We start from the raw sequence: 110547 nt of genomic DNA, 5'->3' as shown, positions 1-110547 counted from the left end.
TGTAGGCGAGCGCCGCGGTCGCGTCCATCGCCGTGCCGCCGTGCGCGATTCGGCCGCTTTCGCTACCATAGTCGTCGTATGACTCCTTCGCCGCCGTCGCGCCATCGGCGCGGCCGGCGCGCGTCCCTTCCCCCGATGTCCTGACGGAACAGACTCATGGCCTACGAAGCAGCTTCCGAACGTTATGCCGACATGCAATACCGTACCTGCGGCAAATCCGGGCTCAAACTGCCCGCCCTGTCGCTCGGCCTGTGGCACAACTTCGGCGATTCGACGCCGATCTCGACGCAGCGTGAGATCCTGCGCACCGCGTTCGATCTCGGCATCAACCATTTCGACCTCGCGAACAACTACGGGCCGCCGTACGGCAGCGCCGAAACCAACTTCGGCCGGCTGCTGAAGGAGGATTTCCGGCCGTATCGCGACGAGCTGCTGATCTCGACGAAAGCCGGCTGGGACATGTGGCCGGGCCCGTACGGCAGCGGCGGCGGCTCGCGCAAGTACGTGCTCGCGAGCCTCGATCAGAGTCTGCAGCGGATGGGGCTCGACTACGTCGACATCTTCTATTCGCACCGTTTCGACGCGCATACGCCGCTCGAGGAAACGGCGGGCGCGCTGGCCTCGGCCGTGCAGCAGGGCAAGGCGCTCTACATCGGCATCTCGTCGTACTCGGCCGCGAAGACGCGCGAGATGGCCGACCTGCTCGCGCAGTACAAGGTGCCGCTGCTGATTCACCAGCCGTCGTACAACCTGCTGAACCGCTGGATCGAGCGCGACCTGCTCGGCACGCTCGACGACGTCGGCGCGGGCAGCATCGCGTTCACGCCGCTCGCGCAGGGCTTGCTCACGTCGAAGTATCTGAACGGCGTGCCGGCCGACGCGCGCGTGAACAAGCCGGGCGGCGGCTCGCTGAAGCAGGAGCACCTGAGCGCGGACAACCTCGAGCATGTACGCAAGCTCAACGCAATCGCCGAACGGCGCGGGCAGAGCCTCGCGCAGATGGCGCTGGCGTGGGTGCTGCGTGACGGCCGCGTGACGTCCGCGCTGATCGGCGCGAGCCGGGCGGAGCAGGTGCGCGAGAACTTCGGTGCGTTGAAGAACCTCGAATTCTCGGCGGAGGAGCTCGCGGAGATCGATCGCTACGCGACGGAAGGCGGCATCAATCTGTGGGAAAAGCCGTCCACCGATCAGGCGATCTGACCGGAACTCGATACGGCATGCGAAACATCGCGCGCCGTATCGTCGACGCGCAGGCAGTGCGTCACCTCGCTGCCGTGCAGCGAGGTGTGTCGCGCACGGCGGTGGCGCTAGATCAGCGCGGGCAGGCCTTCAACGAGCAATACCGCGACGCCGACGCCGAGAATGACGCCGAGTACGCGCAGCAGGTTGTGACGGAACTGGGTGGCGCACGGCACCGCGCCGAGAAATAGCGCTCCGGCCAGCGCCATCGGAATCAACAGGATGAAGTCGCCGATCGTGAAATAGGTCGTCATGCGTGTCTCCAGTGTCGGCCGAAGTGAGCGCTTCAGTGCGTGCCTTGGCGGCTCCATCCCCGCGGGATATCGGCCGAAGCCGGCACGCGTGCGCTCACCCCGGCCCCATGCCGGGTGTTTCTAGTTGGTCCGGCCCGTTACGAGCAGGCCGGTCCATTCGAGTATAGGCAACCGGCGGCGTTTTTCGCTATCCGAACCATTAAAAATCAGCGGAAAGCCCCGGGAATCTCGCATTTTTCGTGCGAACAAGACGAACGCCTTGCACGCATCTTTCCCGTTCCTTTCGATTTTCGCGGAATCGTCGTATGTGTCCGATACGGGCCGCCGCACCCGCGGGCGCGGCGGCCGGCCCGCTCACGCGCGGTCGGATTGCGGGCGGCCGGCCGGCGCGCGGAACACGAGCGCGAGCCCGGCGATGATCGCGCCCATGCCGGCGAGCGCGAGCGGCTCGGGCCGGTTGCCGAGCCACGCGGCATCCATCAGCGTGGTGACGACCGGCACGAGATAGAACAGGCTCGTCACGTTCACGAGATCGCCGCGCTGCATCAATCGGTAGAACAGCAGTTGCGCGATCACCGAAATCACGATGCCGAGCCACAGCAGCGGCACGACGAACGCCCAGTTCAGCTCGAACGACACCGGCCGGAACGGCACGATCGCGACGCACAGCGCGAGGCCGATCGCGTTCTGCATCGGCAGCACGTCGGCGGGCGCCGCGCGCACGCGCTTTTGCAGCAGCGAGCCGACGGTCAGCGCGACGAGCGCCGTGAGCGCGCACGCGATGCCGGCCGCCGACAGGCCGCCCGTCCCGCCGCTCACGCCGCGACCGACGACGAGCGCGAGGCCGGCGAGCGACAGCGCGAGCCCCGCGATGCGCGCCGGCTGCCAGCGCCGCTCGACGATCGCGAGCGTGAGGATCGGCTGCACGCCGAGGATCGTCGCGAGCACGCCGGGCGCGATGCCGCGCTCGAGCGCGAGCAGATAGAAGATCGAATAGCCGCCCATCATCAGCAATCCGGTCAGCGCGGCCATGCGCCGCTCGCCGCGCGGCGGCAGCCAGCGTTTGCGCATGAAGGCCAGCACGATCAGCACGAGTGAGGCGAGCGCGAAACGGGCAGTGAGAAAGGCGAACGCGGAGGCGTGCCGCAAACCGAGTTCAGCGAAGATCGCGCCGCTGCTCCACAGCAGCACGAAGAGCGACGTCGCGCCATGCGCGGCAAGCGCGCGTTTGAACGAAACCATGTGAATCCACCTGTCGAACGGATCGAAACGTTCCATCCGCGCGCGGCAACGTGCCGTGCGTCATGACGCACGCACGTGCAGACAACGGGGCGAATGGAAGACGAAGAAGCCGGCGAGTCAGCCGGCGCGTGCCGCCGGCGGGGGCGGCGCGGCGCAGACGCGCGGCGGTGCGACAGGAGGAGGAAGGACCGACGGATGCACGCACGCCCGCGGCCGCGAGTCGAACTGCGGCCGGGATGTTGCGCGGGCGGACGTGAGCGGATGCATCGTGTCGGAATGCGATTGAACGCGAATGAAAGCCAAAGGTACCGCAAGGCAGCCGTCGAACGCAACTGCTGTCGGCGGCGGCGCATCGCGGGCGGGGCGATGCAAGACGGCGCCCGCTCTCTGGCCGATGCGCATGCAAGCTTTCGGCGAACGGAAGAAGGCGATCGGCAAGCGACGCGCGGGACGTGATGTGAGCGCCGATCGCGGGCGTGCTCCGACGATTGCGCGCGGCGCAAGCGAAGCGGGACGCGCGTTGCGTCGATCGCGCGTGCGCGGCGGCGCCGGACGGTTTCGGTAGGCAGCCGCATTCGACAGGGTATGATGGGGGTAACCGGGCGGGCAAGTGCATGCCCGGCGCAGTGGTTGATTGGAGACATTCGACGAATTCGCGGCACTTCGCCCGCTTCTTCTTCTTTTCGCGCTTCGATAAACCGTGAACAATGGGATCACGCGCAACGCTCCGCCGAGAGCGGCGCGGATCGTGCATTTGCCGGCTCGCCAGCGGGCCGGGTTTCAAGATTCAAGAGTGGGGAACCATCATGCATATCGGGTCGATCGTCTGCACTACCCATATCGCGGTGCCGAAGGGCGCGCGCGGCATCGTCCAGCGCATCCTGGGCGACATGGCCATGGTGACCTGGTACGCGGGCGTGCCGGGTGAGTCGAAAGAACTCAACACCGAGCCGTTCTTTCTCGAGGACCTGATCGACACCGGCGAATCCGTCTTGCCGGCCGGCGCGGCGCTTCACTAAGGACGCTCGTACCGGACGCTCGTCTTTCGGTCCGGCTGGCGGCACAATGCGGGGCATGACCGACACCACTTCCGCTCCCGCTTCTCCCGCCAGCCCGCCGTTCGCCGGCCTCACGCCCGAGTGCGTGCTCGACGCGCTCGACAGCGTGCTGATGCCGGCCGGCCTGCGCACCGACGGGCGCCTGCTCGCCCTCAACAGCTACGAAAACCGCGTCTACCAGGTCGGTATCGAAGACGGCCCGCCGGTCGTCGCGAAGTTCTATCGCCCGGCGCGCTGGTCGGACGACGCGATTCTCGAAGAGCATGCGTTCGTCGCCGAACTCGCCGCGCACGAGATTCCGGCGGTGCCCGCGCGAGCCTTCGACGGCCGCACGCTGCACGCGTTCGACGGCTTCCGCTTCTCGATCTTCGAGCGGCGCGGCGGCCGCGCACCCGATCTCGACCGCAGCGACACGCTCGAATGGCTCGGCCGCTTCATCGGCCGCATTCATGCGGTCGGCGCGACGCAGCCGTATGCCGCGCGTCCCGTGCTCGACATCGGTACGTTCGGCTACGAGCCGCGCGACTACCTGCTCGCGCACGATTTCATTCCGGATGACGTAAGGCCGGCGTACGAGACCGCGGTCGCACTCGCGCTCGAAGGCGTCGAGGCCGCGTTCGAGCGCGCGGGCGAGATCCGCCTGCTGCGCACGCACGGCGACTGTCATCCGAGCAACGTGCTGTGGACCGATGCCGGCCCGCATTTCGTCGACTTCGACGACAGCCGGATGGCGCCGGCCGTTCAGGATCTGTGGCTGCTGCTGCCGGGCGATCGCGAAGGCGCGTCGCGCGCGCTGGCGGACCTGCTCGCCGGCTACGAGGATTTCTGCGAATTCGAGCCGCGCGAGCTGCATCTGGTCGAAGCGCTGCGGACGCTGCGGCTGATCCACTATGCGGCGTGGCTCGCGCGGCGCTGGGACGACCCGGCGTTTCCGGCCGCGTTCCCGTGGTTCAACACGCATCGTTACTGGGAAGCGCGCGTGCTCGAATTGCGCGAGCAGATCGGCGCGATGCAGGAAGGGCCGCTCTGGCCCGTGTGATGGACGACGGCTGCGTGCGCGGCATCCCATGCCGTGCGGCAAGGGCCGCGGCGCGACGCGCGCGGCCCGTCTACCTCAGAACTTCAGCATCAGCTTGATCAGCGCGGCGAAGCGCTTGCCGTATGGCGGCGCGAGCAGGTTGCGCGCGTTCAGCCGCGCCTGCGTGAGCACGGGCTTCATCTTCGAGAACGTGACGAAGCCGTCGTAGCCGTGATACGCGCCCATGCCGCTCGCGCCGACGCCGCCGAACGGCAAGCTGCCGCACGCGATGTGCATCAGCGTTTCGTTGACCGTTACGCCGCCGGAGATCGTTTCGTGCATCACGCGGTCGACCGTGCCGCCATCCTCGTCGAACAGGTACAGCGCAAGCGGACGCGGGCGCGCGTTGACGTATGCGATCGCTTCGTCGAGCCGTTCGTACGGCACGAGCGGCAGCAGCGGCCCGAAGATTTCCTCCTGCATCAGTTGCGACGCGGCCGGCACCCGCGTGAGCGCGCACGGCACGAAGCGGCGCGACACGGGATCGGACTGCGCGTCGGACAGCGGATGCAGCTGCGCGCCGCCCGCCTGCGCGTCGCTCGCGAGTTGCTGCAGACGCGCGTAGTGGCGCGGTGACACGATCGTCGTGTAGTCGCCGTTGGCCGACAGGTCCGGATACAGCTTCGCGAAGCGGGTTCGCGCGCGTTCGATGAACGCGCCTTCCATCCCGCGCGGCAGCAGCACGTAGTCGGGCGCGATGCAGGTCTGGCCGGCGTTCAGCGTCTTGCCGGCGACGATCGCGTCGACGGCCGCGTCGAAGCGCGCATTCGGGCCGATGATCGCCGGCGACTTGCCGCCGAGCTCGAGCGTGACGGGCGTGAGGTTGTCGGCGGCCGCGCGCATCACGTGGCGGCCGACCTGCGTGGAGCCGGTAAACAGCAGATGATCGAACGGCAGCGCGCTGAATGCGGCGCCGACCTCCGCGTCGCCGTTGACGACCGCGACGTGGTCGCGCGTGAAGGTCTTGCCGATGAGCTGCTCGAACAGCGCCGACGTGCGCGGCGTCAGTTCGGACATCTTGATGATCGCGCGGTTGCCGGCGGCGAGCGCGCAGATCAGCGGGCCGGCCGCGAGCAGCACCGGGTAGTTCCACGGCACGACGATGCCGATCACGCCGAGCGGCTGCGGCACGACCTTCGCGCGCGCCGGGCGCAGCCATTTGTTCATCGGCTTGCGGATCGGCTTCATCCAGCGCTTGCCGTGCTTCAGCGCGTCGTCGATCTCTTCCTTCGCCATCCAGATTTCCGACAGCAGCACTTCCTGCTTCGCGCGATGGCCGAAATCGGCGCTGATCGCGTCGGCGAGCGCATCCGCATGGTCGATCAGCATCGTGCGCAGCGCGCGCAGGTGCTGCGCACGCGTGTCCCACGCCGGGTACGGTGCGCGCAGGTACGCCGCGCGCTGGTCGTGCAGCAGCGACGTCAGCGCATCGACCGACGGGCGTGCTTGCGGAGCCAGTTCGGGCAGGTCGTTCTTCATGTCGTCTCCTCCAGTTGGGCCTGGCTGGTCGGCCGGCCGTCACGCCGCACGCTCGGCGAGCGCGGCGACGCGGATCGGGTGATGCGTGTCGCGCGGCACGGGGCCGGATGCGACGGGTGCTCGAAAACCGGTTGATGCATGCGGCCGGCGTCGTATCCGCGCGACGGTGTCCGTGTCCGAAAGTCGTGCCGCACGGCAGGCGAGCACGGCTCGATGCGGTGACGCGCGGGCACGCGACGCCGTCTTGCGAGCGTGTGCCGGTGCACCGCGGCAGCGTCGCGCGACGGGTCCGTGACGGCGTGTCGCCGCGCGTCGTGCGACGGCGCCGAGACACCGTCCAAACGGTCGGCGACGACACGCGCCGTTCGATTTCGACCGAGGGCGCGCATCACGCCGCGCAGCGTCGCGCGGGCCGCCGTTTGAAATGAAATGCGGGCCGCGCGCTTGACCTCTGGATCACCCGGTCGGCACGCGGCCTGCAGGATCTGGCGCTGCATCGTCATTCTTCCCGTTTCGCGACGAATCGGCTTCTCGTGGCCGGTGCATCGCGCGAAGCGCATCGACACATCTTAAATTTAGTTCACGCGGGCGTTTAGAGGAATCGCTCTTGAATCGGCGCGCCGCGCACGGGACGGCCATTCCTACAATGCCCCGAGGGTCTGTTTGCAGATGGAACACGCATGCGTTGCCGCGAGAACGGCCGCTCACGAGGCACGCGACGCCGCGAATACCGACGTATCGCCAAGGAGCACAACGCGGCGAGCGGCCGTTCTCGTGGCAACCCCAAATTGAAAAGATCATGTCACGGGAATGCCCGAAATCGCCCGTCCGCCAAGGGGACTTCCTTCGGGGCGTATGGCGGCGTCGCTCGTCGCTCCTTGCCCTACGAGCGATTTCGGGCATTCGCATGCGTGTTCCATCTGCAAACAGACCCTCCAAAGAGGAGACACGGTCGCGCGGCAGTGCCGGGCGACCTCCATGACACGACGGAGACGTGACATGCAATACGACTACATCATCGTGGGCGGAGGTTCGGGCGGAGCGAGCCTTGCCGGCCGTCTCGCCGATGCCTGCCCCGATGCGACGATCGCGCTGATCGAGGCCGGCTCGCATACGGAGCGCAATCTGCTCGTCAACATGCCGGTCGGCATCGCGGCGCTGGTGCCGTTCAAGCTCGGCACGAACTACGGCTACGAGACGGTGCCGCAGCCGGGCCTCGGCGGGCGGCGCGGTTACCAGCCGCGCGGGCGCGGGATGGGCGGCTCGAGCGCGATCAACGCGATGATCTATACGCGCGGCCACCCGGGCGACTACGACGAGTGGGCGCAACTGGGCGCGACGGGCTGGGGCTGGCAGGACGTGCTGCCGTATTTCCGCCGCGCGGAAGGCAACGAGCGCGGCGCGGATGCATGGCACGGCGCGGACGGCCCGCTCACGGTGTCCGATCTGCGCTTTCGCAATCCGTTCTCCGAACGATTCATCCAGGCCGCGCATGCGGCCGGCTATCCGCTGAACGACGACTTCAACGGCGCGACGCAGGAAGGCGTCGGCTTCTATCAGGTCACGCATCGCGACGGCTCGCGCTGCAGCGTGGCGCGCGCGTATATCTACGGCCGCAACCGGCCGAACCTGCACGTGATCACCGATGCGACGGTGCTGCGCGTCGGCTTCGACGGCAAGCGCGCGGTCGGCGTCGTCGTGTCGCGCGACGGGCGGCTCGAGACGCTCGGCGCGCGTGCGGAAGTGATCCTGTCGGCCGGCGCGTTCAATTCGCCGCAACTGCTGATGTGTTCGGGGATCGGCCCGGCCGAGCAGTTGCGCCGGCACGGGATCGCGGTCGTGCACGATGCGCCGGACGTCGGCGCGAACCTGATCGACCACATCGACTTCATCATCAACACGCGCGTGAATTCGTCGGAGCTGGTCGGCGTGTGCCTGCGCGGCATCGCGAAGATGACGCCGGCGCTCGTGCGCTATTTCTCGCGCCGCACGGGGATGATGACGAGCAACGTCGCGGAGGCCGGCGGCTTCATCAAGAGCGACCCGTCGCTCGAGCGTCCCGACCTGCAACTGCATTTCTGCACGGCGCTCGTCGACGATCACAACCGCAAGATGCACTGGGGCTTCGGCTATTCGCTGCACGTGTGCGCACTGCGGCCGTTCAGCCGCGGCACGGTCGCGCTCGCGAGCGGCGATGCGCGCGATGCGCCGCTGATCGATCCGCGCTTCTTCAGCGATTCACGCGACCTCGACCTGCTGGTGCGCGGCACGCAGGCGATGCGCCGCATCCTGTCGCAGGCGCCGCTGGCGTCGCAGGGCGGGCGCGAGCTGTACACGCGGCCGGACCAGAGCGAAGCGGAGCTGCGCGCGACGATCGTCGCGCATGCGGACACGATCTATCACCCGGTCGGCACCTGCCGGATGGGCTCGGATGCGCGCGCGGTCGTCGATCCGCAACTGCGCGTGCGCGGCGTCGACGGATTGCGCGTGGTGGATGCGTCGGTGATGCCGACGCTGGTCGGCGGGAACACGAATGCGCCGTCGGTGATGATCGGCGAACGCGCGGCGGACTTCATCGCCGCGGCGCGCAAGGGCGGCGTGCCGCGCGGCGAGGCGGCCGCGGCGGTGCACGGTCGCTAGACGCGGCGCGCGCACGGCAGCGACCATGCTCAGGCAAACGTATCGACGAGGCCGGCGCGGCTCACGGGTGCGGCGACCGGTGCGGATCGCGCGGCGTCGACGGGTGCATCGACGGCTGACGGTCCGCCGTTCCCGCGTCGCGACGGCTGGCCGCCGGCGAAAGTCTGCTGCGGGTTTTGCTGCTGTTGCTGCGACGCGAGGCCGCCGTCGCTGACGGTCGCGCTGCCGAGCCCGAGCCCGCCCGCTTCCATCGCCTCGCGCAGCTTCGGCAGCGCGGCTTCGACCGCGTCGCGCACCTGCGCGTGCTGCGACACGAACAGCGCGTGCGCGTGATTGTCCGCGACGCGCAGCACGACCTGCAGCGGCCCGAGATCGGGCGGGTTGAGCGTCAGCTCGGCGCTCTGCTGGTGCGCATTCGACAGGAACACGACCTTCTGGCTCAGCGCATCCGTCCAGTCGGCCGTGCCGACGTGCGGCGCGAGCGCGTGCGCGTTGGCGGCGGCGATCGCACCGGCAGCCGGCGACAGTTGCAGGTTCGCCTGCGCGGCGGCCGTGGCCGCCGCGCCTGCCGCGAGCGTCGCGCTGGCGGCCGGGTCGGTTGCGTTGCCGGCTGCCGCGAGCGCGTGCTGTGCGCCGGATTGCGCGTTCGCGTCGGCCTGCAGCGTCTGCGGCGTGACCTGGGCCGGCGTCTGCTGGGTGGCGAGCGCGCCTTTCGCGTCGGCGAGCGTACGGTCGAAGGTCGGGACTTTCGGCGTGAGCGGCGCGGCGGCGTTCGACGTGGTCGCGGCCGGCGCCGTCGGCGTGGCGGTGGCGCTCGTGCCGGTCGCAGGCATCGCAATCGCGTTCGCACCACCCGTCAGCTTGGCGAGCGCCGCTTGCAGCGCGTCGCGGCTCGATGCCGGGTCGGTTGGCAGGGCGGCTGCGTCCTGGGTTGCATGGTCGGCGAGCGTGGCCGCGGCGTCCGGCTGGCCCGGCACGGCCGTCTTTTGCGCGGCGGCAGCGCCAGCCGCCGCGGCCGTGGTCGTCGCGTCGGCCGGCGTCGCGGTGTCCGGGCGCGCCTGCAGTTGCGCCTGCACGGCCGCGGCAGCCGCGAGCGCGGCGGCATCGGGGTTGGCGGTGGCGGTGGCGTTCGCGGCCGTGGCGTCGGTTGCGTCGTCGTCGTCCGTGCCGGACGGCTTCGCACCGGCGGCCGGCTTCGACGCAGCCTGTTTGGCCGGCACGTCCGGCGCACCGGTGCTGGCCGTGTCGCCGCGCGTGGTGACGCTTTGCTTCAGCGTCTGCGCGAACGGCACGGCGCTCGCGGCAGCCGGCGCATCGTTGGCAGTGGCGGACGCGCCCGGGCCGCGGGTGGCCTTGAGTGCGGCGCCGGCGGTGTCGAGCAGCGCGCCGAGCAGGGGCAGGGGAGGCATGACGGTTCTCTCGTTCGAAGGCGGTGGTCGGTTACGACGAGCGGGCCGCGTCGGCCCGCATGCGCAGGATCTTCGCGGCATGTTCGTCGGCGTCGCGCTGTTCGCGCCGGGCGTCGCGCTTCGCCTCCTGCGCGACGCCGCGCGCCTGCAGGATTTCATACGAGCCGACGGTCCGTTTCTTCTGCTGCCAGTTCGGGCGCGCCTCGTCGATGCGGACGTCGGCCGCGGCGAGCACGGTGCGCTGCTGTGCGATCGCCGCATCGAGCGTGTCGATGAACGCCTGGAAATTGCGCCAGTTGCCGGCCGGCATCCCGCTCTGCGCGGATTGCGCGAAGCGCGCGTGATATTCGTCGCGGTAGCGCAGCAGCGCGTCGAGCTGTTCGGCCGCCGCGGTGCGGTCGCGCTGCGCGGTGCCGAGCTGCTTCGCGGCCGAGTCGAGGTCTTCCTGCGCACGGTCGAGCAGCAACTGAAGGGGAAAGCCGTGGGCCATCGGGATCAGCCTCCGTAAGCGTCGAACAGCGCATCGAGCGCGGTGAGGCTCGATGCGAACGGCGCGCATTCGCGAAAGCCCTGCTGCAGGAAGGCCTCGATGCGCGGGTAAAGCGCGATCGCGCGGTCGAGCTGCGCGTCGCGGCCGGGTGCGTAGGCGCCGACCGCGATCAGGTCGCGATTGCGCTGGTAGCGCGACAGCATCTGCTTGAACTGCCGCACGTGGTCGAGATGCGTTTCGTCGATCAGCGCGGTCATCGCGCGGCTGATCGACGCCTCGATGTCGATCGCGGGATAGTGGCCGGCCTCGGCGAGCGCGCGCGACAGCACGATGTGGCCGTCGAGGATCGCGCGCGCCGAATCGGCGATCGGGTCCTGCTGGTCGTCGCCTTCGGTCAGCACCGTGTAGAACGCGGTGATCGAGCCGCCGCCTTCGGGCCCGTTGCCGGTGCGCTCGACGAGCGCGGGCAGTTTCGCGAACACCGACGGCGGATAGCCCTTCGTCGCGGGCGGCTCGCCGATCGCCAGCGCGATCTCGCGCTGCGCCATCGCATAGCGCGTCAGCGAATCCATCAGCAGCAGCACGTGCTTGCCCTGGTCGCGGAAGTACTCGGCGAGCGACGTCGCGTACGCGGCGCCCTGCATCCGCAGCAGCGGCGACACGTCGGCCGGCGCGGCGACGACGACCGAGCGCGCGAGCCCGTCCTCGCCGAGGATCTGCTCGATGAATTCCTTCACTTCGCGGCCGCGTTCGCCGATCAGCCCGATCACGATCACTTCCGCGCTCGTGTAGCGCGCCATCGTGCCGAGCAGCACCGACTTGCCGACGCCGGAGCCGGCGAACAGGCCCATCCGCTGGCCGCGGCCGACGGTGAGCAGCGCGTTGATCGCGCGCACGCCGACGTCGAGCACATGGTGGATCGGCTCGCGATCGAGCGGGTTGATCGACGGCGCCGACAGCGGCGCGTCGACTTTCGACGCGAGCGGGCCGAGGCCGTCGAGCGGGCGGCCCGATGCGTCGACGACGCGCCCGAGCATTTCCCAGCCGACCGGCAGCCGCTTCGCGCCCGCGAGCGGATCGGCGACGGGCGCGGCCTCGAGCGGCCACACGCGTGCGCCGGGCAGCACGCCGGCGACGTCGGTGGTCGGCATCAGGAACAGGCGGTCGCCGGCGAAGCCGACGACTTCGGCTTGCGCGTGCGGCAGCGTGCTGCCGGGCGGCAGTTCGATCGTGCATTCGGCGCCGACCGACAGGCGCAGCCCGATCGCCTCGAGCACGAGGCCGGCCGCGCGCGTGAGGCGGCCGCACGGCCGCAGCGGCAGCGCGCGGTGGCTGCGTGCGGCGAGCCCGTTCAGGTGCGTGCGCCAGTGCGCGAGGTGCGGATTGTGCGGCGCGCGCGGGGCGGCGCCGGCGGCCTCGGATGCCGCGTGCGGCGAGGCGTCGAATGCGGGATCGTGCGGGGCAGCCGGCCCGAACGACGCAAGCGCGAGCTCGCGTTCGAGCGGCGTCATGCCGTCGTGCGCGAGCGCGTCGGGCGAGCGCGTCACCACGTGCTCACCTTGCCGATCGCGGCGGCGACGCGCTGCCAGCGCGTGGGCAGCGTCGCGTCGACCTCGCCGGTCGCGGCGTGCGCGCGGCAGCCGCCGCGCTCGATCGACGCGTCGGTGCGCACGTTCCAGCCGAGCGTGTCGAGGTCGTCCTGCAGATACGCCTCGACGACGGGCAGGTCGGCCGGATTCACCGCGAGATGCGGCGCGCCGGCGAGCGCCGGTTCGGCCGCGAGCACGTCGCGCACGGCGGCGACCAGCGCGGCCGGGTCGTGCTTCACGTGCTGGCGCACGACCTGCTGCGCGATGTCGAGGGCGAGCTGCGCGAGGTCGGACGCGAGATCGTGTTCGACGGCCGAGACGGCTTCGCGAAACGACGCGGCGAGCGCCGCCAGTTGCGCGGCCTGTTCGCGCGCTTCGGCCTGGCCGGCCTCGAAACCCTGTTCGCGGCCCTGTTCGAAACCGGCCTGGTAGCCGCGCGCCTGGCCTTCGACGTGGCCGGCCGCATGGCCTTCGGCGTGCGCGGCGTCGCGCACGCGCTGCAACTCCTCGGCGAGCGCGGCCGCAGCGGCCGCCGCGTCGTCGGGCGGCGGCGGGGGCGGCGGCGGGTCGAACGACGCCATCTCCCACCGCTGGTACGCGGTGAGGGTGCCCACGCGATCGCTCGCCGAATCAGACATAGGCGTCTTCCGCCTTGCCGCCGATCGCGATCGCGCCGCTCTCGGCGAGGTTGCGCACGATCTGCAGGATGCGGCGCTGCTGCGTCTCGACGTCGGACACGCGTACCGGGCCGCGCGCGTCGAGATCCTCGGCGAGCAGTTCGGCCGCGCGCTGCGACATGTTCGCGAGGAACTTCTGGCGCAGCGCGGGCGGCGCGCCCTTGAGCGCGATGATCAGCGTTTCGGACTCGACTTCCTTGAGGATCATCTGGATTGCGCGATCCTCGAGGTCGAGCAGGTTCTCGAACACGAACATCTGGTCGATGATCTTCTGCGCGAGATCGGCGTCGTACTGGCGCACGCTTTCGAGCACGCCTTCCTCGTGCACGCTCGTCATGAAGTTCAGGATCTCGGCCGCGGTGCGGATGCCGCCCATCGGGCTGCGCTTCAGGTTGTCGCTGCCGGACAGCAGGCCGGTGAGCACGTCGTCGAGCTCGCGCAGCGCGGCCGGCTGGATGCCGTCGAGCGTCGCGATCCGCAGCAGCACGTCGTTACGCAGCCGTTCGGTGAAGCACGACGCGATTTCCGACGCCTGGTCGCGGTCGAGGTGCACGAGGATCGTCGCGATGATCTGCGGATGCTCGTTCTTGATCAGTTCGGCCACCGCGGCCGAATCCATCCATTTGAGGCCCTCGATGCCGCTCGTGTCGCTACCCTGCAGGATGCGGTCGATCAGCACGCCGGCCTTGTCCTCGCCGAGCGCCTTCGTCAGCACCGAGCGGATGTACTCGTTCGAATCGAGCGACAGCGCGGTGTGCTGCTCGGCTTCCTTCACGAACTCCTGCAGCACGTCCTCGACCTGCTCGCGCGTGACGTTCTTCAGCGCGGCCATCGCCACGCCGATCTTCTGAACCTCGCGCGGCGCGAGGAACTTGAATACCTGCGCGGCCTCTTCCTCGCCGATCGACATCAGCAGCAGCGCGCTCTTGGTCAAGCCTTCAGCGTTCATCGGACACCCAGTTCTTCACGACGGTGGCGACGATCTTCGGATCCTGGCGGGCGATCGTGCGCGCGTAGTCGAGGTTGCGTTCGTAGCGGTTCTTCTCGTTTTCGAAGCCGAGCAGCAGCGGATCGGCTTCCTCCGCCGCCTTCTCTGGCGCGGGCAGGCCGTCGAGCGCGACCGTGTCCTCCGGCGCCGCGAGCGCCGGCGCGGCCGGCTCGGGCGGCGGGAACGCGCGGCGCATCGCCGGGCGCACGAACATGAAGTAGAGCGCCGCCGCGGCCGCCGCGATGCCGAGCCACTTCGCGGCTTCCTTCGCCATCGCGATCACGTCGGGCTGGCGCCACCACGGCAGGTCGGCGTACGGGTCGGTCACGGTCGAGAACGCGCTGTTCACGACGTTCACCGAGTCGCCGCGCTTCGCGTCGTAACCCATCGCGTCCTTCACGAGTTGTTCGACCTGCGCGAGCTTCGCGGGCGGCAGCGGCTGCATCGTCACGTGGCCCTTCGCGTCGGCCACCGGCTGGTAGTTGACGACGACCGCCACCGACAGCCGCTTCACGCTGCCCATCGGCTGTTCGGTATGGCGGATCGTCTTGTCGAGCTCGTAGTTGGTCGTCTGGTCCTTGCGGTCGCTGACCGGCGTGGTCTGCGGCGCGTTCTGGCCGTTGCCGGCGACGATCGGCGCGGAGGCCGGCTGCGGCGGCGTGTTCGACAGCGCGCCCGGCACGCCGGACGCGCCGCCCTGCGCGAGTTCGGTCGCGCTGCTGGTCTGCTGGCTGCGGATCGCGGCCTGCTGCGGCGTGCCGTTCGGGCCGTAGCTTTCCGAGGTCTGCTCGATCTTCGAGAAATCGAGATCCGCGCTGACCTGCGAGCGCGCGTTGCCGGCGCCGAAGATCGGCGCGAGGATCGCGTCGATGCGCTTCTGCGTGTTGTGCTCGACCTGCTGCACGTACTTGAGCTGGCTCGCGTCGAGGCCGGAAGCGGATGCGGTCTGGGTCAGCAGGTTGCCGTCCTGGTCGACGATCGTCACGTTCTTGGCCGGCATGTCCGGCACGCCGGACGACACCATCCGCGTGATCGCCTGGACCTGGCCCTCGTCGAGCACGCGGCCCGGGTAGAGGTCGACGAACACCGACGCGCTCGGCGCTTCCTTGTCGCGCACGAACACCGACGGCTTCGGAATCGCGAGATGCACGCGCGCGCCGCGCACGGCATTGATCGATTCGATGGTGCGCTGCAGCTCGCCTTCGAGCGCGCGCTGGTAGTTGATCTGCTCGGCGAACTGGCTGATGCCGAATTTCTGGTTGTCCATCAGCTCGAAGCCGACCGAGCCGCCCTTGGGCAGCCCCATCGCGGCGAGTTTCAGGCGCGTCTCGTGCACCTGGCTCGACGGCACGAGGATCGCGCCGCCGGCATCGGCGAACTTGTAGGGAACGTTTGCCTGCTGGAGCGCGGCGATGATCGCGCCGCCGTCGCGGTCCGACAGGTTGCTGTACAGCACGCGGTAGTCGGGCGCCCGGCTCCACAGCACGAGCGCGGTGATCGCGGCGATGGCGAACGCGACGGCGATCACGAACGGCAGCTTCGGGTTGCCCTTCATCCGCGAGATGCCGGGAATGCGTTCCGCGAAGCCGCCAAGCCCGAAGTCCGCGCCTGCGCCTGCGCCGCCCGCGCCCGGCAACGCGGCGGCCGCGGCGGCGCCGGGCACCGGGCTGAGGCCCGCGCGGGCGTCTGGGTTGATCAGCGAGTTGGCCTGCGAATCCATGCGTCGAGTTTCTCCGGAGCGGGACGACTGAGCTCGCTCGGACGAGCGGGCGGACAATGACACGATGCGATTATCGGGACCCGCGGCGCACTCCGATCGACCGAAAAGAGCGGGGTTTCCCCCGTACTTTCGCGGCTTTGACGCGCACCGCGCTGCTATCCTTTGTCGCGATCCGGCATGGTGCGCGTGGTGCGGCGCCGGCGGGTCGCCCGGTGTGTCCGGGTCTCTTCTCTATGTCTGGGGACAGCATGACTGCGAACGTCAGCGGAATCGGTTCGGTGTTGCAACAGATGCAGTCGATGGCCGCGCAGGCGTCCGGCGGCGTCGCGAGCCCGACGGCGGCGCTGGCCGGCGCGGGCGCGGCGACGGCCGGCACGTTCGCGAGCGCGATGAAGGCATCGCTCGACAAGATCAGCGGCGACCAGCAGCACGCGCTTGGCGAGGCGAAGGCGTTCGAGGTCGGCGCGCCGAACATCTCGCTGAACGACGTGATGGTCGACATGCAGAAGGCCAATATCGGCTTCCAGTTCGGGCTCCAGGTCCGCAACAAGTTGGTGAGCGCTTACAACGACATCATGCAGATGGCGGTGTGACGGCCATCCGGGGACGGCCGTCCGGCGACGGCTCGGGGCTTGCCGGGTGAGGCGGGCGGCCGGCATCGCTTGCCCGACGGCAGCCTCCGCGCACCTAAAGCTTTTCAAATCCCTTCCGATAACTCCGGTGAAGGCCGTCCCGTGCAACGCACGGCCGCGGCTCCTGACTAGCCAACGCAAATAACAAGGAGAAGCGCATGTTTTCCCCAGGACACGCTGGAGCCAATGCGTACGCGCGTGTCGGCGTCGAGACGGGGGTGATGGGCGCCTCCCCGCACCGGCTGATCGCGATGCTGTACCAGGGCGCACGGCAGGCGATCGCACTGGCGCGCATGCATTTGCAGCAGGACAACGTGTCCGGGCGCGGCGAGGCGATCGGCAAGGCGATCCGGATCGTCGAGAGCGGCCTGCAGGCGTCGCTGAACCGCGACGCGGGCGGCCAGATCGCCGACCGGCTCGATGCGCTGTATGCGTATATCGGCCGGCGCCTGCTGGAAGCGAACACGCAGGCGAGCGACGCGATGCTGGTCGAGGTCGACCGCCTGCTCGCGACGCTCGAGGAAGCATGGACGGGCATCGCCCCGGAAGTCGCGCGGATGGCCGCGCAACAGGTAGCGGAAGCATCACGATGAATCACAAGGCCGAATACTTCGCGCGTTACGAGGCGCTCGCCGCCGTGTCGGGCCGGATGCTGTGCGCCGCGCGCGACGCCGACTGGAGCGCGTTGCCGGAGTTGCAGGCCGAATTCATGCAACTCGTCGACGGGTTGAAGGAGGCCGATCCGGGCGTCGCGCTCGACGAGTCGGATCTCGGCCGCAAGCTCGACCTGATCCGTCGCATCCTGGCCGACGACGCCGCGATCCGCGATCTCGCGAGTCCCGACGTCGCGCGGCTGTCCGCGCTGTTCGAGGCGCGGCGCTCCACCCAGGTATTGACCGATCTGTACCGCGCGCGCGGGTAGGGCCGTGGTCCGGAGGCGGGTGCGGGGCGCCCGGGCCCGGCGCCGCACGCGGCGCGTGCCGGTCCCGCGGGCGGCACCGGCGTGCCGCGCCCCGATTCGCAACGATGTGGCTGATATAGGCAGGCTTCGATCATGACCGGTATCGACTCCGTTGCGGCCGCGCTGCTGGCGAGCCGCCTCGACAGCCTGCTGACCGGCACCGTATCGGCGCCGGCGGGCGGCGGCGCGGCCTCGCAGGTCGGCACGCCCGGCGCCGGCGCGTCGTCCTCGCCGCCGGCCGGCAGCCCGAGCGCCGCGCCGCCCGCTTCCACGCAGACCGCGCTGTCCGACGTCGGGCGCGTGCTCGACGCGATCTCGCGCTCGGGCGGCGACGCGACGCCGGCGATCGTCGGCCGGCTGCCGCTGCTCGCCGATCCCACCGTGCTGCTCACCGAGACGCCCGTGCCGGCGCGCGCGCCGGCTGCGTCCGGTCCCGCTGCGTCTTCCACGCCGGCTTCCGCTGAAGCGTCGTCCACGGCAGCGGCGCGCGATGCGGCCGCGCCGCCGCCGGTCGCTGCGTTGCGGGCGGCGTTGGCGCAGGCCGTGAGCGAAAGCGGCCTCTTCTACGAATCCCATCTCGCGCAATGGCTGGCCGGCCAGCGGCCGCTCGCGGCACTGATGCGCGAGCCGCAGGCGCGCCTCGCGACCGCGCTCGCGCCCGCGCCCGCGCCGGCCGACCCGGAAGCCGTCCCGCGCGAGCCGACCGACGTGCTCGACGAATTGCTCGCACCGCGCCCGCCGCTGCCCGCCGCCGCGCGGGCCACCGCGCAACCGCCGGCCCAGGGCGGCGCGCCTGCGCGCGACCCCGCCCAGGCCGCGCCGGCGGCCGCCCGGCCGGGCGCATCGTCGCCGCCCGACGCCGCCGATCCGCTGGCCGCGCACGCCGATGCCCACTGGACGCCCGCGCGTGCCGGGCTGGCCGCCGCATCGTCCGACCCGCAGGCGCAACCGCTCGCGCCCGTGCACCCGGCCGCCGTGCCGCTCGTTCGGCAGCAGCTCGATGCGCTCGCGACCGACCAGTTTCGCTGGACCGGCGAGGCGTGGCCCGGCGCGCGGCTCGACTGGACGATCGAACCCGACGAGCCGGGCCACCGTGCACCGCGCGGCGGCGGTGACGACGACACGGGCGACGGCATCGCGTGGCGCACGCGCCTGACGCTGACGCTGCCCTCGCTCGGCACGGTGGACGCCGAGCTGGTGCTGAACGGCGCACAGCTCGTCGCGCGGCTACGCGCGAACCAGACGGGCGCCGACCGCCTCACGCGCAACGAAGCCGCGCTGCGGCAGCGGCTCGAGGGTTCGGGGCTCAAGGTGGGCGGGCTGTCGATTCGCGCGGTCGACGACGGGCCGGACGGCTTCGACCTCTTTGCCGCCCAGGCCGCCGCCGCCGCGTACGCGCGCGGCGCGGCCGACGTGCGGGTGCCGGGCGACGACGACGAGGCGCTGTGATGAGCATGACGTCCCGCAAGCGCGCGGCCGCGCTCGTCTACGACCCGAAGGGCGGCGACGCGGCGCCTCGGGTGGTCGCGAAGGGCTACGGCGTGCTCGCCGAGATGATCGTCGCGCGCGCACACGACGCGGGGCTGTACGTGCATACGGCACCGGAGATGGTGTCGCTGCTGATGCAGGTCGATCTCGACGACCGGATCCCGCCGCAGCTCTATCAGGCGGTCGCCGATCTGCTCGCATGGCTGTACGCGCTCGATCGCACCGAGCCCGCGCCGGACGCGGCCGCGCCGCGCTTCCCGCTGCCGCCGTTGCGCTGAACGGCCTGCCGTCGCGCGGCTTCTTGCGACATGCGGCTCGTGGTCGGCGGGATCATTCCGCCGGCATCGTGCGCCGATCGATTGGCTTCGTGCTGCAACGGACACCTTTCTTTCGCGTTCCGGCGCGCAGGGAACCCGCCGTTCCGCACGCGCACGGATTGAGCCGGCTTTTGATTTATGTAATGATATCCATTCTCATTTTCATGCTGCCCGGGCGGTGCGCACTTCCTGCGCGCCGCCCGTTGTTTTGAACGAATGGAACCTTTCGCGTGAACGCGCCCGAAACGATCGACCCGCCGAAGACGGGCATGCCGCGCGCCGGCGTCACCATGCTGCACCCGGCGGGCCGCCCGCTGAGCGACGACGAACTGGCCGCGCGCCGCCAGCGCTCGCGCCGCGCGACCTTCATCAAGTGGCTGCGCAAGGTGCACGGCTGGGTCGGGCTGTGGGGCGCGGTGCTCGGGCTGCTGTTCGGGGTGACCGGCGTGGTGCTGAATCACCGCGCGCCGCCGCTGAAGATTCCGACCGGCGAGCCGCAGGTCGAGGAGATGCAGGTCGCGCTGCCGGATCCGGTGCCGAAGACGCCCGCCGCGATGACGAAGTGGCTGCAGCAGGAACTGCATTTCGACGGCAAGCCCGGCCGCATGCGCAAGGAGCCGGCGCAGGCCGTCGCGTGGGGCGACAAGCGCGTGATGCAGCCCGAGCACTGGCAATTCGGCGTGTTCGGGCCGCACCAGAACCTGCAGGCCGAGTACTGGGTCGGCAACGGCTACGTGTCGGTGAAACGCACGGGCAACACGTTCCTGACGACGCTGAACAACCTGCATCGCGGCGTCGGGATGAACCTCGGCTGGGTGCTGCTGATGGATACGATCGCAGGTTCGTTGATCCTGCTGTCGCTGACGGGCGTGCTGCTGTGGACCGAGCTGAACAAGCGCCGCACGGTCGGCGTCGTGCTGGTGGTCGGTTCGGTTGCCGCCGCGCTGGCTGCCGGCCTGACCTGATCGACGATCGCGCCGGCCGGCGCCGGCGCCCGGCGCGAGCACGGCCGCCCGCCGCCGCGGGTCAGAGGCCGCAGGCCGCGCCGCCGTTCGCCGCGATTTCGCGCGCGGCCTTCGCGCCTTCGACCTGCAGGATCGTCGGCAGCGACACGTTGTTCTTCGCGGCGGTGATCTCGGCCAGGATCGAGATCGCGATTTCCGGCGGCGTCCGGCTGCCGATGTAGATGCCGGCCGGCCCGTGCAGCCGGGCCAGTTCCGCTTCGCTCAGGTCGAATTCGCGCAGCCGCTCGCGCCGCGCCGCGTTGTTGCGCCGCGAGCCGAGCGCGCCCACGTAGAACGCGGGCGTCTTCAGCGCCTCCATCAGCGCGAGATCGTCGAGCTTCGGGTCGTGCGTGAGCGCGATCACGGCCGAACGCGCATCGAGCTTCATGTCGAGCACCGTGTCGTCGGGCATCGAGTGCACGACGCGCGTGCCCGGCACGTCCCACGCATCCGTGTATTCGTCGCGCGGATCGCACACCGTCACCTGGTAGTCGAGCCCGACCGCGATCTGACACAGATAGCGCGACAACTGGCCGGCGCCGATCACGAGCATCCGGTAGCGCGGCCCGTGGATCGTCACGAGCCGTTCGCCGTCGAACGCGAGCCCGTCGGTCGCCTGCGCGGGCGACAGCGACGCGCGGCCGGTCGCGAGCGTCATCGTGCGCGTGACGAGGTGGCCGGCCTCGATCTGCGCGCACAGCGCGGCGATCCCGCTGTCGCGCGTGAGCGGTTCGAGCACCAGCTGGATCGTGCCGCCGCACGGCAGCCCGAAGCGGTGCGCTTCCTCGGCGGTCACGCCGTACTTGAGCGCTTCCGGGCGCGCATCGGCCGCGATGCCGCTCGCATGCACGCGGGCGATCAGGTCGTCCTCGATGCATCCGCCGGACACGGAGCCGACCACGAGGCCGTCCTCGCGCACCGCGAGCATCGCGCCTTCGGGGCGCGGCGACGAGCCCCACGTTTTCACGACCGTCACGAGCAGCACGCGCCGCCCTTCTTCGAGCCAGCGCGCGCTGGATTTCAGTACATCGAGATCGACGCTTTCCATCGTTTTTCCTGTTGCCGGACGGCCCGCCGCGCGGCGCCGTCGTTCGATGGCGGGATTATGAACCGCCCGGCGCGCGCGTGCAGGCGGCGCGCGGCTCGCGCGGGCAAATCCGGAGGATCGGGCAAGATTTCGCGACGATCGGACAGTGATCGCGCGGGCGCCGAGGGGGCGGGAGAGAAGGGGGCGTGCGGGGCCGGCAGCGGCCCCGCGCGGGAGGCGTCATCGCGCCATGACGGCGCTCAGTGCGCGTCGGGGTGGCCGTGCGCGAGCTTCGAGTGGTGCCGCGAGTACAGGAAGTAGATCACGAGGCCGATCACGAGCCAGATGGCGAACGCGGCCCACGTGACGGCCTGCAGATTCAGCATCAGGAACAGGCACGACGCGACCGCGAGGATCGGCACCACGGGCACGCCCGGGCAGCGGAACGCGCGCGGCAGCTCGGGGTGCGTGCGGCGCAGCACGAGCACGGCGATCGACACCATCGAGAACGCCGCGAGCGTGCCGATGTTGATCAGCTCGGCGAGCACGTTGAGCGGCACGAGCGCGGCGATCAGCCCGAAGAACAGGCCGACCAGCCAGGTGGTCAGGAACGGCGTCGCAAAGCGCGGATGCACGCGCGACAGCGTGGCCGGCAGCAGCCCGTCGCGCGACATCGCGAAGATCACGCGCGTCTGGCCGTAGCTCATCACGAGGATCACGGTCAGCATGCCGAGCACCGCGCCGAGATCGATGAAACCCGCGACCCACTTCTCGCCGGCGACCTGCAGCGCATACGAGATCGGGTGCGAGATGTTCGCGTACTCGGCCGACGGCACGATGCCGGTCGCGACCGCGGCGACCGTCACGTACAGCACCGCGCACACCGCGAGCGACGCGATGATGCCGATCGGCAGGTCGCGCTTCGGGTTCTTCACTTCCTCGGCCGCCGACGACACCGCGTCGAAGCCGATGAACGCGAAGAACATCACGGCCGCCGCGCCGAACACGCCGTTCCAGCCGTGCGGCATGAACGGCTGCCAGTTCGCGGGCGTTACGTGGAACAGGCCGACCGCGATCACGAGCAGCACGACCGACACCTTGATGAACACCATGATGTTGTTGATGCGGGTCGATTCGCGGATGCCGATCGACAGCAGCGTCGTGATCACGATCATCACGAGGAACGCGGGCAGGTTGAACCACGTGGTGACGCCCGGCACCGCGCCCGGCGCGGCCGTCAGCACGGCCGGCAGCGTGAGCCCGAAGCCCTGCAGCAGCGACTGCAGATAGCCCGACCAGCCGACCGACACGGCCGACGACGCGAGGCCGTACTCGAGCATCAGATCCCAGCCGATGATCCACGCCACCAGCTCGCCGAGCGTCGCGTACGAATACGTGTAGATCGAGCCGGCGACGGGGATCGTCGACGCGAACTCCGCGTACGACAGCGCGGCGAGGCCGCACGCGATCGCGGCGATCACGAACGACAGCATCAGCGCGGGGCCGGCCTGGACGGCGCCGGTGCCCGTCAGCACGAAGATGCCGGTGCCGATGATCGCGCCGATGCCGAGGAAGGTGAGGTCGATCGCGCCGAGCGCTTTCTTGAGCCCGGCGGCTTGCGCGCCGGCGATCATGCGATCGACGTTTTTCTTGCGGAAGAGAGACATTGCGGAGGAATCGCCGGCACGCGCGGGCACGGCGCGCCGATTGAGTGAAAACCCGTAATTTTAGCCGATTTGGCGTGCAAGCCCTGCTGCGGTGCAGCGGCGCGCCGCGGAATCGGCCGAGAAAACAAGCGCTTGCGTGCGCAACGGGCGCCAAGGCGCGGCGCGGCATGCGCCGCGCCGCCGGATCGGACGAATTCGAACTGGCCGGGGGATCAGGCGCCGGCCGTGGGCGCCATGTCGACGAGCTGGTTGCTCATCACGTAGAACGTGAGTTCCGCGTTGTTCGACAGCCGCATCTTCTCGAGCAGCCGCGACCGGTACACGCTCACCGTCTTCACCGACAGCGACAGCGTGTTCGCGATATCGGTGAGCCGCTTGCCCGACGCGAGCATGCAGAGCGTCTGGTATTCGCGGTCGGACAGCTTCTCGTGCGGCAGCGGCTCGTTCTCGAACGACACGTATTCGGCGAGCGCCTCGGCCATCGCGGGGCTCACGTACTTGCGGCCGGCCGCGACCTGCTGGATCGCGCCGATCATCTGCGCGGCGTTCACCGTCTTCGACAGGTAGCCGGACGCGCCTGCCTTCAGCGCGCGCACCGCGTACTGGTCCTCGCGGTACATCGAGAACATCAGCACCGGCGTGCGCGACAGCTTGCGCTTCAGGCGCTTGAGCAGCTCGATGCCGTTCGTGTCGGGCAGCGAGATGTCGAGCAGGATCACGTCGAATTCCTGCTTGTCGACGGCGGCCATCGCATCGCCGCCGTTCTCGGCCTCGGTCACGTCGCGCGCGACGCCGCGGTCGATCAGCAACTGGCGGATCCCTTGCCGGACGATCGCGTGATCGTCCACGAGCAGGATGTTCAGGCTCATCGCGGCCTCACGAAAGCGACGTGCGACGTGCCGCGACGGGCACCGCGAGCAGCGAATTCCACGCGAAGCGCGCGATGACGCGCGTGCCGCGGCCGGTTGCCGGCGTGGCCGTCTCGAAGCTGCCGCCGAACGCCTCGCAGCGCGCGCGCATGCCGGCGAGGCCGTAGCCGTTGCGGCGGCGCCGGGCGAAACCGGTCCCATCGTCGGTGACACTCAGCGACAGATGGGTGCCGTCGGTGACGATCCGGACGTCGACCGACGTCGCGCGGGCGTGCTTCGCGACGTTCGACAGCGCTTCCTGCGCGACGCGGAACACCGCGAGCGCACCGGCGCCGGCGATCTGCGTCAGGCGCGCGTCGGCCGCGCACACGAAGCTCGTGCGCAGGCCCGTGCGCGCCGCATGGGTGTCGATCCACGACGACAGCGCGCCGACCACGCCTGCGTCCAGCGCCGGCGTATCGCGTTCGTCGATGAGCCGGCGATTCGCGTCGGTCGCGGCATCGAGCGCCTGCTGCGCCAGCGCCAGCGCGCGCAGGCAGCCTTCCGGCGCGTCGGCCGGCAGCCACGTTTGAACGTTTGCGAGTGCGAAGCGGGCGGCGGTCAGTTCGGCGCCGAGCCCGTCGTGCAGCTCGCCGGCCAGATGGCGGCGGGCCGCTTCGTCGGCGGCCAGAAGCTGGGCGGAAAGGGCGGCGATCCGTGCGGCGGACGCGTCGCGTTTCGACGCGGCGTCGGCCATGGGCGGAGTAGCAGCGCAGCCAGGCATGCGCTGCCGTGACGGGAACGGGGCGTGGGCGCCCGAGGGCGCGTTAAGCGACGTATCCATGACTCTCCTGCTCTCAGAAAGCGGTTCAGACACCGGCTGGCTGCGTGCGCTGGCTGCCGTTTCGATGACGGTCGCCGCCAGAGAATCGCTCCATGCCGAGGTAACAAAAGTTACATCTTGTAACACATGCATCCGACCCTTCCATGCTCTTCCGAACGGCAACCACGCGCGCCGAATAATATCTCAAAACTACTGAAAACGTCATGTCGGGCGGACATTTAAGGGTAAATGTGAATAATCGGAATGAAGGTGTTGTAGGAAAAACACTGACATCCGACCACCGGGCGATGACGTATCCAAATGTAACTATTTGAGATGGAATGGTCCCAGTTTGTTACGAATTCGCCAAGTGGGGACGAAAAAAAACCGGAGCTTTTGCTCCGGTTCTTGATGACGCGCAATGAGGGCCTGTTCCCGTTATTGGCGGGAACGGCCCTGAGGGATCGGTCAATCCACGAACGCGCGCTCGATCACGTAGTGGCCCGGCGCGCTGTTCTTGCCTTCGACGAGGCCGGCCTGCTTCAGCAGCTCGGTCGTGTCCTTCAGCATCGCGGTGCTGCCGCACAGCATCACGCGGTCGTTTTCCGGCGAGAACGCGGGCACGCCGAGATCCGTGAACAGCTTGCCCGTCGCGATGAGGTCGGTGATCCGGCCTTCGTTGTCGAACGCTTCGCGCGTGACCGTCGGGTAGTAGACGAGCTTTTCCTTGATGATGTCGCCCAGGTACTCGTGGCCCGGCAGGTCGTGCTTGATGTAGTCCATGTACGCGAGCTCGCCCTTCAGGCGGCACGTGTGGGTCAGGATCACCTTGTCGAAGCGGTCGTAGATGTCCGGATCGCGGATGATCGACATGAACGGCGCGAGGCCCGTGCCCGTCGACAGCATCCACAGCGTCTTGCCCGGCAGCAGGTTGTCGGCGACCAGCGTGCCCGTCGGCTTCTTGCCGATCAGCACCGTGTCGCCCACCTTCAGGTGCTGCAGGCGCGACGTCAGCGGGCCGTTCTGCACCTTGATGCTGAAGAATTCGAGATGCTCTTCGTAGTTCGGGCTGACGATCGAGTAGGCGCGCGCGAGCGGCTTGCCGTCGACTTCGAGGCCGACCATCGTGAATTCGCCGTTGTTGAAGCGCAGACTCGGCTCGCGGGTGCAGGTGAAGCTGAAAAGCGTGTCGGTCCAGTGATGGACGGATTGGACGGTGGCGGTGTCGTATTTGCTCATGGCTTTGAAAACGGACGCGCGTAGCGGACGCGTGTAACGGGCCCAAAAACGGGCAAAAAACCGAGTGCGTCGGCCCGATCGCGGATCGGCCGGCCGGCGCGTCGGACACGCGCCTTCTCGATGACAGACGTTTGAGGAACTCGTTATTTTACCCTGCTTGGGGCAGATGCGGGCTTGACCCGCGCGGCCGCGCGGATTTGGCGCAACGCATCCTTTCAATGGGCTTTCGGCGATCGGCCGCGCTCGACCATGCGTTTCGCGCCGAGGCCGACACGTTCGGGCGGCGCCTTGACTGCAGCGCGCGGCCGCCGGCGCGTTACTGCGGATCGAGGCGCAGCCGCGCGATGTACGGCAGGTGGTCCGACAGCCAGGCGGCTTCGCCGGACGGCGCGCGCCATTCGAGCGGCGTCAGGCCGCGCACGAACATCTTGTCGAGCGCGAGCGCCGGCGAGAACGCGGGGAACGTGCGGCCCGATTCACCGAGCAGCGTCGCGACCTCGGACAGCCCAATCTCGCCGAACAGCGCGACCGAATCGTTGCGCCAGTCGTTGAAGTCGCCGGCGAGCATCAACGGGCCGTCGCCCGCGTTGCGCACGATCCAGTGCGCGATCCAGTGCATCTGGCGCAGCCGCGCGGCGCGCGTGAGCGCGAGGTGCGCGCACAGCAGCGTGACCGGGCGCGCGCCCGCGAGCGTCGCGCGCGCGACCAGCAGCCCGCGCCGCTCGAAGCGGTGCGCGGAGATGTCCCAGCGGCCGCCGAGGTCGAGCGGATGCGGCGACAGGATCGCGTTGCCGTGCCGCCACGACGGCTTGAACACGTTCGGCCCGAGCGCGATCTGCCAGTCGAGCGCCTGCGCGATCTCGGTGGCCTGGCAATGCCACACGTCGTCGACCGCGTCGTCCATCGGCGAGCCGAAGCCCGGGGCGAGCATCGGGCGCGGCATGCGGCGCGCCATCGCTTCCTGCAGGAAATACACGTCGGCATGCATCGACTGCATCCAGTCGCGCATCGCGTTCCACGCGGTGAAGCCGAGCGGCGAGCGGCCCTTGTGCAAGTTCCAGCTCACGGCGGTGATTTCATCGGGCGCGGCGTGCGGCTCGGCGAACGGCAGGGACAGGGCGTCGGCGGACATGACGCTCAATCCTTCGCGACGTGCGCACGCACGCGGTACACGAGATGCGGATGCTGCTCGACGAGCGTCCAGTCGGTCCATGCATCGCCCCCGACCGCCAGGCCGGGGTGGCTCGCGACGATCTGCCGCGGCGCCGCGGGCACGCACGCATCGCCATGCGTCGCATTGTCGTCGTCGAGCGTTTCCTGCACGTCGAGCCCGAGCGACACGGTGTGCGCGCTGGCGTCGACGGTGAGCGGGGCGACCGTCACCGAGCGCGAGCGCTCGGTCGGCACGACGCGCGCGGCATTGCCGCAGCCCACCGGCACGGAGGACGGATAGCGATGGGTATCGGTGCGGGACTGACCCACGGTGGTGTTTTGCTGGAACGTGTCGATCGTCTGACCGTCGCGCACCACCTGGATTTCCCATGCGACGACGGCCGGCGCGGGGCTCTGCGCATGGGCGGCGAGCACGATGCTCGCAAGCAGGACGGCCAGGCCGTGTTTCAGCATGAAACGTCTCCGGAAACGCGCGATAGCAGGGAACGGACGCACATCTTACGCCCGATCGATTTCGGCCGTGATGTGACAGGACGTGCCGCGGCAGGTTCGCAGCACGATGCGGTCCTGCCCGACAAGTGAGGCCGCGTCATGCGTTTTCAAGCGAAAAAGCGCGTGAACTCGGCGACGCTCGCGCGCTCGGTGACGAGGCGGTTCTCGATCGCGTCGGGGTCCGCATGGCCGAGCGCCATGCCGCAGACGAACTGCTCGTTGGCGGGAATGCCGAGGTGTTCGGCGACGATCCGGTGAAACGGCACGAACGCGGCCTGCGGGCAGGTGTCGAGGCCGCGGGCGCGCGCGGCCGTCATCACGCCCTGCAGGAACATCCCGCAGTCGAGCCACGCGCCCTGCGCCATGATGCGCTCGAGCGTGAAGAACAGCGCGACCGGCGCATCGAAGAAACGGAAATTGCGCGCGTGCTGCGCGTGCATGCGCGCCTTCTCGTCGCGGCGGATGTTCAACAGCCCGTACAGATCCCAGCCGACCTTGCGGCGCCGGTCGAGATACGGCGACACCCATTCGCGCGGATAGTAGTCGTATTCGGCGACGTATTTCTCGTCGCGCGCGGGATCGTCGTAGGCCGCGGTGAGCGCGGCCGCGAGTGCATCGCGCGTCGCGCCCGTGGCGACGTACACGCGCCACGGCTGGATGTTGGTGCCCGATGGCGCGCGGCTCGCGGCTTCGAGGATCGCCTCGATCGTGTCGCGCGGCACGGGCGTCGGCAGGAACGCGCGGACCGCGCGGCGCGACTTGAGCGCGGCGTCGACGGCATCGACCGCATCGACGCAACGGAGCGCGTCGGCGTCGACGCGCGGGGAAGCGGGGACGGACATCGGCAACCCTTCGGGCGAGGTGTCAGGCGAGGTGCGGGGCGGCATGCGCGCGGCGCGCGGCCGCCATCGGCGAGCCCCGCGCGAGCGTCGTGAATTTTCGATGATACGCCGCGGCGCGCGGCCGTGCAGCGTGCGCGCGCTGTTAGCAGCAGGCGCGCCCGGCTGCTTGCTTGCGCGGCGATGCGGGATCGCTACACTGAAATCGTAAGGGTCTGATGCGTGTATGACGGCAAGTGCAGCGAGGTGAGTATGACGACGGCGATGGTGAAACATGAACTGGCGGTGGCGTCCTTCAGCACGGTGTACGACCTCGAGCAGGTCGAGACGGCGCTGGGCGACCTGAACGAGAGCGCGAGCGACGCACTGCGCTCGACCTACGAGAAGATGCTCAAGACGGGGAATCTGCGTTTCTGCGTGAAGCCGAACCGGATGCCGTCGTTCGACGCGCTCGGCGAGGCGTTGCCGAATTTCGGCGAGCCGCTCGACGACGTGCGCAAGCAGATCGCGCTGTGCCTCGAAACGGACGACCGGCTCGAACTGATGCCGATCCTGCTGCTCGGGCCGCCCGGGATCGGCAAGACGCATTTCGCGAAGGCGCTCGCGCAGCTGCTCGGCACCGCGTATCACTACGTGCCGATGAGTTCTCTGACGGCCGGCTGGATCCTGTCGGGCGCGTCGTCGCAATGGAAGAACGCGAAGCCCGGCAAGGTGTTCGATGCGCTCGTGAACGGCAGCTACGCGAACCCGGTGATCGCCGTCGACGAGATCGACAAGGCCGGCAGCGATGCGCAATACGATCCGCTCGGCGCGCTGTACGCGTTGCTCGAGCACGACACCGCGCGCGCGTTCGTCGACGAATTCGCGGAAGTACCGATCAACGCGGGCAACGTGATCTGGATCGCGACCGCGAACGACGCGCAGGCGATTCCGGAGCCGCTGCTCAACCGGATGAACGTGTACGAGATCGCGCCGCCTGATGCGGCCGGCGCGCGCCGGATCGCGCAGACGATCTACGACGAGATCCGCACGTCGCATGCGTGGGGGCGGCGCTTCCCCGAGACGCTCGGCGACGATGCGCTCGACGTGCTGGCCGCGACGCCGCCGCGCACGATGCGCCGCGCGCTGCTGCACGCGTTCGGCGCCGCGCGGCTCGACGGCCGCGATGCGATCGGGCCGGCCGACATCCGCGCCGACGAAGGCGCGGCGAAGCGCCGGCCGATCGGCTTCTGACGCGGCCGGGCGCGCACGGCCGCGGCGCGCGCGCGTGGCGTTCGTGGCGCGCGCGCCCGCATCGTCGGCCTCGTCGCGATGCGCGGGCGTTCGGCAAGCGGGCGAACCGGGACGTACAATCGTCCTCTCTCCCTTCGACGCGCGAGCAGCGCGAAAAGCCATGGAGCAGACGGATTGTGTCGTGATCGGCGCGGGTGTCGTCGGTCTGGCGATTGCACGCGAACTGGCCGCGCGCGGGCGTGAAACGATCGTGCTCGAGGCGGCCGACGCGATCGGCACGGGCACGAGTTCGCGCAACAGCGAGGTGATTCACGCGGGGCTCTACTATCCGCGCGGGTCGCTGAAGGCGACGTCGTGTGTGCATGGGCGCGACCTGCTGTACGAGTTCTGCGACACGCATCACGTGCCGCACCGGCGCACCGGCAAGCTGCTCGTCGCGACGAGCGCCGCGCAGGTGAAGCAGTTGAAGGCGATCGCCGCGCGCGCGGCCGAAAACGGCGTGCTCGACCTGTTGCCGCTCACGCGCGCCGAGGCGCAGACGCTCGAGCCCGCGCTCGAATGCGTCGAGGCGCTGTTCTCGCCGTCGACCGGCATCGTCGACAGCCATCAACTGATGCTCGCGCTGCTGGGCGACGCGGAACGCGACGGCGCGGTATGCGCGCTGCACGCGCCGGTCGAATCGATCGACGTGCTGCGCGGCGGGCGCTTCGTCGTGCGCACCGGCGGCGCCGCGCCGGCCGAGATCGACGCCGCGTGCGTGATCAACAGCGCGGGGCTCGGCGCGCAGGCGCTCGCGCGCCGTACGCGCGGCCTCGATCCGCGCTGGGTGCCGCCGCTCTATCTCGCGCGCGGCAATTATTTCAGCCTGTCGGGCCGTGCGCCGTTCTCGCACCTGATCTACCCGATGCCCGAGCGCGCGGGGCTCGGCGTGCACCTGACGTTCGATCTCGGCGGGCAGGCGCGCTTCGGCCCGGACGTCGAGTGGTGCGATTCGCTGCGCTACGAAGTCGATCCGGCGCGCGCGGGGGCATTCTATGCGTCGATCCGCGCGTTCTGGCCGGGCCTGCCCGACGATGCGCTGCAGCCCGCGTACGCGGGCATCCGGCCGAAGCTCGCGGGGCCCGGCGAGCCGCCGGCCGACTTCATCGTGCAGGGCGCCGCGCAGCACGGCGTGCGCGGGCTCGTGAACCTGTTCGGCATCGAGTCGCCGGGGCTGACCGCGTCGCTCGCGCTCGCGCAGCGCGTGGGCGACATGGTGTCGCGGGTGTGACGCATGGCCCGCCGCCGCGCGGGCCGGCCGCGTGAAGCGCGTGTGAAGCCCGTGTGAAATCCCTTATCTCCGGCATTTCGGCGCGCACATTTATTCGCTTGAGCGTTATTCTGTTGGACGCCGTCGCCAGAACGGCTTTCAAACCGATAACGTTGGAGCGAGTCCCCCATGAAAACATCCCGTCGGAGTTTCCTGATCACGAGCATTGGTGCCGTGTCCGCGCTGGCGCTGTCGCGCGAAGCACTGGCCGATGCGCCGATGCTGTCGGAAACCGATCCGACCGCGGTGGCGCTCGGCTACAAGGCCGATGCCACGAAGGTCGACAAGACGAAGTACCCGAAATACGCCGCGGGCCAGGATTGCGCGGCCTGCATGCTGTACCAGGGCAAGAAGGGCTCGGCTTCGGGCCCGTGCGGCGCATTCCCCGGCAAGCAGGTGTCGGCGAAGGGCTGGTGCAGCGCCTTCTCGAAGATGGGTTGAGGCCCGTGCGGCATCGTGCGATGCCGCAATGCGGCGAAAACCACAAACGCCCGCCGTCGTTCGATGGCGGGCGTTTTTTTAATGCTTGAAAACGGTTCCGTCGCTTTCTACACTCGCTGCACACCAGCGCGCCGCGGCACCCCGCGCGCCGAACCGCCCGATACGGCGAATCCACGAGGACGAGGCACGCATGGCGACGATTGCGAATTCAACGAAAACGGCCCGGCCCGAGCGCGCGCTGAACCGGCGTGCCGTCGTGGCGGCCGTGATCGGCAATGCGCTCGAGTGGTACGACTTCACGGTGTTCGGCTTCATGACGGTCGTGATCGCCGAGCTGTTCTTCCCCACCTCCAGCGAATACTCGTCGCTGCTGCTCACCACCGCGACGTTCGGCGTCGCATTCTTCATGCGTCCGATCGGCGGCATCGTGTTCGGCCTGTACGCGGACCGCGCGGGCCGCAAGGCCGCGCTGTCGCTCGTGATCCTGCTGATGACGGCCGGCATCTTCCTGCTCGCGATCGCGCCGCCCTATGCGGCGATCGGCATCGGCGGCCCGCTTCTGATCGTGCTCGGCCGCCTGCTGCAGGGCTTCTCCGCGGGCGGCGAATTCGGCAGCGCGACGGCGCTGCTGATCGAGGCCGCGCCGTTCTCGAAACGCGGCTTTTACGGCAGTTGGCAGATGGCGAGCCAGGCGGCCGCGCTGCTGATCGGCGCGCTCGTCGGCGCGGCCGTCACGCGCGGGCTGTCGCCCGACGCGCTGCGCAGCTGGGGCTGGCGCGTGCCGTTCGTCCTCGGGCTCGTGATCGGCCCGATCGGCTTCTACATCCGCCGCCATCTCGCGGATTCCGAAGCATTCCTGCATGCGCAGCAAAGCGCGCGCCGCGCGACGCTCGGCGAAGTGTTCACGCGCCACCCGCGCGAGGTGCTGTGCGGGCTCGGCTCGGTGATCGCGCTCACCGTGACGATCTACGTGCTGATCAGCTATCTGCCGACGTTCGCGGTGAAGCAGCTGAAGCTGCCCTATGCGGAATCGTTCTACGCGGTGATCGCGGGCAACCTGCTGCTGATGGTGCTGTCGCCGGTCGCGGGCGCATGGTCGGACCGCATCGGCCGCAAGGGGCTGTCGTTGTGGTCGCTGGTGCTGACGCTCGCGCTGATGTATCCGCTGTTCGCGTGGCTCGACGCGGCGCCGAGCATCGGGCGGCTGATCGCGGTGCAGGCCGCGCTGTCGGTGACGCTCGCGGGCTACTACGGGCCGTTCGGCGCGATGATCGCCGAGCTGTTCCCGGCCAACGTGCGCTCGACCGGGCTGTCGATCGCGTACAACGTCGCGGTGATGCTGTTCGGCGGCTTCGGGCAGTTCATCGTCACGTGGCTGATCAAGGTCACGGGCACGCCGCTCGCGCCCACCTACTACGTGATGGCGGGCATCGCGCTGTCGATCGTCGCGGTCGCGTTCGTGCCCGCGCGCAGCGCCGACCTCGATGCGCCGGCGTGAGCGCGTGACGGATCGAATGCCGTCATTACATCGTTTCGCAAAACGCAACGATCGGCGGCCGAACGACGAGGACGCGTGTCGCACCTTCGTGTTCGCGTCCGGATTGTTTAGTCGCCGAACGAAACACGCTCGAAATGAACGGAATCGCCGCTCACGCGCGCTGTCGCATTTTTTACCCACACTAAACATCCGCAAAAACCCGGCGGGCGTCTAGAAGAGTTTTTTCTCCAGCTTGTTGCAGAATCGCTAGCTCAAGTAATATCCGCGTACGCCGGCTCCCTGGCGGGACCGGTTCCGATCTGGAGACCTGGAGGAAACATGGAATACAACCGTCTGTTGCACACCCTGCGTGTTACCGCCATGGCAGGCGTGGCAGCGGCATCGCTCGGCGTCGCGGGTTCTGCATTCGCACAGATCCCGAACAAAACGCTCGTCTACTGCTCAGAAGGCAGCCCGGCGGGTTTCGATTCCGCGCAATTCACGACCGGCGTCGATTTCACCGCCGCCACGTTCACCGTCTACAACCGCCTCGTCGAATTCGAGCGCGGCGGCACGAAGGTCGAGCCCGGCCTCGCCGAGAAGTGGGACGTCTCGTCCGACGGCAAGGTGTACACGTTCCACCTGCGCCATGGCGTGAAGTTCCACACGACCGACTTCTTCAAGCCGACGCGCGAATTCAATGCGGACGACGTGCTGTTCACGTTCCAGCGCATGCTCGACCCGAACAATGCGTTCCGCAAGGCGTACCCGGTGTCGTTCCCGTACTTCACCGACATGGGCCTCGACAAGCTGATCACGAAGATCGAGAAGGTCGATCCGTACACCGTGAAGTTCACGCTGGCCGAGCCGAACGCGCCGTTCATCCAGAACATGGCGATGGAGTTCGCGTCGATCCTGTCGGCCGAATACGGCGACCAGCTGATGAAGGCCGGCAAGGCCGCCGACATCAACCAGAAGCCGGTCGGCACGGGCCCGTTCATCTTCCGCAGCTATACGAAGGACGCGACGATCCGCTTCGACGGGAATCCTGATTACTGGAAGAAGGGCGAAGTGAAGCTGTCGAAGCTGATCTTCTCGATCACGCCGGACCCGGGCGTGCGCGTGCAGAAGATCAAGCGCAACGAATGCCAGGTGATGAGCTATCCGCGCCCGGCCGACATCGCGACGCTGAAGGCCGACTCGGGCATCGACATGCCGTCGCAGCCGGGCTTCAACCTCGGCTACCTCGCGTACAACGTCGAGCACAAGCCGGTCGACAAGCTCGAAGTGCGTCAGGCGCTCGACATGGCGATCAACAAGAAGGCGATCCTCGATTCGGTCTACCAGGGCGCCGGCCAGGCCGCGACCGCGCCGATGCCGCCGACCCAATGGTCGTACGACAAGAACCTGAAGATGGCCGCCTACGACACCGCGAAAGCGAAGGCGCTGCTCGCGAAGGCCGGCTTCCCGAACGGTTTCGAGATCACGCTGTGGGCGATGCCGGTGCAGCGCGCGTACAACCCGAACGCCCGCCTGATGGCCGAGATGATCCAGGCCGACTGGGCGAAGATCGGCGTGAAGGCGAAGATCGTCACGTACGAATGGGGCGAGTACATCAAGCGCGCGCACGCGGGCGAGCAGGACACGATGCTGATCGGCTGGACGGGCGACAACGGCGATCCGGACAACTGGCTCGGCACGCTGCTCGGCTGCGAGGCGATCAAGGGCAACAACTTCTCGCACTGGTGCTACAAGCCGTTCGACGAGCTGATCCAGAAGGGCCGCACGACGACGGGCCAGGATGCGCGCACGAAGCTCTACACGCAGGCGCAGCAGATCTTCGCGCAACAGCTGCCGTTCTCGCCGATCGCGAACTCGACGGTCTACCAGCCGGTGCGCAAGAACGTGGTCGACATGCGTATCGAGCCGCTCGGCTATGCGCGTTTCGACGGTGTCAGCGTGAAGTAACGGGGCTGGCGTAAGCTGTCGTCATTGAGAAAACCGGCTTGAAATCATCCGGCGGCGAGGGGCCAGAAGCCCCTCGTCGCCGGTCGCACATTTCCCACAAGAAAATACGAGACGCATCATGTTCAGATTCGTGTTGCGCCGCGTGGGGATGGTGATCCCGACCTTCATCGGCATCACCATCCTGGCGTTTGCGCTGATTCACCTGATACCGGGCGACCCCATCGAAGTGATGATGGGCGAGCGCGGCGTCGATCCCGCGATGCATGCGGAGGCGATGAAACGCCTCGGGCTCGACCAGCCGCTGCCGCTGCAGTATCTGCACTACATCGGCCGGGCGCTGCACGGCGACCTCGGCATGTCGATCATCACCAACACGAGCGTCGCGGGCGAATTCTTCGCGCGCTTCCCGGCGACCGTCGAACTGTCGCTGTGCGCGCTCGTGTTCGCCCTCGCGGTCGGGCTGCCGGCCGGCGTGATCGCCGCGCTGCGGCGCGGCTCGGTCATCGATCACGGCGTGATGGGCACCGCGCTCACCGGCTATTCGATGCCGATCTTCTGGTGGGGGCTGATCCTCATCATGGTGTTTTCGTCGACTCTCGGCTGGACGCCCGTGTCGGGGCGCATCGCGGTCGAATACGATTTCCCGCACCCGACCGGCTTCATGCTGATCGACGCGCTGCTCGCGCCGGACGAAGGCGCGTTCAAGTCGGCGGTGAGCCACCTGATCCTGCCCGCGATCGTGCTCGGCACGATCCCGCTCGCGGTGATCGCGCGGATGACGCGCTCGTCGATGCTCGAAGTGCTGCGCGAGGACTACATCCGCACGGCTCGCGCGAAGGGGCTGTCGCCCGTGCGCGTGGTCGTCGTGCATGCGCTGCGCAATGCGCTGATTCCGGTCGTCACCGTGATCGGCCTGCAGATCGGCACGCTGCTTGCTGGCGCCGTGCTGACCGAGACGCTCTTTTCGTGGCCCGGCGTCGGCAAGTGGCTGATCGATGCGATCGGCCGCCGCGACTATCCGGTCGTCCAGGGCGGCATCCTGCTGATCGCGACGCTCGTGATCGTCGTGAACCTGGTCGTCGACCTGCTGTACGGCGTGCTGAATCCGCGCATCCGCCACACGAGGTAATTCCATGAGCAATCTGCAAAATACCCTGCCGACCGAATCCGCGCCGGCCGGCGGCCGTGCGCTCGCGCTGCGCGAGTTCTGGGCCAACTTCTCGCGCAACCGCGGCGCCGTCGGCGCGGGCATCGTCGTGATCGTGCTGATCGCAGTCGCGCTGCTCGCACCGCTGATCGCGCCGCACAGCCCGGTCGAGCAATATCGCGACTACGTGAAGATCCCGCCCGCGTGGCTCGCCGGCGGCAACTGGCAATTCATCCTCGGCACCGACGAAGCGGGCCGCGACATCCTTTCGCGGCTGATGTTCGGCGCGCGGATGTCGTTCTGGATCGGCTTCGTGTCGGTCGTGCTCGCGCTGATTCCCGGCATCGTGCTCGGGCTCGTCGCCGCGTTCTTCCAGAAATGGGCCGACACGCCGGTGATGCGCATCATGGACGTGCTGCTCGCGCTGCCGTCGCTGCTGCTCGCGGTCGCGGTCGTCGCGATCATCGGCCCGGGCCTCACCAACACGATGTTCGCGATCGCGATCGTCGCGCTGCCGGCCTACGTGCGCCTCACGCGCGCGTCGGCGCTCGGCGAGCTGCAGAAGGAATACGTGACCGCGTCGCGCGTGGCCGGCGCCGGCACGCTGCGCCTGATGTTCTCGCAGGTGCTGCCGAACTGCACGGCGCCGCTGATCGTGCAGGCGACGCTCGGCTTCTCGTCGGCGATTCTCGATGCGGCCGCGCTCGGCTTTCTCGGCCTCGGCGTGCAGCCGCCGACCGCCGAGTGGGGCGCGATGCTGGCCTCCGCGCGCGACTACATCGACAACGCATGGTGGATCGTGACGATGCCCGGCCTGTCGATCCTGATTTCGGTGCTCGCGATCAACCTGCTCGGCGACGGGCTGCGCGACGCGCTCGATCCCAAACTGAAACGGATGGCGTGAACATGAGCAGCCAGAATCTTCTGACCATCCGCAATCTCGCGGTGAATTTCAACGGCCTGCCCGCGGTCGACCGGATCAACCTGTCGGTCGCGCCGGGCGAGGTGGTGGGCGTCGTCGGCGAATCGGGCTCGGGCAAGAGCGTGACGATGATGGCGCTGATGGGCCTGATCGACGCGCCCGGCAAGGTGACGGCCGACGAGGTCACGTTCAACGGCGTGGATCTCCTGAAGGCGTCGCCGAAGGCGCGCCGCAGGATCGTCGGCAAGGACATCGCGATGGTGTTCCAGGACGCGCTGACGAGCCTGAACCCGAGCTACACGGTCGGCTACCAGATCAAGGAAGTGCTGAAGCTGCACGAAGGGCTGCGCGGCGACGCGCTGCACCGGCGCGCGCTCGAGCTGCTCGACCAGGTCGGCATTCCCGATGCGAAGAACCGCATCGCGTCGTTCCCGCACCAGATGTCGGGCGGGATGAACCAGCGCGTGATGATCGCGATGGCCGTCGCGTGCAACCCGAAGCTGCTGATCGCCGACGAGCCGACCACCGCGCTCGACGTGACGATCCAGGCGCAGATCATGGATCTGCTCGTGAAGCTGCAGAAGGAACGCGGGATGGCGCTCGTGCTGATCTCGCACGATCTGGCCGTGGTGTCGGAGGTCGCGCATCGCGTCGCGGTGATGTACGCGGGCGAGATCATCGAGACCAACCGCGTGCCCGACATCTTCCGCGCGCCGCATCATCCGTACACCGAAGCGCTGCTCGCGGCGATTCCCGAGCACAATCAGGGGGCGCGTCGCCTTGCCGCATTGCCCGGCATGGTGCCGGGCCGCGATGATCGCCCGTCCGGGTGCCTGTTCGCGCCGCGCTGCAAGTACGTCGTCGACGATTGCCGCAAGGCGCGGCCGGCGCTCGACACGCTGGTGCCGGCCAACGATGCGATGCGCGCGCGCTGCATCAAGCCGCTCAATGTTTCCAACCTCGACCTGACGGCTTTGCATGGGGCCGGAGTAAGCGCTAAAGCGCAAACTCCGGTCGACAGGAGTTCACGATGAATGTAAATCAAGAAGTCCGTGCCACGCCGCACGACGAGGAAGCGGTACTGGTGGCCGACGGCCTCGCGAAGCACTACACGGTGAAGCGCGGGATGTTCGGCCAGGGCACGGTGAAGGCGCTGAACGGCGTGTCGTTCTCGCTCAAGCGCGGCAAGACGCTTGCCGTCGTCGGCGAGTCGGGCTGCGGGAAGTCGACGCTCGCGCGCCAGCTCACGATGATCGAGGCGCCCACCGCGGGCAGCCTCGTGATCGACGGCAAGAACGTGGCCGGCGCGAGCCGCGACACGGTCGCCGACCTGCGCCGCCGCGTGCAGATGGTGTTCCAGAATCCGTTCGCGTCGCTGAACCCGCGCAAGACCGTCGAGCAGACGCTTGCCGAGCCGCTCGAGATCAACGCGAACCTGACGGCCGCCGAGCGCGCCGCGCGCGTCGCGCAGATCATGCGCACGGTCGGCCTGCGGCCCGAGCACGCGAAGCGCTATCCGCACATGTTCTCCGGCGGCCAGCGCCAGCGGGTCGCGATCGCGCGCGCGATGATCCTCGATCCGCGCATCGTCGTCGCCGACGAGCCGGTGTCCGCGCTCGACGTGTCGATCCAGGCGCAGATCCTGAACCTGTTCATGGATCTGCAGGAGCAGTTCAAGACGAGCTACGTGTTCATCTCGCACAACCTGTCGGTGGTCGAGCACGTCGCGGACGACGTGATGGTCATGTACTTCGGCAGCGTCGCCGAGCTCGGCGACAAGGCGACGATCTACGCACGGCCGCGCCATCCGTACACGCAGGCGCTGATGTCGGCGACGCCGGCGATCTTCGAGGAAGACCGCCGCGTGCAGATCAAGCTGCAGGGCGAACTGCCGTCGCCGCTCAATCCGCCGTCGGGCTGCGCGTTCCATCAGCGCTGCCCGTACGCGATCGAGCGGTGCCGCGTCGAGGAGCCGCAACTGCGCGAAGTGGACGGCCGGCGCGTGGCCTGCCATCGCGCCGAGGAAGTCGGGGAGGCGAATGCCTGAAGCGTTGGCGGCGCGCGTGTCCGGCGCGCGCCGTGCGGGGGCAGGCGGCGCGCGCGCAATGCGCGCGTACCGCGACGCGCGGCGCTGGAGCGTGCGTACCGTCACGGGCGCGGCGCTGGCCGGCGCGTGCGTGGCGGCCAGCGTCGTGGCCCCCGTCGAACCGGCGCGTGCCGAAGGGCGTGCGCCGGCGACCGCGCCGATTCGTCCGTCGCAGGTTCCGCCGCCCGGCATGAGCCTGCCGGGCTTCCATGCGCCGGCCGTGTCCGACGGCACGGTGTCGCGCGGCACCGTGCGCGTGCAGCCGGCGCGCATGCCGTTCTACGTCGCGACCAGGGGCAAGGTCACGCTCTACGTGCTCGGCACGCTGCACACGGGCGATCCGTCCGACTACCCGAGCGCGCAGCCGTTCCGGCCGCCCATCCTCGCGGCGCTCGCCGCGTCGCCGACGCTCGCGCTCGAGCTGTCGCCCGACGATCTGCTCGAATCGCAGGACGACGTGTCGAAGTACGGCGTGTGCCGCTATCCGTGCCTGCAGCGCCTGCTGCCCGAGCCGCTGTGGCAGCGGCTCGCGGCGCGCCTGCGCGGCAACCCGGCCGCGCTCGCCGAGATCCGCAAGATGCGGCCGTGGCTCGCGGCGCTCGTCGTCGAGACCTACGATTCGCTGTCGGCCGGCCTGCAGACCGAATACGGCACCGAGGCGCAGCTGCAGAACGTGTTCCTGAGGAAGAAGGGCGGCCGCGTGATCGGGCTCGAGACGCTCGCCGAGCAGATGCGCGCGTTCACCGGGCTGACGCTCGCGGAGCAGCGCGAGATGCTCGCGCAGGACATGGTGCAGACGCCCGCGCAGAACGCCGACGACATCAGGGCGCTGCACCGGCTGTGGCGAATTGGCGACGCCGATGCGATCTCGGCGTGGGCCGTCGCGAAGAGCGAACGGCTCGCGCGTTCGAAGGCGTTGTCGGCGTCGCTCGACAACAAGATCGTGTACGAGCGCAACCGGCGCTTCGTTGCACGGATGACGGCAATCGCCGCGCCGAACCGGCCGCTGTTCGTCGCGATCGGCGCGCTGCATCTGGGCGGCCCGCGCGGCGTGCTCGAATTGTTGCGCCAGCAAGGATACCGGGTCGACGCGAACTGATCGCGCCCGGCTGCCCGCCCTGATCATCCCCTGTTTGATCGACGACTCGCGCGCCGCGCGACGCGCCTGCGCGGTGGCGCCGGTCGATAAGGAAAACCCTTGAATCGTCGGAAAATAGCGTTTAAAACGATTGACATCCCGTTCGGCCGATCTCTATTCTTCATCCCACAAGTTGAAAAAATGAAAAGAATAGATAAGTTCTACGGGGTAGCACAAATAAAGCGCGGGGTGAGCGTCGCCGGCACGTGAAGCACGTGCCGGCCGCGGAGAGTCTGCATGCACGGCGGGGCCAACGTCGTCTACAACACATGCATGCGGGCCGACTTGCACATAAGCGACGTTCCGTCGTCTGACCGGGGAAGGCAGTGATCGGGCGGCGGCGGACGTTTTTTAATCCGGAATATTTTTCCGGTCACCGTCGAAAGACGGTTTCGGGGGGTGAATCGACAGACGGCGAAGCCGCGGCGATTGCACCAACGGAAAAGCGCCGCGAGGGCGCTTTTTTCTTTGCCGCGACGAAAACGTGCGGCCCGCGGCAATGTGCCGAATACGCCGAATGCTTCGTTACGCGCGTTCGTCGGCCTGCAGCGCGCCGGGCGCCACGACGTCGACGCCGGCGGCCTCGAGCGCCGCGCGGATCCGCTTCGCGAACGCCAGCGCATGCGGCCCGTCGCCATGCAGGCAGACGGTCTGCGCATTGAGCGGCACCCACTCGCCGCTCAATGCGCGCACCTGCCGGTTGCGCACCATGTCGAGCGTGCGCGCGAGCACCGCGTCTTCGTCGTCGATCAGCGCGCCGGGCTGACTGCGCGGCACCAGCGAGCCGTCCGCGCGGTAGCCGCGATCGGCGAACACCTCTTCCACCGCCGCGAGCCCCGCATGCCGCGCGGCCGCGATGAACACGCTGTTCGCGAGGCCGAACACCGCGAGCGACGGATCGAAATCGTGGATCGCGGACACCACGGCGTCGGCGATCATCGGGTCGCGCGCGGCCTGGTTGTACAGCGCGCCGTGCGGCTTCACGTGCGCGATGCGCCCGCCCTCGGCCTGCGCGATCGCCGACAGCGCGCCGAGCTGGTACAGCACGCCCGCATAGATGTCGCCGGCCGGCAGCTGCATTTCCTTGCGGCCGAAATTCTCCGGATCGTGAAAGCTCGGGTGCGCGCCGATCGACACGCCCTTGCGCACGGCCCAGCGCACGCAGTCGCGCATCGCGTTCGCGCCGCCTGCATGCCAGCCGCATGCGATGTTCGCCGACGTGACGAGGTCGAGCAGCGCCTCGTCCGATCCGCATCCTTCGCCGAGATCGGCATTCAGATCGATTTCCATATGTTCCTCGTCCACTGGTTGCGTGGCGCGTCTTTCGCTGCTGCTTCCGCCATTGTCACGCCGCGCGCGATCCGGCGCGGCGGCGCGCCTCCTCGCGCATCTCGATCGCGACGTCGATCTGCCGCAGGTACGCCCGTTCCGCGACGAGGGCGGCACGCGCGGCATCGGGCGTCGTGCGCACGAAGCGGATCGGCAGGTTGAGCCGCGCCTGCGCGAGCTTCCACAGATCGGCGCGGATCACCGTGCCGATCTTCGGGTAGCCGCCGGTGGTCTGCGCGTCGTGCATCAGCACGATCGGCTGGCCGTTCGGCGGCACCTGGACCGTGCCGGGCAGTACCGCGTGCGACAGCAGCTCGACCGGCCGCTCGCGCGCGAGCTCGGCGCCGGCGAGGCGATAGCCCATCCGGTTGCTGTTCGCGGTGACGAGCCATTCCTCGTCCCAGAACGCCTGCTGCGCATCGGCCGCGAACGACGCGTAGTCGGGGCCCGGCAGCACGCGCACGGGCATCGCCCACGGCGCATGCGCGGGGCGGTGACGGCGCGGCGGCTCGTCGACCCGCACGAACGCGCACCACGCGGGCGCCTTCACGCCGAATTCGGGCGCATCGGGCGCCAGGCAGCCCGCGCCGGCCGGCGGCACGCCGACCGGCAGGCGATCGCCGTCGCGCAGCGCGCGGCCGCCGAGGCCGCCGAAGCGCGACGCGAGATCGGTGCTGCGCGAGCCGAGCATCGGCAGCACGTCGATGCCGCCCGCGATGCACAGGTAGCCGCGCATCCCGCGTTTCGCGGCCGGCAGCACGAGCGTCTGCCCGGCGTCGACCGGCAGGCTCCACCATGCGTGCACGGGCTTGCCGTCGAGCGTCGCGCCGAATTCGGTGCCGGTGATCGCGATGCGCGTGGCGCGCGGGAAGCGGAACGCGGCGGGGCCGATCGTGATTTCGACGGCCGCGGCGTCGGGGCGGTTGCCGACGAGCCGGTTGCCGACCTCGAGCGCGAGGCCGTCGAGCGCGCCGCCCTGCGCGACGCCGAGATGGCGCATGCCGCGGCGCCCGAGATCCTGCACGGTCGACAGCGGCCCGGCCCGCACGACTTCGATGGTGCCCGGTGCGTTGCTCTGGGTCATCGTGTGTGGACTCCGGCGATGGTGAAGCGTACGCGGTCGCCGGGCAGCAGCAGCGTCGGCTGCGGGCGCGCCGGATCGAACAGCACCTGCGACGTGCGGCCGATCAACTGCCAGCCGCCGGGCGACGTGGCCGGGTAGATGCCCGTCTGCGCGCCGCCGATGCCGACCGAGCCGGCCGGCACTTCCAGCCGCGGCGCCGCGCGGCGCGGCGTGTGCAGCGACGCGTCGAGGCCGCCCAGATACGCGAAGCCCGGCTGGAAGCCGACGAAGAACACGACGTAGGCGCCGCCCGCGTGGCGCGCGACGACTTCATCGGCCGACAGGCCCGTGTGCGCGGCGACGGCGGCCAGGTCGGGGCCGGCGGCCCCGCCGTATTCGACCGGGATCTCGACCTCGCGGCCGTCCGCGTGCTCCACGTCGGCCGTCTCCCACGCGTCGCGCAGCGCGGGCGTGAGCGAGTCGGCCGTCGCGGCGAGCGCGTCGAACACGATGGTCAGGTTGTTCATGCCGGGGACGACGTCGATCACGTCGGGCCATGCGCGCGCGGCCTCCGCCACGGCCCAGACGCGGCGCTGGCAATCGAGCGTGGCGGGCGGCGGCACCTCGCAGACGAGGGCGGCATCGCCGAGCGGATAAATGCGGGGTTGCGTCATCGGACTGGCACGGTTCGGACGGCAATGTTAGCGCACATTGTCAATAAAATATCGACAACTTCTCAATAAGCGTTTTCGCCTAGCTCGTCGGCCGGGGCTTCTGGCGTACACTCGGGCACATCCTGTCATCCGGCTTGCGCCGCCTTTCCATGAAGCGTCCTGCGACCAAGATCGTGTCATCCGAACACCTCGTTTCCGAATCGAGCGCGGAACTGTCGGAGCTCGAATACGGGCTCATCATGGCCGGCAACGCGTTCAACCGCTGGATGGTGCGCTGCATGTCGGCGGCGGGCGCGAAGGACATGACGGCGGTCGAGGTCTCGCTGCTGCATCACGTCAGCCATCGCGAACGCAAGAAGAAGCTCGCCGACATCTGCTTCGTGCTCAATATCGAGGATACGCACGTCGCGACCTATGCGCTGAAAAAACTGATCGCCCGCGGCTATGTGAAGAGCGAGAAGAGCGGCAAGGAAGTGTTCTTCTTCGCGACCGACGCGGGCCGCGAGCTGTGCCTGAAATACCGCGAGGTGCGCGAGCACTGCCTGATCGAGACGCTGAAGGACAGCGGCCTCACCAACGAGCAGATCGGCGACGCGGCGCAGTTGCTGCGCCACGCTTCGGGCCTCTACGACACGGCCGCGCGCGCGGCGGCGTCGCTGTAGGCGCCGGCGCAAAGGGGCGCGCGCGGCGATGCGCTCACGGGCGCATGGCGACGATCGCGGCGCCGCGCGCGGCATTATCCGGCGCCCGGGTAAAGCGCGCCGTCGGTGACGATCCAGCGCAGCGCGAGATCGTGCGCTTCGGCCGGCAGCGCATCGACGCGGCACGCTTCGTACGCGATGCCGACCGTCACGGGCAGCGCGTCGCCCGGCCACGCGGCGAGCGTGCGGTCGTAGTAGCCGCCGCCGTAGCCGAGCCGGTAGCGCTGGAGATCGAATCCCACGCAGGGAATCAGCAAAAGATCGGGCACGACGACGATTCCCGACGCCGGTTCGGGAATCCGGTGATGGCCTTCGCGCATCGGCGTGCGCGCATCCCACGCGTGGAACGCGAGCGGCGTGTGACGCTCGCCGATCACCGGCAGCGCGGCGCGCCGGCCGGCGCCCGCCGCGCACCATGCGAGCACCGCGTCGCGCGCATCGAATTCGCCCGGCAGCGGCCAGTAGAACCCGACCGTGCGCGGCGCCAGACGGTCGAGCAGCGCGCGCAGCCGCGCGTCGAGCGCGGCGTTCGCGGCGGGTTGCGACGCGGCGTCGCGACGGGCGCCGGACAGCGTTTTGCGCAGCGCAACCTTCGGGTTCGGCACAGGGTTGCGTGCTATGCTTTCGCTCACTTCGTGCTCCATTCAAAACGATGTCGAACAGCCTTTTCCGAGTATATCGCGCGCTCGCGCTGACGCTTTCGGCCGCCGCGCTCGTCGCGGGCACGGCCGCATGCGCCGCACCGAACGACGACACGCTCCCCGGGGATGACCAGATCTTCGTGCAGCTTCGCGAAGCCGCACGCCGCAACGACGCCGCGAAGGCCGCGCAGCTTGCGTCGATGATCCCGAACTATCCGGTTCCGTCCTACGTCGAGTATTTCCAGATCAAGCCGCAGTTGTTCGATTCGACGGGCCGCGCGCGCGTCGATGCGCCGGACGCGCCCGTGCAGTCGTTCCTGCAGCGCTACGACGGGCAGGCGATCGCCGATCGCCTGCGCAACGACTACCTGCTCGTGCTCGGCGCGCGTCACGACTGGCGCAATTTCGACGACCAGTACAAGCGCTTCGTGCTCGACGACGACACGCAGGTCAAGTGCTATGCGCTCGAATCGCGCGCGGCGCGCAACGAGAACGTCGCCGACGCGGCGCGCGCGCTGCTCGTCGAGCCGAAGAACTACGGCGACGCGTGCGTCGACCTGATCACCGCGCTCGCCGTCAACCAGCAGTTCACGAGCGACGACGTGTGGCAGCAGGCGCGCCTCGCGTACGAGCAGAACTACACGACGCTCGGCGGCAAGATCGTCGACGCGCTCGGCCCGCGCCCGGCCGGCTTCGACCAGGCGACGAGCGCGCCGCCGCTGTATCTCGCGCGCGGCGTCGGGCCCGACGCCGCGTCGCATCAGCTCGCGCTGATCGCGCTCGGCCGCATGGCGCGCAACGATCCGGACGCGGCCGCCGGGATGCTGACGACGGTCGCGCCGTCGCTGACCAAGCAGGAACAGGCGATCGCGTGGGGCGCGATCGGCTACCAGGGCGCGATCAAGCGCTCGCCGATGGCCTCGGTCTGGTACGCGAAATCGGCGAACGCGCCGCTGTCGAACCCGGGCTACGAATGGCGCACGCGCGCCGCGCTGCTCGCCGGCAACTGGCCGATGGTGCGCTGGTCGATCGAGCAGATGCCGCCGTCGCTGCGCAACGATCCGGCGTGGATCTACTGGCATGCGCGCGCGCTCAAGCAGAGCGGCGACACGCTGCAGGCGAACCAGGAATTCGAGCAGGTGGCCGGCCAGTTCAACTTCTACGGGCAGTTGGCCGGCGAGGAGCTCGGCCAGCGCACGACGATCCCGCCGCGCACGAAGGTGAGCGACGCCGAGATCGACGCGATGAGCAAGATCCCGGGCTTCGCGCTCGCGCAGCGCTTCTATGCGCTGAACCTGCGCCTCGAAGGCAATCGCGAATGGAACTGGCCGCTGCGCGGGATGACCGATCGCCAGCTGCTCGCGGCCGCCGAATACGGCAAGCGCGTCGAGCTGCTCGACCGCACGGTCAACACGGCCGACCGCACGAAGGCCGAGCACGACTTCACGCTGCGTTATCCGTCGCCGTACCGCACGACCGTCGAGCGCTACGCGCAGTCGACGGGCCTCGACGTCGAGTGGGCGTACGGGCTGATCCGCCAGGAATCGCGCTTCATCATCAGCGCGCGTTCGTCGGTCGGCGCGGGCGGCCTGATGCAGCTGATGCCGGCGACGGCCCAGATGGTCGCGAAGAAGCTCGGCATGGGCACGATCTCGCGTGCGCAGATGCACGACATCGACACCAACATCCAGCTCGGCACCTGGTATCTCGCGGACATCTACAACAACTTCGACAGCTCGCCGGTGCTCGCCACCGCCGGCTACAACGCGGGCCCGGGCCGGCCGCGCCAGTGGCGCCAGGTGTTGACGCAGCCGGTCGAAGGCGCGATCTTCGCGGAGACGATTCCGTTCAACGAGACGCGCGACTACGTGAAGAACGTGCTGTCGAACACCGTCTACTACGCGGCGCTCTTCGAGGGCAAACCGCAGTCGTTGAAGAAGCGTCTAGGCATGATCTCGCCCTGATACATGAACTGCCGCGCGAGACGCGGCAGTGTTCTTTCGAGGCCCACATCATGGATCGCCAGACCGTCGCGCTGCTGGGCGGCACCGGCTTCATCGGCAGCCGGCTCGTCAATGCGCTGATCGACGCCGGCAAGCACGTGCGGATCGGCACGCGGCGGCGCGACCACGCGCGTCACCTGCAGATGCTGCCGGTCGACATCGTCGAGCTCGACGCGCTCGACACGCGCACGCTCGCGCGCTTCGTCGCCGGCGCGCACGCGGCGATCAACCTGGTCGGCGTGCTGCACGGCGGGCGCGGCACGCCGTACGGGCCGGGCTTCGAGCGCGCGCACGTCGCGCTGCCGGCCGCGCTCGCGACGGCCTGCACCGAGGCCGGCGTGCGGCGTCTGCTGCACATGAGCGCGCTCGGCGCCGATTCCCACGGCGCGAGCATGTACCAGCGCTCGAAGGGCGACGGCGAAGCCGCGCTGCATGCGATCGCGGCCACCGATTCGCTCGCGCTGACGATCTTCCGTCCGTCGGTCGTGTTCGGCCCGGGCGACGCCTTCCTCAATACGTTCGCGACCCTGCAGCGCACGGTGCCCGTGCTGCCGCTCGCGATGCCCGACGCGCGCTTCCAGCCGGTGTTCGTCGGCGACGTCGTGCGCGCGTTCGTCAACACGCTCGATCTCGCGGGCGCGCACGGCAAGACCTACGAGCTCGGCGGCCCGACCGTCTACACGCTCGAGCAACTGGTGCGCTACTGCGGCACGCTGGTCGGCCGGCAGGCACGCATCGTGCGGTTGCCCGACGCGCTTGCGCGGCTGCAGGCAAGCGTGTTCGAATGCCTGCCGGGCGAGCCGGTGCTCACGCGCGACAATCTCGCGACGATGTCGGTGCCGAACGTGCTGTCGGGGCCGCTCGCGCCGGAACTCGGGCTCTCGCCCGCGAGTCTCGAAAGCATCGCGCCCGCGTATCTCGGCGAAGCGACGAAACGCTCGCGGTTCGACTGGTTCCGCTCGCGTCGTTAACCCGCGCGCCGGGCGACGTCGGCCGGCCCCTTTCTCTTCCTTTTTCGCGTTTTCGGGAACCCCGTCATGAAGCTCGTCATTGGAGACAAGAACTACTCGTCGTGGTCGATGCGGCCGTGGCTGCTGCTCGTGCATTTCGGCATCCCGTTCGACGAGATCGTGGTCGAGCTGCGTCGCGACGACACGGCCGCGCGCATCCGCGAATACTCGCCGACCGGCAAGGTGCCGTGCCTCGTCGACGATCACGGCTCGGCGATCTGGGATTCGCTCGCGATCGCCGAGACGCTCGCCGAGCGCTATCCGCAATTCCCGATGTGGCCGGCCGACCCGCTCGCGCGCGCGCATGCGCGCTGCATATCCGCCGAGATGCATTCGGGCTTCGCGGCGCTGCGCACGCAGATGGGCATGAGCATCCGCGCGTCGATGCCGGGGCGCGGCGCGACACCGGAAGCGCTCGCCGACGTCGCGCGCATCGACGCGCTGTGGAGCGAATGCATCGAGGCGTCGGGCGGGCCGTTCCTGTTCGGCGAATTCGGCATTGCCGACGCGATGTACGCGCCCGTCGTGATGCGCTTCAACACGTACGCGCCGGCGCTGTCGCCGGAAGCCGCCGGCTATGCGGCGCGCGTGACGGCGCTGCCGGCGGTGCGGCAGTGGATCGACGGCGCGCGCCGCGAAACCAACGTGATCGCCGAATACGAGCCCCAGTGATGAACATCTACGCAGTAGGCGGAGCGATCCGCGACGAATTGCTCGGCGTGCCGGTGCAGGACCGCGACTACGTGGTGGTCGGCGCGACGCCCGAGCAGATGACCGCGCAGGGCTTCCGGCCGGTCGGCAAGGATTTCCCGGTGTTCCTGCATCCGCGGACGCAGGAGGAATACGCGCTGGCGCGCACCGAGCGCAAGACGGCGGCCGGCTATCACGGCTTCCAGTTCCATTACGCGCCGGACGTGACGCTCGACGAGGATCTCGCGCGGCGCGACCTGACGATCAACGCGATGGCGCGCGAGGTGAGCCCGGATGGCGCGCTGGTGGGCCCGGTGATCGACCCGTTCGACGGGCAGGCCGACCTGCGCGCGCGCGTGTTCCGGCACGTGAGCGACGCGTTCGTCGAGGATCCGGTGCGGATCCTGCGCATCGCGCGCTTTGCCGCGCGGTTCGCGGATTTCACGGTCGCGGACGAAACGCTCGCGCTGATGCGGCGCATGGTCGACGCGGGCGAGGTCGATGCGCTCGTGCCCGAGCGCGTATGGCAGGAAATCGCGCGCGGGCTGATGGAGGCGAAGCCGTCGCGGATGTTCGCGGTGCTGCGCGACTGCGGCGCGCTCGCACGCATCCTGCCCGAGGTCGACGCGCTGTGGGGCGTGCCGCAGCGCGCCGATTACCACCCGGAAGTCGATACCGGCGTGCACGTGATGATGGTGGTCGACTACGCGGCGAAGCAGGGCTATTCGCTGGCGGTGCGCTTCGCGGCGCTCACGCACGATCTCGGCAAGGGAACGACGCCCGCGGACGTGCTGCCGCGCCACGTCGGCCACGAAGGCCGCAGCGTCGAACTGCTCAAGCCGTTGTGCGAGCGGCTGCGCGTGCCGAACGAATGCCGCGATCTCGCGCTGGTGGTCGCGCGCGAGCACGGCAACCTGCATCGCGTGATGGAAATGGGCGCGGCCGCGCTGGTGCGGCTCTTCGAGCGCAGCGACGCGCTGCGCAAGCCGGCGCGCTTCGCCGAGCTGCTGCAGGCTTGCGAATCGGATGCGCGCGGCCGGCTCGGGCTCGAGGCGCAGCCGTACCCGCAGGCCGAGCGGCTGCGCGTCGCGCTCGCGGCGGCGCGCAGCGTCGATGCCGGCGCGATCGCGCGCGGCATCGGCAGCGACACGGAGAAGATCAAGGATGCCGTGCACCGCGCGCGGATCCAGGCTGTCGCGCAGGCGCTCGCGATCGGCGAGTAGGCGGCGCGGAACAGCGCGCAGGGCGTGCGCGCCCGTCGGCCGTTACGGTTTCTTCCTGCGTGCCGGGGTCGCGGCCGCCGGGCGTTTGCCGGCGGCGGCGGCGCGCGCCTTCGCCGTCCCCTTCCTTTCGGCTGCGCCGGCCCTCGACGGCCGTGCCGCGGCGGCGTCGCGGCCATTCCGTTCGGGCGCCGGCGCGCGGCGGCGCACGCGCGGCGCGCCAGCGGCCGGCTGCCCGATATCCGTCGTCGCGGGCACGCATTCCGCACCGCTGTCGTCGAACAGCGGCAGCGTGCTGACGGTGATCAGCTCGGCCGGCCCGTCGCCGACGTTGGCCACGCGATGGCGCTTGCGCGCGTCGAAGTGCAGCGAGTCGCCGGCCGTCAGCGGGTAATGCTTCTTGCCGACCGTGTAGCAGACGCGGCCGGCCAGCACGTACACGAATTCGTCGCCGCCGTGCGCGACCCATTCGGACCGGTAGCCTTCCAGCATCTGCACCTTGAGCGCGTTGATCTGGCTGCCGTCGAACGTGGTGGACAGCCGCTCGTACCACTGCGACGCGGCGTCGAGCGCGTACGGCCGGCGGCTGCCCTCGTGCGAATCGGGCTGCGCCTGGCGCGGCTGGTCGATCAGCGCGCCGAGCGGCACGCCCAGCGCCTTCGCGACGTTGACGAGCGACGACAGCGAGATGCCCGTCAGATGACGTTCGACCTGCGACAGGAACCCCACCGACAGTTTCGCTTCGGACGCGACTTCCAGCAGCGTCTTCTTCGCTTCCCGGCGCAGGCGGCGAATGCGCTGGCCGATACGCATGAGGTCTGAATCCATGAATCTCTTTCGTGTGGCAACGAGTCGGGACGCGGGCGAAGGGGCTAAGCGGCCGCCGGGGCGGGGCGGCGGCTGGGCCGGCGCATTGTACCGCGCGGCGTCGCCGGCCGAATTGGCGTTGTGCCGGGATCCGCGGGCAGGGCGCCGATTTTAGTCCTACGAAAATTTTGGCTTGACCTCGATTTCAGCGTGCTCTAGATTCTGTCGCGCATCAAACAAAGTTAAGTGAGACAAAAATTTTACCGAGGGCCTGCCGCCTGAACGGCGGCGCGGCCGCGGCCGCGCGTCGTGCCGTGCGTGACCTGAACCGCGGCGACGTGTCGTGTCAGGCAGGTGCGACGCCGCGACATGCTTCCGGCCGCCGACAACAACGCATAACGGGCATCCGATGATCGATCGACTGAAATACAGCTTCTCCGGCCTTCCCCCGTACGACGCGTCCGTCGCCGACACGCAGGCCGGCCTGTCGCGCCTGCTCGATGCCGCGCGGCTCGACGCGGTGGTGATCACGTCGCAGGACGAATACGTGACCGAATACCTGCCGCGCGGCAACAACCCGCGCTACGCGGTGTCCGGTTTCGACGGGTCGGCCGGCTGCGGAATCTTCCTGAGCGCGGCGACCGCGCAGGCGCTCGATCTGCCGCCGTTCGTGCTGTTCGTCGACGGCCGCTATCACTTCCAGGCCGACGAGCAGTGCGATCCGGCGCGCGTGCGCGTCGAGAAGCTCGGCATCGACGTGACGATCTGGCAGGCGATGGCCGACTGGCTGCTCGCGCACGCGAGCCGGCTCGCGCGGGTCGGCTACGACGCGCGGCGGATCAGCGTCGCGCAGCGCGACCGGCTGTTCGAGCAGACACGGGCCGCGTCGCTCGACTGGGCGAGCCTCGCCGATCGCGAGATCGATCGCGCGATCGCGCTGCCGGGCTGGAACGTCGAGCGGCCGATCTTCGAGATTCCGGCCGCGATGACCGGCGCGAGCGTCGCGCAGAACCTCGACGCGCTGAACCGCCGGCTCGCCGCGCATACCGGCGCGGCCGACGGCAGGACGGCGTTCTTCACCTGCGCGTCGGACGATCTCGCGTATCTGCTGAACAGCCGCGGCTATCACATCCCGAATGCGTCGTCGCACCTCGGCTTCCTGTTCGCGATCGGCGGCCAGGTGGCGCTGTTCTTGCCGGAAGGCTGCGACCGCTGCGAGGTCGCGCTCGATTCGTATCCGGCGCTGCACGTGATCCGGCGCGACGTCGCGGCGCTCGAACGGTTTCTGGCCCGGTTCGCGGTCGAGCACGTGTGCTACGGCTTCGAATCGGTGAACTGCGCGCTCGTCGACGCGGTGAAGCGCGTGTGGCCGCACGCGCGGCATGCCGATTTCAACCCGGTCGAGGCGATGCGGGCAAGCAAGACGCCGGCGGTGCTCGAGCGCTTCCGCGACGCGTTCGCGCGCAGCTCCACGGCGATCGCCGAGACGATGCGCTGGGCGAAGACCGGCGAGCCGGGCGTGCGCCACACCGAGTACGACCTCGCGCGCAGGATCAACGACGCGTACGGCGCCCGTTCGGCGGTCGCGCTGTCGTTCCCGTCGATCGCGGCGAACGGCGCGAACAGCGCGTTCGCGCATTACACGGCAGCGAGCACCGACGTCGAGCTGACCGAGGGCGAGCTCGTGCTGCTCGACAGCGGCGCGTACTACGAAGCCGGCTTCGCGACGGACTGCACGCGCGTCGTGCTGCGCCGCACGCGGCCGGAGACGGTCGCGCAGCCGTGGCAGCGCGAGATCTACACGGTTGCGCTGAAGGCCTGCATCAAGGGGCTCGTCGCGCGCTTTCCGGCCACGGCGACGGGCGGCGACGTCGATGCGCTGGTGCGCCAGGTGTGCCGCGATCATGGCCACGATTTCGGCCACGGCACCGGCCACGGCGTCGGGATCCACGTGCACGAGGGCGGCGTGCGGTTCGCGCCGGGCGCGACCTACGGGCTGGTGCCGAACGCGGTGATTTCGGTCGAGCCGGGCATCTATCTGCCGGGCAAGGGCGGCGTGCGGATCGAGAACATCGTGATCGTGCGGCCGGACGACGCGCAGCCGGGCACGGTGACGTTCGAGAACATCGTGACGGTCGGCTACGACTGGGACCTGATCGATCTCGATCTGCTGGACGACGCCGAGCGCGCGTACCTGCGCGACTACGAGCGGCTGTGCGTGGAACGCGGCACGCAGGTCACCGCGTGTCCGCTGTTGTAACGAAGGGGAAAGCAGGGAGCGCGGCCGCGGGGCGGCCGCGCGGCGCGACGCGGCGTCGGCCGGTCAGCGCGTGAGCGCCGACACGCGCCCGTCGGGGCCGTACACGCCGGCCGGCGTGGGCGCCGAGCGCAGCACCGCGAGCGCGCGCTCGTTGTAGTCCATCCGGATCCGGATCAGCATCCCGTTGTTCGCATTGGCCTGGCGCGCGCGTTCGGCGGCCTGCTGCAGCAGTTGCCAGCGGCTCGCGAGGCGCGCATCGCGCTCGGCCGCCTGGTCCATGCCTTTCTTGCCGGCCGGAAAGCCGAGCGCGGAAAGCTGCGTGTCGCGCGTGCGTTCGAGCTGCGCGAGCCGGTCGATCAGCGCGCTTTTCTTCTCGACGATCCCCGGCAGCATCTCGAGCGGCTCGGCCGTCGTCAGCGCCTTTTCCTCGTAGACGAGCAGGGACGCGAACGCCTCGACCGTCGCGTGTTCGTCGTTGACCGTGGCCAGCAGCTCTTCTCTCATCGCGTCATGCTCGTCACGCCGGTGCGCGCAGTGCTGCGCGCGCCGGCAAACCGGGGTGACCCGGCCACGAGGCCGGGGATTAGCTGCCCGGACGCTGCTGCTGCAGCAGTTCGCGGGCGGTGTTCAATACGCCGTCGGCAATCTTGTTCGCGTCGATCGTCAGCGTGCCGTTGTTCAGCGCGTCCTTGATCGACTGGACCAGGCCCGCGTCGATATCGGCGTCGCCCGATGCGGACACCGAACGCAACTGGCCGGACAGACCCGACAGGTTCACGGTCGCGTCGCCGCCGGTCGATCCTGCGTCGGCTGCCGGTGCGGACGGCTGGTCCGTGCCGGACGGCGCACGGGCCGCGCCGTTGCCGGTCGGCGCGAGGGGGCTCGGTTTCGGAGTGGAATCGATCTTCACGATGGGTTTCCTGTACGGTTTGACCCAGATAACGGCCGGGTCGGCCCGAACTTTAGCATCGCGAGCCCGACAGGCTCCGAATAAACAATTCTTTACATTTTTGCGGCCGATCCGTCCCTACAGCGGAATTTCCACGGTGCCGGCGTCCTTGACGATCGCCGTGACGATCTGGCCCGCCGCCATCCGCACCCGCACCGACTGGCCGGGCGCCGCATTCGCGAGCGCGCTGCCCTCGGCCGAAATCGTGAAGCCGGGGCCGGCCGCGACGACCCGCACCGTCTGGCCGGCCGACACCGACGCCGCGCTCTTCAGCATGTCCTGCCGCAGCGGCAGCCCGGCCGAGATGCGCGCGAGCGCGGTCGCGCCGATCGCCTGCGCCGGATCGGTGATCACCGCGAGCGGCAGCACCGTCAGGTCGCCGTCGCGCGCGACGAGATCGGCCGCGGAGAGCGGCTCGCCGGGCGCGATCTGGCGCGCGGCGACGTAATAGGTAGCCTGCACGGCGACCTTCGCCTGCAGGTAGACCGTCCACGGCCGTTCGCCCGCGCAGCGCACGCCGACCGTCGTGCGGCCCCACAGGCGCGCGCCGGTCGGCAGGAACGGTTCGAGCGTCGTGCACGCGGCGAGCCCGCGCGGAAAGGCGGTCGTGACCGTCGCGGTGGTCTTGCCGGGCAGGCCGGCGATCTGCTGCTGCAGGAACGCGAGGGCCGCGCGCCGGATCGTTTCGGGATCTTGCTGGCCGGGCGGCGTCGCGGGCGGGGACACGGCGGCAGCCGGGGCAGGGTTGGCGGCGGCGGCCGCCGTGCGCGGCGCCGCCGCGAGGCGGGCCGATGCTGCCGGTTGCGGCGCCGGCCGCGCGGCATTCGATGCCGGCTCGGCCGTGCCGGCGACGACCGTCGCGATGGCGGCCGGGTCCGCCGCACGCGGCGGCGTGCCGTACCCGGCGTTCGCGCGGACGGCTGCGTAGACGGGGACCGGCGCGAGAGCCGGCGCGGCGGCCGGCGGCGGCACGCTCGTCACGACCATCTGGCCGGCCGGTTGCGCCGCGTAGCCGGCGCCGGTCGCGGCGCTCGCTCCGCCGGCCGCGCGCTGCGCGCCCGAAGCGGAAGCGGCGCCCGCATTCGCGCCGAACTGCCCGCCGCTCGCCGCGTTGGCGTGCGCGAGCGCGGTTTCGGCCGTCTCGCCGCGTCCGGGAATCACGATCATCCCGTCGTCCGCGTGCACGGCGGGCGCGGCGATCCACAGCGCCGCGGCGAGCGCGAATGCACGCCGGACGTGCGTGAGCCGCCCGTTCCTGTCGCGAAGTGCGCCGCCCGTCATCGCCGTGTCCTCGATCCGTTGATCCGCTTCGCATTCTAGGGAGCGCGAGCGTCGCGCAAACGATGAATAGAGGGGGCCTTTGCCGCGTTATTCGCCCGATTGCCGGTTGCGTGCCGCGCCTACCATCGCTGTCATGGAAAAAAGCCGCTCGGGCCGCCATCCGGCGCGAGGGGCGTGCAGCGCTTCATACGGAGAGACGCACACATGCTGGACAAACTCGATGCGGAATTCGCGTTCGGCCGACAGGCGCTCGACGTGCGCGCCTACCGGCAGGAACTGCTGTCGTCGAACATCGCGAACGCCGACACGCCCGGCTACCAGGCCCGCGACGTCGATTTCGCGTCGACGCTCGCGCGCTCGCTGAAGCAGACGGGCGGCGGCCTCGCGCCGAGCAACGCCGCGCCACTGCCGATGGCGCAGCCGGCCGGCGTGACGAGCGGCATGTCGATGGTGTCGACGGCGCCGGGCCACATGGCCGGCACCGCGAAGCTGATTCCGACCGGCGGCCCGTCGGACGACTACGGCCGCGCGCAATACCGGATGCCGCTGCAGCCGTCGCTCGACGGCAACACGGTCGATCTCGACGTCGAGCGCGTGCAGTTCGCGAACAACGCGCTGCACTACGAAACCGGGATGACCGTGATGACCCAGCAGATCAAGGCGATGATCGCCGCGATCTCGACGAACTCGTAAGCGCCGCTTCCGAATCCGGACCCGGACCCAAGCACAAGGAGCCTCCATGCCTTCGTTGATGAACATCTTCGGCGTCGCCGGTTCGGCGCTGTCCGCGCAATCGCAGCGCCTGAACGTGACCGCGTCGAACCTCGCGAACGCCGACAGCGCGACCGGCCCCGACGGCAAGCCGTACAAGGCCAAGCAGGTCGTGTTCGCGACCGACCCGATGGGCGGCGCGCGCACCGCGTCCGGCCAGGGCGTGGGCGGCGTGCGCGTGACGAAGGTGATGGACGATCCGTCGCCGATGAAATCGACCTACGACCCGGCGAACCCGGCCGCCGACGCGAACGGCTACGTGCAGATGCCGAACGTCGATCCGGTGCAGGAGATGGTGAACATGATCTCGGCGTCGCGCTCGTACCAGGCCAACGTCGAGACGCTGAACACCGCGAAGACGCTGATGCTCAAGACGCTGACGATCGGCTCGTAAGCCGCGCCGCCGACCCGACCGACCCGACACCGACAGTTCCGACAGAAGGCCACCCAGGATGACTTCCTCCAACACGACGATCGGCAGCAACGGCACCAACGTGTCGACGCTGCCGACCGACACGATGAACACCAACAAAGTGTCGTCGACCAACGGCACGTCGGCGAGCGACCTGCAGGCGACGTTCCTGAAGCTGCTCGTCACGCAGTTGCAGAACCAGGATCCGACGAGCCCCGTCGACAGTTCGCAGATGACGTCGCAGCTCGCGCAGATCAACACGGTGAGCGGCATCGCGCAGTTGAACACGTCGCTCACGTCGCTGTCGTCGCAGCTCGCGGCCGGCCAGCAGACGCAGGCCGCGCTGCTGATCGGCACCAACGTGCTCGCGCCGGGCAACAGCGTCGGCGTGAAGAGCGGCGCGGCGTCGCCGTTCGGCGTGTCGCTCGCGAACGACGTGTCGAACCTGACGATCACCGTGAAGGACAAGACGGGCGCCGTGGTCAACACGATCGACGCGGGCAAGCAGGCGGCCGGCACCGTGCCGTTCAACTGGACGCCGACGGACGCGGCCGGCAACGCGCTGCCCGACGGCACCTACACCGTGAGCGCGCAGTACACGGGCAGCGACGGCAAGACGTATGCGCCGACCGTGCTCGCGGCCGCGACGGTGCAGAGCGTGATCAAGCAGGCGGACGGCACCGCGGGGCTCGTGCTGTCGAACGGCACGACGGTGGGACTCACCCAGGTTGCGTCGATCTTCCCGAACACGAAGTCGTCCTCGTCCGGCGACACCACCACCAACTGATTGATCGAGCTTTTTCCTAACGGAGACCGAAATGGGTTATCAACAGGGTCTGAGCGGCCTCGCCGGCGCATCGAACGCGCTCGACGTGATCGGCAACAACATCGCGAACGCGAACACGGTCGGCTTCAAGTCGAGCACCGCGCAATTCGCCGACATGTACGCGAACTCGGTCGCGACGTCGGTCAACACGCAGATCGGCATCGGCACGTCGCTGAACGCGGTGCAGCAGAACTTCGGGCAGGGCACGATCAACACGACGAACTCGTCGCTCGACGTCGCGATCAACGGCAACGGCTTCTTCCAGATGTCGAACAACGGCGTGACGACGTACTCGCGCGACGGCACGTTCCAGCGCGACAAGAACGGCTTCATCATCGACTCGCAGGGCCGTAACCTGATGGGCTACGCGGCCAACGGCGGCGGCGTGATCAACACCGCGCAGACCGTGCCGCTGCAGGCGCCGACCAGCAACATCGCGCCGACCGCGACGACCAAGATCACCGGCCAGTTCAACCTGAACTCGCAGGACAAGGTGCCGGCCAAGACGCCGTTCGACCCGAACGACAATACGACGTACAACTATTCGACGTCGATCCAGGTGTACGACTCGCTCGGCGGCTCGCAAGCGGTGAACATGTACTTCGTGAAGTCGGCGGCCGGCACGTGGGAAGCGTATGCGAACGTGCAGGGCGCCGCGACCCCGACCGACCTCGGCACGATCACCTTCGATTCGTCGGGCGCGATCAAGAGCACGACGCTGCCGGGCTCGACCACGCCGACCACGTCGCTCGGCCAGTTCGACTTCACGGTGCCGACCACCGACGGCTCCACGACGCCGCAACAACTGACGCTCAACCTGACCGGCACGACGCAGTACGGCGGCAAGAACGGCGTGAACAACCTCGCGCAGGACGGCTACGCGAGCGGCACGCTGACGACCTACACGATCGGCGCCGACGGCAAGCTGACCGGCAACTACTCGAACGGCCAGACCGCCGTGCTGGGCCAGATCGCGATCGCGAACTTCAACAACCCGAACGGGCTGGTGAACCTCGGCGGCAACCAGTACGCCGAATCGTCGGCGTCGGGCGTGCCGCAGGTGTCGGCGCCGGGCAGCACGAACCACGGCACGCTGCAGGGCAGCGCGCTCGAGAACTCGAACGTCGATCTGACGGCGCAGCTCGTCAACCTGATCACCGCGCAGCGCAACTACCAGGCGAACGCGCAGACGATCAAGACGCAGCAGACCGTCGACCAGACGCTCATCAACCTGTAAGCGCGGATAACCGGCAGCCATGGACCGACTGATCTATACGGCGATGACGGGCGCGTCGCAGTCGCTCGACCAGCAGGCGGTGGTCGCGAACAACCTCGCGAACGCGTCGACGACGGGCTTTCGCGCGCAGCTCGCGACGTATCGCGCGGTGCCGATGAATTTCGGCGACGGCAGCAACATCGACCCGACGACGACGCGCACCTACGTGCTGGCGTCCACGCCCGGCGCCGATTACGCGCCGGGTCCGATCACGCGCACCGGCAACCCGCTCGACGTGGCCGTGCAGGGCGCCGGCTGGCTGTCGGTGCAGACGGCCGACGGCAGCGAGGCGTACACGCGCGCCGGCAACCTGCACGTCGACGAGAACGGCCAGCTCGTGAACGCGAGCAACCTGCCGGTGATCGGCAACGGCGGCCCGATCTCGGTGCCGCCGAACGCGGAAGTGACGATCGGCAAGGACGGCACGGTGTCCGCGCTGATGCCGGGCGACCCGCCCACCGCCGTCGCGATCGTCGACCAGATGAAGCTCGTCAATCCCGACCCGGCCACGCTCACGCGCGGCAACGACGGGCTGTTCCGCACCGCCGACGGCAATCCGGCCGACGTCGACCCGAACGTGGTCGTCACGCCGAATTCGCTCGAAGGCAGCAACGTGAACCCGGTGACCGCGATGGTCGCGATGATCGACAACGCGCGCGCGTTCCAGCTTCAGTCGAAGCTGATCCAGACGGCCGACCAGAACGAGCAGACGGCGAACCAGCTGCTCAATTTCAGCTGAGCGGCACGGCCCTCGCTATCAGGAGAAGATTCAAATGAACCGTTCGCTCTACATCGCCGCCACCGGCATGAATGCGCAGCAGGCGCAGATGGACGTGATCTCGAACAACCTCGCGAACACCAGCACGAACGGCTTCAAGGCGTCGCGCGCGGTGTTCGAGGATCTGCTGTACCAGACCATCCGCCAGCCCGGCGCGAATTCGACGCAGCAGACCGAGCTGCCGTCGGGCCTGCAGCTCGGCACCGGCGTGCAGCAGGTCGCGACCGAGCGCCTGTACACGCAAGGCGGCCTCACGCAGACCGGCAACTCGAAGGACGTCGCGATCAACGGCGCGGGCTTCTTCCAGGTGCTGATGCCGGACGGCACCAACGCGTACACGCGCGACGGCTCGTTCCAGACCAACGCGCAGGGCCAGCTCGTCACGTCGAGCGGCTACCAGGTGCTGCCGGCGATCACCGTGCCGCAGAACGCGCAGTCGCTGACGATCGGCAAGGACGGCGTCGTGTCGGTCACGCAGCCGGGCTCGAGCAACGCGGTGCAGATCGGCTCGCTGCAGATCGCGACCTTCATCAACCCGGCCGGCCTCGAGGCGAAGGGCGAGAACCTGTTCGCGGAAACGACGTCGTCGGGCGCGCCGAACGTGTCGCAGCCGGGGCTGAACGGCGCGGGCGTGCTCAACCAGGGCTACGTCGAGGCGTCGAACGTGAACGTCGTGCAGGAACTCGTCAACATGATCCAGACGCAGCGTGCCTACGAGATCAACAGCAAGGCCGTGACGACGTCCGACCAGATGCTGCAGACCGTCACGCAGATGAAGAGCTAACCGGAAGTCCCGTCGTCGCCATGAAGCAGGTTCGCCTCCCCTCGTCAGCCACCGTCCGCGCCGCGTGCGCGGTCGCGGTGGCGGCGCTCGCCGGTTGCGCGCAGATTCCGCGCGACCCGATCATCCAGCAGCCGATGACGGCGCAGCCGCCGATGCCGATGTCGATGCAGGCGCCCGGCTCGATCTACAACCCCGGCTTCGCGGGGCGGCCGCTGTTCGAGGATCAGCGCCCGCGCAACGTCGGCGACATCCTGACGATCATGATCGCGGAGAACATCAACGCGACCAAGTCGTCGGGCGCGAACACGAACCGGCAGGGCAACACCGATTTCAACGTGCCGACGGCCGGCTTCCTCGGCGGGCTGTTCGCGAAGGCGAACCTGTCGGCGGCCGGCGCGAACAAGTTCGCGGCCACCGGCGGCGCGAGCGCGGCGAACACGTTCAACGGCACGATCACGGTGACCGTCACGGGCGTGCTGCCGAACGGCAACCTCGTGGTGAGCGGCGAAAAGCAGATGCTGATCAACCAGGGCAACGAATTCGTGCGCTTCTCGGGGGTCGTCAACCCGAACACGATCTCGGGCGCGAACTCCGTCTATTCGACGCAGGTCGCCGACGCGAAGATCGAATATTCGTCGAAGGGCTACATCAACGAAGCCGAGACGATGGGCTGGCTGCAGCGCTTCTTCCTCAACATCGCGCCGTGGTGATGACGATGCGAACGACCCTGTTCAGCCGCCTGTCGGCCCGCGCGCACACGGCCGCGCGGCTCGCCGTCGCGTTCGCGGCGGTGGCTGCCGCGTGCATGCTCGGCGCCGCGCCCGCGCACGCGGAACGCCTGAAGGATCTCGCGCAGATCCAGGGCGTGCGCGACAACCCGCTGATCGGCTATGGCCTCGTCGTCGGCCTCGACGGCACGGGCGACCAGACGATGCAGACGCCGTTCACGACGCAGACGCTCGCGAACATGCTCGCGAACCTCGGCATCTCGATCAACAACGGTTCGGCCAACGGCGGCCCGTCGTCGCTGAACAACATGCAGCTGAAGAACGTCGCGGCCGTGATGGTGACGGCCACGCTGCCGCCGTTCGCGCGGCCCGGCGAGGCGCTCGACGTCACCGTGTCGTCGCTCGGCAACGCGAAGAGCCTGCGCGGCGGCACGCTGCTGCTCACGCCGCTGAAAGGCGCGGACGGCCAGGTCTACGCGCTCGCGCAGGGCAACATGGCGGTCGGCGGCGCGGGCGCCAGCGCGAACGGCAGCCGCGTGCAGGTGAACCAGCTCGCGGCCGGCCGGATCGTCGGCGGCGCGATCGTCGAGCGCGCGGTGCCGAACGCGGTCGCGCAGATGAACGGCGTGCTGCAACTGCAACTGAACGACATGGATTACGGCACCGCGCAGCGCATCGTGTCCGCGGTCAACGCCAGTTTCGGCCCGGGCACCGCGACGGCGCTCGACGGCCGCACGATCCAGCTCGCGGCGCCGGCCGATTCGGCGCAGCAGGTCGCGTTCATGGCGCGGCTGCAGAACCTCGACGTGAGCCCGGACAAGGCCGCGGCCAAGGTGATCCTGAACGCGCGCACCGGCTCGATCGTGATGAACCAGATGGTCACGCTGCAAAGCTGCGCGGTCGCGCACGGCAACCTGTCGGTGGTCGTCAACACGCAGCCGGTGGTGTCGCAGCCGGGGCCGTTCTCGAACGGGCAGACGGTGGTCGCGCAGCAGTCGCAGATCCAGTTGAAGCAGGACAACGGCGCGCTGAAGATGGTGACGGCCGGCGCGAATCTCGCCGACGTCGTGAAGGCGCTGAACACGCTCGGCGCGACGCCCGCGGACCTGATGTCGATCCTGCAGGCGATGAAGGCGGCCGGCGCGCTGCGCGCCGACCTGGAGGTGATCTAAATGGCAGCCACGCTCCCCAACGCAAACGACCTCACGCAGCGCTTCGCGCTCGACGTGCAGGGTTTCGATGCGCTGCGCGCGCAGGCGAAGCAGTCGCCGCAGGCCGGCGCGAAGGCCGTCGCCGGCCAGTTCGACGCGATGTTCACGCAGATGATGCTCAAGAGCATGCGCGACGCAACGCCCGACGGCGGCTTGCTCGATTCGCACACGTCGAAGATGTACACGTCGATGCTCGACCAGCAGCTCGCGCAGCAGATGTCGACGCGCGGGATCGGCGTGGCCGACGCGCTGATGAAGCAGTTGCTGCGCAACGCGGGCGTCGGCGCCGGCGGCGCCGCGGCGGACGTTGGCGCGGGCGGCATGGGCGGCATGGGCGTGGGCGGCCTCGGCACGGCCGGCAACGAAGGCGGCCTCGCCGCGATGAACGCGATGGCGAAGGCCTATGCGAACGCGGCGAACAACGGCGGCCTTGCCGGCGCGCGCGGCTATTCGGCCGGCAGCGCGCTGACGCCGCCGCTCAAGGGCGCGAGCGGCGTGCGCGACGCGGACGCGTTCGTCGACCGGCTCGCGGGCCCCGCGCAGGCGGCCAGCGCGACGACCGGCATCCCGGCGCGGTTCATCGTCGGCCAGGCCGCGCTCGAATCGGGCTGGGGCAAGCGCGAGATCCGCGCGACGGACGGCTCGACCAGCTACAACGTGTTCGGCATCAAGGCGAACAAGGGCTGGACCGGCCGCACCGTGTCGGCGCTGACCACCGAATACGTGAACGGCACGCCGCGCCGCGTGGTCGCGAAGTTCCGCGCGTACGACTCGTACGAGCACGCGATGACCGACTACGCGAACCTGCTGAAGAACAACCCGCGCTACGCGGGCGTGCTCAGCGCGAGCCGCAGCGTCGAAGGCTTCGCGCACGGGATGCAGAAGGCCGGCTACGCGACCGACCCGAATTACGCGAAGAAGCTGATCTCGATCATGCAGCAGATCGGCTGACGGCCCGCCCGCCACCGATTGGCCCCTTCGGACCGCGCCCGGCACCTTGCCGCGCGCGGTTTCAACGTTTGCGACAAATAAATGGCCGTTTCGATCTAAACTTTCGGTCAGCACTGCCGCTAAGTGTGAGAGACCTGCGACCGGGCCCCCGTTCTGGCCCGGTTTTATTGCGCACCGGTTGCCCCGGGCGCCCATGACAAGAAAGACCGGCTAGCCATGAATATCGAAACGTCGACGGACCCCAGCCTGGATGCAGGCCACTCCGGGCCCGACTATGCCCGCCGCAATCCGCTGGAAATCGGCGTGCAGCTGCGCAACCTGGTGAATCGCGGCGATTTCCTGACCGTCCAGTACCCGGGCGGCCAGCTCGTCACGCGTTTGCTCGAGGTCGACGTCGGCGCGCGGACGTTCACGTTCGACTGGGGCGCGTTGTCGGAGCAGAACGCCGGCATCCTGGGCGCGTCGCACTGCACGTTCGCGGCCGCGCCGGAGGGCGTGCGCGTCGAATTCACCACGGGCACGCCGCGCGAGACGCGCTACGAGGGGCTGCCCGCGTTCGTCGCCGATTTCCCCGACGTGCTGGTCTGCATCCAGCGCCGCGAATATTTCCGCGTCGACGCGCCGATCGTCGATCCGTTCCTGTGCCGCGGCAAGCTGCCGGACGGCGAAAGCTTCCTGTTCGAGGTGCACAACCTGTCGCTCGGCGGCGTGGGGCTGCGCACGGCCGACGAGCGCGTCGAGGCGCTCGAGGTCGGCACGCTGCTGCCGGACGTCGAGCTCGAGCTGACGGGCCACGGCAAGCTGTCGCTCGACCTGCAGCTCGTGTCGCAGCGTTCGACGCAGATGCCGAACGGGGCGCGGCGCTACCAGCTCGGCTTCCGCTACATGTCGCTGCCGGGCAGCGCGGAGAACACGCTGCAGCGGCTGATCACGCAGCTCGAAATGAAGCGCCGCTCGCTCGCGCGGGCCTGACGCGCCCCAGCGGGCGGCCCCCACAGGCGGCCCGCGCGGCGCCGCCGGCGCCTCGTGCCGGCCGCTTCCGACGGCGACGCACGCTCGTGCGCCGCGCGTGCATTTTTTCCTCAATTTTTTCGATCCGCGGCCGTTATACCGGGAGTCACGCAACCCGGCGGCCGCAACTCGCGGCCGGCTCATCAGGATCGCGCATGTCCAACACACTCATGAACCTCGGCGTCAGCGGCCTGAATGCCGCGCTCTGGGGCCTCACGACGACCGGCAACAACATCAGCAACGCCGCGACGCCCGGCTATTCGGTCGAGCGGCCCGTGTATGCCGAAGCGAGCGGCCAGTACACGGGCAGCGGCTACATGCCGCAAGGCGTGAACACCGTCACCGTGCAGCGGCAGTACAGCCAGTACCTGAGCGACCAGCTGAACACCGCGCAGACGCAGGGCAGCGCGCTGTCGACCTGGTACACGCTCGTCGCGCAGCTGAACAACTACATCGGCAGCCCGACGGCCGGCATCTCGACCGCGATCACGAGCTACTTCACCGGCCTGCAGAACGTCGCGAACAACGCGTCCGACCCGTCCGTGCGGCAAACCGCGATCAGCAACGCGCAGACGCTGGCCAACCAGATCAACGCGGCCGGCCAGCAGTACGACGCGCTGCGCCAGAGCGTGAACACCCAGCTCACCAGCACGGTGTCGCAGATCAACACGTACACCGCTCAGATCGCCGAGCTGAACCAGCAGATCTCGGCGGCGAGCAGCCAGGGCCAGCCGCCGAACCAGCTGATGGACCAGCGCGACCTCGCCGTGTCGAACCTGTCGAGCCTCGCCGGCGTCCAGGTCGTGCGCAACGAGGGCGGCTACAGCTTGTTCCTCGCGGGCGGCCAGCCGCTCGTCGTCGCCGACAAGAGCTACCAGCTCGCGACCGTCTCGTCGCCGTCGGATCCGAGCGAGCTGACCGTCGTGTCGCAGGGCATCGCCGGCGCGAACCCGCAGGGGCCGAACCAGGCGTTGCCCGATTCGTCGCTGTCGGGCGGCACGCTCGGCGGCCTGCTCGCATTCCGCAGCCAGACACTCGACCCCGCGCAGGCGCAGCTCGGCGCGATCGCGACCAGCTTCGCCGCGCAGGTCAACGCGCAGAACGCGCTCGGCATCGACCTGTCGGGCAATCCGGGCGGCAACCTGTTCAACGTGCCGTCGCCGACCGTGTACGCGACCCAGGGGAATACCGGCAACGCGTCGCTGTCGGTGTCGTTCGCGAACGCGTCGCGGCCGACGACGAGCGACTATACGCTCTCGTTCGACGGCGCGAATTACACGCTGACCGACCGCGCGAGCGGCGCGGTGGTCGACCAGAAGGCGGGCCCGATGCCGGTTTCGCTCGGCGGGCTGAACTTCTCGGCCGCGACCGGCACGCAGATGCAGCCGGGCGACAAGTTCACCGTGCTGCCGACGCGCGGCGCGCTGAACGGCTTCGGCCTTGCGACGACGAGCTTCTCGGCGATCGCGGCCGCGTCGCCGGCCGTCACGTCGGCGGCGAGCACCAACACGGGCACGGGCAAGATCACGCTGGGCGGCGTGACCTCGGGCTATCAGGTGCCGACGACCAAGCTGACCTTCGACGCGACGGCAAAGACGCTGACGGGCTTCCCGGTCGGCACGACGGTGACGGTCGGAACGACGCCGCCGACGACGGTGACCATCGTGAATCCGACGGACACCGTCCCGTACGACCCGGCGTCCGGCGCGACGATGACGATGTCGGGGACGGCCGCGGGCGCACTCAACGGCGTGAGCGTGTCGCTGTCCGGCGCGCCGGCGACCGGCGATTCGTTCACGATCGGGCCGTACGCCGGCGGCACCAGCGACGGCTCCAACGCACGGGCGCTGTCGCAACTCGTCAATGCGAAGGCGCTCGGCGGCGGCACGACGACCCTCACGGGCGCGTACGCGACCTACGTCAACGGCATCGGCAACACGGCGACGCAGCTCAAATCGTCGAGCACCGCGCAGACCGCGCTGGTCGGTCAGATCACGCAGGCACAGCAGTCGGTGTCGGGCGTGAACCAGAACGAGGAAGCGGCCAACCTGATGCAGTACCAGCAGCTTTACCAGGCGAACGCGAAGGTGATTCAGACGGCGGCGACGCTGTTCCAGACCGTCCTTGGCCTGTTCAACTGACCGGATTCGAGAGGATAGAAACGATGCGGATCTCCAGCGCCCAGTATTTCCAGCTGAACGTCACGCAGATGAACGACCAGCAGGCCCAGCTTGCGCAGCTGTACCAGCAGATCGCGAGCGGCGTGAGCCTGCAGACGGCGGCGGACAATCCGGTCGGTGCGGCGCAGGCCGTGCAGTTGTCGATGACGTCGGCGACGCTGTCGCAGTACGCGACCAACCAGACCACGGCGCTCGCGTCGCTGCAGGCCGAGGACCAGGCGCTGCAGAACGTGAGCGGCGTGCTCACGAGCGCGCAGACGCTGCTCGTGCGGGCGGGCGACGGCTCGCTGTCCGACAGCAACCGGGCGGCGCTGGCGACGCAGCTGCAGGGCTACCGCGACCAGTTGCTGACGCTCGCGAACACCAACGACGGCGCCGGCACCTACCTGTTCGCCGGCACGAACAATTCCGCGCCGCCGTTCAAGGCCGCGCCGAACGGCAGCGTGGCGTATGTCGGCGACACCGGCACGCGCGACGTGCAGATCGCCGATTCGAGCACCGTGTCGCAGAGCGACACGGGGGCGGCCGTCTTCATGTCGGTGCCGGCGATCGGCAGCACGCCCGTGCCGTCGGCGGGCGCCGCCAATGCGGGCACCGCCACGATCGGCACGGTGGCCGTGACGAACCCGGCGGCCGCGACGAACGGCCATCAGTTCGCGATCACGTTCGGCGGCACGCCCGCCGCGCCGACCTACACGGTGACCGACAACTCGGTCAGCCCGCCGAGCACCACGCCGGCGCAGGCCTATTCGGCCGGCTCGGCGATCTCGCTCGGCAACGGCATGACGGTGGCGGTGTCGGGCACGCCGGCCGTCGGCGACACGTTCGCGGTCGACCCGGCGCCGCAGGCGAGCGGCGGCGCCGACATATTCTCGACACTCGACGCGATGATTTCGGCGCTGAACAAGCCCGTGACCGGCAACCCGGTGGCGAGCGCCGCGCTGACGAATGCGCTGATGACGGGCTCGACCAAGCTCGGCAACACGATGCGCAACGTCACGACGATCCAGGCGTCGGTCGGCGGCCGCGAGCAGGAAGTCAAGGCGATGCAGGCCGTCAACCAGTCCGCGGCGCTGCAGACGAGCAGCAACCTGTCGGATCTGACGAGCACCAACATGGTGACGACGATCAGCCAGTACCTGCAGGTGCAGAACGCGCTGACCGGCGCACAGAAGGCCTACGTGCAGTTGCAGAACATGTCGCTGTTCCAGTACATCAATCCGTGACGTACGCGGCGCCGGCTGCGATGTGAGCGCATGCTTGCTTCGCGGCCGGCGCGCGCCGCCGCCCCGCGCGTCGGGCGCGGACGGGCGCTTCACCGGGCCGCGCGCTCGCGCACCGGTTCTCTTGCGCGACTTGTCGCTCCGGCACCTGGCCGTTCCGCTTGCCGGCCCCGCCTGCCGGTTCGCTTGCCAGCCCCATTTCCGCTCCGTAAACTCGCGCCAGATTCCAGACCGGCGCATCCCTGGCGGCCGGCGACCGACGACCGACAGGAGCGCTTTCCCCATGTCCGATTCCTACTTCCCGCGCTGGCGGGTCCAACCGACCGGCGCGGCCTCGCGCGTGGTCGGCCCCGACGAACGCCTCGCGTGGCCGCAGATGGTCGCGATGGGCGTGCAGCACGTCGTCGCGATGTTCGGTTCGACCGTGCTCGCGCCGCTGCTGATGGGCTTCGACCCGAACCTGTGCATCTTCATGTCGGGCATCGGCACGCTGCTGTTCTTCGTGCTGGTCGGCGGGCGCGTGCCGAGCTACCTCGGCTCGAGCTTCGCGTTCATCGGCCTCGTGATCGCGGTGACCGGCTACGGCGGCAGCGGCCCGAACCCGAACATTCCGGTCGCGCTCGGCGGGATCGTCGCGTGCGGCGTCGTGTACGTGGCGCTCGGCGCGCTCGTGCAGGCGATCGGCACGCGCTGGATCGAGACGCTGATGCCGCCCGTCGTGACCGGCGCGGTGGTCGCGGTGATCGGGCTGAACCTCGCGCCGATCGCGGTCAAGGGCGTGTCGGGCTCGACCTTCGACTCGGTGATGGCGCTCGTCACGGTGCTGTGCGTCGGCGGCGTCGCGGTGTTCGCGCGCGGGACGGTGCAGCGCCTGCTGATCCTCGTCGGGCTCGTGATCGCCTACGTGATCTACGCGATCGCGACCAACGGGATGGGCCTCGGCAAGCCGATCGATTTCGCGATCGTCGCGCAGGCCGCGTGGTTCGGCGTGCCGGGCTTTCGCGCGCCGGTGTTCGATCCGCACGCGATGCTGATGCTCGCGCCGATCGCGGTGATCCTGGTCGCGGAGAACCTCGGCCACATCAAGGCCGTCAGCGCGATGACGGGCACCAACCTCGACCGCTACGTCGGCCGCGCGTTCATCGGCGACGGGCTCGCGACGATCGTGTCGGGCAGCGTCGGCGGCACGGGCGTGACCACCTACGCGGAGAACATCGGCGTGATGGCCGTCACGCGGATCTATTCGACGCTGGTGTTCGCGGTTGCCGCGCTGATCGCGATCGGGCTCGGCTTCTCGCCGAAGTTCGGTGCGGTGATCCAGACGATCCCGGGCCCCGTGCTCGGCGGCGTGTCGATCGTGGTGTTCGGGCTGATCGCGGTGACGGGCGCGCGGATCTGGGTCGTCAACAAGGTCGACTTCTCCGACAACCGCAACCTGATCGTCGCGGCCGTCACGCTGGTGCTCGGCGCCGGCGACTTCTCGCTGAAGATCGGCGGCTTCGGGCTCGGCGGGATCGGCACCGCGACGTTCGGCGCGATCATCCTGTACGCGATCCTGCGCAAGGAGAAGGAGCCGGGGCCGGTGGTGTGAGGCGCGGGGGAGGCCGGCGCATCGGCCATCACGGATTCGGCTGCACCGAAAACGTGAGTGGCCACGCAAAGGTTCCGTCCTTCGCCTTCGGCGCGAACACGAACCGATAGGTCAGCGTAAACGTCGTGTTCAGCGCCGTATACGGCACGTTGATCGTGCCGCCCGTTCCCGGCAGCACCACCTTGCCGCCGAAGCCGCTGATCTCGATCGAACTGAACTGCGACAGGCTCGCGGCGGCAACCTGTACGCGCACCGTATAACCGGCCCGGTCGTTGGTCTGGACCGCGAGGGTCGTCCCCGACGGGTTGTTCGCGTTCGGCACGGCCAGGTAGCCGATGCTCGTGTCCTTGTTCGCGATCACGAGCTTCGCCGGATGGGTCGCGTTCAGCCGCGCATACGCCTGGACCGTTGCCCCGACCTGCACCGGGCGGCTGGCCTGCTTCGCGGCGCTCGGGCCGGGCACCGCGCCGACGAGCGCGATCGAGAGCGCGGCCAGTGCGGCCAGCAGCCCGCGCGCGCGGCCCGCACCGCATGGCGCGAGTGGCGCCGCACCGGTCCGTCCGCGGGCGCGCCGCGCTGCGGCGGCGCTCGCTGTCTGGGTTCGATTCATGTCTGCCCCCGTTGTCCGAGTCCGTGATGGTGGTCGATGGCGGCATGCGCGACGCACGCGCCGTTGGCTCGCCTAGTAGTTGAACAGGATCGTGATGTTGTGGTCCGCGTAGCTGCCCGGCACGGCGTTCTGGCCGCCGCGGATCAGCCCGTACACGGTCGCGCTGAATGCGCCGGCGCCCGTGATCTTGCCCCATGAAATCGTCGACGTGCCGCTCGTGCCGTCTCCCCAGACCGACGTGTGCGCGCTGTCGAGATACAGGTTGTAGCCGAGCGTCTGCGTGTCGCCGGTGCGCGTCATCAGCCGGTTCGCGAACGTGCCGCCGCCCGCGCTCGCCGTGACCGTCGGCGTCGCGTTGCCGCTGCCGGTGCAGTTCACCGAGACGGTGACGGCCGACGTCGCCGCGTTGATGGTGTCGTACGTGCCGAACACCATCGACGACGGTGCCGTCATCGTGCACGTCGTCGCCGCGCGCGCGGCCGGCGCGGCCATCAGCGCGGCGCCGGCGGCGAACAACGCGAACGCGGCGGACGCCGCGGAGGTCGCGGCCGTCGCGCGAACGCGCGGGAGCCGGACCGGCCGCCCGGCATGCTTGCGATGTCTCATGGTGTGACTCCCTTGCAAAGATGGGTGCCGAGGTCCGGCAGCGGATCGTCACCGGCGGGAAAGCGCACGGTCACGTCGCACTGCCGGTCGCGCCACGCCGCATGCAGGCGGTTCTGCTCCGACAGTCCGGTGACGTACACGACGCCGTCGCGGCCGACTGGAAACGCGTCCTTCTGCCCGTCGATCGTGACGATCGCGCCGGCCGGCAGGTGCGCGCCGGCCGCAAGATCGAGCGTGAGCATCGCGCCGCGCGAGCGCGTGATCGGGAACACGAGCGCCATGCCGCTGCGGAAGTAGGGCACCGCGTCGAGCTTCAGCGTGCCGATCGTCGCGTCGAACGGCAGGTCGGCCTGCTCGATCGAAATCGGGTTGTTTTCATACGCGCGCAGCCGCGGCAGCAGCGCGACGCCGCTCGCGTCCGTGTGCGCGACGAGCTGGTTGTCCGCGAGGATGCCGACGTTGGCGAAGCCCGGCACCTTGACCAGCGCGAAGCTGTCGGTGATCTGCCGCGACAGGCGCGCGGTGCCGTCGACGAACGCGACGCCGCCCGCGACGTTGGCGCGCACGCCGGCGCGGCCGCGATACGCCGCCGCCTCGACGCTGTAGGTGCCGGTGCGCGTCTGCAGCGTCGCGCTCGCGTCCTGCGTATCGTTGCCGGCCTGCAGCGCGTAGCCGAAACCTTCGCCGACCGGCAGGCTGCGCTGCAGTTGCGCGAGCATTTCGGTGCGGCCCTGCTGGTGCGTCATCGTGACCGATGCGCTCGTGCGGTTGTCGACCGGAATCGTCCACGCGACGCCGACGATCGTCGCGCCAGCGCCGCTCAGCGGCTTGCTGACGCTGACGTTGGCGAAGCCGAAGCGACCGAGCTGCGCGCTGTAGCTGAGCGACAGCAACTGGGTCTTGTAGCCGTCGCGATCGTCGAGGAACACGTGCGCGAGCCCGAGCGAGCCGAAGCGGCCCATCCCGAGGCCGACGTTGACGCTCGTCAGCAGCTTCGGCGCGAGCCTGCCCGGCTCGAGCCCGATCTGCGCGAAATGCGGGGTCGCCCATTGCGCGTGCGCGCCGATCTCCACGAGGCCGGCCTGGCTCTCGGCGCCGATCGTCGCCAGCGCGCCCGCGCCATCGGCGCTGCGGCTCGCCGCCGCCGCCGCGTTGAGGACGCCGAGCGGCCCGGCCAGCACCACGCCGCCGACGCCGACGTTTTGCCGCGACGCTTCGGCTTCCGCGTGGATCTCGCCGGTGAACCGGTCGGTCATGCCGATCCGGTGCGTCGCGCTGGCGAACCAGCGCCCGTAGTCGTTGCTCGCGAGGCCGAAATCGCGCCGCTCCTTGCCGATCTCGTACGAGAAATCCTGCATCCCCCGCTTCAGCAGATTCGCGCTTGCGTAGAACGATTGCGTGATCACCTGCTCGCGACCCATCACGTCGCGCACCACGACCCGCACGTCGCCCTGGCCGGTCACCACCGGCACGTTGTTGATCGCGAACGGGCCGGGGGCGACCTCGCGCGTCGACGTCAGCGCGTTGTTGACGTAGACGTCGACCGTCGAAGGCAGCACGGCCTGCCCGCTCACGCCCTGCAGCGGGATCGTGACGAGCCCCGGCTGCGTCGCGAAATTGGTCGCGTACTGGATGCCGCCGAAGCGGACCGCGCGGCCCCACATCCCCGCCCGGCTGATCGCGTCGCCGATGCGCAGGCTCGCGAGATGGCCGGGCCGATCGGTCGTCCACGTGGTTTCGAGGCGCGTGAGGCGCCGCGTCGGGCCCGCTTCGTCCGCGAGAAACGTGCCGACGCCCACGCCGAAGCGGTTGAAGAAGCCAAGCTCGAACAGTCCGGAGCCGTGCGTCTGGCCCGCGGCCTGTTCGGCAAGCAGGTCGTAGTTGAAGAAGCCGCCGATGCCCGGCTCGACGGCCGACGCGCGGTGCCGCTCGGTCTCGTCGAAGGTCGCGCCGACGAATGCCTGGGCCGGAGCGCTGATCGCCATCGTCAGATTCTGCTCGTCGACGGTGTACGTGAGGCCCGCGATCGCGTTCAGCGGGTAGTACGGCGTGTCGTTGCCGGCCAGCGGCGCGACGTCCGGCCGCCTGAGCCGCCAGCGCTTCAGGTCGTCGGCCGACACGTAGAACGCGCCGTCGGCCGCCTTGATCAGCAACGCGGTTTCGTCGAGGCCCTGGCGGTTGATGTCGACCTGGTACAGCAGCTCGGCCGGGCCGCCCGCCGCGCCATGCGACGCCTGCGCGGCCGCGGCGGCCGGTGCCGCGACGAGACGCTCTTGTGCGTGTGGGGTCTGCGCGCTCATGAGAATCGCGATCAGCAGCGCCGCGTCAGCGCGCGTTCGGCGCGAGCGTCGTATCGATGTCGCCCGCATCGGAGTAGCCGATCAGGTGCATGCCGGAGGCAACGGCCGGCGCGGTTCCGGCGCCGGGCTTGAACGTCAGTTCGCGCGACTGGCCGGGCAGCACGTACGCGAATTCCGCATGCGTGGCGACGGGGCGATCGCTGCCCGGCGCGAGCAGCGCGAGGTTCGCCACCTGCGCATGCGCGGTGCCGTCGTTGGTCACGCGCAACGCGAGCGTGCCCGAGCCGCCCGGGCGCGGCTCCGCGCTCCAGCGCAGCCGCGGGGCGGTGTCGACGGCCGGCTTCACGAAGATCGGCAGGCTCATTTCCAGCGCGATCTGCACGCCGGTGAAACCGGGCTTCGGCGCGGGCGGAATCTCCTGCAGATACAGCCGGTAGCTGGTTTCGCGGTCAGCGGCGGGCGGATGCCGCAGGCCGACGCGCACGACCTGCGCACTGCCGGGCGCGATCGTGAAGATCGGCGGCGCGGCGATCAGGTCGCCGGTCGACGCATAGACGTCGTCGCCCGCGTTTTGCGACCACGCGACGGTGCGCAGCTGGACGATCACGGGCTGGTCGGGCGATTCGTTGCGCACCGTCAGCGCGACGCTGCGTTGCGCGGCCGACAGCTCGACGCGCACGGGCGACACGGTGAAGTCGGTGGCCCGGCTGTCGGCGGAGGCGGCGGCGAGCGTCACGGCCGCGAGCCAGGTCGCGAGTTTGTACACGTTCGGTTTCATCACGGATCCACCTCCAGGGGTTCGCTGCTGGATGTTCGACGTCTGCCGGTCGGGAGGGCGCGCATCTGCGCTGCCGCACGCCCTCCGCGCGGCACTAAAACGTGACGGTGACCGTCACCGTGTCCGCATAGCTGCCCGGCACCGCATTGGGCTGGTCCGGCACCTTGCCGTACACGGTCTTGGTGATCGCCTGCGCCATCGCCATCCCCTGGCCGGTGCCGTTGACGGTATCGCTCGGCGGCGTGTTGCCCCACACGACCGTGCGGTTCGAATCCTGGTACAGCGAGTAGTTGAGCTGGTTCGAGCCGCTCGTCATGATGCGGTTGGCGACCGTGGCGCCGGACGTCGTGCCCGCATTCAGGCCGATGTTGAAGTTCGTCCCGTTCGTGCAGCGGACCGTGATCGCGGACTGCGCCGATTGATCGCCGGTTCCCGGTGTGTAGGCGGGGAAAGTCAGCGCGCCGGCCGAGTCGATCAGGCACGTTGCGTTGACGGTGGCGGATACGCCGAACGTCGTGGTGGTCTGTCCGGCCGATGCCGAGAGGGCCGTGCAGGCGAGCGATGCGGCAAGCGCCGCGTGGGTCAGTACGGAGTGCTTCATGATGCAGTTCTCCCTTGAGAGCTGGAATGTGCGGCCGGTGCGTCGAGCCGTTCGGGACGGGATCTCGATCGTCAGCGCGCGATGCGTCTTCTGGTCGTGTCGGAATCGGGTCGCTTGCTGGGCGGGCACCTCCTTTGTGTCGTCGTGCGGAATCGGGCGCGCGGCCGGGCAGCCGGCCGCTGCTGCAGCGCGTACCGCGCGAGCCGTGGCCGTGCCGCTCGCGTGCGCGTCGGCACGCGGGCGGCGCCGCCCTGGCGAGCGGCACGACTCGGCGCGGCGCGCATGCGCGCGGGGAGGGATTTCCGGGATTCGCCTATCGGATCGGCGCGTCGTGACTTCGGGTAACGGTGTGGGCCGTGTGCGCGCATCGGACGGCGACGGTGCGAAGCCGCGCCGCCGGCATCAGCGGATGCGTGACAGGAGCAGTGATGCAGGACAGCAGCCGTGTGACGGCCGATATGAGATTCGACATGATTTCCCCGACCCGCTTGATGATTGTTCGTCGCCTGCATCGAGCCGCCGGCCCGTGCAGTGTCGTTGTCTGCACCGCTGCATCAGCAAGCAACGGGCCAACGCGCGCAGAGCCGCGCAAACAGGGGCAGGGAGGACTGCGTGGGGCCGTCGGCGACGGTGTGCGTGCGCAAATGTTTCAGTCGTGCAACACGCAGCGGCGCGGGCTGGCCGGCGGCAGGCCCGGCGGGCGGGCGACGGCGGGATGACGGGGGCGGCTCACGGCGCACGCGGCAGCGATTCCGCTGGGGAATCGCACGCGCCGCAGGCCGATCGGTTTCATTCGTGCAACGTGCGCGCGGCCGTTTCGGTCAGGTGTCGGCGGCACCGCGCATCATGCGTTCACATTCGACTGCGCGGCGAGCCACGCACAGAACTGCGCGACGAGCGGATCGTCGGCCGGCGCGCCCGGCGCGATCCACCAGTAGCTGCGCGTCGCGATGCGCGGGCCGGGCAGCGGCATCACGAGGCGCCCGCTGGCGAGCTCGTCGTCGATCAGCGGCAACGGGCCGAGCGCGACGCCGAGCCCGTCGACGGCCGCCTGCAGCGCCAGGTAGAAGTGGTCGAACGACTGCCGCTTGCGCCCCTTCATCGTCACGCCGGCCGCCGCGAACCAGTCGCGCCAGCCTTCCGGCCGCGTATCCGAATGCAGCAGCACGTGCCGCGCGAGATCGTCCGCGCGGGTAATCGGCGCGCGCTTGAGCAGCGCGGGGCTGCACACCGGGATCACGCTTTCGTCGAGGAAGTGGCCGCTCGTGCAATTCGGCCAGTGGCCGGGGCCGCGGCGGATCGCGACGTCGAAGCCGTTCAGCGTGTCGAGCGGCGCGTTCGACGTCGACAGCTTCAGCTCGACGTTCGGCACGTCGCGCTGGAACCGCGACAGGCGCGGCAGCAGCCATTTCATCGCGAAGGTCGGCAGCGCATTGATGCGCAGCACGCGCGCCGCGCCGGTGCTGCGCAACTGTTCGGTCGCGTGCGCGATGCTGTCGAACGCCGCGCGCACGGTGTCCAGGTAGCGGCGGCCTTCGTCGGTGAGCTTCACGCGCTTGCCGTGGCGATGGAACACCGGCTTGCCGAGCCATGCCTCGAACCCGGCGATCTGCCGGCTGATGGCACCGTGGGTCACATGCAGTTCGTCGCCCGCGGCGCTGAAGCTTTCATGTCGTGCCGCGGCTTCAAAGGCCCGAAGCGCGGAAAAGGGAGGGAGATCGCGTGCCATGCTTGTGATTCTAGATCACAAGGATGCGCCGATAAAATCGTTTTGACGGCATCCCGAACGGCGGTAACCTCGGTTCACCGCTTGATGAGGAGCCCCATGCAATCCGCCTTCCCGCCGGCCTCGCCGCCGCCTGCCGCGTCCCCCCGCAGCGTCGGTCTCGCCGAGCTGTTCACCGGTTTCCTGTCGCTCGGCCTGATGTCGTTCGGCGGCGCGTTGCCGTTCGCGCGGCGCACGATCGTCGACGAGCGCAAGTGGCTCTCCGCCGACGAATTCACCGATCTGCTCGGCCTCTGCCAGTTCCTGCCGGGCGGCAACGTGATCAACCTGTCGGTCGCCGTCGGCATGCGCTTTCGCGGCGTGGCCGGCGCGTTCGCCGGCATTCTCGGGCTGATCGCCGGCCCGACGCTCGTCGTCGTCGCGCTCGGCGTGCTGTACGCGAAGACGCAGAACGATCCGCGCGTGCAGCACCTGTTCGCGGGGCTCGCGGCCGCGGCGGCCGGCCTGCTCGTCGCGATGGCCGTGAAGGTCGCGAAGCCGCTGCTTCAGGCGCCGCGCGCGGCGGCCGCGATCGCGGTGCTCGCGTTCGTGGCGATCGCGGTGCTGCGCATGCCGCTCCTGACCACGATGCTGGTGCTGACGCCCGTCAGCATCTGGCTCGCGTCGCGCCGCCGCGCGGCCGGCACGCCGCGGCCCGCGCCGGCTGCCGCGCGGGGCACGCACGATTCGCCCCACGGGCAACAGGAGCGCCGGCCATGAGCGACACGCTGATCGCCATCGCGACGATCTTCAGCCAGTTGTCGCTGCTCGCGTTCGGCGGCGGCAACACGATCCTGCCGGAGATGCAGCGGCAGGTCGTCGACGTGCATCACTGGATGAGCGCGCACGAGTTCACCGCGCTGTTCGCGCTGGCCCAGGCGGCGCCGGGGCCGAACATGATGATCGTGTCGCTGGTCGGCTGGCACGTGGCCGGCTGGGCCGGGCTGCTGGTCGCGTCGCTCGCGAAGTTCGGGCCGTCGTCGATCGTCACCGTGCTCGCGCTGCATGCGTGGGAGCGCTTTCGCGACCGGCCGTGGCGCCGCTACGTGCAGCAGGGGATGATGCCGGTGACGGTCGGGCTCGTCGCGGCAAGCGCGGTGCTGATTTCCGATGCGTCGAACCGCACCGCGATCCAGTGGGGCATCACGGCCGCATGCGCGGTGCTGGCGTGGCGCACGCGCATTCATCCGCTGTGGCTGCTCGCGGGCGGCGCGTTGATCGGGCTCACGGGCATCGGGCAGTGACTGGCGTGTCGCATGTCGCCGGCCGTTGCGCGCGACGGTTCAGCGGCTAGTGCGACGCGCGGCGCCCGGTGGCGCACGTTATATTGGCGCACGGCAGGCGGCGAAGCCCGGCCGCGCAGTGCCGGCGGCGCGCCGCGCCTGCCGGCACGACCGACATTCGCGCCGCCCGCCGCGCACACCACGGAGGATCGATGGATCTCGACGGCGCCAGCCGCAATCTCACTGTCGCCGCATTGCTGACGCTGTCCGGCGGCTATCTCGACGCGTACACCTACGTCGGCCACGGCCACGTGTTCGCGAACACGATGACCGGCAACGTCGCGCTGCTCGGCATCAACCTGTCGGCGGGCGAATGGGCCGCCGCGCTGCACCACGTGCCCCCGCTCGGCGGCTTCGTGCTCGCGGTCTTCGTCGCGCATCTGTTCGGCCTCGCCGCGCGGCGCGGCTGGATGCGTCATACGGCGTTCGTGAGCCTGATCGTCGAGATCGCGTTTCTCGGCGTCGCCGCGAGCGGCCTCGTCGGTGCGTCGAGCGCATGGCTGATTCCGGGCATCTCGTTCGTCGCGACGTTGCAGACGCTGTCGTTCACGCATCTCGAGGAACTGTCGTACACGTCGGTGATGACGACCGGCAACCTGCGGCGTGCCGCGCAGAAGCTGTTCGTCGGGCTGATCCCGCGCTACGACGCCGGCGCGCTGCACGACTCGGCGCTGCTCGCGACGATCAGTTTCTGTTTCCTGGCCGGCGCGGTGGTCGGCGGCCTCGTGACGCGGCTCGTGCCGGACATCGCGCTGTGGGGCGCGGTGCTGCTGCTCGTCGGCGCGTTCGCGGAGATCGTGCGGCGGGCGTGGCGGCGCGCGGGGAACGGCGGTGCGGGGAGCGAGGACGGTGACGGCGACGCGGGCACCGGCAGCGACGGGGCGACGCAAACGGCCTGACGGCAAGCGGCAAGCGGCAAGCGGCAAGCGGCAGGCGGCAGGCGGCAGGCGGCAGGCGGCAATCGGCAAGCAGCGGACAGCAAGCGGCAGCCAGCGCAACGATTTCGCCGGTTCTTTCGCCGCAATCCGCGTGACCGCACCGCACCATCGTCGAACCTCGCAGCGCCGTACTCGTCCGCCGGCGCCGCCGCGCACCGTCCCGCCGCCGCGCGAGCCAGGCCCGCCGCGGGAAACGTTGCTCCCGGACGACAATCGCGCGCTTGCCGCGTATTTCAATTTCTTTCAGCGTTCGCACTCGTCTTATGATTCAGCCCACATCGCGCGCGCCATGAACGTGTGCGATCGCCACCCGGCTGCGCACGCGGCCGGTCACGAATGGAGACACCTAAAAAAGGAACGCTCATGAAGCAGACCACCCGACTCGCCGCTATCGCAGGGGGCGCGGCGCTGGCCTTCGCCAGCCAGTACGCAGCAGCACAAAGCTCGGTCACGCTGTGGGGCGTCGCCGACGCCAGCATTCGTTACCTGACCAACGCCAACGCCAAGAACGACGGCCTGCTGTCGATGAGCAACGGCGCGATCACGAACAGCCGCTTCGGCATCTACGGCACGGAAGACCTCGGCGGCGGCCTGAAGGCCGTGTTCAACCTCGAGAGCGGCGTGAACCTGCAGAACGGCGCATTCGCCGACAGCGGCCGCCTGTTCAACCGCGCGGCGTACGTCGGCCTGCAGAGCCCGTACGGCACGGTGACGCTCGGCCGCCAGAAGACGCCGCTGTTCGACCTGCTGGCGGACACCTACGATCCGCTCACCGTCGGCAACTACCTCGAAAACGCGTGGCTGCCGGTCGCCCTCGGCGGCGGCCTGTATGCGGACAACCAGATCAAGTACACGGGCACGTTCGCGGGCCTGACCGCGAAGGCGATGTACTCGACCGGCACCAACTACGAATCGACCGGCGCCGGCGGCTTCTCGGGCCAGATTCCGGGCTCGCTCGGCAAGGGCAACGCATGGGGCGTGTCGCTGTCGTACGTGATGGGCCCGCTCAGCATCGCGGCCGGCGCGCAGCAGAACAGCGACAACTCGGCGCGCAAGCAGACGATCTACCACGCGAACGTCGTGTACGCGTTCAGCAAGGCGAAGATCTACGCGGGCTACCTGCGCTCGAAGGACGACACGGGTTTCGTCGACAGCCTGCTCGCGCAGCAGTCGATCCCGGTCGCGAAGGGCACGGGCCGCATCGACGACGGTCCGTTCGCCGGCGTGAGCTGGCAGGTCAGCGCGCCGCTGACGCTGACGGGCGCGTTCTACTACGACCACATGCGCAATGCGATGACCACGAACGGCACGCTCGCGAGCGGCAACCGCTACGCGATCGTCGGCATCGCCGAGTACGCGCTGAGCAAGCGCACCGAAATCTACGGCACCGTCGACTTCAACAAGACGAACGGCGCGGCGAACGTCGAGCTGCCTGGCCGCAGCAACCAGACCGGCATCGCGATCGGCCTGCGCAATATCTTCTGACGAACGTCGGAAAATGCATGCGCCGGCTTCGTCCGGCGCGCATCGAAGAGGCTCCGCGGAGCCTCTTTTTTTCGTCGCGCGGCCTTCATGCGCGCGACCGACTATTCGGCGAACGCTCCATTGCGGCAGTCCCGCGCCGTAAGCGATCCGTCGGCAATCCAGAACATACTTTTACAGTACGCGCGCAGGCTTTCCGCTACGCTGCGTGCATCGCGCGTGGCATGCCGTCCGGCGTGCGCGTGCGTCGTTCCGATCGCGCTCCGCGAGCGCGGCCGGCCTGGTGCGTAACTTGTGTATCCGGCGATGACAAATGCGGTTCGCCGGTTTCTTTCGTGGGACGATGCGCTCACGATTTTCTTGAAAGGGGATGACGATGGGTATCCTGAATGTCGTGGGTGAAATCGCCGGCGCAGTGGCCGCCGTCGAAGGCGTGGAAAAGCTGGACCCGGATGCGGGCCTGCTGACCAAGGCGGCCGCGGCCGTCGCCGGCTTCAAGGGCGCCGAGGCGATCGAAGGCATGCTCGAGAAGAAGGACGAGCAGCCGCGGCAGGCAGACGATACGCAGTCGACGGACGGCAGCGACACGTCGCAGGCATGAGCATGGCGGCCGGTCCGGCCGCGGGCGCGCCCTTCGCGCGCTCGGGCCGACCGGTGCCGCGCAACCGGCAGGTCGGGCATGCGGTCGATCGGTGACGCATGGCACAACCGCCAGCCGGTTTGACCGGCGAGAGGCGTCGTCTCTCGCCGTTTTTTATCGGGCGCACGTCATGCGCCGCACGAATCCCCGAATCTTGCTATCGTGCCCCCATCCGAACTGCGATGAGGGAATGCGATGGATTTCGACTACGACCTGTTCGTCATCGGCGCCGGCTCGGGCGGCGTGAGGCTCGCGCGCATGTCCGCGTCATACGGCGCACGCGTCGGCATAGCGGAAGAAGAGCAGATCGGCGGTACCTGCGTGCTGCGCGGCTGCATCCCGAAGAAGCTGCTCGTCTACGCGTCGCACTACCCGCACGAAGTCGACGACGCGAAGGGCTTCGGCTGGACTTTCGGCGCCGGCACGCTCGACTGGCCCGCGCTGATCGCCGCGAAGGATCGCGAGATCAACCGCTTGAGCGACATCTACATCAGCCTGCTGCGGCAATCCGGCGTCGACATGCACGCCGGCCGCGCGACGCTCGTCGATGCGCACACGGTCGCGGTCGGCGCGCGCACGATCCGTGCGCACCACATCGCGATCGCGACCGGCTCGCGTCCGGTGTTGCCGCCGCGGCCCGGCATCGAACACGCGATCACGTCGCGCGAGGCGCTGTCGCTCGCGACGTGCCCCAAGCGCATCGCGGTGGTCGGCGGCGGCTATATCGCGGTCGAGTTCGCGGGCATCTTCAACGGTTTCGGCAGTCACGTCGACGTGTTCTATCGCGGCGAAAAAATCCTCCGCGGCTTCGACGACGACGTGCGCCAGTTCCTGACCGACGAGATGACGAAGCAGGGCGTCACGATTCACCCGCGCGCGGTGATCGAATCGATCGAGCGCACGAGCGACGGCACGCTGTTCGTGCGCGTCGGCGACGCGCGGCACGGGCCGTACGATCAGGTGCTCTATGCGACGGGGCGCGTGCCGAACGTCGACGGGATCGGGCTCGAGCAGGCGGGCATCCTGCTCGATGCGCGCGGCGCGATCGCCGTCGATGCGTATTCGGCGACGTCGGTGCCGTCGGTCCACGCGATCGGCGACGTCACGTCGCGGCCGCAGCTCACGCCGGTTGCGACGCGCGACGCCGGCTTGCTCGCGCGCACGCTGTTCGGCGGCTCGCGCGTGGCGGTCGATCACGCGTACGTGCCGTCGGCCGTGTTCAGCCAGCCGGAGGTCGCGACGGTCGGCCTGACCGAGGCCGATGCGCGTCACGCGCACGGCGACGTCGATATCTACCGCACGTCGTTCAAGGCGCTGCGTCACACGCTGTCGGGCCGCGACGAGCGCACGCTGATGAAGCTCGTCGTCGCGCGCGACAGCCAGCGCGTGGTCGGCGCGCACATGGTCGGCCGCGATGCGGGCGAGATCATCCAGGGCATCGCGATCGCGATTCGCGCGGGCGCGACGAAGGCGCAGTTCGACGACACGATCGGCATTCATCCGACCGCGGCCGAGGAGTTCGTGACGATGCGGCAGAAGGTGGCCGACTAGGGCGTGAACACGCGCTGGGACGCACCGGGCGCGCCGGCTCGCGGGGCCGCCGTGCGCGTTGCACCCATGCTCGGTCGGCGCGTCGTATATCACGCGCTGGCCGACGATTCGGAATGCACGTCCATTCTTCTCAAGAAATACCGTCTCAATAATCAGGCTTGGTATGATCCACAAAAATCACATACGGGGCCGATCATGCGCGAACAACAGCGCAGTAACCAGAATCATCGCGTAGCGGGCGCACGTGGGGGCGCCGATTCATGCGCCGCGCGTTCGCATCTTGCCGCGACCGATCCGTTGCGCGCATTTTCTCTTCGCATGCCGCCCTCTCCGTCGCCGTCCGGGCGATGAAGTCGCGCGCGCCGAAGCACGCCCAGGCCGTTTCGATCACCGCATCAACCGCCGGCTCTTCAGTCAGCCTGTGAGCCGGCATGCCCGTTCCGGGCCATCTTTCCACGCAAGGAGACCAGCAGTGAACATTCAGACACGACGCACCGTCCTCGTGGCGGCCGCGGTCGTCGCGGCGCTGTCCGGCTGCGCGACCGAATCGTCGCGCACGCTCGACGTGCCGGCCGTCAGCAGCGCGCAGAAGCCGTACGCGGGCAAGCCCGTGGCGATCGCCGTCGGCAAGTTCGACAACCGTTCGAGCTACATGCGCGGCATCTTCTCCGACGGCATCGACCGCCTCGGCGGACAGGCGAAGACGATCCTCGTCACGCGCCTGCAGCAGAGCCGCCGCTTCAACGTGCTCGATCGCGAGAACCTCGACGAGATCAAGCAGGAAGCGGGCTTCATGAAGAAGGCGCAGGCCGTGAAGGGCGCGAACTACGTCGTCACCGGCGACGTGACCGAGTTCGGCCGCAAGGACGTCGGCGATCATCAGCTGTTCGGCATTCTCGGCCGCGGCAAGACGCAGGTCGCGTACGCGAAGGTCAACCTGAACATCGTCGACACGACGACGTCGGAAGTCGTCGCATCGAGCCAGGGCGCGGGCGAGTTCAGCCTGTCGAACCGCGAGGTGATCGGCTTCGGCGGCACGGCCGGCTACGACTCGACGCTCAACGGCAAGGTGCTGGATCTCGCGATCCAGGAAGCCGTGAACCATCTGGCGGAGCAGGTCGACGCCGGCGCATTGAAGGTCGCGCAGTAAGCGTCGCAACCCGCCGCAGCGGGCGCCGGGGCCGGCGCCGCGCTCGACCGATTCAACACGACATCACAAGAGAAAAGACCATGAAACGGGGTAACTGGCTGCCGGCGACGGCCGCCGCCTTGCTGCTCGCCGGCTGCGCGAGTTCCACGCCGCCGCTCTATCAGTGGACCGGCTATCAGCCGCAGGTGTACGAATACTTCAAGGGGCAGAAGTCGCCGCAGGAGCAGATCGACGCGCTCGAAAAAGCGCTGCAGGAGATTCGCGGCAAGGGCCATACGCCGCCGCCGGGCTTCCACGCGCATCTGGGGATGCTGTACGCGAGCATCGGCAGCGAGCAGCAGGCCGAACAGGAACTGCAGGCCGAGAAACAGCTGTTTCCGGAGTCCGCGACCTACATGGACTTCCTGCTGAAGAAGAAAACCGGTGCGCCGAAGGCCGCCGACCCGAAGGCGGCCGGCCAGAAGGCGGTCGACCAGACGGTCGCCGGCCAGAAGAACGCCGATCCGACCACCGCCAAACAGTGAGCGACGCACCCGCCATGTTCAAGACACTCTCATTCAAGCTGCTGTCCGTGCTGTCGCTCGTCGCGTTGCTGAGCGCGTGCGCGCAACCGGTGAAACGGCCCGACTACACGGCGTTCAAGAAGAGCCAGCCGCGCTCGATCCTCGTGCTGCCGCCGCTCAACGAGACGTCCGACGTGGGCGCGACCTACGGGCTGCTGTCGCAGATGACGCTGCCGCTCGCCGAGTCGGGCTATTACGTCGTGCCCGTCGCCGTCATGGACGAGACGTTCAAGCAGAACGGCCTGACCAACCCGGCCGAGATCCAGGAGACATCGCCCGCGAAGCTGCGCGAGATCTTCGGCGCGGACGCCGCGCTGTATTCGAAGGTGTCGCAGTACGGCACCGTCTACCGGGTTCTCGCGAGCGCGACGGTCGTGTCGGCATCGGCGAAGCTCGTCGACCTGCGTACCGGCGACGTGCTGTGGCAGGGCCGCGCGAGCGCGAGCAGCGACGAAGGCAACAACAACGGCGGCGGCAGCCTGATCGGCATGCTCGTGGTGGCCGCGGTCAAGCAGATCGCGAACACGCTGATGGACCAGAGCCACGACGTTGCGGCGTACACCAGCACGCGACTGCTGTCGGCCGGTCCGCCGAACGGGCTGCTGTACGGTCCGCATTCGCCGAAGTACGGCACGGACTGAGCGGCGCAGGGCGCGCGGGCGCTTCATGCGCCCGTCGTGCCGACTGCATGCAATCGGTCCGAACGGCTGCACCATGTGCGCGCGCGGTGTGTGTTTGCCGCGTTTTCGCGCTCACGGCCGTATCGCAATGCAGTGCCGCGCAATCACGCTCAATGCACGCCGAACGCGTCCAGCAGCCGGTACCAGCTCATCGCGAGCACCAGCGCCGGCGTGCGCAGCGCCTCGCCGCCGGGGAAGTCGCGATGCCGGATCTTGTCGAACAGATCGAAGCGGCTCGCCTGTCCGTCGATCGCTTCGGCGATCAGCTTGCCCGCAAGCGCGGTCGTGTTCACGCCGTGCCCTGAAAACCCCTGCGCGAAGTACGTCGTCGGCGTGATGCGGCCGAAATGCGGCGCACGGTTCATCGTGATGTCGACGAAGCCGCCCCACGCATAATCGACCTTCACGTCCGCGAGCTGCGGGAACGTCTTCAGCATGTCCGCGCGCATCGCCGCGGCGAGATCGCGCGGCTCGCGCGTCGAATAGCTGACCTTGCCGCCCCACACGAGCCGCGTGTCCGGCGCCGGCCGGAAATAGTCGAGCACGAAGCGGCTGTCGCAGATCGCCGCGCGCGCGGGCATCAGCGCGTCGGCGCGCGCCTGGCCGAGCGGCTCGGTCGCGATCACGTAGGTGCCCACCGGCATGATCTTCCTCGCCAGCGCGGGCGCGAGCGTGCCGACGTACGTATTGCACGCGAGCACGACGAAGCGCGCGCGCACGTTGCCGCCGCTCGTCTCGACGACGTGGCCGCCGGACACGTCGCGCACGCGCGTCACGCAGCTGTCCTCGTGAATGCGCACGCCGGCTTCGGTTGCCGCCCGCGCGAGGCCGAGCGTGTAGTTCAGCGGATGGAGGTGGCCGCTGTCCGGGTCGTACAGGCCGCCGCGATAGCGTTCGGACTGCACGTAGTCGCCGAGCGCGTCGGCTTCGACGAAGTGGAAGCGGTCGTAGCCGAAGCGCTTCGCGGCTTCGTCGCGCCACCGCTTCAGCGCATCGGCGTCGCGCTCGGTGTTGGCCGCGGTCAGATAGCCGGGCATCAGCGCGCAGTCGATGCCGTGCCGCGCGATGCGCGACTTCACGAGCGACAGCGTTTCGAGCCCCATGTCCCAGATGCGCTTCACGTCGCCTTCCGGCATGAATCGCGCGAACGTGTCGATGTCGCACGCGAAGCCGCCGATCAACTGGCCGCCGTTGCGGCCGCTCGCCGCCCATCCGACCCGCGACGCTTCGAGCACGGTCACCGAATGGCCGCGCTCGGCGAGGTTGAGCGCGGCGGACAGGCCCGTGAGGCCCGCGCCGATCACGCACACGTCGGCGTCGGTCGTGCCGGCGAGCGGCGCGTGGCGGGTCGTATCGTTGGCGGTCGCCGCGTAGTACGACGCGACGTGCGGCTGGTTGGCGAATGTCTGCATGATAGGAAGCGCGGAGTGAAAGGGCTCAGAACAGCTCGCGTACGCGGTGGTACAGCATGCCGAGCTCGAGCGCGGGCTGCCGCCATGCGTCGCCGCCGGGAAAGCGCCGGTGACGCAGGCGCGCGAACAGGTCGAACGCGCGCGTGTCGCCCGCGATCGCACCCGCGACCGCGCGCCCGGCGATGCCGGTCAGCGCGACGCCGTGCCCGCTGAAGCCCTGGACGTAGAAGAAGTTCGGATCGATCGCGCCGAAGTCCGGTGCGCGGTTGCGCGTGACGTCGACGAAGCCGCCCCACGCGTGCTCGACGCGCACGTCGCCGAGCTGCGGGAACACGCCGACCATGCGCTGCCGGATCGCTTCGGCGAGCGCGGCGGGCGACGCGCCGGCCGAATTCGCGCGGCCGCCGAACAGCATCCGGTGGTCGGCCGACAGCCGGAAGTAGTCGAGGAAGAAATTGTTGTCGCACACGGCTTCGCGTCGGGCGATCAGCGCGTCGGCGCGCGTGCGGCCGAGCGGCTCGGTCGCGATGATGTATGACGCGATCGGCGCGATGCGCGCGGCGGTTGCGGCCGGCAGCACGCCGCCGGGGCCCGCGTTGCAGCACGACACGACGAAGCGGCAGCGCACCTCGCCCGACGGCGTGCGCACGACGGGCCGCGCGCCTCGCACGACGTCGAGCGCGGGCGTATGCGCATGCAGCGCGACGCCTTCGCGGCGCGCGGCATCGGCGAGGCCGAGGCAGTACTTGAGCGGATGCAGATGGCCCGACAGCGGATCGTGCACACCGGCCAGATAGCGCGTCGATGCAATGCGCGCCTGGATCTCGTCGGTATCGAGCCACGCGAGCGACGGATGGCCCCAGCGCGACGTCGCGGCGTTCATCCACGCACGCAGGTCGTCGATGCGGCGCGGCTTCGTCGCGACCGTCAGGTAGCCGCGCGTGAAGTCGCAGTCGATTCCGTAGCGCGCGATGCGCTCGGCGATCAGCGCGACGCCGTCGAGCGACAGCGACCACGCGGCGCGCGCGCCGTCGGCGCCGAGCTGCCGCTCGATCGCTTCGTCTTTCGCGAAGCCCGTGATCGCCTGGCCGCCGTTGCGGCCCGATGCGCCCCAGCCGGGCCGGTGCGCATCGATCACGGCGACGGACAGCCCGCGCGCGCGACAGTCGAGCGCCGTCGACAGGCCTGCGAAGCCGGCGCCGATCACGCACACGTCGACGTCGATCGCCGCTTCGAGCGTCGGATCGTCCGCCGCGGGCCGCGCGGCGGTTGCTTCGTAGTACGAGTCGCGCGCGAGCGCATCGGCGCGGCGGGTGAAAGACTGCGTCATGAAACCGACTCCCTCGACAAGGCCGCGCGCTGCGCGCGGCCACCCAAAAAACGGCGCGGGACGCCGTGCGTGCGGCACGGCGCCCCGCGCGTGCCGCATCAGAACGAATAGATGAACTGCGTCGCGAGCAGGTCGTTGGACTTGCCGTACGACCCGTCGTTGCGCAGGAACACCTTGTTGTTCGCCCAGTCGTGCCGGTATTCGACCTTCACGGTGATCTGCTGGGTCGGATAGAACAGCAGGTCGAGCGCGACGTCCTGGCGCACCGCGCCCTTGCACTCGAAGCCCAGGCCGCCGCCGGCCTTCGACATCGCGAGGCAGTCCGCGTCGACGCCGAAGCCGTTGCTCGGGTCCATCCCGTTGCCGTTCAGCGCGATCCCGCCGCCGCCGCCGCCGTTCTTCGAGTTCGCGAGCAGGTCGTAGCGCAGCGTCACGCCCATGCGGCCGACCACCGGCGCATTGAACTTGCGGTGCGCGAGCAGCGACAGCCCGTACCACTGCGCGAGCCCGCCGTTGAACGCCGCATGCTGCTGCCGGCCGTAGTCGACTTCGGCGTTGTACTGAACGTCGGCGAGCGTGTAGGTCGCGTCGAGTTCGCCGAAGAAGAACGAACCGTAGCCGCTCGGCGCCGCGCCGCCCGGGCCGTAGTGGACGTTGCCCTGGTCGTCGATCGCGCTCGCCAGCGTCTGCCGCCCGATGTTGAACGAGCCGCCGATGTCGAGCGCGCTCGACCACGTGTAGTCCGCGCGCGCGGTGAAGGTCGGCACCTTGTTGCTGGTGGTGATCGGATCGCCGAGCGCGTTGGTGCCCGTCTGCGTGACCGAACCGTACGTGCGGTACTGCTCGTTGCCGAGGAAGAACTTCCACGCCCAGGCGCCCTTCGTGTAGTTCGCGCCGATACCGACGTAGCTGCCCGGATCGGAGAAATCGTACAGCAGGTTGTGCGTGAGCGTGAGCATCTGGTTCGACTGCTGCACCTCGTAGCCGCCGAAGCTCGGGATCAGGCCGGCCACCAGCGTGGTCGACGCGGTGATCGGCACGTTGACGACCGCCGTGTTCAGCAGGTTGTCGGTGATCGAGCCGCGCGAGTTCTGCAGCAGCGTGATGCCGTTGCCGCGGTTCGGCATCAGCGTGATCTCGGCCGACGGCGCCATCGGGCCGACGCCGAACGTCTTCTTGATGTCGAGGTAGAGATCGCCGAACGTGCTGTTGAAATAGTTGTACGCGTTCTCGTGGTTCGCGAACAGGAACGACGACGTGCCGGCCGCGCGGTTGTAGACGTAGGTCGGATCGATGTAGCCGGTGACCGACAGGCCGGCGAGCGGGCCGGTGTTGGCCGCGTCGGTCAGCGAGTCGACCTTCAACTGCTGGTTCGCGATCTGCTGCTTCATTTCGCTGACCTCGTCGTTGGTCAGCATGGCGCGCGCGCGGCCGTAATCCGGCGAGCCCGGATCGGCCGCGACCGCGACGGCGCTGCCGCCGCTGCCGCCGCCGGCCATGCCGCCGCTCGCGCCGGACGCCGCGACGGCCGCTGCGCCGCCCGGCTTCGCGGCGAGCTGCGCCTGCATCGCCTTCATCTGTTTCTGCAGCGCCGCGACCTGCGCCTGCAGCGCCTTGATTTCGGCGGATGTCGAACCGGCCAGCGCGACGCCCGGCAACGCGCCGGCCACCAGCAGGCAGATCAGTTTCTTCTTCATTGCGGATTCTCCTAGTCGTGCGCCTGTCAAATCGGGATCGAATCGCGCGCCCCCCCTGGGGCAGCGCGTGTTGCTTGTCTGCAGTGCTTGTTGTCGTCGACGCGGGCGGCGGGCCGTCAGGCCGCCGCGAACGCCGCCTTCAAGTCGGCCATCCGGCGCCGCTCGCGCGCGATCATCATCCGGTTCACGACGATCACGCCGATCGTCACGGCCGTGATGAACAGCGTCGCCAGCGCATTCATCTCGGGGTTCAAGCCCAGCCGCACGCGCGAGAACACCACCAGCGGCAGCGTCGTCGAGCCGGGCCCGGACAGGAACGCCGACAGCACCAGATCGTCGATCGACAGCGTGAACGACAGCAGCCACCCCGACAGCAGCGCCTGCGAGATCAGCGGCAGCGTCACCACGAAGAACACCTTCAGCGGCGTCGCACCCAGGTCGAGCGCGGCCTCCTCGAGCGACTTGTTCATCTCCTTCACGCGCGACTGCACGATGATCGCCACGTACGACACGCACAACATCACGTGGCCGATCCAGATCGTCACCATCCCGCGCCCCTTCGGCCAGCCGAACATCTGCTCGAGCGCGACGAACAGCAACAGCAGCGAGATTCCCTGGATCACCTCCGGAATCACCAGCGGCGCGTTGATCATCCCGGTGTACAGCGTGAAGCCCTTGAAACGGCCGAAGCGCGCGAGCACGAAGCCCGCCCACGTGCCGATCACGACCGACGCGGTGGCCGTCAGGAGACCGATCTTCAGCGACAGCCACGCGGAGTTGAGCAGCTCGTCGTCGTCCAGCAGCGCCGCGTACCATTTCAGCGAGAAGCCCGACCACACCGTCACCAGCTTCGATTCGTTGAACGAGTACACGACGAGGCTGATGATCGGGATGTACAGGAACAGGAAGCCGAAGGCGAGCACGCCCGTCGACAGCGGTTTGTTCGGCTTGATCATTTCGCGTCTCCCAGTTCCTTGACCTGGTAGTACTGGAACAGCGCCATCGGCACCAGCAACAGCAGCACCATCGCGACCGTCACCGCGGACGCCATCGGCCAGTCCATGTTGTTGAAGAATTCATCCCACATCACGCGGCCGATCATCAGCGTGTCGGCGCCGCCGAGCAGCTCCGGGATCACGTACTCGCCCACCGCCGGGATGAACACCAGCAGGCTGCCGGCGATGATCCCGTTCTTCGACAGCGGCAGCGTGATGCGCGTGAACGCGACCCACGGCTTCGCACCGAGGTCGTACGCGGCCTCGAGCAGCGTCAGGTCCATCTTCACGAGGTGCGCGTAGAGCGGCATCACCATGAACGGCAGGTACGAATAGACCATCCCGATGTAGACGCCCGCATCGGTGTGGTAGAGCCGCAGCGGCGTGTGGATGATGCCGAGCGCGATCAGCGTGTGGTTCAGCAGGCCGTCGTCCTTCAGGATGCCGATCCATGCGTACACGCGGATCAGGAACGACGTCCAGAACGGCAGCATCACGGCCATCATCAGCACGTTGCGGCGGTTCGGCTCCGAGCGCGCGATGTAGTACGCCATCGGGTAACCGATCAGCAGGCACAGCACCGTCGACACGGCGGCCATCTTCAGCGAGCTGAGGTAGGTCGCGATGTACAGGTCGTCCTGCAGCAGGAACGCGTAGTGCGACAGTTGCAGCGCGAAATGCACGACGCCGTCCTTGATCTCAACGAGCGACGTGTACGGCGGGATGCCCATCACCTGGTCGGCGAAGCTGATCTTCAGCACCAGCACGAACGGCAGCGCGAAGAACACGGCCAGCCACAGGAACGGCACGCCGATCGCGACGGTGCGGCCCGACGGCAGCAAGCGCGACAGCGCGGCGAAGCGGCCCGGGCGGGCGCGGCCCGCGCCGGTGCGCGCGGCGCCGGTCGACACCGGCGCGGAAGGCGTGGAAGGCGTGGAAGCGGAGGTTCTCATCGTGGCGTCCTCACTGCGTCAGCACGACGCCGCTGGCCGGCGACCACGACACGAACACGTCGTCGTTCCACGCCGGCGCACCGTCGTTCATCAGGTGCGAGCTCGACAGGTTCGACACCACCGTCTTGCCGCTCGGCAGGCGCACGTGATACAGCGAATAGCTGCCCATGTACGCGATGTCGGTGACGACGCCGCGCGCCCAGTTGTGCTTCGAGCCCGGCTTCTCGCGCGACACGTGGATGCGCTCCGGGCGCACCGAGATGCCGACCGGCATGCCGAGCGGGCCGGTCACGCCGTGGCTCACGTACATGCGGGTTTCGAGGTCGTCGCTCTCGACGAAGATGTGATCGGGCTCGTCCTCGACCACGCGCCCCTCGAACAGGTTCGTCGAGCCGATGAATTCGGCCGAGAAGCGGCTGTTCGGGTATTCGTAGACTTCGCCGGGCGAGCCGATCTGCACGATCTTGCCTTCGCTCATCACCGCGAGGCGGCTCGCCATCGTCATCGCTTCTTCCTGATCGTGCGTGACCATCACGCAGGTCACGTCGACCTTCTCGATGATGTTCACGAGTTCGAGCTGGGTCTTCTGGCGGATCTTCTTGTCGAGCGCGGACATCGGCTCGTCGAGCAGCAGCAGCTTCGGGCGTTTCACCAGCGAGCGGGCCAGCGCGACGCGCTGCTGCTGGCCGCCCGACAGCTGATGCGGCTTGCGCTTCGCATACTTGCTCATCTGCACGAGCGCGAGCGCATCGGCCACGCGCTCCCTGATCTCGTTCTTCGGCGTGCCTTCCTGCTTCAGACCGAACGCGACGTTCGACTCGACCGTCATGTGCGGGAACAGCGCGTACGACTGGAACATCATGTTGACCGGGCGGCGGTACGGCGGCAGCGACGCGAGGTCCTCGCCGTCGACGAAGATCTTGCCGGAGGTGGCCGTTTCCAGCCCGGCGAGCATGCGCAGCAGCGTGGACTTGCCGCAGCCCGAGCTGCCGAGCAGCGCGAACAGCTCGTTCTTCGCGATCGTCAGGTTCACGTTGTCGACGGCCGTGCTGTCGCCGAATTTCTTCACGACGTTTTCGATGCGCACGAATGCATCGCTCTGCGTACGGGGCGCGGCGGCCGGTTGGGTCTGGCGTGCGGCAGCGGAAGAGGGTATCGATTGCATGGGAGTCACCATTCGTTCTTCACGGATTGCAGGCGTGAGCGTCCCCGCGCGAGGCGCGCAACGCGACTCGCGAGCAACGGCTCGTGCCGGATGGAACAGCGCGCGCGTGGCGCGCGGGCGGACGGACGTCCGCGGATCTCAGGCGGGCAGGCGTACCGCGATGCCTGCGCCGCCGCGATGCATGGCGGTCAGTGGCCCGTCTTCAACTGCGCCCACAGACGGTTCTCGAGGCGCAGGATGTCGGCCGGCATCGGCTTCATCAGCACCATCTTCTTCAGCACGTCTTCGGGCGGGTAGACGGTCGGGTCCTGCGCGACGGCCGGCGTGACGAACGGGTGCGCGGCCTTGTTCGCGGTCGGGTAGAACACCGTGTTGGTGATCGCCGCGTTGACCTTCGGGTCGGAAATGTAGTTGATCCACTTCATCGCGGCTTCCGGGTGCGGCGCATCCTTCGGGACCACCATCACGTCGAACCACAGCAGGCCGCCTTCCTTCGGGTTCGCGAACTTGATGTCGTACGAGCGCTTCGCCTCGGCCGAGCGGCGGTGCGCGATGCCGACGTCGCCCGACCAGCCGAGCACGACGCACACGTCGTTGTTCGCGAGGTCGTTGATGTAGCCGGACGAATTGAACTGGGTGATGTACGGGCGGACTTTCTTCAGGACCTCGAACGCAGCCTGGTAATCGGCCGGGTTCTTGCTGTTCGGATCCTTGCCCATGTACTGCAGCGTGGCGGCGAACACGTCCACGGCCTGGTCGAGGAACGACACGCCGCAGCTCTTCAGCTTTTCCATGTTGGCCGGGTCGAACACCAGCGCCCAGCTGTCGACCGGCGCCTTGTCGCCGAGCGCCTTCTTCACCGCCTGCGCGTTGTAGCCGATGCCGTCCGTGCCGTACGCCCAGGGCACGCCGTACTGGTTGCCCGGGTCGGCGTCGGCGATCATCTTCATCAGCAGCGGGTCGAGGTTCGCGAGGTTCGGGATCTTCGACTTGTCGAGCTTCTGGTACACGCCGGCCTGGATCTGCTTGGCCATGTAGTTCGAGGTCGGCACGACGATGTCGTAGCCGGAGCTGCCGGCCAGCAGCTTCGCCTGAAGCGTGTCGTCGCTGTCGTAGTTGTCGTACTTGACGTGGATACCCGTCTGCTTCTGGAAGTTCGGGATCGTGTCCGGCGCGATGTAGTCGGACCAGTTGTAGACGTTCAGGTCCTCGGCATGGGCCGACGGGCTGGCGACCGACGTGAACGCGGCCACTGCGGCAAGGGCCGCGATGGAACAGGCTTGGCGAAGTAAGCAGGCACGCATGGTGGAATTCCCCTGGATGATGGCGGCGTGCGGCGCCCGCCGCACGCCTGTAGGCAAAACCGTTACGAAATACCCAGTTGCTGGGCGGTGGCGTCGACGGCCTTCTTCGCCTTCGACACGAGCTCGTCGATTTCCTGGCGCGAGATCACGAGCGGCGGCGACAGCAGCATCCGGTCGCCGGTCGCGCGCATGATCAGGTTGCCGTTGAAGCAGAAGTCGCGGCAGATCGTGCCGACGTCGCCGCCGTTCGCGAAGCGGCGGCGTTCGGCCGGCGCTTCGGCCAGTTGCAGGCTCGTGACCATCCCGTGGCCGTGCACTTCGCCGACGATCGGATGACGTGCGAAGGTTTCGCGCATCAGCGCCTGGAAGTAGGGGCCCGTGTCGGTCTTCACGCGCTCGACGATCCCTTCGTCGCGCAGCAGCTTCAGGTTCGCGACCGCGACGGCCGCCGCCACCGGGTGGCCCGAATACGTGAGGCCGTGGTTGAATTCGCCGTTGTCGATGATCGGGCGCGCGACGCGCTCGTGGATGCCCACCGCGCCCATCGGTACGTAGCCCGACGTCAGGCCCTTCGCCATCGTGATCAGGTCCGGCTCGAAGCCGAAGTGCTGATGCGCGAACCATTCGCCGGTGCGCCCGAACCCGCCGATCACCTCGTCGGCCACCAGCAGGATGTCGTACTTGCGGCAGATCCGCTGGATTTCCGGCCAGTACGTCGACGGCGGGAAGATCACGCCGCCCGCGCCCTGGAACGGCTCGCCGATGAACGCGGCGACGTTGTCCGCGCCGAGTTCGAGAATCTTCGCCTCGAGCTGCTGCGCACGCGCGAGGCCGAACGCTTCGGGCGTCTCGCCCGGCTGTGCTTCGCCGAAGAAATACGGCTGGTCGATATGCACGATGTGCTCGACCTTCGACGGCATCTGCTCGTGCATGTAGCCCATCCCGCCGAGCGTGCCGCCCGCGATCGTCGAGCCGTGATAGCCGTTCCTGCGCGAGATCACGTATTTCTTCTGCGGCTTGCCCTGCACGCGCCAGTACTGGTGCACGAGGCGCAGCACGGTGTCGTTGCCTTCCGAGCCGCTGTTGCAGTAGAAGAAGTGGTTGAAACCGGCGGGTGTCACTTCCGCGAGCATCGCGGAAAGCTCGATGATCGGCGGGTGCGTGGTCTTGAAGAACGTGTTGTAGAACGGCAGTTCCTGGATCTGGCGATACGCGGCGTCGGCGAGCTCCTTGCGGCCGTAGCCGACGTTCACGCACCAGAGGCCGGCCATCCCGTCGATGATCTTGTTGCCGTCCGAGTCCCACAGGTAGACGCCGTCGGCCTTCACGATCACGCGGCTGCCGGCACGGTTGAGCGCGCCCATGTCCGAGAACGGGTGGATGTGGTGCGCGGCGTCGAGCGCGCGGTATTCGGCGGTCGAGCGCGCCTGCGTCGCGCGCGGCGCGGCGGCCGTGGCGCTCGGCGCGGCCGGCTGGATCCAGGCAGATTCGTTGCGGTAAGTCATGTTTCCTCCGTGATTCCGTATGCGGTTGGCACGCTTACACGTGCAGCAGCAGATGGCGGCGTTCCCACGAGCTGATCACGCGGAAGAACGCTTCGTATTCGGTTTCCTTCAGCGCGAAATACGCCTTCAGGAACTTGGGCCCGAGGATCTCGCCGAGCGGCTCGCACGCGGCCATCAGCGTCAGCCCTTCCTCGAGATTGCGCGGCAACTGGTACGGCAGGCTGTAGCCGTCGCTCACCAGCGGCTCGGTCGGCTCCAGGCGCTGCGTCATGCCGAGGTAGCCGGCCGCGAGCGTCGCGGCGAGCGCGAGGTACGGGTTGCAGTCCACGCCCGGGATGCGGTTTTCGATGCGGCGCGCGGCCGGGCCCGAATGCGGAATGCGGAACCCCACCGTGCGGTTGTCGTAGCCCCACTGCACGTTGATCGGCGCGGCCATGAAGCGCGACAGGCGGCGGTACGAGTTGATGTACGGCGCGAAGATCGGCATCAGCGCCGGCGTGTACTTCTGCAGCCCCGCGAGGTAGTTGTAGAACATCGACGTCGCGCCGCCCGTCTCCTGCGACGTGAACAGGTTCTGGCCCGTTTCCTCGTCGACGATGCTCTGGTGCACGTGCATCGCCGAGCCCGGTTCATCCTCCATCGGCTTGGCCATGAACGTCGCGTACATGTTGTGACGCAGCGCGGCCTCGCGCACCGTGCGCTTGAACAGGAACACCTGGTCGGCGAGCGACAGCGCGTCGCCGTGCATGAAGTTGATCTCCATCTGCGCGGCGCCGACTTCGTGGATCAGCGTGTCGATGTCGAGGTTCTGTGCTTCGCAGTACTCGTAGATGTCCTCGAACAGCGGGTCGAACTCGTTGACGGCCTCGATCGAATACGACTGGCGGCCCGTTTCCGGGCGTCCCGTGCGGCCGACCGGCGGGCGCAGCGGCAGGTCGGGGTCCTTGTTCATGTCGACCAGGTAGAACTCCAGCTCGGGTGCGACGACGGGCTTCCAGCCCTTCGCCTTGTACAGGTCGAGCACGCGGCGCAGCACGTAGCGCGGCGAGATCTCGACCGGCGAGCCGTCGAAATGCACGCAGTCGTGGATCACCTGCGCGGTCGGGTCGACGGCCCACGGGATCAGGCGGATCGTCGACGTGTCGGGCACGCACACCATGTCGGGGTCGGTCACGCCGGTGAGCGATCCGTCTTCCGGATAGTCGCCGGTGACGGTCTGCACCATCACGGCCTGCGGCAGGCGCATCGATTCGCCGGACGTGAACTTGTTGCGCGGCGTGATCTTGCCGCGCGCGATGCCGGCCATGTCGGGAATGATCGCTTCGATCTCGGTGATCCGGTGCTGCTTCAGAAAGCCTTCGATGTCTTGCATGTCTGTTCTCGTTGTCTGGTGGGCGCGCTCAGGCGAGCGCGGCGGCGGCCGTGGCCCGCGTGCGGGCGGCGCGGCGGGCGCGGCAGGCGTCGCCGAACGCGCGGAAGATCGCGCTCGACAGCGGGTTCTGCGCGTGCCGCCATTCCGGATGCCACTGCACGGCGAGCGCGAATGCCGGCGCGTCGGCGACGCTCACGGCCTCGATCAGGCCGTCCGGCGCGACGGCCTCGATCGCGAGGCCCGCGCCGAGCCGCGCGATGCCCTGCTTGTGCAGCGAGTTCACGTGCACTTCGTCGCGGCCGCCGGCGAGCGCATGCAGCTTGCCGCCGGGCGTCAGGCGCACGACGTGCGCCGGGCCGTATTGCGTGTCCAGCGGCGCGTCGTCGTCCTCGCGGTGATCGGCGAGGCCGGGCACGTCGTGCACGTGCTGGTGCAGCGTGCCGCCGAAGACGACGTTCAGCTCCTGGAAGCCGCGGCATACGGCGAGCACGGGCACGCCCGCGACGATGGCCGCACGCAGCAGCGGCAGCGTCGTCGCGTCGCGCGCCGGGTCGTGCTTCGTGCCCGGCGCACTCGGTTCGCCGCCATACAGATGCGGCTCGACGTTCGAGTAGCTGCCGGTAAACAGCAGCCCGTCGACCGCGTCGAGCACGTCGTCGGTCGACTGGCGCTCGCCGAGGGCCGGCAGCACCATCGCGAGCGCCTGCGCGCCGTCGACGATCGCGGCGACGTACTTGTCGCCGACCGTATGCGACGCGTGGGCGCCGATCTGGGTGAGGTCGGCGGTGATGCCGACGAGAGGTTTCCTTTCCATGACGTCAATCAGTAATCCGTAGGGACGTGACGTGCCTCGAGCCGAATGCGGCAAAACGCGGGCGCGACACGACCCCGCAGCCGGGCGCGAGGCGCACGGCCGCTGGTGAATGGGCGCAACGGGATGGCGTGGTGATCCGCGCTGCGCGCGACGGTCAGGCCGTCGTTCGGTTCATCGCGATGCGCGACGCGGCAACGCATGCGCGCACGCGTTCCGTCACCGCATGGACGATGCGGTTGGCGAATCGGCGGACGAAACGAACGGCGTAAAGAAAGGAGAGGCGCTACGGCAGCAGCGACGCCACTTCGTCGGTATCGACGGCGACGAATGCGCGTGCGGAAACGGCGTTGTGGCGCCGAACGGAACGACGGGACAGGATGGTGTAGATCGACAGGTGAAGCAGGCGAGGACTATGCCAGCCGCAACTGCCGTCGGAAGCGGGACCGGCGCTGCGCAAACTTCGCACATCGCCTCGATCCCACCTCACCAGAGGGCCACGGACTCTCACGATTACACTCGACTGGTTTGTTGAAAGTATTGAACACCTGATCGTTTCGACGCGCGGGGCGTTTAAAATAATCGAGGCGCCGGCCCTGCGTCATTCAACATTGACGGGCATCGATTGCTGCATTGCGATGCCGCTTTGACGCTGACCTGAGAGCCAGCATATACGAGCCAATAACGGCGTCAAATGTTTTTTAATGGTCCTGCATCAGGGCTTTCCCGAGCAGTATGAATAAAAGATTCGTAAAGGGAATAGTCGGCGCGCCGTCCATTATTTCGAACGCCTTTCAGGGTTTTCCCCGCTGATGTGCGTCATAAAGTGATTAGAATATTCAACGGCTGTCCCATGCGTCGTTTCACTTTGTCATCGCACTTATCGTGTCCGAAACCGAATCGATGTCCACCGAAGTCGCCGAGCGCCTGCGTTTCGTGCGCAACAAGCATGGCCTGTCGCAGCGCGAACTCGCGAAACGCGCCGGCGTCACCAACGGCACGATCTCGCTGATCGAACAGGGGCGCGTGAGCCCGTCGGTCGGCTCGCTGAAGAAACTGCTCGAATGCATTCCGATGAGTCTCGCCGAGTTCTTCACGTTCGAGCTCGTCGAATCGCGCGCGATCGTGTCGCGTCGCGACGAGATGCCGAACCTCGGCAACGAGTCGCTCGCGTTTCAGCTCGTCGGCGCGAACGTGAAGGACCGCAACATGTGCATCCTGCGCGAAACCTATCAGCCGCTGGCCGACACGGGCCCCGAGATGCTGGTGCACGCGGGGCACGAGGGCGGCGTCGTCGTGTCGGGCCGGCTCGAGCTGACCGTCGACGGCGTGACGTGGCTGCTCGACCCCGGAGACGGCTACTACTTCGAAAGCCGTTTGCCGCATCGTTTTCGCAATCCCAGCGCGGAACTGATCTGCGAGGTCGTCTCGGCCAATTCGCCGGCGACCTTCTGACCGCGCGTCACCGCATTCGCTGCAGGCCGGCCGCGTGCCACGCGCGCGGCGTGCCGCATCGCGAATGCCACAACATTGAGGTATCCCGATGAACAAGTTGACTTTGGCTGACTGGCAACGCAAGGCGGCGTCGCTCGAGATCGAAGGGCGCGCATTCATCGATGGCGCGTCGCGCGACGCACACGGTGGCAAGACGTTCGACTGCGTGAGCCCGATCGACGGCCGCGTGCTGGCGAAGGTCGCCGACTGCGGCGAAGCGGACGTGAACGCCGCCGTCGCGGCCGCGCGCCGCGCGTTCGATGCGGGCGTGTGGGCCGGCCTGAACCCGCGCGAGCGCAAGGCCGTGCTGCTGCGCTGGGCCGCGCTGATGCGCGCGCATCTCGACGAGCTGTCGCTGCTCGAGACGCTCGACGCGGGCAAGCCGATCGGCGACACGACGACGGTCGACGTGCCGGGCGCCGCGTACTGCGTCGAATGGTTCGCCGAGGCGATCGACAAGGTCGGCGGCGAGGTCGCGCCGGCCGATCACCATCTCGTCGGCCTCGTCACGCGCGAGCCGGTCGGCGTGGTGGCCGCCGTCGTGCCGTGGAATTTCCCGATCCTGATGGCCGCATGGAAATTCGGCCCCGCGCTCGCGGCCGGCAACAGCGTCGTGCTGAAGCCGTCGGAGAAATCGCCGCTGACCGCGATCCGCGTCGCGCAGCTCGCGTTCGAGGCCGGCATGCCGGCCGGCGTGTTCAACGTGGTGCCGGGCGCGGGCGAGCCGGGCAAGCTGCTCGCGCTGCATCGCGACGTCGACTGCATCGCGTTCACGGGCTCGACGGCGGTCGGCAAGCTGATCATGCAGTATGCGGCGCAGTCGAACCTGAAGCGCGCGTGGCTGGAGCTCGGCGGCAAGTCGCCGAACATCGTGCTGCCCGACTGCCCCGATCTCGACCGCGCGGCGCAGACGGCGGCCGGCGCGATCTTCTACAACATGGGCGAGATGTGCACGGCGGGCTCCCGGCTGCTCGTGCATCGCGACATCAAGGATGCGTTCATCGAGAAGCTCGTCGCGGCCGCGCGCGCGTACGTGCCGGGCAATCCGCTCGATCCGTCGGTGTCGATGGGCGCGATCGTCGACGGCATCCAGCTCGAGCGCGTGCTCGGTTACATCGAGGCGGGGCGCGGCGAAGGCCGGCTCGTTACCGGCGGCGCGCGCGTGCATGCGGAAACGGGCGGCTTCTACGTCGAGCCGACGGTGTTCGAGGTGAAGCCCGATGCGAAGATCGCGCGCGAGGAAATCTTCGGGCCCGTGCTGTCGGTGATCGTGTTCGACGACGTCGACGAGGCCGTCAGGATCGCGAACGACACCGAGTACGGGCTGGCCGCGGCCGTATGGACGTCGAACCTGACGACCGCGCACGACGTGTCGCGCCGGCTGCGCGCGGGCACGGTGTGGGTGAACTGCTATGACGAGGGCGGCGACATGAACTTCCCGTTCGGCGGCTACAAGCAGTCGGGCAACGGCCGCGACAAGTCGCTGCACGCGCTCGAGAAGTACACCGAACTGAAGTCGACGCTGATCCGGCTGCGCTGACGTGTGGCCGGCTGCCGGCGCCTCGCCGTTCGGCGGTGCGCCGGCGATCGCAAGCGCGTTACGCGCTGCGCAGCGCGGGATGGAAGCCGGCGGCTTCGATGATCGACCGCACGCGTTCGGCGCCTTGCGCCGACTCGACCTTGACGATCTTCGCCGCGACATCGATGTCGAGCTTCGCGGCGGGATCGGCGGCCGTCACCGCGCGCGTGATCGCGTTGGCGCAACCGCCGCAGGTCATGTCCTGGACTTCGAATTCCATCGTGTGTTCTCCGGATTGGTGGTTGACGAATACGTTCAGCATGAAGCTTGCCACGGTAGGAAGGTCAAGCGCCGCATACGGCGGTGGGCATCGCATCAGCCATTTGTAATGCTGAGGTCTGACGAATGGGCATTTGCATGCGTGCGTCAGTCCGAATCTTTCCCGATTGACGGCCGTGCATTGCCGGAAAAACCCGGCAAAGCCTTGCGCGGCAACGCGCGCGTCGCATCGACGGTGCACGATCTCCATGCCGCGAGTAAGGGTACTTCGGGGTGAAAATGCGAATCGATCTTAGTATCGATTCCCTTCCATATTTCAAACCATTACGCACATGACCCGTTTCGCTATCGGTTTCGCACTGGCCCTGCTGGGCGCGTCGGCCACGTCCGCCTTCGCTGCCGACGACGTCGTCAACCTCACGCTGAAGGACCACAAGTTTTCGCCGGACGGCGTGACGATTCCTGCCGGCAAGAAGGTGAAATTCGTCGTGAAGAACCTCGACGCGACGCCCGCCGAATTCGAGAGCGACGACTTCAAGGCGGAGAAGGTCGTGCCGGCCGGCAAGTCGGTCGAGATCCTCGTCGGGCCGCTGAAGGCCGGGACCTACGAGTTCCACGACGAGTATCACGAAGCGCAGTCGAAGACGCACCTGACCGTCAAGTAAGCCGATACCGACATGCTGTCCACTGCCCTGATCGTCTTTCGTGAAGTGCTCGAGGCCGCGCTGGTGGTCTCGATCGTGATGGCCGCCACGAAGGGCGTGCCGCGGCGCGGCTGGTGGGTGGGCGGCGGGCTGGTCGGCGGCGTGGTCGGCGCCGGCCTGATCGCGGCGTTCGCCGACGTGATCTCGCAATGGGCGTCCGGCATGGGGCAGGAGGTCTTCAACGCGGGCGTGATGTTCGTCGCGACGCTGATGCTCGCGTGGCACTGCATCTGGATGAGCCGGCACGGCCGCGAAATGGCGCTGCACATGGGCGAGGTCGGCCGGGCGGTCGCGGCCGGCCGCCGGCCGCTGACCGGGCTCGCGATCGTGGTCGGCGTCGCGGTGCTGCGCGAGGGTTCCGAGGCCGTGCTGTTCCTGTACGGGATCGCGGCGGGAGACCCGGGGCAGACGCCGCAGATGATCGCGGGCGGGCTGCTCGGCGTGCTCGGCGGCGCGGGCCTCGGCTATGCGATGTATGCGGGCCTGCTGCAGATTCCGCTCAAGCGCCTGTTCTCCGTCACCAACGGGTTGATCGTGTTGCTGGCGGCGGGCATGGCAAGCCAGTGCGTCGGCTTCCTGCTGGCCGCGGGCCTCGTGCCGTCGTGGGGCGATGCGGTGTGGGACACGTCGTGGCTGCTCAAGGAATCGAGCATCGTCGGCAAGGCGCTGCATACGCTCGTCGGCTATACCGCGCGCCCGGCGGGTATCCAGATTGCCGTGTACGTCGCGACGCTGGTGGCGATCGTCGTGCTGGCACGGCTCGTCGGCCGGCCGCGGGAGACGGTGAGGCCGCCGCACGCCGCGGCGTGAGTCGAGGGGTTCGAATGAAAGAAGGGGCGTCGCGGACGCCCCTTCTTCATTTGCGGTGCGCGCCGCACCTGCGCGGCCTCATCGGTGACGGCCGTGGATGCGCGCTTGCGTTCGGTCAGCTGTGGTTGTCGATCCACGCGCGCGCCCATTCGAGCCCTGCATCGCGCGCGTCGTCTTCGGTGTCGAACACGCCGAGCACGCCCGACGCCTCGACCAGCCGGTTGTTCTGCGTGATCGTGCCGCTCGCCGCGAAGCGCTCGGGCTGCATGATCTCGTCCTGCTGCAGGATCGCGTGGCCCCAGATCTGGTAGCCGTGGTAGGTCTGCGCTTCCATTATCGAGTCACCTCCGCGGAGCGGCCGTGCGTGCCGACCTGCAGCACGTTGCCGTCCGGCGTGTATTGACGCGGGATGTCGGAGAACGTGAGCGCATGCGTCGCGTCCGGTGCGCCCGGCTGCATCACCGTGAGATGCCCCGGCGCGGGTTGCGCCACGGGGCGCGGGGCGGCCGGCGTGTCGGTCGCGGTGGCGGCCGGGCGGTGCGGGCCGGCTTTCACGGCCTGCGCGACGCGGCGCTTGTGCGGTTTCGCGGCGGCTTTCGGCGTGGCGCTCGCGTGCTTCTCCGCGCTCTTGCCGGTACGCGCGTCGGCGCCCGGGCGCGCAGCCGGCGTGCGAGCCGCGGGTTGCCGCGCCTCGGGCGGGTTCCAGACCTCGACATAGTGCTCGGCGGCCCAACTCGTCGACGCGAACGTCAGCGCCAGCAATCCGCATCCAAACAGTCTTACCATTGTCTCTCCGTCACATTCGTTGCGGCGCGCGTGCGGCCGGGCCGTGCATGGGCAGTCGGGGAAGCCGGCTCAGGAGAACACCTCGAGCCCGTGTTTTTCGACGATCTGAAGCATGCGCGCGGCGATGCCGCTCGGCCGCTTGTCGCCCTGTTCCCATTGGCGGATCGTCGACGTCGTCGTGTTCAGGTAGAGCGCGAACACGCTCTGGCTGACGTTGACCGACTTGCGGATGCGGGCGATCGCTTCCGGATCGAATTGCGGCGCGGCTTCGATGCAGAGATCGTCGTATTCCCGCATCGTCTTCTTGTCGAGCAGGTTGGCGCGATAAAGCCCCGACGCGGCGCTGTGGATCGCCTCCGTTGCGTCGCTCTTGAATCGACCCTTGGCCATTGCAAATCTCCACAAGCGCTTTCAGTGCGACCGGCGTCGCGATGTCGCTGTCGGTGTGTCGACCTACGTCCGCGGCGAGCTTTCCGAGGCGCCTCTTCCAGACATTGCCGCCGGGATCGACGCCCTGGCCGCGGGCCAGTTCCCGCACCGCGCGGCAGAGCTCGCCATCGGCGATTCCCGCTTTCCCGGCTGCCTGGTGAAACCCCTTCGTCTTGAACACGCGTCGTACGGATGCAGGCATGTCGAGCCGGTCGAGTCAGCACCGGATTATATACCACTACGTGGTACATATTTCGACCTGGCCGAATGGCCTGCCTTGCGCGCGCACGCGGTCGGGACGGCCCGGCGAGGGGGCCATCCCGTCGCGCGGCATTACTCCACCGTCACCGATTTCGCGAGGTTGCGCGGCTTGTCGACGTCGGTGCCGCGCGCGCACGCGGTGTGATACGCGAGCAGTTGCAGCGGCACGACGTGCAGGATCGGCGACAGCTGGCCGTAGTGCTCCGGCATCCGGATCACGTGCAGGCCGTCGTCGTTGACGATCTGCGTGTCGGCATCGGCGAACACGTACAGCTCGCCGCCGCGCGCGCGCACTTCCTGCATGTTCGACTTCAGCTTCTCGAGCAGCGTGTCGTTCGGCGCGACCGTCACCACCGGCATCGCTTCGGTGACGAGCGCGAGCGGCCCGTGCTTCAGCTCGCCGGCCGGATAGGCTTCGGCGTGGATGTACGAGATTTCCTTCAGCTTCAGCGCGCCTTCGAGCGCGATCGGGTAGTGCAGCCCGCGGCCGAGGAACAGCGCGTTTTCCTTGCGCGCGAATTCCTCCGACCACGCGATGATCTGCGGCTCGAGCGCGAGCACGCTGTTCAGCGCGGCCGGCAGGTGGCGCAGCTCCTTCACGAATTGCGCTTCCTGCGCGGCGTCCACGTGCCTGCGCAGCTTGCCGAGCGTCGCGGCCAGCACGAACAGCGCGACGAGCTGCGTGGTGAACGCCTTCGTCGACGCGACGCCGATCTCGGTGCCCGCGTGCGTCAGGAACTGCATCTCGGTCAGGCGCACCATCGCGCTCGTCGCGACGTTGCACACCGCGAGCGTATGCGTATGGCCGAGCGACTGCGCATGCTTGAGCGCCGCGAGCGTATCGGCCGTCTCGCCCGATTGCGAGATCACGAGCACGAGCTGGCGCGGGTTCGGCACCGACTCGCGGTAGCGGTATTCGCTGGCGATCTCGACCTGGGTCGGGATCTTCGCGATCGATTCGAGCCAGTACTTCGCGGTGAGGCCCGAGTAGTAGCTCGTGCCGCACGCGAGGATCAGCAGGCTGTCGATCTCGGCGAACGCGGCGGGTGCGGCATCGCCGAACAGCGTCGCGTCGAAGGCTTCCGTCTGCGGCACGGTGTCGCCGATCGCGCGCGGCTGCTCGAAGATTTCCTTCTGCATGAAATGGCGATAGGGCCCGAGCTCGACCGCGCCGCCGTACGCGCTGACCACGCGGATCTCGCGCTGCACGGTGGCGCCGTGGCGATCGACGACCGTCACGCCGTCGAGCGACAGCTCGCACACGTCGCCTTCCTCGAGGAACGTGAAGCGGTCGGTGCTGCCCGCGAGCGCGAGCGCGTCGGACGCGAGGAAGTTCTCGCCGTCGCCGTGACCGACGACGAGCGGCGAACCCTGGCGCGCGCCAACGACGGTGTGCGGCTGGTCCTTGTGGATCACGGCGATCGCATACGCGCCGTGCAGCTGGTGAACGGCTTCGCGCACCGCGTCGAACAGGTTGCCGCGGTACAGGCTGTGCACGAGGTGTGCGATCACTTCGGTGTCGGTCTGCGACACGAATTCGTAGCCCTTCGCGCGCAGCGTTTCGCGCAGCGTCTCGAAGTTCTCGATGATGCCGTTGTGCACGAGCGCGAGCGCGTTCGACGAGAAGATCGGGTGCGCGTTGTGCGTGACGGGCGCGCCGTGCGTAGCCCAGCGCGTGTGCGCGACGCCGGTCGAGCCTTCGAGGTGCGTCTCGCGCACCTGCGCATCGAGATCGGCGACGCGCGCGACGCTGCGCGCGCGCTTCGGTGCGTCGGGCTCGAGCACGGCGACGCCGCACGAGTCGTAGCCACGGTATTCGAGGCGCCGCAATCCTTCGATCAGCACCGGAACGATATTACGCTGCGCAACTGCGCCGACAATGCCGCACATGAATGGTCAGTCCTGTAAGTCGACGCGGGCGCCGCGCGGGCGCCCGCAAAAGGTTCAGCTCTTCTTCTTGACCGGGCGGACGTAGCCGCTCTTCGCGGTCTGCGTCTTCTCGTTCAACGCGAGGACGCCTTCGGCGACGTCCTTCCAGATCGTCGTGCCGGCGGCGATCGTCACGCCGCGGCCGACGCGCACGGGCGCGACGAGCTGCGTGTCGGAGCCGACGAACACGTCGTCCTCGATCACGGTGCGGAACTTGTTCGCGCCGTCGTAGTTGCAGGTGATCGTGCCCGCGCCGATGTTCACGCGCGCGCCGATGTCGGCGTCGCCGATGTACGTGAGATGGTTCGCCTTCGAGCCGTGGCCGATCACCGCGTTCTTCACCTCGACGAAGTTGCCGACGTGGGCTTCGTCAGCGAGCTGCGCGCCGGGGCGCAGCCGCGCGTACGGGCCGATCACGGTGTTCGCGCCGAGCGTGGCGCCGTCGATGTGCGTGAACGCGTCGATGCGCGTGCCCGCGCCGATCGATGCGTTGCGGATCACGCAGTTCGCGCCGATCGTCACGTCGTCGGCGAGCGTCACGTTGCCTTCGAACACGCAGTTCACGTCGATCGACACGTCACGGCCGCAGCGCAGCGTGCCGCGCACGTCGACGCGCGCCGGATCGGCGAGCGTGACGCCGTCGGCGAGCAGCGCGTCGGCCACGTTGCGCTGGTGAATGCGTTCGAGCTCCGCGAGCTGCGCCTTGCTGTTCACGCCGAGCGTTTCCCATTCGTCGTCGGGTTGCGACGTGACGACCTCGAAGCCGGCCTCGATCGCGAGTTCGACGACGTCGGTCAGGTAGTACTCGCCCTGCGCGTTTTCGTTCTTCAGCGCGCCGAGCCACATCGACAGCTGGGCGGTGGGCGTGACGATGATGCCGGTGTTGATCTCGGCGATCTTCAGCTCGTCCGGCGACGCATCCTTCTGCTCGACGATGCGCGTGACGAAGCCGGCCGCGTCGCGCACGATCCGGCCGTAGCCGGTCGGATCGTCGAGCGTGACGGTCAGGATCCCGTAGCGGCCGTCGTGCGCGGCATCGACGAGACGGCGCAGCGTCGACGCGCGCGTGAGCGGCACGTCGCCGTACAGCACGAGCGTCGGTTGCGCGGGATCGAGCAGCGGCAGCGCCTGGCGCACCGCGTGGCCGGTGCCGAGCTGTTCGGCCTGCACCGCGAACTGGACGTCGGGCGCGGCGACGGCGGCCTGGACCTGCTCGGCGCCGTGACCGACGACGACGACCAGCCGGGACGGCTGCAGCGTGCGTGCGGTGTCGATGACGTGGGAGAGGAGCGGCCTGCCGGCCAGGGGGTGAAGCACTTTCGGCAGCGCGGAGCGCATGCGCTTGCCGGTGCCTGCCGCCAAAATCACGATATTCATGGCGCCAGCTTGTCAGAGGAGTTCGAAGCTGTCCATTTTAGCATGCGGCCCCTGGCGCTCCGGGCCTGTCGCGGCGGGGCGACGGCGCCGGAAAGGGCGGCCGGCGCCCGGTTCCGGCGGCTGTTCCGCCCCTGCTTACAGGTCGTCGAACTGGACGATCGAGATCGGCCGGGCGGCGCCCGGCGCCGCCGACTCGTCACCCGACGCGCACGGTTCCTCGTCGAACGCGATGTCGCCTTGCGGGTCGGCCTCGCCCGTCGCGCGCAGCGACTGGAACGGATACAGCGTCGTGTCCATCAGGTGCGACGGCACGACCTTCGCGAGCGCGTTGAACATGTTGTCGACGCGGCCCGGGAAGCGCTTGTCCCAGTCGCGGATCAGCGCCTTCATTTCCGCGCGCTTCAGGTTCGGCTGGCTGCCGCACAGGTTGCACGGGATGATCGGGAATTCGCGCAATTCCGCGTATTTCTCGAGATCGGTTTCCTTCACGTACGCGAGCGGGCGGATCACGATGTTCCTGCCGTCGTCCGACTGCAGCTTCGGCGGCATCCCCTTCAGCTTGCCGCCGTAGAACATGTTCAGCAGCAGCGTCTGCACGATGTCGTCGCGGTGATGGCCGAGCGCGATCTTGGTCGCGCCGAGCTCGCCGGCCACGCGGTACAGGATCCCGCGGCGCAGCCGCGAGCACAGCGAGCAGGTCGTCTTGCCTTCCGGCACGAGCCGCTTGACGATGCTGTAGGTGTCCTGGTTCTCGATGTGGAACGGCACGCCGACCTGCGTCAGGTATTCGGGCAGCACGTGCTCGGGGAAGCCCGGCTGCTTCTGGTCGAGGTTCACCGCGACGATGTCGAAGTCGATCGGCGCGCGCTCGCGCAGCCGCAGCAGCACGTCGAGCATCGCGTAGCTGTCCTTGCCGCCCGACAGGCACACCATCACCTTGTCGCCGTTCTCGATCATGTTGTAGTCGCCGATCGCCTGGCCGACCTGGCGCACGATCCGCTTGAACAGCTTGTTGTTCTCGTACGCTTCCTTCTGCTCGCGGCGCGTGAGCGCGGGGCGGCCGGCCGACGCGGCGGCGTCGTCCAGCGTGGCGGCGTCGGCCGCCGTGTCGTTCATGTGGGGGGCGTTCATGCGCGCTCCTCGTCCTTGATGCGAAAGACTTCGACGCCGACGGCGTCGCAGTCCGGATAGGCGTCCGGTTTCTCGGTACGGACGCGTACCGCGCGCACGGTGTCGTGCGCCAGCAGGTGCGCGGCGATCGAATCGCACAGCGTTTCCTGCAGGTGGATGTGGCCGCGCGCCAGGCACTGCGCGACGCTCTGCTTCATCAGGTCGTAGTCGACGACTTCGTGCAGCCGGTCGTCGACGGGGGTGGACAGCGCGAGCGGCACAAACAGGTCGATGTTGATGACGACGCGTTGTTCGCCGCGCTTCTCGTGTTCGAAGGCCCCGATGTTGATGTGCACCTCGTAGTCGCGCAGGTAGAGCCTGCGGCAATCCGCGAGGCGGGGGTGCAGGAGAGCGGAAAACATGGTCGTCCCAGTCAAATTGGCGTGCGCGCACGCAAAGCGGCGCGGGCGGCGGCTCTCAGGCCGCGCCCGCGCGGTTCATTCATTCGGGCCGGCGGCCGGCGGCACCAGGTGCTCGCCGCCGTCGACGGTCAGTGTCGCGCCGGTGACGCCGGGCGCGCTCGCGAGATAGCAGGCGGCCGCCGCGATGTCGTCCGCGTGCGGCGCGTGGCCGCGCACCAGCGCCGCGACCCGCACCTTCGGCGCGAGCGCCAGCGCGAGCGCCGACGTCGCGCGGTTCAGTGCGGCCTGCATCAGCGCGTGCGACAGTTGCGCCGGTGCCGGGTGAAACAGGGCCTGATCCAGTACGTGGATCGCGCACGCGCGCAGCGTTTCGTCGTCGCGCGCGGCGTCGGGCGTCGCGTCGGCGAGTGCGCGCGCCAAGGCGAGCGGCGCCGTCACGTTGCGTGCGAGCGCAGCAGCGAGCGACGCGCCGTCCACCGTGTGCGCGTCGTCGGCGCCGGCGCTGGCGCTGACGAACACCGCGCACGCGGGCCGGCCGAGCGCTTCGCCGCACGCGGCGACGAGCGCGGCCGCATCGGTTTCCAGGGCCAGATCGGCGTCGAGCACGGCCGCGCGACGGCCGAGCGCCGCGACTTCGGCGACGAGCGCGTCGGCGGCCGCGCGCGGCGCGCCGTGGCCGCGCTGCAGCGCGACGTCCCAGCCGCGGCGGGCGAAACCCGTCGCGAGCGCACGGCCGATCGACGCGGCGTCGGCCGCGCTGCCCAGGGCGCCCGTGACGAGCACCACGCGTGGGGTCGACGTATCGGCTGAAACGGTCATTTACAATGCCGGGATGAACCCGAAAGCTCACGAACCCGCTAGTTTACCTGCTCCCGGCCCTGACGCGCTCGCGCAGTCCGAAACCCTCGCCGCGCAACTGCGCGACGAGATCGCGACGGCCGGCGGCTGGCTGCCGTTCGACCGCTTCATGGAGCGCGCGCTGTATGCGCCGGGCCTCGGTTATTACAGCGGCGGCGCGCGCAAGTTCGGGCGTCGCGCCGACGACGGCAGCGACTTCGTCACCGCGCCCGAGCTGTCGCCGCTATTCGCGCAGACGCTCGCGAATCCGGTCGCCGAAGCACTGGCGGCGAGCGGCACGCGCCGCGTGATGGAATTCGGCGCCGGCACGGGCAAGCTCGCGGCCGGGCTGCTCGCGGCGCTCGACGCGCCGGGCGTCGAACTCGACGAATACCTGATCGTCGACCTGTCCGGCGAACTGCGCGAACGGCAGCGCGACACGATCGAAGCCGCGGTGCCGGCGCGGGCCGCGAAGGTGCGCTGGCTCGACGCGCTGCCCGAGCGGTTCGAGGGTGTCGTGGTCGGCAACGAGGTGCTCGACGCGATGCCGGTGCGCCTCTTCGCGAAGGCGGACGGCGCGTGGCGCGAGCGCGGCGTCGCGCTCGACGCGCGGCAGGCGTTCGTGTTCGACGACCGGCCGGTCGGCGCGGCCGCGTTGCCGGCGGTGCTCGCGGGGCTGGACGTCGGCGACGGCTACGTGACCGAAACGCACGAGGCCGCGCTGGCGTTCACGCGCACCGTCTGCACGATGCTCGCGCGCGGCGCGGTGCTGCTGGTCGACTACGGTTTCCCCGCGCACGAGTACTACCACCCGCAGCGCGACCGCGGCACGCTGATGTGCCACTACCGCCACCACGCGCACGACGACCCGTTCGTGTACCCGGGCCTGCAGGACATCACCGCGCACGTCGAATTCACCGGCATCTACGACGCGGGCGTCGCGACCGGCGCCGATCTGCTCGGCTACACGTCGCAGGCGCGCTTCCTGTTGAACGCGGGCATCACCGACGCGCTGGCCGCGATCGATCCGTCCGACGTCCACGCGTTCCTGCCGGCCGCGAACGCGGTGCAGAAGCTGATCTCGGAGGCCGAGATGGGCGAGCTGTTCAAGGTGATCGCGTTTTCGCGCGGGATCGACGGCACGCTCGACGCGTTCGCGCGCGGCGACCGTTCGCACGCGCTCTGACGGGCGCGACACATGTACGTTCCCCATGTAAACGGGCCTCAGGCATGCTGCGCTGGCTATTGACGACGTTCATCGCGGTGATGATCCTCACGCGCTGCTGGCCGTGGCTCGGCAAGCTCGGCATCGGGCGGATGCCGGGCGACGTCACGCTGACGCTCGGCGGGCGGCGCTACCCGTTCCCGTTCATGTCGACGCTGGTGCTGACGATGCTGGTATCGATGGTGGCGCGGCTGCTCTGAATCGAGCGGGACGGCGCGTCGCGGTCGCACCGCGGCGCGCGCGTGAGGGTGCTGCGCGTCACAGCTCGATCTCGCCGAGGATCCGGTGCGCGAGCGCCTTGGCTTCCTCGAACGCTTCTTCCTCGCTCGAACTCGTCGTGTGGACGTCGTAGCGCATGTTTTCCGTCTCGTCGCCGTCGTCCCGCGCGAGGATCACGTAGCCCTGAAACTCGCCGTTGTCCGAGCGGTGCGTATGCGCCTTGGCCGTGTAGATGCCTTTGGTGAACGTGTTCGTGTCCATCGTGCCTCTCCCGCAATAGGACGCTTCATCGTAGCACTGCGGCGCAGCATGGTGAATGCGGTTTATCGGTGACCGATCGGCGGCCGGCCACCGTCCCTTCGTCGCCTCTTCAGCGTGCCTTCACCCTTCGAGCAGCGCGACGACCTCGTCGAGCGTCGGGGCGTGCGCGCCCGTATGCCGGCACGCGGCGGCGCCGGCCGCCACCGCGAACGCGAGATGCTCGCGCCAGCCGCGCCGCGGCGCGGCCATCAGGCTGAACAGCAGGCCGCCGATCGACGCGTCGCCCGCGCCGACGGTGTCGGCCACCTCGACGCGCGGCGGGCTGGCTTCGTGCACGTCGCCGTCCGCGTGGAGCGTGGCCGCCTGCGCGCCGCGCGTGACGAGCACGGCCGCCCGTGGGTTCAGCGCGCGCACCGCCGCGATCGCGTCGGGGCCGTCGCCGCCGAACAGGTGCCGCAGGTCTTCGTCGGACACCTTGATCAGGTCGGCGAGGGCGGCCATCTTCTCCAGCGTCGGCCGGTACGCGGCCGTCATCAGGTTCCGCACGTTCGGGTCGAAGCTGATCTTCACGCCGCGCGCATGCAGGTCGGCCGCGAGCGCGGCCAGCGTGCTCGCGAGCGGTTCGCGCACGAGGCTGATGCAGCCGAAATGCGCCCATTTCACGTGATCGGTCCAGCCGGCCGGCAGCCGTGCCGGATCGAACGCGAGATCGGCGCTCGCTTCGCCGATGAAGAAGTACGCGGGCGGGCGCGTCTCGTGGACGATCGCGAGCAGCGGCGGCCGCGCGACGCGCTGCAGGAAGCGCAGGTCGAGGCCGGCCGCTTCGCTCGCGCGCCACAGCACGTCGGAGAAGCAGTCTTCGCCGATCGCGCCGGCGAGCGCGCTCGGCACGCCGAGCCGCGCGACCGCGCGCGCGACGTTCCAGCCGGC

General features: G+C 68.9%; 108 protein-coding genes and 1 pseudogene (1 of these 109 cut by a window edge). 54 read left to right on the top strand and 55 right to left on the bottom strand.

From position 1 onward, the window contains the following. Positions 1–156: 156 nt before the first annotated feature. Entirely contained in the window at positions 157–1200 is a 1044-nt protein-coding gene (gene mgrA / locus CFB52_RS16155; protein ID WP_059583983.1) for an L-glyceraldehyde 3-phosphate reductase, read from the top strand. A gap of 107 nt (positions 1201–1307) precedes the next feature. Here the strand turns inward: mgrA and CFB52_RS16150 are convergent, their stop codons facing one another. Together CFB52_RS16150 and CFB52_RS16145 are read right to left on the bottom strand one after the other, a co-directional pair. Then, on the bottom strand, positions 1308–1493 hold the full coding sequence (locus tag CFB52_RS16150) for a hypothetical protein (protein WP_006482800.1): 186 nt from the start codon (positions 1491–1493) through the stop codon (positions 1308–1310). Positions 1494–1847: 354 nt separating this feature from the next. Beyond that, on the bottom strand, positions 1848–2735 hold the full coding sequence (locus CFB52_RS16145) for a DMT family transporter (protein ID WP_059583981.1): 888 nt from the start codon (positions 2733–2735) through the stop codon (positions 1848–1850). An 806-nt stretch (positions 2736–3541) separates the two neighbouring features. Here CFB52_RS16145 and CFB52_RS16130 point away from each other — a divergent pair. Together CFB52_RS16130 and CFB52_RS16125 are read left to right on the top strand one after the other, a co-directional pair. Beyond that, complete coding sequence (locus tag CFB52_RS16130; RefSeq protein WP_006477514.1) at positions 3542–3754, top strand: hypothetical protein; 213 nt, start codon at positions 3542–3544, stop codon at positions 3752–3754. Between the two features lie 46 nt (positions 3755–3800). Beyond that, positions 3801–4832 (top strand): serine/threonine protein kinase, encoded by a 1032-nt coding sequence (locus CFB52_RS16125; protein ID WP_059583980.1) that lies wholly within the window; start codon positions 3801–3803, stop codon positions 4830–4832. 75 nt (positions 4833–4907) lie between these two features. On the opposite strand, the gene CFB52_RS16120 is transcribed toward CFB52_RS16125, so the two are convergent. Together CFB52_RS16120 and CFB52_RS34630 are read right to left on the bottom strand one after the other, a co-directional pair. Further along, positions 4908–6350 carry a coniferyl aldehyde dehydrogenase gene (locus CFB52_RS16120; RefSeq protein ID WP_059583978.1) on the bottom strand — a complete coding sequence of 481 codons (1443 nt, stop codon included), beginning with the start codon at positions 6348–6350 and terminating at the stop codon, positions 4908–4910. Next, on the bottom strand, positions 6347–6847 hold the full coding sequence (locus CFB52_RS34630; protein WP_155753726.1) for a hypothetical protein: 501 nt from the start codon (positions 6845–6847) through the stop codon (positions 6347–6349). The genes CFB52_RS16120 and CFB52_RS34630 overlap by 4 nt, the downstream gene beginning before the upstream one ends. A 502-nt stretch (positions 6848–7349) precedes the next feature. On the opposite strand from CFB52_RS34630, the gene CFB52_RS16110 reads away from it, so the two are divergent. Then, entirely contained in the window at positions 7350–8990 is a 1641-nt protein-coding gene (locus CFB52_RS16110) for a GMC family oxidoreductase (protein WP_059583975.1), read from the top strand. A 29-nt stretch (positions 8991–9019) separates the two neighbouring features. Here the strand turns inward: CFB52_RS16110 and CFB52_RS16105 are convergent, their stop codons facing one another. Genes CFB52_RS16105 through fliF form a run of 6 tightly spaced genes read right to left on the bottom strand, consistent with a single transcriptional unit; the run spans position 9020 to position 15863 of the window. Beyond that, a complete protein-coding gene (locus tag CFB52_RS16105) occupies positions 9020–10399 on the bottom strand; it encodes a flagellar hook-length control protein FliK (RefSeq protein WP_059583973.1) in 1380 nt (459 codons plus the stop codon). Between the two features lie 31 nt (positions 10400–10430). After that, entirely contained in the window at positions 10431–10889 is a 459-nt protein-coding gene (fliJ, locus tag CFB52_RS16100; protein ID WP_059583972.1) for a flagellar export protein FliJ, read from the bottom strand. A gap of 5 nt (positions 10890–10894) precedes the next feature. After that, complete coding sequence (gene fliI, locus CFB52_RS16095) at positions 10895–12400, bottom strand: flagellar protein export ATPase FliI (RefSeq protein ID WP_264160265.1); 1506 nt, start codon at positions 12398–12400, stop codon at positions 10895–10897. A 32-nt stretch (positions 12401–12432) separates the two neighbouring features. Then, on the bottom strand, positions 12433–13116 hold the full coding sequence (fliH, locus tag CFB52_RS16090; protein ID WP_059583968.1) for a flagellar assembly protein FliH: 684 nt from the start codon (positions 13114–13116) through the stop codon (positions 12433–12435). Further along, a complete protein-coding gene (fliG, locus tag CFB52_RS16085; RefSeq protein ID WP_050014223.1) occupies positions 13109–14104 on the bottom strand; it encodes a flagellar motor switch protein FliG in 996 nt (331 codons plus the stop codon). The genes fliH and fliG overlap by 8 nt, the downstream gene beginning before the upstream one ends. After that, positions 14094–15863 carry a flagellar basal-body MS-ring/collar protein FliF gene (gene fliF, locus CFB52_RS16080; protein WP_099316908.1) on the bottom strand — a complete coding sequence of 590 codons (1770 nt, stop codon included), beginning with the start codon at positions 15861–15863 and terminating at the stop codon, positions 14094–14096. The genes fliG and fliF overlap by 11 nt, the downstream gene beginning before the upstream one ends. A gap of 248 nt (positions 15864–16111) precedes the next feature. Between fliF and fliE the strand changes: the two genes are divergently transcribed. From fliE to CFB52_RS16045, 6 genes are all read left to right on the top strand, one after another. Then, entirely contained in the window at positions 16112–16456 is a 345-nt protein-coding gene (gene fliE / locus CFB52_RS16070; protein WP_059583964.1) for a flagellar hook-basal body complex protein FliE, read from the top strand. A 197-nt stretch (positions 16457–16653) separates the two neighbouring features. Then, a complete protein-coding gene (gene fliS / locus CFB52_RS16065; protein WP_059583963.1) occupies positions 16654–17088 on the top strand; it encodes a flagellar export chaperone FliS in 435 nt (144 codons plus the stop codon). Then, entirely contained in the window at positions 17085–17417 is a 333-nt protein-coding gene (locus CFB52_RS16060) for a flagellar protein FliT (protein WP_059583960.1), read from the top strand. The genes fliS and CFB52_RS16060 overlap by 4 nt, the downstream gene beginning before the upstream one ends. 132 nt (positions 17418–17549) lie before the next feature. After that, positions 17550–18905, top strand: coding sequence for a flagellar hook-length control protein FliK (locus tag CFB52_RS16055; protein WP_099316907.1), 1356 nt, complete (start codon positions 17550–17552; stop codon positions 18903–18905). After that, on the top strand, positions 18905–19222 hold the full coding sequence (locus CFB52_RS16050) for an EscU/YscU/HrcU family type III secretion system export apparatus switch protein (RefSeq protein ID WP_059583955.1): 318 nt from the start codon (positions 18905–18907) through the stop codon (positions 19220–19222). Before CFB52_RS16055 ends, CFB52_RS16050 begins: the two co-directional genes overlap by 1 nt. Before the next feature lie 269 nt (positions 19223–19491). Then, positions 19492–20226, top strand: coding sequence for a PepSY-associated TM helix domain-containing protein (locus CFB52_RS16045; protein ID WP_099316906.1), 735 nt, complete (start codon positions 19492–19494; stop codon positions 20224–20226). Between the two features lie 61 nt (positions 20227–20287). Here CFB52_RS16045 and CFB52_RS16040 read toward each other — a convergent pair whose 3' ends face one another. The 8 genes from CFB52_RS16040 to CFB52_RS16005 form a co-directional block, all read right to left on the bottom strand. After that, complete coding sequence (locus tag CFB52_RS16040) at positions 20288–21313, bottom strand: XdhC family protein (RefSeq protein ID WP_059642502.1); 1026 nt, start codon at positions 21311–21313, stop codon at positions 20288–20290. 239 nt (positions 21314–21552) lie between these two features. After that, entirely contained in the window at positions 21553–22959 is a 1407-nt protein-coding gene (locus CFB52_RS16035) for an amino acid permease (protein ID WP_059583949.1), read from the bottom strand. 212 nt (positions 22960–23171) lie between these two features. Next, positions 23172–23828 (bottom strand): response regulator transcription factor RqpR, encoded by a 657-nt coding sequence (gene rqpR / locus CFB52_RS16030; protein WP_059583947.1) that lies wholly within the window; start codon positions 23826–23828, stop codon positions 23172–23174. Between the two features lie 7 nt (positions 23829–23835). Then, positions 23836–24651: a quorum system sensor histidine kinase RqpS gene (gene rqpS / locus CFB52_RS16025; protein ID WP_099316905.1), complete on the bottom strand. Its 816-nt coding sequence runs from the start codon at positions 24649–24651 to the stop codon at positions 23836–23838. A gap of 447 nt (positions 24652–25098) precedes the next feature. Then, the gene (locus CFB52_RS16020; RefSeq protein ID WP_059583944.1) at positions 25099–25869 is read right to left on the bottom strand and encodes a ferredoxin--NADP reductase; all 771 of its coding nucleotides are present in this window, start codon (positions 25867–25869) and stop codon (positions 25099–25101) included. 316 nt (positions 25870–26185) lie between these two features. Further along, a complete protein-coding gene (locus tag CFB52_RS16015) occupies positions 26186–27001 on the bottom strand; it encodes an endonuclease/exonuclease/phosphatase family protein (RefSeq protein WP_059642498.1) in 816 nt (271 codons plus the stop codon). Positions 27002–27006: 5 nt separating this feature from the next. Continuing rightward, positions 27007–27495 (bottom strand): hypothetical protein, encoded by a 489-nt coding sequence (locus CFB52_RS16010; RefSeq protein WP_099316904.1) that lies wholly within the window; start codon positions 27493–27495, stop codon positions 27007–27009. Positions 27496–27641: 146 nt separating this feature from the next. After that, positions 27642–28376: a nitroreductase gene (locus CFB52_RS16005; protein WP_059584035.1), complete on the bottom strand. Its 735-nt coding sequence runs from the start codon at positions 28374–28376 to the stop codon at positions 27642–27644. A gap of 249 nt (positions 28377–28625) precedes the next feature. On the opposite strand from CFB52_RS16005, the gene CFB52_RS16000 reads away from it, so the two are divergent. The 10 genes from CFB52_RS16000 (at position 28626) to CFB52_RS15955 (ending at position 40055) form a co-directional block, all read left to right on the top strand. Beyond that, a complete protein-coding gene (locus tag CFB52_RS16000) occupies positions 28626–29606 on the top strand; it encodes an AAA family ATPase (protein ID WP_059584034.1) in 981 nt (326 codons plus the stop codon). A gap of 160 nt (positions 29607–29766) precedes the next feature. Continuing rightward, positions 29767–30876: an NAD(P)/FAD-dependent oxidoreductase gene (locus CFB52_RS15995; RefSeq protein WP_099316903.1), complete on the top strand. Its 1110-nt coding sequence runs from the start codon at positions 29767–29769 to the stop codon at positions 30874–30876. Between the two features lie 168 nt (positions 30877–31044). After that, positions 31045–31356, top strand: coding sequence for a high-potential iron-sulfur protein (locus CFB52_RS15990; protein ID WP_021163765.1), 312 nt, complete (start codon positions 31045–31047; stop codon positions 31354–31356). 190 nt (positions 31357–31546) lie between these two features. After that, the gene (locus CFB52_RS15985) at positions 31547–32854 is read left to right on the top strand and encodes an MFS transporter (RefSeq protein ID WP_099316902.1); all 1308 of its coding nucleotides are present in this window, start codon (positions 31547–31549) and stop codon (positions 32852–32854) included. A 318-nt stretch (positions 32855–33172) separates the two neighbouring features. Continuing rightward, positions 33173–34801, top strand: coding sequence for an ABC transporter substrate-binding protein (locus CFB52_RS15980; RefSeq protein ID WP_059583936.1), 1629 nt, complete (start codon positions 33173–33175; stop codon positions 34799–34801). Positions 34802–34919: 118 nt separating this feature from the next. Beyond that, positions 34920–35930 carry an ABC transporter permease subunit gene (locus CFB52_RS15975; protein WP_059583935.1) on the top strand — a complete coding sequence of 337 codons (1011 nt, stop codon included), beginning with the start codon at positions 34920–34922 and terminating at the stop codon, positions 35928–35930. A 4-nt stretch (positions 35931–35934) separates the two neighbouring features. After that, positions 35935–36852, top strand: a complete 918-nt coding sequence (locus CFB52_RS15970) for an ABC transporter permease subunit (protein ID WP_006489141.1) — start codon at positions 35935–35937, stop codon at positions 36850–36852. A 2-nt stretch (positions 36853–36854) separates the two neighbouring features. After that, entirely contained in the window at positions 36855–37904 is a 1050-nt protein-coding gene (locus tag CFB52_RS15965) for an ABC transporter ATP-binding protein (protein ID WP_099316901.1), read from the top strand. Continuing rightward, positions 37901–38917, top strand: a complete 1017-nt coding sequence (locus CFB52_RS15960; protein WP_059642483.1) for a peptide ABC transporter ATP-binding protein — start codon at positions 37901–37903, stop codon at positions 38915–38917. The genes CFB52_RS15965 and CFB52_RS15960 overlap by 4 nt, the downstream gene beginning before the upstream one ends. Beyond that, complete coding sequence (locus tag CFB52_RS15955; RefSeq protein ID WP_099316900.1) at positions 38910–40055, top strand: TraB/GumN family protein; 1146 nt, start codon at positions 38910–38912, stop codon at positions 40053–40055. The genes CFB52_RS15960 and CFB52_RS15955 overlap by 8 nt, the downstream gene beginning before the upstream one ends. Before the next feature lie 564 nt (positions 40056–40619). Here CFB52_RS15955 and pxpA read toward each other — a convergent pair. Genes pxpA through pxpB form a run of 3 tightly spaced genes read right to left on the bottom strand, consistent with a single transcriptional unit; the run spans position 40620 to position 43160 of the window. Beyond that, a complete protein-coding gene (pxpA, locus tag CFB52_RS15950) occupies positions 40620–41384 on the bottom strand; it encodes a 5-oxoprolinase subunit PxpA (RefSeq protein ID WP_059642477.1) in 765 nt (254 codons plus the stop codon). A gap of 55 nt (positions 41385–41439) precedes the next feature. Beyond that, complete coding sequence (locus CFB52_RS15945) at positions 41440–42507, bottom strand: biotin-dependent carboxyltransferase family protein (protein WP_060312202.1); 1068 nt, start codon at positions 42505–42507, stop codon at positions 41440–41442. Next, positions 42504–43160 carry a 5-oxoprolinase subunit PxpB gene (gene pxpB, locus CFB52_RS15940; RefSeq protein ID WP_059642472.1) on the bottom strand — a complete coding sequence of 219 codons (657 nt, stop codon included), beginning with the start codon at positions 43158–43160 and terminating at the stop codon, positions 42504–42506. The genes CFB52_RS15945 and pxpB overlap by 4 nt, the downstream gene beginning before the upstream one ends. 149 nt (positions 43161–43309) lie before the next feature. Between pxpB and CFB52_RS15935 the strand changes: the two genes are divergently transcribed. After that, positions 43310–43822, top strand: a complete 513-nt coding sequence (locus tag CFB52_RS15935; RefSeq protein ID WP_059583924.1) for a winged helix DNA-binding protein — start codon at positions 43310–43312, stop codon at positions 43820–43822. A 74-nt stretch (positions 43823–43896) separates the two neighbouring features. On the opposite strand, the gene CFB52_RS15930 is transcribed toward CFB52_RS15935, so the two are convergent. Then, positions 43897–44505: a 5-formyltetrahydrofolate cyclo-ligase gene (locus CFB52_RS15930; RefSeq protein WP_059642468.1), complete on the bottom strand. Its 609-nt coding sequence runs from the start codon at positions 44503–44505 to the stop codon at positions 43897–43899. A gap of 8 nt (positions 44506–44513) precedes the next feature. On the opposite strand from CFB52_RS15930, the gene CFB52_RS15925 reads away from it, so the two are divergent. From CFB52_RS15925 to CFB52_RS15910, 4 genes are all read left to right on the top strand, one after another. Then, positions 44514–46466, top strand: a complete 1953-nt coding sequence (locus CFB52_RS15925; protein WP_060966543.1) for a lytic transglycosylase domain-containing protein — start codon at positions 44514–44516, stop codon at positions 46464–46466. A gap of 50 nt (positions 46467–46516) precedes the next feature. Beyond that, positions 46517–47476, top strand: a complete 960-nt coding sequence (locus CFB52_RS15920) for a complex I NDUFA9 subunit family protein (protein ID WP_059583919.1) — start codon at positions 46517–46519, stop codon at positions 47474–47476. A 66-nt stretch (positions 47477–47542) separates the two neighbouring features. Then, positions 47543–48187 (top strand): glutathione S-transferase family protein, encoded by a 645-nt coding sequence (locus CFB52_RS15915; protein ID WP_059583917.1) that lies wholly within the window; start codon positions 47543–47545, stop codon positions 48185–48187. Then, a complete protein-coding gene (locus CFB52_RS15910; RefSeq protein WP_089465230.1) occupies positions 48187–49428 on the top strand; it encodes a multifunctional CCA addition/repair protein in 1242 nt (413 codons plus the stop codon). The genes CFB52_RS15915 and CFB52_RS15910 overlap by 1 nt, the downstream gene beginning before the upstream one ends. Before the next feature lie 42 nt (positions 49429–49470). Here CFB52_RS15910 and CFB52_RS15905 read toward each other — a convergent pair whose 3' ends face one another. Further along, a complete protein-coding gene (locus CFB52_RS15905) occupies positions 49471–50253 on the bottom strand; it encodes a helix-turn-helix domain-containing protein (protein WP_099316899.1) in 783 nt (260 codons plus the stop codon). 388 nt (positions 50254–50641) lie between these two features. Between CFB52_RS15905 and CFB52_RS15900 the strand changes: the two genes are divergently transcribed. Beyond that, a complete protein-coding gene (locus CFB52_RS15900) occupies positions 50642–52492 on the top strand; it encodes a M24 family metallopeptidase (protein ID WP_059583913.1) in 1851 nt (616 codons plus the stop codon). 63 nt (positions 52493–52555) lie between these two features. On the opposite strand, the gene CFB52_RS15895 is transcribed toward CFB52_RS15900, so the two are convergent. The 3 genes from CFB52_RS15895 to flgA form a co-directional block, all read right to left on the bottom strand. Beyond that, complete coding sequence (locus tag CFB52_RS15895) at positions 52556–52996, bottom strand: flagella synthesis protein FlgN (protein ID WP_099316898.1); 441 nt, start codon at positions 52994–52996, stop codon at positions 52556–52558. Between the two features lie 79 nt (positions 52997–53075). After that, a complete protein-coding gene (gene flgM / locus CFB52_RS15890) occupies positions 53076–53402 on the bottom strand; it encodes a flagellar biosynthesis anti-sigma factor FlgM (protein WP_099316897.1) in 327 nt (108 codons plus the stop codon). A gap of 117 nt (positions 53403–53519) precedes the next feature. Beyond that, positions 53520–54722: a flagellar basal body P-ring formation chaperone FlgA gene (flgA, locus tag CFB52_RS15885; RefSeq protein WP_099316896.1), complete on the bottom strand. Its 1203-nt coding sequence runs from the start codon at positions 54720–54722 to the stop codon at positions 53520–53522. Positions 54723–54926: 204 nt separating this feature from the next. On the opposite strand from flgA, the gene flgB reads away from it, so the two are divergent. The 13 genes from flgB to CFB52_RS15815 all read left to right on the top strand — a co-directional run bounded on the left by flgB (position 54927) and on the right by CFB52_RS15815 (position 68464). Beyond that, on the top strand, positions 54927–55415 hold the full coding sequence (flgB, locus tag CFB52_RS15880; protein WP_059583906.1) for a flagellar basal body rod protein FlgB: 489 nt from the start codon (positions 54927–54929) through the stop codon (positions 55413–55415). Positions 55416–55461: 46 nt separating this feature from the next. Further along, positions 55462–55887, top strand: coding sequence for a flagellar basal body rod protein FlgC (gene flgC / locus CFB52_RS15875; protein WP_006485701.1), 426 nt, complete (start codon positions 55462–55464; stop codon positions 55885–55887). Positions 55888–55945: 58 nt separating this feature from the next. Then, a complete protein-coding gene (flgD, locus tag CFB52_RS15870; RefSeq protein ID WP_099316895.1) occupies positions 55946–56692 on the top strand; it encodes a flagellar hook assembly protein FlgD in 747 nt (248 codons plus the stop codon). A gap of 31 nt (positions 56693–56723) precedes the next feature. Further along, on the top strand, positions 56724–57968 hold the full coding sequence (flgE, locus tag CFB52_RS15865) for a flagellar hook protein FlgE (RefSeq protein WP_059583903.1): 1245 nt from the start codon (positions 56724–56726) through the stop codon (positions 57966–57968). Between the two features lie 19 nt (positions 57969–57987). Continuing rightward, entirely contained in the window at positions 57988–58746 is a 759-nt protein-coding gene (flgF, locus tag CFB52_RS15860) for a flagellar basal-body rod protein FlgF (RefSeq protein ID WP_059583901.1), read from the top strand. Positions 58747–58780: 34 nt separating this feature from the next. Further along, positions 58781–59569, top strand: a complete 789-nt coding sequence (gene flgG, locus CFB52_RS15855) for a flagellar basal-body rod protein FlgG (RefSeq protein ID WP_006485706.1) — start codon at positions 58781–58783, stop codon at positions 59567–59569. A gap of 20 nt (positions 59570–59589) precedes the next feature. Further along, on the top strand, positions 59590–60279 hold the full coding sequence (gene flgH / locus CFB52_RS15850) for a flagellar basal body L-ring protein FlgH (RefSeq protein WP_059642434.1): 690 nt from the start codon (positions 59590–59592) through the stop codon (positions 60277–60279). A 5-nt stretch (positions 60280–60284) separates the two neighbouring features. Next, complete coding sequence (locus tag CFB52_RS15845) at positions 60285–61469, top strand: flagellar basal body P-ring protein FlgI (protein ID WP_099316978.1); 1185 nt, start codon at positions 60285–60287, stop codon at positions 61467–61469. Continuing rightward, positions 61470–62459 (top strand): flagellar assembly peptidoglycan hydrolase FlgJ, encoded by a 990-nt coding sequence (gene flgJ / locus CFB52_RS15840; protein WP_099316894.1) that lies wholly within the window; start codon positions 61470–61472, stop codon positions 62457–62459. A 216-nt stretch (positions 62460–62675) separates the two neighbouring features. Then, the gene (locus CFB52_RS15830; RefSeq protein ID WP_059583897.1) at positions 62676–63431 is read left to right on the top strand and encodes a flagellar brake protein; all 756 of its coding nucleotides are present in this window, start codon (positions 62676–62678) and stop codon (positions 63429–63431) included. Between the two features lie 194 nt (positions 63432–63625). Continuing rightward, positions 63626–65611: a flagellar hook-associated protein FlgK gene (flgK, locus tag CFB52_RS15825; RefSeq protein WP_059583895.1), complete on the top strand. Its 1986-nt coding sequence runs from the start codon at positions 63626–63628 to the stop codon at positions 65609–65611. Between the two features lie 23 nt (positions 65612–65634). Then, complete coding sequence (gene flgL / locus CFB52_RS15820; protein WP_059583893.1) at positions 65635–66876, top strand: flagellar hook-associated protein FlgL; 1242 nt, start codon at positions 65635–65637, stop codon at positions 66874–66876. Positions 66877–67156: 280 nt separating this feature from the next. After that, positions 67157–68464, top strand: a complete 1308-nt coding sequence (locus tag CFB52_RS15815) for a solute carrier family 23 protein (RefSeq protein ID WP_099316893.1) — start codon at positions 67157–67159, stop codon at positions 68462–68464. 28 nt (positions 68465–68492) lie between these two features. Here the strand turns inward: CFB52_RS15815 and CFB52_RS15810 are convergent, their stop codons facing one another. From CFB52_RS15810 to CFB52_RS15780, 6 genes are all read right to left on the bottom strand, one after another. After that, positions 68493–69074 carry a hypothetical protein gene (locus tag CFB52_RS15810; protein ID WP_081066434.1) on the bottom strand — a complete coding sequence of 194 codons (582 nt, stop codon included), beginning with the start codon at positions 69072–69074 and terminating at the stop codon, positions 68493–68495. A 72-nt stretch (positions 69075–69146) separates the two neighbouring features. After that, entirely contained in the window at positions 69147–69680 is a 534-nt protein-coding gene (locus CFB52_RS15805; protein ID WP_226225879.1) for a spore coat U domain-containing protein, read from the bottom strand. Further along, positions 69677–71980: a fimbria/pilus outer membrane usher protein gene (locus tag CFB52_RS15800; protein ID WP_257220312.1), complete on the bottom strand. Its 2304-nt coding sequence runs from the start codon at positions 71978–71980 to the stop codon at positions 69677–69679. The genes CFB52_RS15805 and CFB52_RS15800 overlap by 4 nt, the downstream gene beginning before the upstream one ends. 25 nt (positions 71981–72005) lie before the next feature. Then, positions 72006–72758 carry a molecular chaperone gene (locus tag CFB52_RS15795; protein ID WP_059583888.1) on the bottom strand — a complete coding sequence of 251 codons (753 nt, stop codon included), beginning with the start codon at positions 72756–72758 and terminating at the stop codon, positions 72006–72008. Between the two features lie 94 nt (positions 72759–72852). Further along, positions 72853–73359, bottom strand: coding sequence for a spore coat U domain-containing protein (locus tag CFB52_RS15790; protein WP_059583886.1), 507 nt, complete (start codon positions 73357–73359; stop codon positions 72853–72855). A gap of 844 nt (positions 73360–74203) precedes the next feature. Beyond that, positions 74204–75088, bottom strand: coding sequence for a transcriptional regulator GcvA (locus tag CFB52_RS15780; RefSeq protein ID WP_059583884.1), 885 nt, complete (start codon positions 75086–75088; stop codon positions 74204–74206). 96 nt (positions 75089–75184) lie between these two features. Here CFB52_RS15780 and CFB52_RS15775 point away from each other — a divergent pair, with 96 nt between their 5' ends. The 9 genes from CFB52_RS15775 to CFB52_RS15725 all read left to right on the top strand — a co-directional run bounded on the left by CFB52_RS15775 (position 75185) and on the right by CFB52_RS15725 (position 83372). Continuing rightward, the gene (locus CFB52_RS15775; protein WP_099316891.1) at positions 75185–75844 is read left to right on the top strand and encodes a chromate transporter; all 660 of its coding nucleotides are present in this window, start codon (positions 75185–75187) and stop codon (positions 75842–75844) included. After that, on the top strand, positions 75841–76368 hold the full coding sequence (locus CFB52_RS15770) for a chromate transporter (protein WP_059583880.1): 528 nt from the start codon (positions 75841–75843) through the stop codon (positions 76366–76368). The genes CFB52_RS15775 and CFB52_RS15770 overlap by 4 nt, the downstream gene beginning before the upstream one ends. Before the next feature lie 191 nt (positions 76369–76559). After that, positions 76560–77306, top strand: coding sequence for a YoaK family protein (locus CFB52_RS15760; protein WP_059583878.1), 747 nt, complete (start codon positions 76560–76562; stop codon positions 77304–77306). Between the two features lie 402 nt (positions 77307–77708). Next, positions 77709–78830, top strand: a complete 1122-nt coding sequence (locus CFB52_RS15750) for a porin (RefSeq protein WP_060312162.1) — start codon at positions 77709–77711, stop codon at positions 78828–78830. Positions 78831–79203: 373 nt separating this feature from the next. After that, positions 79204–79428: a hypothetical protein gene (locus tag CFB52_RS15745; protein ID WP_099316976.1), complete on the top strand. Its 225-nt coding sequence runs from the start codon at positions 79204–79206 to the stop codon at positions 79426–79428. A 234-nt stretch (positions 79429–79662) separates the two neighbouring features. Then, positions 79663–81018, top strand: a complete 1356-nt coding sequence (gene gor, locus CFB52_RS15740; RefSeq protein ID WP_099316889.1) for a glutathione-disulfide reductase — start codon at positions 79663–79665, stop codon at positions 81016–81018. A gap of 478 nt (positions 81019–81496) precedes the next feature. Then, entirely contained in the window at positions 81497–82168 is a 672-nt protein-coding gene (locus CFB52_RS15735; protein ID WP_185716591.1) for a CsgG/HfaB family protein, read from the top strand. 80 nt (positions 82169–82248) lie between these two features. After that, on the top strand, positions 82249–82692 hold the full coding sequence (locus CFB52_RS15730; protein WP_059583873.1) for a DUF4810 domain-containing protein: 444 nt from the start codon (positions 82249–82251) through the stop codon (positions 82690–82692). Positions 82693–82706: 14 nt separating this feature from the next. Further along, positions 82707–83372: a DUF799 domain-containing protein gene (locus CFB52_RS15725; RefSeq protein WP_059583871.1), complete on the top strand. Its 666-nt coding sequence runs from the start codon at positions 82707–82709 to the stop codon at positions 83370–83372. A gap of 149 nt (positions 83373–83521) precedes the next feature. Here CFB52_RS15725 and CFB52_RS15720 read toward each other — a convergent pair whose 3' ends face one another. The 11 genes from CFB52_RS15720 to CFB52_RS35090 form a co-directional block, all read right to left on the bottom strand. Continuing rightward, positions 83522–84823, bottom strand: coding sequence for an FAD-binding oxidoreductase (locus tag CFB52_RS15720; protein ID WP_059583870.1), 1302 nt, complete (start codon positions 84821–84823; stop codon positions 83522–83524). Between the two features lie 25 nt (positions 84824–84848). After that, positions 84849–86153: an FAD-binding oxidoreductase gene (locus CFB52_RS15715; RefSeq protein WP_099316975.1), complete on the bottom strand. Its 1305-nt coding sequence runs from the start codon at positions 86151–86153 to the stop codon at positions 84849–84851. Positions 86154–86251: 98 nt separating this feature from the next. Then, on the bottom strand, positions 86252–87850 hold the full coding sequence (locus CFB52_RS15710; protein WP_099316888.1) for a DUF3138 family protein: 1599 nt from the start codon (positions 87848–87850) through the stop codon (positions 86252–86254). A gap of 116 nt (positions 87851–87966) precedes the next feature. After that, a complete protein-coding gene (locus CFB52_RS15705) occupies positions 87967–88806 on the bottom strand; it encodes an ABC transporter permease subunit (RefSeq protein ID WP_059583866.1) in 840 nt (279 codons plus the stop codon). Next, complete coding sequence (locus tag CFB52_RS15700; protein WP_099316887.1) at positions 88803–89798, bottom strand: ABC transporter permease subunit; 996 nt, start codon at positions 89796–89798, stop codon at positions 88803–88805. Before CFB52_RS15700 ends, CFB52_RS15705 begins: the two co-directional genes overlap by 4 nt. Before the next feature lie 10 nt (positions 89799–89808). After that, positions 89809–90963: an ABC transporter ATP-binding protein gene (locus CFB52_RS15695; RefSeq protein WP_099316886.1), complete on the bottom strand. Its 1155-nt coding sequence runs from the start codon at positions 90961–90963 to the stop codon at positions 89809–89811. Positions 90964–91151: 188 nt separating this feature from the next. Then, positions 91152–92267, bottom strand: a complete 1116-nt coding sequence (locus CFB52_RS15690; RefSeq protein ID WP_059583859.1) for a polyamine ABC transporter substrate-binding protein — start codon at positions 92265–92267, stop codon at positions 91152–91154. Between the two features lie 62 nt (positions 92268–92329). Next, positions 92330–93772, bottom strand: coding sequence for an aspartate aminotransferase family protein (locus CFB52_RS15685; protein ID WP_099316885.1), 1443 nt, complete (start codon positions 93770–93772; stop codon positions 92330–92332). Positions 93773–93806: 34 nt separating this feature from the next. After that, positions 93807–95144 (bottom strand): glutamine synthetase family protein, encoded by a 1338-nt coding sequence (locus CFB52_RS15680; protein WP_059576368.1) that lies wholly within the window; start codon positions 95142–95144, stop codon positions 93807–93809. Between the two features lie 28 nt (positions 95145–95172). Then, positions 95173–95958: a gamma-glutamyl-gamma-aminobutyrate hydrolase family protein gene (locus tag CFB52_RS15675; protein WP_059576375.1), complete on the bottom strand. Its 786-nt coding sequence runs from the start codon at positions 95956–95958 to the stop codon at positions 95173–95175. A gap of 283 nt (positions 95959–96241) precedes the next feature. Further along, positions 96242–96424, bottom strand: coding sequence for a hypothetical protein (locus CFB52_RS35090; RefSeq protein ID WP_059576381.1), 183 nt, complete (start codon positions 96422–96424; stop codon positions 96242–96244). Between the two features lie 434 nt (positions 96425–96858). Here CFB52_RS35090 and CFB52_RS15660 point away from each other — a divergent pair, with 434 nt between their 5' ends. Together CFB52_RS15660 and CFB52_RS15655 are read left to right on the top strand one after the other, a co-directional pair. Continuing rightward, on the top strand, positions 96859–97410 hold the full coding sequence (locus tag CFB52_RS15660) for a cupin domain-containing protein (RefSeq protein WP_059576469.1): 552 nt from the start codon (positions 96859–96861) through the stop codon (positions 97408–97410). An 88-nt stretch (positions 97411–97498) separates the two neighbouring features. After that, positions 97499–98989 (top strand): aldehyde dehydrogenase, encoded by a 1491-nt coding sequence (locus tag CFB52_RS15655; RefSeq protein WP_099316884.1) that lies wholly within the window; start codon positions 97499–97501, stop codon positions 98987–98989. A 58-nt stretch (positions 98990–99047) separates the two neighbouring features. Here CFB52_RS15655 and CFB52_RS15650 read toward each other — a convergent pair whose 3' ends face one another. Beyond that, a complete protein-coding gene (locus CFB52_RS15650; protein WP_059576472.1) occupies positions 99048–99248 on the bottom strand; it encodes a heavy-metal-associated domain-containing protein in 201 nt (66 codons plus the stop codon). A 331-nt stretch (positions 99249–99579) separates the two neighbouring features. Between CFB52_RS15650 and CFB52_RS15640 the strand changes: the two genes are divergently transcribed. Both CFB52_RS15640 and CFB52_RS15635 read left to right on the top strand, forming a co-directional pair. Continuing rightward, complete coding sequence (locus CFB52_RS15640) at positions 99580–99912, top strand: cupredoxin domain-containing protein (protein ID WP_006488047.1); 333 nt, start codon at positions 99580–99582, stop codon at positions 99910–99912. 12 nt (positions 99913–99924) lie between these two features. Then, on the top strand, positions 99925–100761 hold the full coding sequence (locus CFB52_RS15635) for an FTR1 family protein (RefSeq protein WP_059576386.1): 837 nt from the start codon (positions 99925–99927) through the stop codon (positions 100759–100761). 115 nt (positions 100762–100876) lie between these two features. Here the strand turns inward: CFB52_RS15635 and CFB52_RS15630 are convergent, their stop codons facing one another. The 9 genes and pseudogenes from CFB52_RS15630 to CFB52_RS15590 form a co-directional block, all read right to left on the bottom strand. Further along, complete coding sequence (locus CFB52_RS15630; RefSeq protein WP_006477594.1) at positions 100877–101095, bottom strand: hypothetical protein; 219 nt, start codon at positions 101093–101095, stop codon at positions 100877–100879. Then, entirely contained in the window at positions 101095–101547 is a 453-nt protein-coding gene (locus CFB52_RS15625; protein WP_059576388.1) for a hypothetical protein, read from the bottom strand. Before CFB52_RS15625 ends, CFB52_RS15630 begins: the two co-directional genes overlap by 1 nt. 69 nt (positions 101548–101616) lie before the next feature. Continuing rightward, on the bottom strand, positions 101617–101937 hold the full coding sequence (locus CFB52_RS15620; protein ID WP_059576393.1) for a DNA-binding transcriptional regulator: 321 nt from the start codon (positions 101935–101937) through the stop codon (positions 101617–101619). After that, a pseudogene (locus CFB52_RS15615) lies at positions 101933–102178 on the bottom strand (type II toxin-antitoxin system RelE/ParE family toxin); the annotation flags it as partial. The gene CFB52_RS15620 and the pseudogene CFB52_RS15615, both read right to left, overlap by 5 nt. A gap of 131 nt (positions 102179–102309) precedes the next feature. Next, positions 102310–104127 carry a glutamine--fructose-6-phosphate transaminase (isomerizing) gene (gene glmS / locus CFB52_RS15610; RefSeq protein WP_099316883.1) on the bottom strand — a complete coding sequence of 606 codons (1818 nt, stop codon included), beginning with the start codon at positions 104125–104127 and terminating at the stop codon, positions 102310–102312. A 54-nt stretch (positions 104128–104181) separates the two neighbouring features. Next, positions 104182–105543 carry a bifunctional UDP-N-acetylglucosamine diphosphorylase/glucosamine-1-phosphate N-acetyltransferase GlmU gene (gene glmU, locus CFB52_RS15605; protein ID WP_059641238.1) on the bottom strand — a complete coding sequence of 454 codons (1362 nt, stop codon included), beginning with the start codon at positions 105541–105543 and terminating at the stop codon, positions 104182–104184. Between the two features lie 135 nt (positions 105544–105678). Further along, positions 105679–106674 carry a tRNA 2-thiocytidine(32) synthetase TtcA gene (gene ttcA, locus CFB52_RS15600; RefSeq protein ID WP_059576403.1) on the bottom strand — a complete coding sequence of 332 codons (996 nt, stop codon included), beginning with the start codon at positions 106672–106674 and terminating at the stop codon, positions 105679–105681. Continuing rightward, a complete protein-coding gene (locus CFB52_RS15595; protein WP_059576406.1) occupies positions 106671–107075 on the bottom strand; it encodes a dihydroneopterin aldolase in 405 nt (134 codons plus the stop codon). The genes ttcA and CFB52_RS15595 overlap by 4 nt, the downstream gene beginning before the upstream one ends. Before the next feature lie 75 nt (positions 107076–107150). After that, positions 107151–107894 carry an SDR family oxidoreductase gene (locus tag CFB52_RS15590; protein WP_099316882.1) on the bottom strand — a complete coding sequence of 248 codons (744 nt, stop codon included), beginning with the start codon at positions 107892–107894 and terminating at the stop codon, positions 107151–107153. 13 nt (positions 107895–107907) lie between these two features. Here CFB52_RS15590 and CFB52_RS15585 point away from each other — a divergent pair, with 13 nt between their 5' ends. Next, positions 107908–109098, top strand: a complete 1191-nt coding sequence (locus tag CFB52_RS15585; protein ID WP_059576412.1) for a class I SAM-dependent methyltransferase — start codon at positions 107908–107910, stop codon at positions 109096–109098. A gap of 44 nt (positions 109099–109142) precedes the next feature. Then, the gene (locus tag CFB52_RS15580; protein ID WP_011546377.1) at positions 109143–109337 is read left to right on the top strand and encodes a DUF2905 domain-containing protein; all 195 of its coding nucleotides are present in this window, start codon (positions 109143–109145) and stop codon (positions 109335–109337) included. Between the two features lie 58 nt (positions 109338–109395). Here the strand turns inward: CFB52_RS15580 and CFB52_RS15575 are convergent, their stop codons facing one another. After that, positions 109396–109617, bottom strand: a complete 222-nt coding sequence (locus CFB52_RS15575; RefSeq protein WP_059576415.1) for a hypothetical protein — start codon at positions 109615–109617, stop codon at positions 109396–109398. Between the two features lie 120 nt (positions 109618–109737). Then, positions 109738–110547: the 3' portion of a carbohydrate kinase gene (locus tag CFB52_RS15570; protein WP_059641250.1), read on the bottom strand. The gene runs 99 nt beyond the window's last position; the window shows 810 of its 909 coding nt (coding positions 100–909); its start codon lies off the right edge, out of view; the stop codon is at positions 109738–109740.

Origin of the sequence: Burkholderia sp. AU18528 (genome assembly GCF_002223215.2) — a bacterium.
GTDB lineage: Bacteria > Pseudomonadota > Gammaproteobacteria > Burkholderiales > Burkholderiaceae > Burkholderia > Burkholderia semiarida.
The sequence above is the reverse complement of the archived record's forward strand: the minus strand, read 5'-3'. Positions and strand labels throughout refer to the sequence as shown.

Excerpts from the sequence above, each read along its gene's own strand:
- mgrA (WP_059583983.1), top strand. The coding sequence starts at position 157 with ATGGCCTACGAAGCAGCTTCCGAACGTTATGCCGACATGCAATACCGT.
- CFB52_RS16150 (WP_006482800.1), bottom strand. The coding sequence starts at position 1,493 with ATGACGACCTATTTCACGATCGGCGACTTCATCCTGTTGATTCCGATG.
- CFB52_RS16145 (WP_059583981.1), bottom strand. The coding sequence starts at position 2,735 with ATGGTTTCGTTCAAACGCGCGCTTGCCGCGCATGGCGCGACGTCGCTC.
- CFB52_RS16130 (WP_006477514.1), top strand. The coding sequence starts at position 3,542 with ATGCATATCGGGTCGATCGTCTGCACTACCCATATCGCGGTGCCGAAG.
- CFB52_RS16125 (WP_059583980.1), top strand. The coding sequence starts at position 3,801 with ATGCGGGGCATGACCGACACCACTTCCGCTCCCGCTTCTCCCGCCAGC.
- CFB52_RS16120 (WP_059583978.1), bottom strand. The coding sequence starts at position 6,350 with ATGAAGAACGACCTGCCCGAACTGGCTCCGCAAGCACGCCCGTCGGTC.
- CFB52_RS34630 (WP_155753726.1), bottom strand. The coding sequence starts at position 6,847 with ATGCAGCGCCAGATCCTGCAGGCCGCGTGCCGACCGGGTGATCCAGAG.
- CFB52_RS16110 (WP_059583975.1), top strand. The coding sequence starts at position 7,350 with ATGCAATACGACTACATCATCGTGGGCGGAGGTTCGGGCGGAGCGAGC.
- CFB52_RS16105 (WP_059583973.1), bottom strand. The coding sequence starts at position 10,399 with ATGCCTCCCCTGCCCCTGCTCGGCGCGCTGCTCGACACCGCCGGCGCC.
- fliJ (WP_059583972.1), bottom strand. The coding sequence starts at position 10,889 with ATGGCCCACGGCTTTCCCCTTCAGTTGCTGCTCGACCGTGCGCAGGAA.
- fliI (WP_264160265.1), bottom strand. The coding sequence starts at position 12,400 with ATGACGCCGCTCGAACGCGAGCTCGCGCTTGCGTCGTTCGGGCCGGCT.
- fliH (WP_059583968.1), bottom strand. The coding sequence starts at position 13,116 with ATGTCTGATTCGGCGAGCGATCGCGTGGGCACCCTCACCGCGTACCAG.
- fliG (WP_050014223.1), bottom strand. The coding sequence starts at position 14,104 with ATGAACGCTGAAGGCTTGACCAAGAGCGCGCTGCTGCTGATGTCGATC.
- fliF (WP_099316908.1), bottom strand. The coding sequence starts at position 15,863 with ATGGATTCGCAGGCCAACTCGCTGATCAACCCAGACGCCCGCGCGGGC.
- fliE (WP_059583964.1), top strand. The coding sequence starts at position 16,112 with ATGACTGCGAACGTCAGCGGAATCGGTTCGGTGTTGCAACAGATGCAG.
- fliS (WP_059583963.1), top strand. The coding sequence starts at position 16,654 with ATGTTTTCCCCAGGACACGCTGGAGCCAATGCGTACGCGCGTGTCGGC.
- CFB52_RS16060 (WP_059583960.1), top strand. The coding sequence starts at position 17,085 with ATGAATCACAAGGCCGAATACTTCGCGCGTTACGAGGCGCTCGCCGCC.
- CFB52_RS16055 (WP_099316907.1), top strand. The coding sequence starts at position 17,550 with ATGACCGGTATCGACTCCGTTGCGGCCGCGCTGCTGGCGAGCCGCCTC.
- CFB52_RS16050 (WP_059583955.1), top strand. The coding sequence starts at position 18,905 with ATGAGCATGACGTCCCGCAAGCGCGCGGCCGCGCTCGTCTACGACCCG.
- CFB52_RS16040 (WP_059642502.1), bottom strand. The coding sequence starts at position 21,313 with ATGGAAAGCGTCGATCTCGATGTACTGAAATCCAGCGCGCGCTGGCTC.
- CFB52_RS16035 (WP_059583949.1), bottom strand. The coding sequence starts at position 22,959 with ATGTCTCTCTTCCGCAAGAAAAACGTCGATCGCATGATCGCCGGCGCG.
- rqpR (WP_059583947.1), bottom strand. The coding sequence starts at position 23,828 with ATGAGCCTGAACATCCTGCTCGTGGACGATCACGCGATCGTCCGGCAA.
- rqpS (WP_099316905.1), bottom strand. The coding sequence starts at position 24,651 with ATGGATACGTCGCTTAACGCGCCCTCGGGCGCCCACGCCCCGTTCCCG.
- CFB52_RS16020 (WP_059583944.1), bottom strand. The coding sequence starts at position 25,869 with ATGAGCAAATACGACACCGCCACCGTCCAATCCGTCCATCACTGGACC.
- CFB52_RS16015 (WP_059642498.1), bottom strand. The coding sequence starts at position 27,001 with ATGTCCGCCGACGCCCTGTCCCTGCCGTTCGCCGAGCCGCACGCCGCG.
- CFB52_RS16010 (WP_099316904.1), bottom strand. The coding sequence starts at position 27,495 with ATGCTGAAACACGGCCTGGCCGTCCTGCTTGCGAGCATCGTGCTCGCC.
- CFB52_RS16005 (WP_059584035.1), bottom strand. The coding sequence starts at position 28,376 with ATGTCCGTCCCCGCTTCCCCGCGCGTCGACGCCGACGCGCTCCGTTGC.
- CFB52_RS16000 (WP_059584034.1), top strand. The coding sequence starts at position 28,626 with ATGACGACGGCGATGGTGAAACATGAACTGGCGGTGGCGTCCTTCAGC.
- CFB52_RS15995 (WP_099316903.1), top strand. The coding sequence starts at position 29,767 with ATGGAGCAGACGGATTGTGTCGTGATCGGCGCGGGTGTCGTCGGTCTG.
- CFB52_RS15990 (WP_021163765.1), top strand. The coding sequence starts at position 31,045 with ATGAAAACATCCCGTCGGAGTTTCCTGATCACGAGCATTGGTGCCGTG.
- CFB52_RS15985 (WP_099316902.1), top strand. The coding sequence starts at position 31,547 with ATGGCGACGATTGCGAATTCAACGAAAACGGCCCGGCCCGAGCGCGCG.
- CFB52_RS15980 (WP_059583936.1), top strand. The coding sequence starts at position 33,173 with ATGGAATACAACCGTCTGTTGCACACCCTGCGTGTTACCGCCATGGCA.
- CFB52_RS15975 (WP_059583935.1), top strand. The coding sequence starts at position 34,920 with ATGTTCAGATTCGTGTTGCGCCGCGTGGGGATGGTGATCCCGACCTTC.
- CFB52_RS15970 (WP_006489141.1), top strand. The coding sequence starts at position 35,935 with ATGAGCAATCTGCAAAATACCCTGCCGACCGAATCCGCGCCGGCCGGC.
- CFB52_RS15965 (WP_099316901.1), top strand. The coding sequence starts at position 36,855 with ATGAGCAGCCAGAATCTTCTGACCATCCGCAATCTCGCGGTGAATTTC.
- CFB52_RS15960 (WP_059642483.1), top strand. The coding sequence starts at position 37,901 with ATGAATGTAAATCAAGAAGTCCGTGCCACGCCGCACGACGAGGAAGCG.
- CFB52_RS15955 (WP_099316900.1), top strand. The coding sequence starts at position 38,910 with ATGCCTGAAGCGTTGGCGGCGCGCGTGTCCGGCGCGCGCCGTGCGGGG.
- pxpA (WP_059642477.1), bottom strand. The coding sequence starts at position 41,384 with ATGGAAATCGATCTGAATGCCGATCTCGGCGAAGGATGCGGATCGGAC.
- CFB52_RS15945 (WP_060312202.1), bottom strand. The coding sequence starts at position 42,507 with ATGACCCAGAGCAACGCACCGGGCACCATCGAAGTCGTGCGGGCCGGG.
- pxpB (WP_059642472.1), bottom strand. The coding sequence starts at position 43,160 with ATGACGCAACCCCGCATTTATCCGCTCGGCGATGCCGCCCTCGTCTGC.
- CFB52_RS15935 (WP_059583924.1), top strand. The coding sequence starts at position 43,310 with ATGAAGCGTCCTGCGACCAAGATCGTGTCATCCGAACACCTCGTTTCC.
- CFB52_RS15930 (WP_059642468.1), bottom strand. The coding sequence starts at position 44,505 with ATGGAGCACGAAGTGAGCGAAAGCATAGCACGCAACCCTGTGCCGAAC.
- CFB52_RS15925 (WP_060966543.1), top strand. The coding sequence starts at position 44,514 with ATGTCGAACAGCCTTTTCCGAGTATATCGCGCGCTCGCGCTGACGCTT.
- CFB52_RS15920 (WP_059583919.1), top strand. The coding sequence starts at position 46,517 with ATGGATCGCCAGACCGTCGCGCTGCTGGGCGGCACCGGCTTCATCGGC.
- CFB52_RS15915 (WP_059583917.1), top strand. The coding sequence starts at position 47,543 with ATGAAGCTCGTCATTGGAGACAAGAACTACTCGTCGTGGTCGATGCGG.
- CFB52_RS15910 (WP_089465230.1), top strand. The coding sequence starts at position 48,187 with ATGAACATCTACGCAGTAGGCGGAGCGATCCGCGACGAATTGCTCGGC.
- CFB52_RS15905 (WP_099316899.1), bottom strand. The coding sequence starts at position 50,253 with ATGGATTCAGACCTCATGCGTATCGGCCAGCGCATTCGCCGCCTGCGC.
- CFB52_RS15900 (WP_059583913.1), top strand. The coding sequence starts at position 50,642 with ATGATCGATCGACTGAAATACAGCTTCTCCGGCCTTCCCCCGTACGAC.
- CFB52_RS15895 (WP_099316898.1), bottom strand. The coding sequence starts at position 52,996 with ATGAGAGAAGAGCTGCTGGCCACGGTCAACGACGAACACGCGACGGTC.
- flgA (WP_099316896.1), bottom strand. The coding sequence starts at position 54,722 with ATGACGGGCGGCGCACTTCGCGACAGGAACGGGCGGCTCACGCACGTC.
- flgB (WP_059583906.1), top strand. The coding sequence starts at position 54,927 with ATGCTGGACAAACTCGATGCGGAATTCGCGTTCGGCCGACAGGCGCTC.
- flgC (WP_006485701.1), top strand. The coding sequence starts at position 55,462 with ATGCCTTCGTTGATGAACATCTTCGGCGTCGCCGGTTCGGCGCTGTCC.
- flgD (WP_099316895.1), top strand. The coding sequence starts at position 55,946 with ATGACTTCCTCCAACACGACGATCGGCAGCAACGGCACCAACGTGTCG.
- flgE (WP_059583903.1), top strand. The coding sequence starts at position 56,724 with ATGGGTTATCAACAGGGTCTGAGCGGCCTCGCCGGCGCATCGAACGCG.
- flgF (WP_059583901.1), top strand. The coding sequence starts at position 57,988 with ATGGACCGACTGATCTATACGGCGATGACGGGCGCGTCGCAGTCGCTC.
- flgG (WP_006485706.1), top strand. The coding sequence starts at position 58,781 with ATGAACCGTTCGCTCTACATCGCCGCCACCGGCATGAATGCGCAGCAG.
- flgH (WP_059642434.1), top strand. The coding sequence starts at position 59,590 with ATGAAGCAGGTTCGCCTCCCCTCGTCAGCCACCGTCCGCGCCGCGTGC.
- CFB52_RS15845 (WP_099316978.1), top strand. The coding sequence starts at position 60,285 with ATGCGAACGACCCTGTTCAGCCGCCTGTCGGCCCGCGCGCACACGGCC.
- flgJ (WP_099316894.1), top strand. The coding sequence starts at position 61,470 with ATGGCAGCCACGCTCCCCAACGCAAACGACCTCACGCAGCGCTTCGCG.
- CFB52_RS15830 (WP_059583897.1), top strand. The coding sequence starts at position 62,676 with ATGAATATCGAAACGTCGACGGACCCCAGCCTGGATGCAGGCCACTCC.
- flgK (WP_059583895.1), top strand. The coding sequence starts at position 63,626 with ATGTCCAACACACTCATGAACCTCGGCGTCAGCGGCCTGAATGCCGCG.
- flgL (WP_059583893.1), top strand. The coding sequence starts at position 65,635 with ATGCGGATCTCCAGCGCCCAGTATTTCCAGCTGAACGTCACGCAGATG.
- CFB52_RS15815 (WP_099316893.1), top strand. The coding sequence starts at position 67,157 with ATGTCCGATTCCTACTTCCCGCGCTGGCGGGTCCAACCGACCGGCGCG.
- CFB52_RS15810 (WP_081066434.1), bottom strand. The coding sequence starts at position 69,074 with ATGAATCGAACCCAGACAGCGAGCGCCGCCGCAGCGCGGCGCGCCCGC.
- CFB52_RS15805 (WP_226225879.1), bottom strand. The coding sequence starts at position 69,680 with ATGAGACATCGCAAGCATGCCGGGCGGCCGGTCCGGCTCCCGCGCGTT.
- CFB52_RS15800 (WP_257220312.1), bottom strand. The coding sequence starts at position 71,980 with ATGAGCGCGCAGACCCCACACGCACAAGAGCGTCTCGTCGCGGCACCG.
- CFB52_RS15795 (WP_059583888.1), bottom strand. The coding sequence starts at position 72,758 with ATGAAACCGAACGTGTACAAACTCGCGACCTGGCTCGCGGCCGTGACG.
- CFB52_RS15790 (WP_059583886.1), bottom strand. The coding sequence starts at position 73,359 with ATGAAGCACTCCGTACTGACCCACGCGGCGCTTGCCGCATCGCTCGCC.
- CFB52_RS15780 (WP_059583884.1), bottom strand. The coding sequence starts at position 75,088 with ATGGCACGCGATCTCCCTCCCTTTTCCGCGCTTCGGGCCTTTGAAGCC.
- CFB52_RS15775 (WP_099316891.1), top strand. The coding sequence starts at position 75,185 with ATGCAATCCGCCTTCCCGCCGGCCTCGCCGCCGCCTGCCGCGTCCCCC.
- CFB52_RS15770 (WP_059583880.1), top strand. The coding sequence starts at position 75,841 with ATGAGCGACACGCTGATCGCCATCGCGACGATCTTCAGCCAGTTGTCG.
- CFB52_RS15760 (WP_059583878.1), top strand. The coding sequence starts at position 76,560 with ATGGATCTCGACGGCGCCAGCCGCAATCTCACTGTCGCCGCATTGCTG.
- CFB52_RS15750 (WP_060312162.1), top strand. The coding sequence starts at position 77,709 with ATGAAGCAGACCACCCGACTCGCCGCTATCGCAGGGGGCGCGGCGCTG.
- CFB52_RS15745 (WP_099316976.1), top strand. The coding sequence starts at position 79,204 with ATGGGTATCCTGAATGTCGTGGGTGAAATCGCCGGCGCAGTGGCCGCC.
- gor (WP_099316889.1), top strand. The coding sequence starts at position 79,663 with ATGGATTTCGACTACGACCTGTTCGTCATCGGCGCCGGCTCGGGCGGC.
- CFB52_RS15730 (WP_059583873.1), top strand. The coding sequence starts at position 82,249 with ATGAAACGGGGTAACTGGCTGCCGGCGACGGCCGCCGCCTTGCTGCTC.
- CFB52_RS15725 (WP_059583871.1), top strand. The coding sequence starts at position 82,707 with ATGTTCAAGACACTCTCATTCAAGCTGCTGTCCGTGCTGTCGCTCGTC.
- CFB52_RS15720 (WP_059583870.1), bottom strand. The coding sequence starts at position 84,823 with ATGCAGACATTCGCCAACCAGCCGCACGTCGCGTCGTACTACGCGGCG.
- CFB52_RS15715 (WP_099316975.1), bottom strand. The coding sequence starts at position 86,153 with ATGACGCAGTCTTTCACCCGCCGCGCCGATGCGCTCGCGCGCGACTCG.
- CFB52_RS15710 (WP_099316888.1), bottom strand. The coding sequence starts at position 87,850 with ATGAAGAAGAAACTGATCTGCCTGCTGGTGGCCGGCGCGTTGCCGGGC.
- CFB52_RS15705 (WP_059583866.1), bottom strand. The coding sequence starts at position 88,806 with ATGATCAAGCCGAACAAACCGCTGTCGACGGGCGTGCTCGCCTTCGGC.
- CFB52_RS15700 (WP_099316887.1), bottom strand. The coding sequence starts at position 89,798 with ATGAGAACCTCCGCTTCCACGCCTTCCACGCCTTCCGCGCCGGTGTCG.
- CFB52_RS15695 (WP_099316886.1), bottom strand. The coding sequence starts at position 90,963 with ATGCAATCGATACCCTCTTCCGCTGCCGCACGCCAGACCCAACCGGCC.
- CFB52_RS15690 (WP_059583859.1), bottom strand. The coding sequence starts at position 92,267 with ATGCGTGCCTGCTTACTTCGCCAAGCCTGTTCCATCGCGGCCCTTGCC.
- CFB52_RS15685 (WP_099316885.1), bottom strand. The coding sequence starts at position 93,772 with ATGACTTACCGCAACGAATCTGCCTGGATCCAGCCGGCCGCGCCGAGC.
- CFB52_RS15680 (WP_059576368.1), bottom strand. The coding sequence starts at position 95,144 with ATGCAAGACATCGAAGGCTTTCTGAAGCAGCACCGGATCACCGAGATC.
- CFB52_RS15675 (WP_059576375.1), bottom strand. The coding sequence starts at position 95,958 with ATGGAAAGGAAACCTCTCGTCGGCATCACCGCCGACCTCACCCAGATC.
- CFB52_RS15660 (WP_059576469.1), top strand. The coding sequence starts at position 96,859 with ATGTCCACCGAAGTCGCCGAGCGCCTGCGTTTCGTGCGCAACAAGCAT.
- CFB52_RS15655 (WP_099316884.1), top strand. The coding sequence starts at position 97,499 with ATGAACAAGTTGACTTTGGCTGACTGGCAACGCAAGGCGGCGTCGCTC.
- CFB52_RS15650 (WP_059576472.1), bottom strand. The coding sequence starts at position 99,248 with ATGGAATTCGAAGTCCAGGACATGACCTGCGGCGGTTGCGCCAACGCG.
- CFB52_RS15640 (WP_006488047.1), top strand. The coding sequence starts at position 99,580 with ATGACCCGTTTCGCTATCGGTTTCGCACTGGCCCTGCTGGGCGCGTCG.
- CFB52_RS15635 (WP_059576386.1), top strand. The coding sequence starts at position 99,925 with ATGCTGTCCACTGCCCTGATCGTCTTTCGTGAAGTGCTCGAGGCCGCG.
- CFB52_RS15630 (WP_006477594.1), bottom strand. The coding sequence starts at position 101,095 with ATGGAAGCGCAGACCTACCACGGCTACCAGATCTGGGGCCACGCGATC.
- CFB52_RS15625 (WP_059576388.1), bottom strand. The coding sequence starts at position 101,547 with ATGGTAAGACTGTTTGGATGCGGATTGCTGGCGCTGACGTTCGCGTCG.
- CFB52_RS15620 (WP_059576393.1), bottom strand. The coding sequence starts at position 101,937 with ATGGCCAAGGGTCGATTCAAGAGCGACGCAACGGAGGCGATCCACAGC.
- glmS (WP_099316883.1), bottom strand. The coding sequence starts at position 104,127 with ATGTGCGGCATTGTCGGCGCAGTTGCGCAGCGTAATATCGTTCCGGTG.
- glmU (WP_059641238.1), bottom strand. The coding sequence starts at position 105,543 with ATGAATATCGTGATTTTGGCGGCAGGCACCGGCAAGCGCATGCGCTCC.
- ttcA (WP_059576403.1), bottom strand. The coding sequence starts at position 106,674 with ATGAACGCCCCCCACATGAACGACACGGCGGCCGACGCCGCCACGCTG.
- CFB52_RS15595 (WP_059576406.1), bottom strand. The coding sequence starts at position 107,075 with ATGTTTTCCGCTCTCCTGCACCCCCGCCTCGCGGATTGCCGCAGGCTC.
- CFB52_RS15590 (WP_099316882.1), bottom strand. The coding sequence starts at position 107,894 with ATGACCGTTTCAGCCGATACGTCGACCCCACGCGTGGTGCTCGTCACG.
- CFB52_RS15585 (WP_059576412.1), top strand. The coding sequence starts at position 107,908 with ATGAACCCGAAAGCTCACGAACCCGCTAGTTTACCTGCTCCCGGCCCT.
- CFB52_RS15580 (WP_011546377.1), top strand. The coding sequence starts at position 109,143 with ATGCTGCGCTGGCTATTGACGACGTTCATCGCGGTGATGATCCTCACG.
- CFB52_RS15575 (WP_059576415.1), bottom strand. The coding sequence starts at position 109,617 with ATGGACACGAACACGTTCACCAAAGGCATCTACACGGCCAAGGCGCAT.